General features: G+C 56.8%; 99 protein-coding genes, 3 pseudogenes and 1 other annotated feature (2 of these 103 cut by a window edge). Of the genes and pseudogenes, 43 read left to right on the top strand and 59 right to left on the bottom strand.

All coding sequences use genetic code 11. The features are described from left to right. The 6 genes from ACQY1J_RS22325 to ACQY1J_RS22300 form a co-directional block, all read right to left on the bottom strand. Window positions 1–1,084 carry the beginning of a UvrD-helicase domain-containing protein gene (locus ACQY1J_RS22325; protein WP_430252083.1) on the bottom strand. Its footprint begins 1,100 nt before the window's first position, so the window shows 1,084 of its 2,184 coding nt (coding positions 1–1,084); its start codon is at window positions 1,082–1,084; its stop codon lies beyond the left edge, outside the window. A 365-nt stretch (window positions 1,085–1,449) separates the two neighbouring features. After that, entirely contained in the window at window positions 1,450–1,923 is a 474-nt protein-coding gene (locus ACQY1J_RS22320; RefSeq protein ID WP_430252081.1) for a very short patch repair endonuclease, read from the bottom strand. After that, complete coding sequence (locus tag ACQY1J_RS22315; protein WP_430252079.1) at window positions 1,923–3,590, bottom strand: DUF2357 domain-containing protein; 1,668 nt, start codon at window positions 3,588–3,590, stop codon at window positions 1,923–1,925. The genes ACQY1J_RS22320 and ACQY1J_RS22315 overlap by 1 nt, the downstream gene beginning before the upstream one ends. Window positions 3,591–3,594: 4 nt before the next feature. Beyond that, window positions 3,595–5,292 (bottom strand): McrB family protein, encoded by a 1,698-nt coding sequence (locus ACQY1J_RS22310; protein WP_430252077.1) that lies wholly within the window; start codon window positions 5,290–5,292, stop codon window positions 3,595–3,597. After that, window positions 5,261–6,760, bottom strand: a complete 1,500-nt coding sequence (locus ACQY1J_RS22305; RefSeq protein ID WP_430252075.1) for a DNA cytosine methyltransferase — start codon at window positions 6,758–6,760, stop codon at window positions 5,261–5,263. Before ACQY1J_RS22305 ends, ACQY1J_RS22310 begins: the two co-directional genes overlap by 32 nt. Then, window positions 6,757–6,921 carry a ribbon-helix-helix protein, CopG family gene (locus tag ACQY1J_RS22300; RefSeq protein ID WP_127653349.1) on the bottom strand — a complete coding sequence of 55 codons (165 nt, stop codon included), beginning with the start codon at window positions 6,919–6,921 and terminating at the stop codon, window positions 6,757–6,759. The genes ACQY1J_RS22305 and ACQY1J_RS22300 overlap by 4 nt, the downstream gene beginning before the upstream one ends. 307 nt (window positions 6,922–7,228) lie before the next feature. Between ACQY1J_RS22300 and ACQY1J_RS22295 the strand changes: the two genes are divergently transcribed. The 4 genes from ACQY1J_RS22295 (at window position 7,229) to ACQY1J_RS22280 (ending at window position 11,844) form a co-directional block, all read left to right on the top strand. Beyond that, on the top strand, window positions 7,229–8,452 hold the full coding sequence (locus ACQY1J_RS22295; RefSeq protein ID WP_430252073.1) for a hypothetical protein: 1,224 nt from the start codon (window positions 7,229–7,231) through the stop codon (window positions 8,450–8,452). Beyond that, window positions 8,439–9,758 (top strand): hypothetical protein, encoded by a 1,320-nt coding sequence (locus ACQY1J_RS22290; protein WP_430252071.1) that lies wholly within the window; start codon window positions 8,439–8,441, stop codon window positions 9,756–9,758. Before ACQY1J_RS22295 ends, ACQY1J_RS22290 begins: the two co-directional genes overlap by 14 nt. Before the next feature lie 95 nt (window positions 9,759–9,853). Next, window positions 9,854–10,426, top strand: a complete 573-nt coding sequence (locus tag ACQY1J_RS22285; RefSeq protein WP_430252069.1) for a hypothetical protein — start codon at window positions 9,854–9,856, stop codon at window positions 10,424–10,426. An 86-nt stretch (window positions 10,427–10,512) separates the two neighbouring features. Next, window positions 10,513–11,844 carry a hypothetical protein gene (locus ACQY1J_RS22280; protein WP_430252067.1) on the top strand — a complete coding sequence of 444 codons (1,332 nt, stop codon included), beginning with the start codon at window positions 10,513–10,515 and terminating at the stop codon, window positions 11,842–11,844. Window positions 11,845–12,507: 663 nt separating this feature from the next. Here ACQY1J_RS22280 and ACQY1J_RS22275 read toward each other — a convergent pair. From ACQY1J_RS22275 to ACQY1J_RS22260, 4 genes are all read right to left on the bottom strand, one after another. After that, entirely contained in the window at window positions 12,508–13,233 is a 726-nt protein-coding gene (locus ACQY1J_RS22275; protein ID WP_430252065.1) for a hypothetical protein, read from the bottom strand. Window positions 13,234–14,038: 805 nt separating this feature from the next. Then, entirely contained in the window at window positions 14,039–14,407 is a 369-nt protein-coding gene (locus tag ACQY1J_RS22270; protein WP_430252063.1) for a hypothetical protein, read from the bottom strand. After that, window positions 14,404–15,213: a Ku protein gene (locus tag ACQY1J_RS22265; protein ID WP_430252061.1), complete on the bottom strand. Its 810-nt coding sequence runs from the start codon at window positions 15,211–15,213 to the stop codon at window positions 14,404–14,406. Before ACQY1J_RS22265 ends, ACQY1J_RS22270 begins: the two co-directional genes overlap by 4 nt. 10 nt (window positions 15,214–15,223) lie before the next feature. Beyond that, window positions 15,224–16,132: a Ku protein gene (locus tag ACQY1J_RS22260; protein ID WP_430252059.1), complete on the bottom strand. Its 909-nt coding sequence runs from the start codon at window positions 16,130–16,132 to the stop codon at window positions 15,224–15,226. 229 nt (window positions 16,133–16,361) lie between these two features. On the opposite strand from ACQY1J_RS22260, the gene ACQY1J_RS22255 reads away from it, so the two are divergent. From ACQY1J_RS22255 to ACQY1J_RS22220, 8 genes and pseudogenes are all read left to right on the top strand, one after another. Further along, a complete protein-coding gene (locus ACQY1J_RS22255) occupies window positions 16,362–16,535 on the top strand; it encodes a DUF3606 domain-containing protein (protein ID WP_430252057.1) in 174 nt (57 codons plus the stop codon). A gap of 505 nt (window positions 16,536–17,040) precedes the next feature. Next, window positions 17,041–17,613: an alpha/beta hydrolase gene (locus ACQY1J_RS22250; RefSeq protein ID WP_430252500.1), complete on the top strand. Its 573-nt coding sequence runs from the start codon at window positions 17,041–17,043 to the stop codon at window positions 17,611–17,613. Beyond that, on the top strand, window positions 17,610–18,503 hold the full coding sequence (locus tag ACQY1J_RS22245; protein WP_430252055.1) for a hypothetical protein: 894 nt from the start codon (window positions 17,610–17,612) through the stop codon (window positions 18,501–18,503). Before ACQY1J_RS22250 ends, ACQY1J_RS22245 begins: the two co-directional genes overlap by 4 nt. Before the next feature lie 245 nt (window positions 18,504–18,748). Further along, window positions 18,749–19,504, top strand: a complete 756-nt coding sequence (locus ACQY1J_RS22240; RefSeq protein ID WP_430252053.1) for a histidine phosphatase family protein — start codon at window positions 18,749–18,751, stop codon at window positions 19,502–19,504. A 5-nt stretch (window positions 19,505–19,509) separates the two neighbouring features. Further along, complete coding sequence (locus ACQY1J_RS22235) at window positions 19,510–20,394, top strand: NAD(P)H-hydrate dehydratase (protein WP_430252051.1); 885 nt, start codon at window positions 19,510–19,512, stop codon at window positions 20,392–20,394. 1 nt (window position 20,395) lies between these two features. Further along, window positions 20,396–21,274: a DUF72 domain-containing protein gene (locus ACQY1J_RS22230; protein ID WP_430252049.1), complete on the top strand. Its 879-nt coding sequence runs from the start codon at window positions 20,396–20,398 to the stop codon at window positions 21,272–21,274. A gap of 105 nt (window positions 21,275–21,379) precedes the next feature. After that, window positions 21,380–21,747 (top strand): annotated as a pseudogene (locus tag ACQY1J_RS22225) (low affinity iron permease family protein). A 216-nt stretch (window positions 21,748–21,963) separates the two neighbouring features. Next, window positions 21,964–23,097, top strand: a pseudogene (locus ACQY1J_RS22220) (DUF2252 family protein). Window positions 23,098–23,152: 55 nt separating this feature from the next. Here the strand turns inward: ACQY1J_RS22220 and ACQY1J_RS22215 are convergent. Then, window positions 23,153–24,037, bottom strand: coding sequence for an MBL fold metallo-hydrolase (locus tag ACQY1J_RS22215; RefSeq protein ID WP_430252464.1), 885 nt, complete (start codon window positions 24,035–24,037; stop codon window positions 23,153–23,155). Between the two features lie 529 nt (window positions 24,038–24,566). Here ACQY1J_RS22215 and ACQY1J_RS22210 point away from each other — a divergent pair. Then, entirely contained in the window at window positions 24,567–25,625 is a 1,059-nt protein-coding gene (locus tag ACQY1J_RS22210) for an NAD(P)/FAD-dependent oxidoreductase (RefSeq protein WP_430252463.1), read from the top strand. Window positions 25,626–25,631: 6 nt separating this feature from the next. Here the strand turns inward: ACQY1J_RS22210 and ACQY1J_RS22205 are convergent, their stop codons facing one another. From ACQY1J_RS22205 to ACQY1J_RS22190, 4 genes are all read right to left on the bottom strand, one after another. Continuing rightward, window positions 25,632–26,015: a gamma-glutamylcyclotransferase family protein gene (locus tag ACQY1J_RS22205; RefSeq protein ID WP_430252498.1), complete on the bottom strand. Its 384-nt coding sequence runs from the start codon at window positions 26,013–26,015 to the stop codon at window positions 25,632–25,634. A gap of 120 nt (window positions 26,016–26,135) precedes the next feature. Next, window positions 26,136–26,489: a DUF4142 domain-containing protein gene (locus tag ACQY1J_RS22200; protein WP_430252461.1), complete on the bottom strand. Its 354-nt coding sequence runs from the start codon at window positions 26,487–26,489 to the stop codon at window positions 26,136–26,138. Window positions 26,490–26,825: 336 nt separating this feature from the next. After that, complete coding sequence (locus ACQY1J_RS22195) at window positions 26,826–27,647, bottom strand: Ku protein (RefSeq protein ID WP_430252459.1); 822 nt, start codon at window positions 27,645–27,647, stop codon at window positions 26,826–26,828. A gap of 3 nt (window positions 27,648–27,650) precedes the next feature. Then, window positions 27,651–28,538: a Ku protein gene (locus ACQY1J_RS22190; RefSeq protein WP_430252457.1), complete on the bottom strand. Its 888-nt coding sequence runs from the start codon at window positions 28,536–28,538 to the stop codon at window positions 27,651–27,653. Window positions 28,539–28,785: 247 nt separating this feature from the next. On the opposite strand from ACQY1J_RS22190, the gene ACQY1J_RS22185 reads away from it, so the two are divergent. The 7 genes and pseudogenes from ACQY1J_RS22185 (at window position 28,786) to ACQY1J_RS22155 (ending at window position 34,515) form a co-directional block, all read left to right on the top strand. Further along, a complete protein-coding gene (locus ACQY1J_RS22185) occupies window positions 28,786–29,094 on the top strand; it encodes a hypothetical protein (protein ID WP_430252455.1) in 309 nt (102 codons plus the stop codon). Between the two features lie 54 nt (window positions 29,095–29,148). Then, entirely contained in the window at window positions 29,149–31,812 is a 2,664-nt protein-coding gene (gene ligD / locus ACQY1J_RS22180) for a DNA ligase D (protein ID WP_430252453.1), read from the top strand. A 496-nt stretch (window positions 31,813–32,308) separates the two neighbouring features. Then, window positions 32,309–32,569, top strand: coding sequence for a DUF982 domain-containing protein (locus ACQY1J_RS22175; RefSeq protein ID WP_430252451.1), 261 nt, complete (start codon window positions 32,309–32,311; stop codon window positions 32,567–32,569). After that, window positions 32,487–32,732 carry a DUF2243 domain-containing protein gene (locus tag ACQY1J_RS22170; protein ID WP_430252449.1) on the top strand — a complete coding sequence of 82 codons (246 nt, stop codon included), beginning with the start codon at window positions 32,487–32,489 and terminating at the stop codon, window positions 32,730–32,732. The genes ACQY1J_RS22175 and ACQY1J_RS22170 overlap by 83 nt, the downstream gene beginning before the upstream one ends. Beyond that, window positions 32,683–32,787 (top strand): annotated as a pseudogene (locus ACQY1J_RS22165) (hypothetical protein); the annotation flags it as partial. The gene ACQY1J_RS22170 and the pseudogene ACQY1J_RS22165, both read left to right, overlap by 50 nt. Before the next feature lie 47 nt (window positions 32,788–32,834). Further along, complete coding sequence (locus tag ACQY1J_RS22160; RefSeq protein WP_430252447.1) at window positions 32,835–32,987, top strand: DUF2243 domain-containing protein; 153 nt, start codon at window positions 32,835–32,837, stop codon at window positions 32,985–32,987. Between the two features lie 172 nt (window positions 32,988–33,159). After that, complete coding sequence (locus ACQY1J_RS22155; protein ID WP_430252445.1) at window positions 33,160–34,515, top strand: NAD(P)/FAD-dependent oxidoreductase; 1,356 nt, start codon at window positions 33,160–33,162, stop codon at window positions 34,513–34,515. Window positions 34,516–34,816: 301 nt separating this feature from the next. Here ACQY1J_RS22155 and ACQY1J_RS22150 read toward each other — a convergent pair whose 3' ends face one another. Beyond that, on the bottom strand, window positions 34,817–35,272 hold the full coding sequence (locus ACQY1J_RS22150; protein WP_430252496.1) for a bifunctional diaminohydroxyphosphoribosylaminopyrimidine deaminase/5-amino-6-(5-phosphoribosylamino)uracil reductase RibD: 456 nt from the start codon (window positions 35,270–35,272) through the stop codon (window positions 34,817–34,819). 343 nt (window positions 35,273–35,615) lie between these two features. On the opposite strand from ACQY1J_RS22150, the gene ACQY1J_RS22145 reads away from it, so the two are divergent. Next, the gene (locus ACQY1J_RS22145) at window positions 35,616–36,473 is read left to right on the top strand and encodes a manganese catalase family protein (RefSeq protein ID WP_430252443.1); all 858 of its coding nucleotides are present in this window, start codon (window positions 35,616–35,618) and stop codon (window positions 36,471–36,473) included. Window positions 36,474–38,697: 2,224 nt separating this feature from the next. Here the strand turns inward: ACQY1J_RS22145 and ACQY1J_RS22140 are convergent. The 3 genes from ACQY1J_RS22140 to ACQY1J_RS22130 form a co-directional block, all read right to left on the bottom strand. Then, on the bottom strand, window positions 38,698–39,171 hold the full coding sequence (locus ACQY1J_RS22140; protein WP_430252441.1) for a hypothetical protein: 474 nt from the start codon (window positions 39,169–39,171) through the stop codon (window positions 38,698–38,700). Between the two features lie 340 nt (window positions 39,172–39,511). Then, window positions 39,512–40,495 (bottom strand): TIGR03885 family FMN-dependent LLM class oxidoreductase, encoded by a 984-nt coding sequence (locus ACQY1J_RS22135; protein ID WP_430252440.1) that lies wholly within the window; start codon window positions 40,493–40,495, stop codon window positions 39,512–39,514. Then, window positions 40,492–41,394, bottom strand: coding sequence for an SMP-30/gluconolactonase/LRE family protein (locus tag ACQY1J_RS22130; protein ID WP_430252438.1), 903 nt, complete (start codon window positions 41,392–41,394; stop codon window positions 40,492–40,494). Before ACQY1J_RS22130 ends, ACQY1J_RS22135 begins: the two co-directional genes overlap by 4 nt. 637 nt (window positions 41,395–42,031) lie before the next feature. Between ACQY1J_RS22130 and ACQY1J_RS22125 the strand changes: the two genes are divergently transcribed. From ACQY1J_RS22125 to ACQY1J_RS22115, 3 genes are all read left to right on the top strand, one after another. Next, entirely contained in the window at window positions 42,032–42,250 is a 219-nt protein-coding gene (locus tag ACQY1J_RS22125) for a hypothetical protein (RefSeq protein ID WP_430252436.1), read from the top strand. Window positions 42,251–42,721: 471 nt separating this feature from the next. Further along, on the top strand, window positions 42,722–42,934 hold the full coding sequence (locus tag ACQY1J_RS22120; protein WP_430252434.1) for a hypothetical protein: 213 nt from the start codon (window positions 42,722–42,724) through the stop codon (window positions 42,932–42,934). Between the two features lie 50 nt (window positions 42,935–42,984). Continuing rightward, a protein-coding gene (locus ACQY1J_RS22115) for an IS3 family transposase (RefSeq protein WP_430252222.1) occupies window positions 42,985–44,213 on the top strand; the annotation gives its coding sequence in 2 pieces (ribosomal slippage) (window positions 42,985–43,273 and window positions 43,273–44,213; 1,230 coding nt in all). Beyond that, window positions 43,266–43,382: a sequence feature (AL1L pseudoknot), on the top strand. (Overlaps the previous gene by 117 nt.) A 229-nt stretch (window positions 44,214–44,442) precedes the next feature. On the opposite strand, the gene ACQY1J_RS22110 is transcribed toward ACQY1J_RS22115, so the two are convergent. From ACQY1J_RS22110 to ACQY1J_RS22100, 3 genes are all read right to left on the bottom strand, one after another. Beyond that, complete coding sequence (locus ACQY1J_RS22110) at window positions 44,443–44,670, bottom strand: hypothetical protein (protein WP_430252432.1); 228 nt, start codon at window positions 44,668–44,670, stop codon at window positions 44,443–44,445. Then, window positions 44,667–45,872, bottom strand: coding sequence for a hypothetical protein (locus ACQY1J_RS22105; protein WP_430252430.1), 1,206 nt, complete (start codon window positions 45,870–45,872; stop codon window positions 44,667–44,669). The genes ACQY1J_RS22110 and ACQY1J_RS22105 overlap by 4 nt, the downstream gene beginning before the upstream one ends. Before the next feature lie 484 nt (window positions 45,873–46,356). Then, window positions 46,357–47,559: an alpha/beta hydrolase family protein gene (locus ACQY1J_RS22100; protein WP_430252428.1), complete on the bottom strand. Its 1,203-nt coding sequence runs from the start codon at window positions 47,557–47,559 to the stop codon at window positions 46,357–46,359. Window positions 47,560–49,128: 1,569 nt separating this feature from the next. On the opposite strand from ACQY1J_RS22100, the gene ACQY1J_RS22095 reads away from it, so the two are divergent. After that, window positions 49,129–49,905 carry an NADPH-dependent F420 reductase gene (locus ACQY1J_RS22095; protein ID WP_430252426.1) on the top strand — a complete coding sequence of 259 codons (777 nt, stop codon included), beginning with the start codon at window positions 49,129–49,131 and terminating at the stop codon, window positions 49,903–49,905. A gap of 3 nt (window positions 49,906–49,908) precedes the next feature. Here the strand turns inward: ACQY1J_RS22095 and ACQY1J_RS22090 are convergent, their stop codons facing one another. Continuing rightward, window positions 49,909–50,844 carry a LysR family transcriptional regulator gene (locus ACQY1J_RS22090; RefSeq protein ID WP_430252424.1) on the bottom strand — a complete coding sequence of 312 codons (936 nt, stop codon included), beginning with the start codon at window positions 50,842–50,844 and terminating at the stop codon, window positions 49,909–49,911. A gap of 94 nt (window positions 50,845–50,938) precedes the next feature. On the opposite strand from ACQY1J_RS22090, the gene ACQY1J_RS22085 reads away from it, so the two are divergent. Together ACQY1J_RS22085 and ACQY1J_RS22080 are read left to right on the top strand one after the other, a co-directional pair. After that, complete coding sequence (locus ACQY1J_RS22085; protein ID WP_430252422.1) at window positions 50,939–51,592, top strand: SDR family oxidoreductase; 654 nt, start codon at window positions 50,939–50,941, stop codon at window positions 51,590–51,592. Between the two features lie 74 nt (window positions 51,593–51,666). Further along, on the top strand, window positions 51,667–52,887 hold the full coding sequence (locus tag ACQY1J_RS22080; protein ID WP_430252420.1) for an MFS transporter: 1,221 nt from the start codon (window positions 51,667–51,669) through the stop codon (window positions 52,885–52,887). 694 nt (window positions 52,888–53,581) lie between these two features. Here ACQY1J_RS22080 and ACQY1J_RS22075 read toward each other — a convergent pair. The 7 genes from ACQY1J_RS22075 to ACQY1J_RS22045 all read right to left on the bottom strand — a co-directional run bounded on the left by ACQY1J_RS22075 (window position 53,582) and on the right by ACQY1J_RS22045 (window position 60,543). Then, a complete protein-coding gene (locus ACQY1J_RS22075; RefSeq protein ID WP_430252418.1) occupies window positions 53,582–54,979 on the bottom strand; it encodes an LLM class flavin-dependent oxidoreductase in 1,398 nt (465 codons plus the stop codon). Next, window positions 54,976–55,926: an ornithine cyclodeaminase family protein gene (locus ACQY1J_RS22070; RefSeq protein WP_430252416.1), complete on the bottom strand. Its 951-nt coding sequence runs from the start codon at window positions 55,924–55,926 to the stop codon at window positions 54,976–54,978. Before ACQY1J_RS22070 ends, ACQY1J_RS22075 begins: the two co-directional genes overlap by 4 nt. 2 nt (window positions 55,927–55,928) lie before the next feature. Continuing rightward, the gene (locus tag ACQY1J_RS22065; RefSeq protein ID WP_430252494.1) at window positions 55,929–56,447 is read right to left on the bottom strand and encodes a MaoC family dehydratase; all 519 of its coding nucleotides are present in this window, start codon (window positions 56,445–56,447) and stop codon (window positions 55,929–55,931) included. Then, window positions 56,441–57,310, bottom strand: a complete 870-nt coding sequence (locus ACQY1J_RS22060) for an HpcH/HpaI aldolase/citrate lyase family protein (protein WP_430252414.1) — start codon at window positions 57,308–57,310, stop codon at window positions 56,441–56,443. Before ACQY1J_RS22060 ends, ACQY1J_RS22065 begins: the two co-directional genes overlap by 7 nt. Continuing rightward, complete coding sequence (locus ACQY1J_RS22055; protein WP_430252412.1) at window positions 57,307–58,536, bottom strand: aminotransferase class I/II-fold pyridoxal phosphate-dependent enzyme; 1,230 nt, start codon at window positions 58,534–58,536, stop codon at window positions 57,307–57,309. The genes ACQY1J_RS22060 and ACQY1J_RS22055 overlap by 4 nt, the downstream gene beginning before the upstream one ends. Before the next feature lie 161 nt (window positions 58,537–58,697). Further along, window positions 58,698–59,558, bottom strand: a complete 861-nt coding sequence (locus ACQY1J_RS22050; protein WP_430252410.1) for a DMT family transporter — start codon at window positions 59,556–59,558, stop codon at window positions 58,698–58,700. 46 nt (window positions 59,559–59,604) lie between these two features. Beyond that, window positions 59,605–60,543, bottom strand: coding sequence for a D-alanine--D-alanine ligase family protein (locus ACQY1J_RS22045; protein ID WP_430252408.1), 939 nt, complete (start codon window positions 60,541–60,543; stop codon window positions 59,605–59,607). 530 nt (window positions 60,544–61,073) lie between these two features. On the opposite strand from ACQY1J_RS22045, the gene ACQY1J_RS22040 reads away from it, so the two are divergent. Next, window positions 61,074–61,775, top strand: coding sequence for a GntR family transcriptional regulator (locus ACQY1J_RS22040; RefSeq protein ID WP_430252406.1), 702 nt, complete (start codon window positions 61,074–61,076; stop codon window positions 61,773–61,775). Window position 61,776: 1 nt separating this feature from the next. Here the strand turns inward: ACQY1J_RS22040 and ACQY1J_RS22035 are convergent, their stop codons facing one another. After that, window positions 61,777–62,811 (bottom strand): D-alanine--D-alanine ligase family protein, encoded by a 1,035-nt coding sequence (locus ACQY1J_RS22035; RefSeq protein ID WP_430252404.1) that lies wholly within the window; start codon window positions 62,809–62,811, stop codon window positions 61,777–61,779. 104 nt (window positions 62,812–62,915) lie between these two features. On the opposite strand from ACQY1J_RS22035, the gene ACQY1J_RS22030 reads away from it, so the two are divergent. Both ACQY1J_RS22030 and ACQY1J_RS22025 read left to right on the top strand, forming a co-directional pair. After that, complete coding sequence (locus ACQY1J_RS22030; RefSeq protein ID WP_430252402.1) at window positions 62,916–64,544, top strand: B12-binding domain/radical SAM domain-containing protein; 1,629 nt, start codon at window positions 62,916–62,918, stop codon at window positions 64,542–64,544. Continuing rightward, window positions 64,537–65,721, top strand: a complete 1,185-nt coding sequence (locus ACQY1J_RS22025; protein ID WP_430252400.1) for a trans-sulfuration enzyme family protein — start codon at window positions 64,537–64,539, stop codon at window positions 65,719–65,721. The genes ACQY1J_RS22030 and ACQY1J_RS22025 overlap by 8 nt, the downstream gene beginning before the upstream one ends. 187 nt (window positions 65,722–65,908) lie before the next feature. On the opposite strand, the gene ACQY1J_RS22020 is transcribed toward ACQY1J_RS22025, so the two are convergent. After that, complete coding sequence (locus ACQY1J_RS22020) at window positions 65,909–66,922, bottom strand: hypothetical protein (protein ID WP_430252399.1); 1,014 nt, start codon at window positions 66,920–66,922, stop codon at window positions 65,909–65,911. A gap of 16 nt (window positions 66,923–66,938) precedes the next feature. Beyond that, the gene (locus tag ACQY1J_RS22015) at window positions 66,939–68,033 is read right to left on the bottom strand and encodes a hypothetical protein (RefSeq protein ID WP_430252493.1); all 1,095 of its coding nucleotides are present in this window, start codon (window positions 68,031–68,033) and stop codon (window positions 66,939–66,941) included. Window positions 68,034–69,279: 1,246 nt separating this feature from the next. Between ACQY1J_RS22015 and ACQY1J_RS22010 the strand changes: the two genes are divergently transcribed. Then, window positions 69,280–69,921 (top strand): transcriptional regulator, encoded by a 642-nt coding sequence (locus ACQY1J_RS22010; protein ID WP_430252397.1) that lies wholly within the window; start codon window positions 69,280–69,282, stop codon window positions 69,919–69,921. Between the two features lie 600 nt (window positions 69,922–70,521). Here ACQY1J_RS22010 and ACQY1J_RS22005 read toward each other — a convergent pair. Beyond that, entirely contained in the window at window positions 70,522–71,550 is a 1,029-nt protein-coding gene (locus ACQY1J_RS22005; RefSeq protein ID WP_430252395.1) for a hypothetical protein, read from the bottom strand. 201 nt (window positions 71,551–71,751) lie between these two features. Here ACQY1J_RS22005 and ACQY1J_RS22000 point away from each other — a divergent pair, with 201 nt between their 5' ends. Then, window positions 71,752–73,299 (top strand): hypothetical protein, encoded by a 1,548-nt coding sequence (locus tag ACQY1J_RS22000; RefSeq protein WP_430252393.1) that lies wholly within the window; start codon window positions 71,752–71,754, stop codon window positions 73,297–73,299. 365 nt (window positions 73,300–73,664) lie between these two features. On the opposite strand, the gene ACQY1J_RS21995 is transcribed toward ACQY1J_RS22000, so the two are convergent. Further along, window positions 73,665–75,929 (bottom strand): methyl-accepting chemotaxis protein, encoded by a 2,265-nt coding sequence (locus tag ACQY1J_RS21995; RefSeq protein ID WP_430252391.1) that lies wholly within the window; start codon window positions 75,927–75,929, stop codon window positions 73,665–73,667. A 259-nt stretch (window positions 75,930–76,188) separates the two neighbouring features. On the opposite strand from ACQY1J_RS21995, the gene ACQY1J_RS21990 reads away from it, so the two are divergent. Continuing rightward, on the top strand, window positions 76,189–76,650 hold the full coding sequence (locus tag ACQY1J_RS21990; protein ID WP_430252491.1) for a methyl-accepting chemotaxis protein: 462 nt from the start codon (window positions 76,189–76,191) through the stop codon (window positions 76,648–76,650). A 909-nt stretch (window positions 76,651–77,559) separates the two neighbouring features. Here ACQY1J_RS21990 and ACQY1J_RS21985 read toward each other — a convergent pair. After that, the gene (locus ACQY1J_RS21985) at window positions 77,560–79,914 is read right to left on the bottom strand and encodes a bifunctional diguanylate cyclase/phosphodiesterase (RefSeq protein WP_430252389.1); all 2,355 of its coding nucleotides are present in this window, start codon (window positions 79,912–79,914) and stop codon (window positions 77,560–77,562) included. 233 nt (window positions 79,915–80,147) lie between these two features. Between ACQY1J_RS21985 and ACQY1J_RS21980 the strand changes: the two genes are divergently transcribed. From ACQY1J_RS21980 to ACQY1J_RS21970, 3 genes are all read left to right on the top strand, one after another. Then, entirely contained in the window at window positions 80,148–80,378 is a 231-nt protein-coding gene (locus ACQY1J_RS21980; RefSeq protein WP_430252387.1) for a DUF6118 family protein, read from the top strand. After that, entirely contained in the window at window positions 80,311–80,547 is a 237-nt protein-coding gene (locus ACQY1J_RS21975; RefSeq protein ID WP_430252385.1) for a DUF6118 family protein, read from the top strand. Before ACQY1J_RS21980 ends, ACQY1J_RS21975 begins: the two co-directional genes overlap by 68 nt. A 339-nt stretch (window positions 80,548–80,886) precedes the next feature. Beyond that, window positions 80,887–81,357: a ProQ/FINO family protein gene (locus ACQY1J_RS21970; RefSeq protein ID WP_430252383.1), complete on the top strand. Its 471-nt coding sequence runs from the start codon at window positions 80,887–80,889 to the stop codon at window positions 81,355–81,357. 154 nt (window positions 81,358–81,511) lie between these two features. Here the strand turns inward: ACQY1J_RS21970 and ACQY1J_RS21965 are convergent, their stop codons facing one another. The 17 genes from ACQY1J_RS21965 to oiaX form a co-directional block, all read right to left on the bottom strand. Continuing rightward, window positions 81,512–81,892 carry a hypothetical protein gene (locus ACQY1J_RS21965; RefSeq protein ID WP_430252489.1) on the bottom strand — a complete coding sequence of 127 codons (381 nt, stop codon included), beginning with the start codon at window positions 81,890–81,892 and terminating at the stop codon, window positions 81,512–81,514. Between the two features lie 1,101 nt (window positions 81,893–82,993). After that, window positions 82,994–83,671, bottom strand: a complete 678-nt coding sequence (locus ACQY1J_RS21960) for a ferritin-like domain-containing protein (RefSeq protein WP_430252381.1) — start codon at window positions 83,669–83,671, stop codon at window positions 82,994–82,996. Window positions 83,672–83,858: 187 nt separating this feature from the next. Beyond that, window positions 83,859–84,617: a YrbL family protein gene (locus ACQY1J_RS21955; RefSeq protein ID WP_430252379.1), complete on the bottom strand. Its 759-nt coding sequence runs from the start codon at window positions 84,615–84,617 to the stop codon at window positions 83,859–83,861. A gap of 47 nt (window positions 84,618–84,664) precedes the next feature. Beyond that, on the bottom strand, window positions 84,665–85,258 hold the full coding sequence (locus ACQY1J_RS21950) for a hypothetical protein (protein ID WP_430252377.1): 594 nt from the start codon (window positions 85,256–85,258) through the stop codon (window positions 84,665–84,667). Further along, on the bottom strand, window positions 85,255–86,901 hold the full coding sequence (locus ACQY1J_RS21945; RefSeq protein WP_430252375.1) for a TerC family protein: 1,647 nt from the start codon (window positions 86,899–86,901) through the stop codon (window positions 85,255–85,257). The genes ACQY1J_RS21950 and ACQY1J_RS21945 overlap by 4 nt, the downstream gene beginning before the upstream one ends. A gap of 209 nt (window positions 86,902–87,110) precedes the next feature. Further along, on the bottom strand, window positions 87,111–87,956 hold the full coding sequence (locus ACQY1J_RS21940) for an undecaprenyl-diphosphate phosphatase (protein WP_430252373.1): 846 nt from the start codon (window positions 87,954–87,956) through the stop codon (window positions 87,111–87,113). A gap of 63 nt (window positions 87,957–88,019) precedes the next feature. Then, a complete protein-coding gene (locus ACQY1J_RS21935) occupies window positions 88,020–89,267 on the bottom strand; it encodes a sensor histidine kinase (RefSeq protein ID WP_430252371.1) in 1,248 nt (415 codons plus the stop codon). A gap of 28 nt (window positions 89,268–89,295) precedes the next feature. Continuing rightward, window positions 89,296–89,991, bottom strand: a complete 696-nt coding sequence (locus ACQY1J_RS21930) for a response regulator transcription factor (RefSeq protein ID WP_184655745.1) — start codon at window positions 89,989–89,991, stop codon at window positions 89,296–89,298. A gap of 1,241 nt (window positions 89,992–91,232) precedes the next feature. Next, window positions 91,233–93,101, bottom strand: coding sequence for a D-apionate lactonase (gene apnL / locus ACQY1J_RS21925; RefSeq protein WP_430252488.1), 1,869 nt, complete (start codon window positions 93,099–93,101; stop codon window positions 91,233–91,235). A 2-nt stretch (window positions 93,102–93,103) separates the two neighbouring features. After that, entirely contained in the window at window positions 93,104–94,141 is a 1,038-nt protein-coding gene (locus ACQY1J_RS21920; protein ID WP_430252369.1) for a Gfo/Idh/MocA family protein, read from the bottom strand. Window positions 94,142–94,143: 2 nt separating this feature from the next. After that, window positions 94,144–95,208, bottom strand: a complete 1,065-nt coding sequence (locus ACQY1J_RS21915) for an ABC transporter permease (RefSeq protein ID WP_430252367.1) — start codon at window positions 95,206–95,208, stop codon at window positions 94,144–94,146. Beyond that, entirely contained in the window at window positions 95,205–96,758 is a 1,554-nt protein-coding gene (locus tag ACQY1J_RS21910; RefSeq protein WP_430252365.1) for a sugar ABC transporter ATP-binding protein, read from the bottom strand. The genes ACQY1J_RS21915 and ACQY1J_RS21910 overlap by 4 nt, the downstream gene beginning before the upstream one ends. After that, complete coding sequence (locus ACQY1J_RS21905) at window positions 96,755–97,405, bottom strand: DUF2291 family protein (protein ID WP_430252486.1); 651 nt, start codon at window positions 97,403–97,405, stop codon at window positions 96,755–96,757. Before ACQY1J_RS21905 ends, ACQY1J_RS21910 begins: the two co-directional genes overlap by 4 nt. Window positions 97,406–97,478: 73 nt before the next feature. Then, window positions 97,479–98,420, bottom strand: coding sequence for a D-ribose ABC transporter substrate-binding protein (locus tag ACQY1J_RS21900; RefSeq protein WP_062577305.1), 942 nt, complete (start codon window positions 98,418–98,420; stop codon window positions 97,479–97,481). A 70-nt stretch (window positions 98,421–98,490) separates the two neighbouring features. Further along, window positions 98,491–99,318 carry a phosphogluconate dehydrogenase C-terminal domain-containing protein gene (locus tag ACQY1J_RS21895; protein WP_062577307.1) on the bottom strand — a complete coding sequence of 276 codons (828 nt, stop codon included), beginning with the start codon at window positions 99,316–99,318 and terminating at the stop codon, window positions 98,491–98,493. A gap of 139 nt (window positions 99,319–99,457) precedes the next feature. Next, a complete protein-coding gene (locus tag ACQY1J_RS21890; protein WP_430252362.1) occupies window positions 99,458–100,795 on the bottom strand; it encodes a four-carbon acid sugar kinase family protein in 1,338 nt (445 codons plus the stop codon). Window positions 100,796–100,800: 5 nt separating this feature from the next. Further along, window positions 100,801–102,060, bottom strand: a complete 1,260-nt coding sequence (gene oiaX / locus ACQY1J_RS21885; protein WP_430252360.1) for a 3-oxo-isoapionate-4-phosphate decarboxylase OiaX — start codon at window positions 102,058–102,060, stop codon at window positions 100,801–100,803. Between the two features lie 183 nt (window positions 102,061–102,243). Here oiaX and ACQY1J_RS21880 point away from each other — a divergent pair, with 183 nt between their 5' ends. Further along, window positions 102,244–102,948 (top strand): transcriptional regulator NanR, encoded by a 705-nt coding sequence (locus ACQY1J_RS21880; RefSeq protein ID WP_062577313.1) that lies wholly within the window; start codon window positions 102,244–102,246, stop codon window positions 102,946–102,948. 182 nt (window positions 102,949–103,130) lie between these two features. On the opposite strand, the gene ACQY1J_RS21875 is transcribed toward ACQY1J_RS21880, so the two are convergent. From ACQY1J_RS21875 to ACQY1J_RS21850, 6 genes are read right to left on the bottom strand one after another with little or no spacing between them, the layout of a single operon-like run. Next, a complete protein-coding gene (locus tag ACQY1J_RS21875; protein WP_430252358.1) occupies window positions 103,131–104,729 on the bottom strand; it encodes a glycoside hydrolase family 43 protein in 1,599 nt (532 codons plus the stop codon). Between the two features lie 44 nt (window positions 104,730–104,773). Beyond that, complete coding sequence (locus ACQY1J_RS21870; protein WP_430252356.1) at window positions 104,774–105,595, bottom strand: ABC transporter ATP-binding protein; 822 nt, start codon at window positions 105,593–105,595, stop codon at window positions 104,774–104,776. Between the two features lies 1 nt (window position 105,596). Then, window positions 105,597–106,445, bottom strand: coding sequence for an ABC transporter ATP-binding protein (locus ACQY1J_RS21865; RefSeq protein WP_062577318.1), 849 nt, complete (start codon window positions 106,443–106,445; stop codon window positions 105,597–105,599). After that, complete coding sequence (locus tag ACQY1J_RS21860) at window positions 106,438–107,352, bottom strand: ABC transporter permease (RefSeq protein WP_430252354.1); 915 nt, start codon at window positions 107,350–107,352, stop codon at window positions 106,438–106,440. Before ACQY1J_RS21860 ends, ACQY1J_RS21865 begins: the two co-directional genes overlap by 8 nt. Before the next feature lie 4 nt (window positions 107,353–107,356). Further along, entirely contained in the window at window positions 107,357–108,415 is a 1,059-nt protein-coding gene (locus ACQY1J_RS21855) for an ABC transporter permease (protein WP_062577322.1), read from the bottom strand. Window positions 108,416–108,437: 22 nt separating this feature from the next. Beyond that, window positions 108,438–110,030, bottom strand: a complete 1,593-nt coding sequence (locus ACQY1J_RS21850; RefSeq protein ID WP_430252352.1) for an ABC transporter substrate-binding protein — start codon at window positions 110,028–110,030, stop codon at window positions 108,438–108,440. Window positions 110,031–110,240: 210 nt separating this feature from the next. Here ACQY1J_RS21850 and ACQY1J_RS21845 point away from each other — a divergent pair, with 210 nt between their 5' ends. The 6 genes from ACQY1J_RS21845 to ACQY1J_RS21820 form a co-directional block, all read left to right on the top strand. Then, window positions 110,241–110,864 (top strand): GntR family transcriptional regulator, encoded by a 624-nt coding sequence (locus ACQY1J_RS21845; RefSeq protein WP_430252350.1) that lies wholly within the window; start codon window positions 110,241–110,243, stop codon window positions 110,862–110,864. After that, window positions 110,857–111,774 carry a dihydrodipicolinate synthase family protein gene (locus ACQY1J_RS21840; protein ID WP_062577531.1) on the top strand — a complete coding sequence of 306 codons (918 nt, stop codon included), beginning with the start codon at window positions 110,857–110,859 and terminating at the stop codon, window positions 111,772–111,774. Before ACQY1J_RS21845 ends, ACQY1J_RS21840 begins: the two co-directional genes overlap by 8 nt. Window positions 111,775–111,787: 13 nt before the next feature. Then, a complete protein-coding gene (locus ACQY1J_RS21835; protein ID WP_430252348.1) occupies window positions 111,788–112,927 on the top strand; it encodes a mandelate racemase/muconate lactonizing enzyme family protein in 1,140 nt (379 codons plus the stop codon). Window positions 112,928–113,345: 418 nt separating this feature from the next. Beyond that, the gene (locus ACQY1J_RS21830; RefSeq protein WP_430252346.1) at window positions 113,346–114,083 is read left to right on the top strand and encodes a FadR/GntR family transcriptional regulator; all 738 of its coding nucleotides are present in this window, start codon (window positions 113,346–113,348) and stop codon (window positions 114,081–114,083) included. A 70-nt stretch (window positions 114,084–114,153) separates the two neighbouring features. Next, window positions 114,154–115,059: a 5-dehydro-4-deoxyglucarate dehydratase gene (gene kdgD / locus ACQY1J_RS21825; protein WP_430252344.1), complete on the top strand. Its 906-nt coding sequence runs from the start codon at window positions 114,154–114,156 to the stop codon at window positions 115,057–115,059. A gap of 70 nt (window positions 115,060–115,129) precedes the next feature. Beyond that, window positions 115,130–115,343, top strand: partial view of an ABC transporter substrate-binding protein gene (locus ACQY1J_RS21820; protein WP_430252342.1) — the start only. It continues 1,295 nt past the right edge of the window; only the first 214 of its 1,509 coding nucleotides appear in the window; the start codon lies at window positions 115,130–115,132; its stop codon lies off the right edge, out of view.

Below are 115,343 nucleotides of genomic sequence, written 5' to 3'. Positions count from 1 at the left end.
ATATGGCCCGACTGCCACCGGTGGTAGCCTCGAGCAGATCGCGTCCGAGGGGCCGCGAAGGTTCCGGCAGCGCAGCTACGGCCGCAAGCATGTGACGCAGCTTCTCGTTCTCCGACATGCTGCTTACGAGCACACTGCGCAATTCAGCCGACATGCGCGCGAGCGGCGGATCGGCACGAAAGTTGCGCGCCAGCCTCTTTTCGACGAGTTGGCCGCCGTAAGTCACTGAAACCTGCTGCCAATATTCATGAGGTGAAGGGAATGGTGCTCCGTCCTCGCGAACTCCACGCGCAAAACCAAAGATAGCTTGTGCTGGATCGCCGAGGATAGTGAACCCACATCCTTCGTGGTTCGGGGGAGCGAGAAGCGACAGGAGAGTGAGGACGAGATCTCCACGGACACCGGGAAGGTCCTGAAACTCGTCCACAATGAGGTGTCGCCGATCACCCATGAAGCGACGAATGTCGTCGCGCCGTGGGCCAGCGGCCAACTTAGTCAGCGCAGCGATGTTAGAATCGTGGCTTCGTGTCAGCAGGATGCGTGGTGCTTCTCCAAGCAGTCTCAGCATCCGAAAGGCCCATGAATCGAATGTGCGCACAGAAAGATGGCGCAATTCTTCCAAGACGCGCGGATCTGTCTCATCGATCCCGCTAAGACGGCTGGTCAGGGTTCTGACCGCGCTTCGAGAGAAGCTGAGCACCAGGATCTGTGCCGGCGAGAGTTCGTTACGGATAAGGCTGGCCAGCCGACGTGCAGCGAGCTCAGTCTTGCCCATACCCGGCCCCGCTTCTACGATCATGCGGGCCGCGGCCGGTGCGTTGATGATTTCCTGACGCGTATTGGTATCATCCGGCTGCTCGATCAGCACCATTCGGCTTGCTGCTCCCGCCCCGGCCGTAAATATAGGGGCTTCGGCTCCCGATCTGTCGAGTGATGGCTCGTCAAGGTCGATAAGCCCGTCGATTATGCGCCAAAGTTTGCGGCGGTAGACTACCGCCGGTACGCCGGCGGTTTCACGCAACGGCCGGTCTATCGTATCAACAATCTGGCCCGCCTGACGAACGGCGACACGAACCGTACTCATTTACCCCCCGTATGCAGGCTGCCCCATTAAACGTAGTTGAATCAGCCACGACCTGTGATTCGAAGTCATCGCCCACCACCTCCTAAAAAGTGCATCACCCTTAGTCATAAAGCAACTAAAGTTGAAAAACTGTAAGCTCTCCACGACCTGTTGAGACAGATTTTTTCGGAATAACTCTGATAGCCAGCCAAACGCTTGCAGATGCACGGCAGTGCATGAGCATTGCTTGTCCGTCTTCTTTTCAATTTAACCAACAAGGTTTGACCGGAAGAAAAGCCTTTCGACGTCCATAGCTTTCTTGCGGACCTTTGCTAAACAATGTGAGGTAAATTTAATATAATTTAAGGGCGATGGCGTTGTTTGCCTTAGCCAGTGGCAGAAAATGTTGATGTGGCCCCTATGCTGGAAAGCTCGCATTTTGGTTCTTGAAGAAAAGCCTCGCAACAAGTAAGAACGTCGCTAAGCGGCCTGCGCTTAACTCCCTTCATGGAACACTCCCAAACCGTGAGGACACGCCACCCGGCGTCGGAAAGAGCTTGGTTGGTCCGTCTGTCACGTTCACGATTTGACGAAATCTTCTCCGCCCAGAAATCCTGACGCGAAGAAGGCATCCTGAACAGATGACAGTCGTGGCCGTGCCAGAAGCATCCGTTGACCTGAATGACAGCTCCGTACTTCGGAAAAACAATATCCGGGCGGCCGGGAAGACCGGTCACGTTCACCCTGAAGCGGTAGCCTCGCGCATGCAGCTCTTTGCGCAGCAGCAATTCAGGTTTTGTGTCCCGACCGCGGATGCGGCTCATGTTCAGACGGCGTTGTTCCTTCGTCAGAACATCCATTATGCAGGCTCCTCTGACGAAGCGTCGGCGATGATGAGTCGGAGGGCTGCGGCCAGATCTGACATAGCCATGCCCGGCTTCAAAGTCATTGCTCCGAATCGGAAGCCGGCCCGATACTGGGGATGAAACAGCCGGCCGGGCATAGCGGTCGAGCGGTAGGTGCTTCCGATAACCGGCATATCAGGCGTGAGCAGATAGGCTGCGCTGACAATTCCTTTGACGTCTCCTGCCTCAGCTTCCTGAACCAGCGCGTCACGATAAGTGTGAATTGATGTCAAAGCATCGTTCAGCCCGTCGGCGACCCTGTATTTAGCATCGAGAACGATCATCCTGCCCCGGCCGCCGTCAGCCGCCGCGTTTCGAGCGGCGACGATGTCAGGCGTCATGGTGCGGCTGTAAGATCCGCGCCGATCCGGCTCGAGCCAGAATTCGCGATATTGTTTCTGGAAGCATAGCTGCCAGCTATCGCCGACAGAGACGGTGACCGCGCCGGCTGCAAGAGTGAGCCCTCCCGACGCATCGGTGATAAAGAGATCCTGAACTGCGACGCTCTCGTCTCCGAATTCCAGCGTCGCGGCGCGCACGAGCCGCAGAAAACACCAGAGTTCGTACAGCTCGAAGGTTCGCGCCAGCGGCAGGTTCAGGAAGTCACCGAAGATTGCGGCGATGCCGAGATTCATGTCCTGCCAGAGCCGATAGAAGCGGCGATAGGACGGGTCGTTCCGAAACAGAGCCGAAATCGTCAGACGCGGAGGAGCGTCTCCAGCCTCAACGAATGGTGCGGACGTCCCGAGCTGGCTGAGCCGTCTTGCAAGACGCCTGCAACGCCTCGCCCAGGCGCTCGCTTCCCTGCCCACCTCGGTACCGCGCTCGCGGCCACCTTTGTCCAGTTGCTCGGCCGCTACCGTCAGCCATGCCGTCCAGGCGCGAAGACAGGCGGCCATCTGCCGATGTTCCGGAAGATCAAGAGAACTCTGGCGCTGGCGGATACGGATCTGAGCTGGAAGAAAACCTTTCAGAGCGGCCGGCAGGCGCGTCGTATTCGTCGTCTCTCTCAGAACCGGTCCTGATTGGAAGGACCGCAGGATTTCGGGGCCCGTTGCCCGCGTCGCCTGATAGTGTGCGACATTCCGATCCTGCGCCTTCAGGATCCGCCTTGGACTGCGTGCAATCGCAGCGACGATGGTCTCCAGTTCCTCAATGCGCGACCGAAGGAATTCAAGCCTTGCTATCGCCGGTGGGCGGACGCCGTTCCCCCTTGCGATCCCCTTTCTGAAGCTGCTCAGCGAAAAAAGGGCGAACGTATCGTCGAGGATTTCGCGAACCATCGCATCGAAGTCGTCTCGCGTCAGCTTGCGCAGATCAGGATCAGTGGTGATTTCGAAACGGCGAGGTGAGCGACCTGAAAGACGAAGCTCAGCTTCTACCAGCCCGGCCTGGAATCCCGGCGGCCATCGCCACCGCGCGGAGTCGGGTGCCGGAGCGCGCAAAGCCTCCAGCCTCACCTCGTCAATAAGGAGATCCGCTGTATCCGCGTGCTCAGCTCCGGTGAGTTCGAAGAGGTAGGAGCCGGTTTCGTGAATCGATCCCGCCGGTATGGCCTCGGGATCTGGCCAGACGCGCCATTCAGCGCCGGTTTTTTCGTCTCTTATGAGCAGGGCTTCCATCTGGCTACCTGTTCGCCTGGAAGGCCCCGTACTCGTCCAGATCTGAAAGAAGCTTCGTCAGGAAGGTCTGAGAGCGCGGAAGTCCTGCAAGAGCTTTTGTCAGTCCCGTCAGCATCGGGCGCTGACCCTCACCGCCGCGCAGTTTGACCAGAATTTTCTGAACCATCAGATCGTCGATAACAGAGTTCGGAGCCGGGTTCAGATGCTTCTCTGCGAAGGTATGGTAGCGCACGACTTCTTCAGCAACGCGATAGCCGAAGCCCAATCCGTGCGCGGCAAGGATTGTCCTCGCCTGACCAAGCACCTCCTCGCAGGCCGCTCGCGCGTCGGTCAGAGAGGGTTCGCGTTTCACAAGGGCATCAAAAAAGCCCGGGAGATCGACGTTGGACATGTCGATCACGATGGCCCGGTCCAGTACTTTGTCGCTGACAGGATTGGTTGTTTCATCGACGTTGATCGTGCCGGCAATGTAGAGGTTCGACGGGAGTTCAAGTGCGGCAGGAACCGGCGTGCCGTTTGAGCCTTCCAGCGGCACGCCGCTTGAATGAAGGCGGATTTTTTCGCCACTTTCCACTGCGGAAAGAACATCGGAAAGGTAGTACTCGACCCGAGCGAGATTCATTTCGTCAAGGACGACGAAGACCGGCGAATCTCGATGTGCTGTCGCCAGGAGAACCGCCTCAAGAAACGGGGGGATCATATATCGGTTCGATAGTACGTCGTAATAACCGGTCAGGCCCGTCGGATCCGTCCACTCCGGCCTCACCGGGCAAATGAACAGAAACGGATCGCGGCTCTCCTTGCCAGATAGTCCGTGGACGGCATGGGCATACTGGATTGCCAGGCGGGTTTTCCCTGAACCGGACAATCCGGACAGGATGACAAAATGCTTAGAGGACAAGAAATTCATAGCGCCGTGGAAGCGCGAAATTTCTCCGTCGGGATAGTGACCACCCGCGGCGGCAACTGCGTCCTCGATCTCCTTGAGAGACAAAGCAGTTGGCATGCGCTGCATGTCGGCGCTGACGGCATCCATGTCTGCCCACACGCGTAACTCATGGATTTTCTCACGCCCGATCAGGTTGCCGAGATACCCGATCAGTTCGCGAGCCATAAGGCCCCGGCTGGCAGATGCTGCCGGCGGCCATATGGCAAAGACGATGCGATCAATTGCGACAGGCTTGCTGATCGTTGAGAGATCAGCTGGCATCGTATCCCAATAGCCTTTATTGCGAAGATAAAGACGCCCGTCGCTGGCGATGTAGCCTTTCACATTCTTGTTGTTGTCAGTGTAATCCAGAGTGTCTGGAGCGGTGGCAGCGACCGGCTCTTCGTTTGCGATGCCCTCCTCGACAGGCTCGTCCTCATCGGCAACGCTTTTCTGGCCGGAGTTTCTCGGCTTTGAGCTGCCTGAGGCACGCATCTCTTCAAGCCGAGCTTCGAGGACTGGAAGATCGTTCTTCACGAAGATCGTGAAATAGATCTCGTCTTCCGGCGGGAAGCGAAGCAAACAATGGACCGCTATCTGGTCATATGCCGCGCTGTAGGAAGCGAGATTGATGTTGAAGGCAAACAGCGCTCCGCCGACAATCTTGGCGCTGTTCGAAACACCAAATGCGTCGGCTACGCGTGTGCCTTTCGTCATGCCCGGAAAGGCCTGAACTGCGTCCTTATACTGCTGCTGCCGCTCTCGGATATCCATCAAGGCTTTCTTTCTGACTCGGACACAAGGTCTCCATGATCCGGGCAGCAAGTGCTCTTGCCATCAGGGGAGGTACGGCATTTCCAATCTGTTTGAAACTCGGGTTCATGGTACCGCTGAAGACAAATCCATCCGGGAACGACTGCAATCGGGCAGCTTCACGCACTGAGATCGTACGTGCCTGCTCGCTGTCATAGTGGATATGGCTGTAGCTGTCCTTGCCCAGATGAGCCATCAGGGTTCTGGCCGGCTGATCGCTCCACATCTTGCGCCACTTGTTCGGAAACTTCGATGCGTCATAGGGTGGAACGATCGCGTCCCTCAGGCTCTCATATTCAGGAGATCCCTCGGCGATTTGTTTCCCGGCCTTTTTGAGATCAGCCAGTTTCTCATTGAACATGTTCATCGCGTGCTGCCATGCCTGCGGATATTGATCGCCGGGGTTAAGACGAGCAAACAGAGGGTAGTCTCTGGGCAGGTAGCGGATGACGTGGTCGCGCAGCCCGTCTTGCGGCGCTTCGAAGCCCGGCCAGGACCTCATCAGCTTCGCGTATGCCGATATCTTCTGTCGCCGGTCGTAAGGGATTGTCTCATCCATGCGGCGCGCGCCACGCCGCAGTTCTCCTGAGGCGAGTTTGCTGCGGGCATCGATGCGCGGAAGATCTCCGATCGCTTGTTCGACGGTGACTGCCGCGGGCAGCGAGGGGAGCGCAGACGGGGGTTCGAGATAGTCATGGGCTGACGAAAGGTGGCCGTTGAGCACCTTGAGCGCAACTGCTCGGGATCCCTCATAACCCGGAGGAAGGACCAGCCAGTTTGTCGGGTCCGGGAATGATATCTTTTCGGAGACTTCGCGACGATAAGCAATCAGGAACATACGTTCCCGCATCTGCGGCACGCCATAGAAAGCCGCGTTCAGCAGTGTATAGCCGCAGACGTATCCTTTATCCTCGAGAACCTCGCAGATCTCCTCGGCAATGTTCTGGCCCCCATGGTTCAGCACATCCGGAACGTTCTCCACCACAACAACCAAAGGTTTGAACGCATCGACGTAACGCAGATATTCCTGATACAGACGCGCGCGCGGGTCGTGGCGGAAAGCCTGCGGGTGAGCATCGATCTCACGGAGCTTCGGACGGCCGACACGTGCGAATGCCTGACATGGCGGGCCGCCAACGAGAATGTCGAACGCATCCTGGACCGGTCCCAGACTGAGCTCTGCAACGAGATCTTCAGGATGCGTATTGATGATGTCGCGTGCCTTGCTGTGACGCGCGTCTCCCCCGTGAAAGTTCAGACCATGGGAACGCGCTGCGTCCGGGTCGAACTCAACGGCAGCACGAACTGAAAAGCCGATCGAATGAAAGCCGAGTGAAAGGCCACCGCATCCGGAAAAGAGGTCTAGAAGTCGCGGTTTGCCACCAGCCTGTAGTCGGGCGATTTTCTGACGAATCGTTTCCGCGCTCATCTCACATCCTCTTTCGATCTCGGAAGACGCAGCGGGAGGTTCGTCTCTTCACCGTGCTCCGCGAGAAACTGCATGACTGCCGCACGGATAACCCACGCGGCTGAAACATCACTGGCATCTGCAAGCGACTGGATGCGGTTATGAACCGCTTCCGGAAGCATTACCGACGTCCTGACGGTTTTCTTATGAACTGGAGCTTGCATGAATCATACCGGGTGCAGTTGTCACCGAAGCTATGCCAAAGTGGTGCACATTGCATCATCACGCCTCCATATTCCTGTGGACCGCCAAATCACTGTGAACGTATAGGGAACAGTTTAATATTTTGCAATGAAGAGAAGGTCCCTGTGGCCTATGCGCTGATCAACTCGCGCGTGCATTTAACCAATTGGTCAAAGCTATATGATACTGATTTCTCTTAGATGGGGTCCGGTAAAGTGATCAGCCTGTAATGGGTCAGGGAAAAATATGAAGTTAAAGATTTTGGACAAGTTCCGCGAGGGAGATGCCACATGCTTGCTTTGCAAGGCATCCCTCGCTGATTATGTAGATGGCCTACCGGAAAACTTTCGCGAGTTCTACATTCAACGCGGCATTGTCACGAACAGGTTTCTCGACAATCTTTGGGATACTCTTTCGGCGCAGCGTCACATACCGCCCATTGTTCTGGTGGGAGGCGAGATTCCTCCTGATCTATCCTCACAGGAAGAATTCGACCTTTCCGCAGATTTCAAGGTCCTTGACGGATTGCAGCGCAGCCATCGTTTGAAGGAGATATGGGATACCGTTGTCTTCATTGAGAACGACTTTGAAGACAATACCTCGCTGAACGTACCTCAACTTGCACGGCAGCAAGCAAATAATCTCCGCAAGAAAGGTATCAATCCGCAGATTTTTCAGAAAGCGCTTGGAGCACATCGCGAGGGCAATGGGCGGGATTTTCTTTTTGAACGTAATACCATCTGGTTGGAGGTATGGTTCGGACTCTCGGAAGCCGCGCAGATTCAGAAAATGCTCGTGCTCAATGCTGGCCACAAATCTGTTAATATCAAACACCAGATCGAATTAATCTTTTGGAGCCGGTTCGAGAAGCTACAGGCCGAGCTTGCACCGGGCGTGGTTTACCGCGAAAAAGATAAATCTTCCATCAGCTACAGCAAGGGCCGCAAACCGGGCGAATATCATTTTGCCCACCTGATCTCCGCATTCGTTTCGTTGCTTGATGGGGCGCTCGTAACGACCAACGCAGAATATTCGGCCGACCAAGCGTTTCCAGGAGAGAGAGAGCCGGATGAAACCCTCCTGGATGTCGACGATCAGGTTCTACGAGCGTTTGCGCATGCCATCTCCGTACTTGATCAAAGCCTCCGAACAGACGTCGGTGTCCGCTGGTTAGGTAGGGAAGTCGTTCTTGTCGGAATTTTCGGAGCCATCGGATCGCTCGCTGAAAAAGGAGCGGCAGGCAAGGTAAAGGCACTCAAGGATTTTGAGGCAAAGATGCCTCAATTTATCTCTAGTCTAAATCTTGATGACTTTGAACGGTGGCGCAACAATCTCGAGTTATCAAAGGTCAACATCGGAAACGTGAACAAGCGCGAAGTGTATAACGCGACCCGGCAGTTTCTCGAGGGCAGGGATGATGGCCCGATCCAATGGGGGGAGATCGGAGAGGGTGACAATGACGCTGCGTGAGAATATTATCGAGATAATCTCTGACGCCTTGACGGCAGACGAAACGATACTGCCGAACGATATTCTGGATGCCAACAACAACATCATCTTCGCCGCATCGGAACTCGCGTCCCGGGCCACCGATTTATTCCTGGAGGAAGACGATGACTACGCTGAACAGGTCAAGTCTTTCCTGGACGGCCTTCCCCCGCAGCTCCCCCTCGCGTCTATCTTTCCGAAGGCAGTGAACCTTCCAATTTTCCTGGACTTAGCCAACCTTATCGACTTGGATGCGTTAGACGACCCGGCGCCCGCCGAAATCAATCAACTCAATATCAGCGAAGTCACAGACTTGGAGGCCTTCGCACATGACGATCGGCGGATCCAGTTATACATCTATGAAAGACCTAATCATCTCACGGAATCCTTTGCATTTATCGACCTGACACAGAGCAGCCCGGTCACTGCCCATACCGTCCCGAGAGTGATGACGGCCTGCGCAACGCTCTTGGTCGGCCAACATGCCGGCGACATGAGTGGGAGGCGATGGATAATCTCCTCGATGAATGACGGAGCTCGACGGCAATCCTATGTAAAATATCACCTCCTCTTGAATGGATATCGCCTTACAAATGCGATCATCGCCCCCGGCTCAACTGCGCTCGTAGGAATCGCAGAGACGTTGACGACCGTTAACGAATACAGTCAATTCTCAGAACCATTCGAGATCCTGGGTGAGATCAACGGCCGAACGACGGTGCTCGATACGATATTGAGCAGCTATCACGTCCTCGAAAATTATATGATACGAGCACAGATAGCCAAAGTCGCTAACGGGAACGTCGGTACATTTTTCGGCATACGCCACTTTAAGCAGATGGAGCTTGCGGTCGAGAAGAAGGAGCTGGATCACCTTACTCAACTGTTCAGGACTTCCTGGGACATCGTAATCGGCGGCCTGACACTCGCCGATTTCGTTGACACTAAGTTCACGGGCCTGTTTCAGCGTGTGGATTTCTTGGAGCAGCCGTTCCAGGAGTTCATGCGGCGTCTGACGGTTAAGAAGCGAAATGAGGTGTTGCACGTCAACAACGCGGGCGAGCTCCGGACGGCGCTCCCCAGAATTATCTATCAAGTCCGGTGCTCAATCGTGCACAACAAGGAGACTGAGTTCCATCTTTCGAATAGGGAGCTCCTCAACCCCGTCGTGCTGATGACACTCACCGATCTGTGCCTGCCCTGTATGCAAAGGCTCGCGTTCGGTCTACCTGCAGCTCAGGCACCGAATCCTTTGCGGTATGATCGACCTGCGCTGCAGCTCTACTGAAGGAAACAGGCGCTCCAACCAGGGTTATTGCGCTGCTCTGGTTGTCGGGTCACAGGGCTTTGCATGGAAAGCGGTTGGGTCTTAAGGAAAGTAATTTGTCAGATATCTTGAATTACAGAATTCCTGCGAGACTACGCGAGATGCAGGCGTTTATTGATCTTGGTCCAGCGCTGGAACATGTGGGGTCACTTAGAGTGGTGACGTCCAGCCTTGAGATCCGCATCTCTGACCAGCGCTTCTTGACGCATTCGCTGGCGGATGCTGCTGTTCTCGTGTCTCGCGGGTTACTTTTTTTTCTCGGCATCACCGCATCGGGTGGAACCCTCCAGGCAGTCCAGCCAGCGCGATATCACGCTGACGACCTACAAATGGCGGATCTGGGGCTCTCGTCGCTTACAGTATCGCAAGTGACGAAAAACTGGCCGGGGATCTCCCCAGTTCGCGCGGAGTCACTTCTTGCGCTCTGTATCGTGGCGGGCAGCAAGGTTTCCGCCCATCTAACCAAAGAAACTGCAACCAGCTTGAATGCATCGTTTTCAGAATTGGCCGAAGCGTTCAATCTTGTCATTAATATTGTCAATCGTGAAGTTTATGATGCCCTCGGCCTGCCGCGCATTGAGTTTGTCGCAGGTTCGATGCACGGTGCGATTAATCAAACGGTACTGTGAGTGCGGCTTTTTTCGCTGCGTATAGTCCAGCGGCTTGACGGCTCAAGCGCAGCTCCTGTCAAAACAGCCCTGGGGTAGGTTCCGCAATGCCGAAAGATTTCCTCGCTAACCGCCAGAACGTTGTCGCGATCGACCGCGAGCAGTTGAATGCCAAGCTCCAGGCGATTGCTGATCAGTTCGACGAAGGCTGGCTGAACGCTGTGGGGGGGCACCCCTTGCAAAAGTTGTGGCGCCGGCAGGATGCGCTATCCACCAATGAGCTTTTGATTTTTGGGGACGCGGTCGAGCGTTTTCGGCGCGACTCTCCGGCTTGGCTTCGGGGTCAGGTGCGCAACATCAAAACTGGTGATGAAGGCCAATCCGCAGGAGCTCTCTTCGAGATTGTCGCGCTCAACCTGTTTCGACAGGATTCCTGCCGGGTCGAGCCGGCGCGGGGTGCCATGCCAGGCTTTGACGGAACACTCTTCCTGTCAGACGGAACCCGAATATTTGTTTCCATAAAAAACCACGGGATGTCCACGCCCGAGCGAGAGTTTCGCTTACAGGCAAAAGCGTTGGATGACGACTTTCAGTCTCAGCTTCGAGAGACAAACTTTAATGACCTGGAAGTCACCGTGCTGGCGGCTACCCCAATGAGCACTCGCCTGTTTTCGGATTTGAATTCTGACATCGCAAACTGCCTGTCGAAGCTCTCGTCGAATGAAACACCCGCTAGCGTCAACAACCCTTACGCAATACTCCTACGAAACCTGGAGGAGCAATATGGCCCGCTAAGCTCGTTCGGATTGAGTTCTGGGTGCAGGGTGATGGCCCCGATTGCTGTTAACGAACAGAAGAACTTCGAGGACGCTATCCGGAAAGGGTGCAGCAATCTCAGCAAGCATACAAAAACGGACGATCCTGAATGCTACAGGATGATTGTATTGCGGCTCTCCAATACGGCATTGATCTCCAAATGCGTTGAGTGGGCAAACTGGTACTTTACCGAGTTCCCAGATGATCCTGTCGATATCATCTTGCTCTACCAGTGCTCGGTCACGACAACTGGAGACGCAAGTTCAATAACGCATTTCATCCAGCCCATTTTCGGCCCTCGCTATCTCAAACGGGAGAAACGTGCAGGTGGGAGCCGGCTGCGGTTGCCTACGATGAGTGTTTTCGACGGAAACGTGAGCACCGAGCAGCCAGCGATGCGGCTTTTCAACGGCGAAGGACAGAGTCTCGATTTGAGCGGCTATTACGTTTATCAACGTGTTGACGCTTACCAGAAAGTGGAAGTTGGAGAAAACACGATGGGCAACCTGTCCAATCCCGCTGATGGGATCATGGTACATTCTGTCTTCGAAGAGAACGGCATTCCATCCTTCACCGTGGAAGCCAAAGCAGAACGGTACAAGGCCCTTCTATTATTGCCTTAGTGACGCAGTTAAAGCTGCAGTTCGATCCGCCGATCAAAACCAAAATTGGCCAGGGGTTTTTCGTTATGGCTGCGGTGATTTCGGATCGACGCGATCTACATATGCTCTCCATTCTCATCAATAGGCCTCAGCCGCGTGGTTTTCAGGAACAGCGGGCATCGCACTGGCGCCTTCAAAGCCGAAAGCCATTTGAATCGCGATCTTCGTAATAGATGTCGTTTGGCATTTGATTGTGAGAATGCGCCCGTTCCGGATGTTCATGGCACCTAATTTGAGATTATTCGGTGTGATTTTCCAAGCCTTACGCCTTCCGGTTCGGCGATAAGCATCTGTAATCGAATATATTTTCTGATGGAAGCTTGGCCTTAGGCCACCGACTTTTCCCCTGCGGCGAATCTCACATTAAGTGCCAAAAGTGAAACCGGAATCTCAAAGATGCCAAGTCTCAAATTAAGTGCCGGGCTATCTTGTTGAAACTGTTAGGACTGGAATCTTACGACTAAATGCAAAACGACAGAAACTGCGGTCAGTCTCGCGAATGGTCTGAGGACGAGATTCTTCCCGGACCATTCGAGGATATGCAGCTCCACTCTCAGTCTGCCGTACTCACGAATGTGACCATGGAAACACGGGTGGCCATTCCCAACCATGGTCATATTGGGCCTAAGGCGTGGCGCTTTGATATTCCCCCAGATCATAGAGAAAATGCCCGAAGGAGTTGTCGAAAAACTGGATTATATCGTCAATCTTGTTGTGTTCCGTCCTTATGGATTGGCCGATTGCAGTTGCGCCCCATGGCCGCCCATCTATCGAAGCCTGATCCTCCTTCGCTATGCCGCCCGCGTGGACTATCTGATTTCGGGCCTTGTAGAGGTTCGTCCAATACCGCGCGGCATGCGTGGAAACAGCCGGTGTAAAATACTGTTCGCTCGGTAAGGTGGCTAGTGTTTCACGATACAGTTTCAGCCACATGTTGATGATTTTTGTATCGTAGATCCCGCCATCGAAGTCGGGATATTTTGCGCCACCGGTCGGATTCTGGACATTGAAATGGTGCATCGCCGCAACCACAGCAGCCTCGAACATCGAAGTAAAAGACACGACCATGCGATTGCGTGTCTCCGCCGCGAATTCATCGCTTCGGATGCGTGCTACCAGTTCATCGATTGTTGTCGTCGACGTGAATATGCCAGTCGGGAAATTATTGCTGATGCTGACAACTGCCTCAGAGAAGAGACTTTTCCCACTTTCGTTCGCCGAGAGCTTTTCCAAGAAAAGGAGGGACGCATATAGGTCGGCCTGGGTTCTGACAGATTGAATCAACGTCTCTGCGATTTCACGGATCTCTGGTGACCTGATGGTGGGCAGACGTACCTCGAGTCGATGCATCGGTGGGTGTGGGTTAGCAGACAATTTAGACCCTATATGTCTCTGTACGAAAAAGTCGCGATTGTAACGATCTTCTTATTAGTCAGCCGCCAGTTAACGAGGACTAAAGCCCACGTCATGTTGTCGTGCGTCATAGGCTTCCAGGGACCCAACAACGCGACAACAATATGATCGCGCACAGTCAGGCGCGGTGTGTCTTCAAAAAAATGAAAGCCATGTCAAATTCTGCGGAAAACAAAAACTTGCGAGAAATCGAACCCGTACCATCGGTTCGATTACCATCAAAGCGAGCATAAAGGCGTAAGTCCCAACTTCGCAGACGGCCACACCAAGACGTCCGTCTTCAGATCGCCGCCGGCATAACTATCTCGAGTCGTGATCCTCGACCCGGAGCATCGAGATGGAAGACGACACCGTTCACCTCTTCGCAGACGCCGAAATCGAAATCCTACCGCCGGAGACGCTTTCGGCTGATCCAGCTACGTCCCCATGCGCCTGTTGCGGACGGCCCGCCTCGACGGACGAAGACTGTTACGGCATCTGCGAGGAATGCCTGTCGCCCTGATGGGTCCTTGTCGCGCCTTCTTGCCTCTGCATGCACTACCCGGGCGTCGTCACCGTTGATTCTCCTGCGACGAGCCCGTCTACCAACGTTTCGGCTCGATCCAGGCAAACAAGTGGCCCCTCGACCACGGTTGCCCGAGGCTGCTTCTCCTGGAGATCAAGGACTCGGTTGCTTCCGGGCGCGGTGATCACGGCGAAATGCGAACTCGGACTGTAGATCGCGATACGATATCCTTTGTATTCATGCACCGTGGCTGGCATGGGCCGGCTCCTGCCGGATTCCGCGTGGCGAACGACGTCGCGACGAGATCGGTTCGCTGTGCAGCCCAAATGTCCGTGGCGACGAAAGGACCGCCGCCTCCGTCACCCAGACCTTGCCTTCGATGTCTTCGCCTCGGCGGATCGCCGCTGCGGCCAGGTCGCGATAATACTCTGCGAAACGAACGAGCCGCCGAAGCGACATTTCCGGCGGGCGTGCTGTCGCCTTTATGGCTTCGCAGGTGACGATCACAAGCCAGACGGATGCGCCGTCGGTCACGGCCATCTGACCGTTCTCAAAGTACAGGAAGGGTGCCGGCTCGCAGAGCTGAATTTCGCCGTTCGACATCATCCAGCCTTCCTGCTTTTCAGTTCGTCGGCGACGCTCTTGCGCAGGGCGTCCATGATGTTGATGACGTTGGAAGCCGGGGCCGGAGCGTCTTTTGCCTTCGCGGTTTTCTTTTTCGGCTTCAGGGCCTTCTTCTTCTCCTCGATCAGCTTGAGAAGACTTTCCTGGATAGGATCGCTGACCATGTCGGGTGACCAGCGCTTCGTCTTTTTCTTGATCAGTTGCTGCACAAGCGGCACCAGATCGGGATCGGCCTCTTCGTCGATATCTTCGAAGTATGCCTCCTCTGGACGTACCTCGTCGCCGAAACGCAGGGACCACAGAACGATGCCTTCGTCCCGCGGCTCGAGCACGACCGCCTTCTCGCGTCGACCGACAACGAGCTTCGATATTCCGACGACCTTGTCGGCCTTCATCGCATCCCGGATGACCGCGAACGCCTCATTGCCGACGGCGTCGTCCGGCATGAGGTAGTGCGGCTTCTCCAGGTAGACCCATTCGATCGATTCCGCCGGAGCGAACTTCTCGATGTCGATCGTTTTGACGGTGTCGAGCGCCACCCGGTCGAGGTCGTCGTCCGTCAGGATCACGTAGTCGTTCTCGCCGCGGGCGTAGCCCTTGGCCTCGTTCTCGTCCTTGACGGGCTTGGCCGTGACGGAATCGATATATTGGGAGACTACCCGGTTGCCGGTCTCCTTATTGAGCGTGTGAAACCGTACTTTCTCCGATTCCGACGTCGCCGGGCTCATGTTGACCGGGCAGGTCACGAGCGAAAGCTTCAGATAGCCTTTCCAGTAGGGACGCGCCATGACTGATCCCCTAGCTCGCCTTGCGCTGCGGAGCAGCCTTGGAGGAGGCGGCCTTCGCAGCCGCTCCGCGCGCGGCGCGCTGCCGACCCGCGCCCTTGTTGGCATTGGCCGCAGTGCGCTTCGGTTTGTCGTCGGCGGCCTTTAGCATGCCGGCGCTTTCGCGCAGGGCAGCAAGCAGGTCGTTGGGCTTCGACACCTCAACCTTCTTTAGCTTCGGCAGGGATCGGCCTTCCATCTTCGCCTTCACGAGATCGGCAAGTGCAGCTTCGTATCGATCGTCGAACGTGGCCGGATCGAAATCACCCTTCTTGGTGCTGATGATATGCTTGGCGAGATCCAGCATCTCGCCCTCGATCTTCAGCTTGGGCATTCCCTCGAACGCCTTCTTCGACGAGCGGACTTCATAGTCGTAGTTGAGCGTTGTTGCGATCAAGCCTTTGCCGTGAGGCCGGATGAGGACGGTGCGCATGCGCCGGAACAGAACGGTGCGGGCGATAGCGGCAACCTTCGACTTCCGCATCCCGTCCCGTAGGGCAACGAAGGCGTCGCCGCCCATTTTGTCCGGTGTCAGGTAGTAGGGCTTGTCGAAGTAGACGTCATCGACATCAGAGCAGGGAATGAACGCTTCGATCTCAAGGGTCTTGTTGGATTCCGGGATCGTAGCTGCGACCTCGTCCGGATCGATGATGATGTATTGACCATTTTCGATTTCGAAGCCCTTGGTCTGCAGCTCCTTCGGGACAGGATCTTCGGTTTCACCGTCGATGAAGACGCGGTTGACACGGTTGCCAGTGGCCTTGTTGATCGTGTTGAATGTGATCCTGTCCGAGGTACTCGCTGCTGTGTAGAGTGCCGCTCCGCAAGAGACTTCCCCGAACTTGATGAAGCCCTTCCATTGGGCCCTGTGTCCACTCGCCATACCCGTTACTCCCGAATCGCTACTGGCGAATCAAGTTCCGGCGAAGTGATTCGTTCCGACTCGAAACGAATCATTTTTCAATGGCTTAGCGCCGTTTGTTGCCAATTTGAGTCCGGCTGCATCGGCAGGCACCTCCGGAGGATGCGATCGTCGACGCCTCAGGCGAGGAACAACGTGAATCATCAAACGTTTAGGGGCTGGACCACGTAGCCAGCAAGGAGATATCGACATGGCCACCACAACACGCGGCCGGGCGCAGGACAGAGCGAAGGTCGCAGGAGGACAGGATCATGAGGTCCGATACGAAGCGAAGAAGGAAGGCGCCTCGAAAGGTGAAGTGAAAGACGCCGTCAAAAAGGTCGGCAACAGCCGCAAGAAGGTCGAAGCGGATCTAAAAGGTTGATGGATCAAACGCTCGATAAAAGCGTCGCGAGCTCAGCGATTGACGCTCGCGCAGGATCAACTCCGACACACGGCGACCGTCAACGGGCGGAAGTCGAGATCAGCTTCACGAAGAATGGGGGTTTGCGCGCAAGCGTCGATATCTCCAGCGGGGGTCTTCTTTCGATCGCCGCTCTCGTCTCCACCATACTTCTATCGACGGCCGTTCTCGTCCATGTCGCCACGCGCGATGCTCGGTCGAAAAGCCTCTGGCGGTGACGAAGCTGCGCCTGGACGCGATCTTGAAGATCGTCTTTGCAATCCTCATTTAGGGACTACCACCCGAAACCAACGACAGCCGCACCGCGAAATTATTTTCGCGTGGTCGCGGCCGTCCGGGTGAACGAGGGCGCTCCCCATGACGGGTCGAGCGCCCTCGGCATGTCAGAGCCCGAAAGCGAGAACCCTTGTCCGATAAAACTTTGATCATATTCCTGCATGGGATCGGTGCCTCAGGCGCGCAACTCATGCCGCTTGCTTCGCCCTGGCGCGTTAGCCCTCCTGGGACGCGTTTCGTCGCTCCAGACGCCCCGATGCATCACAAGTACGGACATCAGTGGTTCAGCACGGAGGGCAATCCCCTCGATCCGGAGCGTATCCAAACCGCCAGAGAAGCATTCGACGGACTTATGAACGACGTCGTCCATCGGGAAGGGTTTGCGGACGCCCATGATCGGATCGCCTTCGTCGGCGTCTCGCAAGGCGCCATCGTCGCGCTCGACGCCGTTGCCTCGGGAAGGTGGAAGGTCGGCGCACTGGTCGCGTTCTCCGGCCTGCTTCCTCCACAGCCGGTTTCGCCCGCAAGCAAGAGTACGCCGGTGCTTCTGGTCCATGGCGAAAACGACACCACCATCCCTCCCATGGCCTCGCGGCTCGCGGCCGCGCAGCTCGCAACAGCCGGCTTCAAAGTCGAGCTCGATGTTGAACAGGGCGCCGGACACACGATTTCCAGCACCGGCGCTCAAAAAGCGCTGTCTTTTCTGAAGAAGATCCTGCTTTGGCCGAAACTCGACAGCGGTCGGAACGTTCTTCTTCCATGACCGATGACCACCAGAAACGGGACGAGGCAGACCGCCCACCACAGGAGACGGTTTCCTTTGCGTTCGACCGGATGACGGTCGCCCGTTTCAGGGAGACCTTCGCAAACGCCAGGTGGAGCGACCGCCTTCAGGCCTGGACAGTGCCCGGCGGGACGGCTCGAAAACGCATCGACCGGTGGCTCTCGACGGAAGCCGACCGCCGGAAACCTTATGACGAGGAGCGCGGCCGCGATGCTTTCGAGTTCGAGCCGATCCCGAGCCCGTACCTGCAAGTGTTCGACAGCGGTTTCCGCATAAGGACACCGTATTCCAGAACGGTTGTCGATGAGCTTCGGCAGGTACCATTCGCGCGATGGAACGGTGACGACAAAGTCTGGGAAATCCCGTTCGCTTCATACGATGATCTCCAACACCGCTGGGAGACGATCGAGGAAGCCGCGAAACGGTCAGAGCCCGAAGAACGCCGGAAGCGTGCCGAGGCCCGCAGGGGGACAGAGGACGAAGCCAAAGCCAGGCGTCGGACCAGCGAACGAAAGAAGCGCAGATTAGCGGTATCGAGCGACGACCTCCCGCCAGTTGGCCGGCCGGTGGCCACGGCAGCGTATGGGATCGTCGTCATCACGGATGTGTCAGGCGAGATCGTGGATCCGGAACAGATCGCGGAACATCATCCGGCGGCGACTGAAGAGCATGTGTGGGCCGGGTGGAGACCCTCCACTCTTGATGAACTCGTCCATACATGGCCAGCAAGGTCAGAGCCCGGAGAATACGAGCGGCTCCGGGGATGGTGGAACCCGACACTCGACGAGCTCAGAGAAGCAAGAAGGGTCGCCAAATCTCGCGAACGACGGAAATCGGAGTTCCGGTGGTGCTGCGAGCCGCGGCGATGACGCCCTTTACGCCGTTCAAACGTGGCAAAGGCGTTTTCGGCTCGCGAGCCATTTGTGCCAAGGGGGTGCGAATCCTCACGGGATCGGGAAAAGCCATGGGTGGATTTCCCATGCTCGGAGCGCCGCTACCGACTGGCGATTGCTACAGCGGAACTATTTAGGGACACTTGGGTTCTTCGCTACGGGAAACAACGCGTCCCACCCGCGTTCAAGATAAACTGAGCCTCTGATCTAAATAGGATGACATGAAGCAGAACTGGCCAAAGCGGATCTGGATCGTACGGCATGGCGAAAGTGCTGGAAATGTTGCCCGCGATGCTGCGGATCTTGCAGGCTATACACGCATCGAAATCGCGGACCGGGACGTCGACGTCCCACTAAGTCCGCTTGGCCAACAGCAATCCGAGGCGCTGGGGGCGTGGTTTGCAGCTCTGCCTGAGCAGCCAGACGTTATTGTGGCGTCGCCCTACAAGCGCGCTTTGAGCACGGCGGATACGATCGCTCGGCAGCTCAGGGTGCGGCCACAACTCACTGTCAGCACCGATGAGCGGCTGCGGGAAAAGGAGTTTGGCATCCTCGATCGGCTGACGCGGCGAGGCATCGAAGAGCTCTATCCAGACCAAGCCGAGTTCCGCCGCATCCTGGGAAAGTTCTATCATCGACCGCCGGCCGGTGAGAGCTGGTGCGATGTGATCCTTCGACTGCGAAGCATGCTCGATACTATCAGCCTGCATTACGCCGATCGGAGCGTCCTGATCGTCGCGCATCAGGTTGTGGTTCTCTGCATGCGATACATCATCGAAAATCTCACCGAGGAGCAGATCCTTGAAATCGATCAGCAGGCGGACGTGTCGAACTGCGGTGTTACCGAATACGTGACTGAGCCTGATACCGAGGTCGGCGGCGGCCTGGTCCTGACGCGTTATAACTTTGTAGCGCCCTTGGTTGAGGCAGGGGCGCCTGTGACCGCTGAAAAAGACGCAAATGTTGCTGCCCGGTGATGGAGATGCAGATCATCGACCGCGACCTTCTTCGAAGCCTGCCGCTCCCTCAACCTGCAGAAGGCAGCAAGGAAGAGCGCGGTCGGGTGTGCATTATTGGCGGAAGCAGAGAAGTGCCCGGAGCGCTTCTTCTCGCAGCTCTAGGTGCGATGCGGGCCGGATCTGGCAAGCTTCAGATTGCGACAGTTGAAAGCCGCGCCGCCGCGCTTGCAGTGGCGATGCCGGAGGCGATGGTTATCGACCTGCCGGAAACGTCAGCGGGTGGATTGCAGTTCCGACCGGTAGCATCTGCCGCCTCGAGATGGGCAGCGGCAAACGCGCTCCTCGTAGGCCCCGGTATGGTGGAGGAGCGGGATTGCTACGACATCCTGAAGTATCTGCTGGATAGCAAGACCGAGTCAGTCATCGTGGTGGATGCTGGAGCCCTGCCTGAAATCAGGGAGCAAGGCGATGGTCTTCGAAGGCGTTCCGGGCGCGTAATCGTCACACCCCATGCAGGCGAGATGGCCAACTTGCTGGGGATCGAGAGGGCGGTCGTCGAGGCCGATCCGAGATCAGCTGCTGCCCGGCTGACGGACGAATTTGGGTTGGTGGTGGTCATGAAGGGAAGCCAGACGATCGTCACCGCGCCGAGTGGACATTGGCGCTACGAAGGCGGTGGTGTGGGGCTCGCGACATCCGGCTCCGGCGACGTACTCGCCGGCATCATAACCGGACTGGCAGCCCGTGGCGCCGACCCGGTGACAGCAGCGATCTGGGGCGTTTTCCTCCACGGCGAGGCAGGTTCTCAACTCTCGGAAAGCGTCGGTCCACTGGGTTTTTTAGCGCGCGAAATTCCCGACGGTATCCCAGAGCTCCTGTCCGAGCTGTGCTGTAGGTCCGACGAATGAAATGGTAGAGCCCACTGCGGAAGAGATCGAGGAACGAAGAGCCCGACGCGTCGAACGCCGGCAAAAGCAGCGCGATGCCAATGTGATCCGAGCGGCCAAAATGCATCTCGCCCGCCTTTCAAGTGCCCCGGCCACTCCGGCGCCGGATGACGCCACTGGCAAGATTCATATCGGTTGTTCCGGATGGTACTACTGGCACTGGAAAGGCAAGTTCTATCCGACCGGTACGCCTTCAAATCAGCTGTTCTCAATCTACCAGGATAATTTCGCGACCGTCGAGCTCAACGCGCCATTCTACTCGTGGCCAACAATTGCGGCGGTCAAAACCTGGATACGTCAGGCCATTCCTGGCTTCGTCTATACGATCAAGGTGTGCGAGCTCATCACGCACATCAAGCGGTTCGAGGACACACAGGAACTCGTGAAGGATTTCGGCTATATCGCCGACCTGCTGGGGCCTCAAATGGGATGCTTCCTCTTCCAGCTTCCACCAAGCGTACGCTATTCGCCTGACATGCTGCATTTGATCTTGTCGCAGCTTGATCCAAGGCATCGCAACGTCGTTGAGTTCCGCCATAAAAGTTGGTGGAACGAGGATGTCTACGCCGCCTTTACGTCGGCTGGGGCGATCTTCTGCTCCTGCAGTGGGCCGCGGCTGCCAGACGAACTCGTGCGCACAAGTGATGATATCTATGTGCGCTTTCACGGCACCCAGCAGTGGTATCGCCACGACTACAGCGATGCCGAGCTAACGGTATGGGCCAAGCGCATCCAGCAGAGTGGCGCCAAGACGGTCTGGATCTACTTCAACAACGACCGGGACGGAAGTTCGATCAAAAACGCCAAGCGACTATCTGAGATGCTTGCGGCAGGCAGCTAGCGACCGGCCTATTGTCGGGACAGGACATGGAAAGGCGGGCGCGTCCATAACTATGCATCAGAGTCATTATGAGCGACAAAGTTCTTCTCGCGTTTCGGCACCGCGATTGCAGATCTTTCTGAAGCCAGTGACGTTTGTGCTTGCCGTCGCCCTCGTGCTCATCCGGGCCGTATCGGGCCCTTTCTTGGCTACTCCGAGACATGGCAGCTCGTGATGAATACCGGTACGACGATCATCACCTTCTTGATGGTGTTAGCCTCGCAGAAGTCCCAAAACTGTAACGGAGGCGCTTCAGGCAAGCTTGACGAACTGATCCTCACATTGCAGGCTCAGAACAAGTTTGTCGGCATTAAAAAAAAGCTTGACGAGCAACAATTTAAGGAGATGAGCCAGTCATTGGACGAAAAGGCCGAACAGTCGAGGACGTCGCCGCGGTTAAGCAGAAGAGAAAAAGCCTGACGGCGCCCGACTGACGGGGGTCGTGGACGGCGCAGCGATCCCGTATTGATGGCGGGGGTCCACGCAACGTACACCGCTCGGCCGGCAACGAACGAACGAACACAATCCCGATGCATCTTTTGCAAGATATCGACGTTAATCGAGTCCCGCCCGCACCTTGGATCCCCATGAAGACAACTGTTCCCTTTGAAGACCGGCTTCGGCTTCTTCTCGCTCAAAAGAATCGCAAAATGGCTGCCTCGGCCCATGCGTATGTCCGTGGCAGCACCCGCCGCTTCTACGAATGGCTGGAGCGCGCCGACCGGGTCGAGCTCCCGGCTGGCCACCGATCTGGATCTGTGGTGACTGCCACGTAGGAAATCTCGGTCCGGTCGGCAGCGGAAACGGCAGCCTTGCCATCCAGATACGGGATCTCGACCAGACGGTCATCGGCAACCCGGCGCATGATCTCGTACGTCTTGGCCTGTCCCTTGCTATGGCGGCCAGGTCTTTCGATCTGCCGGGGTTGTCACCGCGTTGATGATCGAAAGAATGGCGCGGGGATATGCCTCTGCGTCTCGCCCGGACGCGTCTCCCGACGAGGACGACGGCGCGACCCCGGCGACAATATCGCACGCCCTTCGTTTAGCTTCTCGCCGGTCTTGGAAGCATCTCGCAGACGAGCGGATCGAGGGCGATGCTCATCTGCCGCTGGGCTCGCGCTTCTGGCCGCTGACGCACGACGAGCGAGAGGCGATTGACGAGTTCTTCGCGCGTGACGGCATCCGCGACCTAGCTGCGTCGCTAAGACAGCTCGATGGCCATGGTCTCGTCAAGGTCAAAGACGCCGCTTACTGGAGAAAGGGCTGTAGTTCGCTCGGTCGGCTCCGGATCGCTGTGCTGCTCCAGATGGGCAAGGGCCGCGATCGTCGCTATGTCTCATGGATGTCAAGGAGGCGGCAGAGGCGGCGGCGCCGACCGATCAACCCTTTGCTATGCCTTGCGATGATGCAGAGCGCGTCCGTGAGGGGGCCCGCGCCCTGTCACCCTATCTTGGTTCGCGGATGGTCACAGGCCTGTTGCTGGGTAAGCAGGTGTTCGTTCGCGAGCTTTTGCCGCAAGACTTGAAGCTTGAAATCGAGACCCTCCCCCAGAGCGAGGCGGTGACGGTTGCCGGTTTTCTTGCCCCCGTTGTCGGGACCGCTCACGCGCGCCAGCTCAATGCTGCGGACAGGTCGCGCTGGCTTGCGGAACTCGAACGCAGTCGCGGCTCTTCACTCGAGGCCCCCTCATGGCTCTGGAACGCTGTCGTCGATCTCGTTGCGTTCCACGAAGCGGCCTACCTTGAACATTGTCGAAGGTTCGCTCTGAAGGATGAACGATGATCCGACTAGCACGCCTCCTCGGCGTTTTGAACGAACGTCGCCGCAGTCTTGACCTCTATCGATAGGTGTCGTTACCGCTCTTGCCAGGCTTAGCCGGGTTATGGGCATAGGGCCGCCCCTGAGGGACGGCAACGTCTCTAAAATTTGCTGCCAGCTCGTGCAACCGGTTTCTCATACCCGGCCCCCTAACTGGCTGACCGTGGCCGCTGATTACTAACTGAGGTTCCAGCGCGGCAAGGCGCTTGACCGATTGTTCGGCCTCGTCCCAGTCGGGAGTGAAGTAACGCGGCGGTCCGTGCATTTCAGGGGTCTGCATGATCGCTTCGTAAACCGACTCCTGGCCTGTCGTTACGATTGCATCACCAGAAATCAGAGTGCGGTCACTCTCGCGCCATAGAGAGATGTGGCCAGGCGCATGTCCAGGCGTGTGAAGCCATACCCATCCAGGCATCGCTGGCACTGTGTGGTCTGCCGGAAGTATCTTCAGCCGCTCCTCGACATTAACGGGCGACCGAGGGAAGAGGGGCGATAGCAAGGCCATCAGACCACCGCCGACCAGAGGATCTGCCGGTGGATAGGAGGCTTGTCCGTTGAGGTAGGGAAATTCCAGAGGATGGGCATAGACCGGTACAACCCAATGGCGCGCCAATGCTTCGAGCGAACCCGCGTGGTCAAAATGCCCATGGGTCATGATGATCGCTGACGGCCTGGTGTTGTGGCCGAAGCGATGTTCTGCAGCGTCAATGATGCTGCCTTTGGATGTAGGCAGGCCCGCATCGATCAGAACCCATCCGTCGCCCTTCGTTGGGTCTCCGAAGAAGACGACATTGACGATCGATAGCCGCAGGTATGCGAGATCGGGTGCGAAGCCGAGAACGCCCGAACCTGTTTCGGTTGTTGGTGCAATATCATTGGCCTCGAGCGAAAGCTGAACAGTCATACGAGTCTCCTGCGATGCACGGGAACCCACTGACACGGTTTAAGTTCCATCTCGCAGAACTTGTGTGAGACGACCCGGTTACCGAGCAAGCACAGGAGGGATGCAAATGACCCGTGATGATCCGAAGCGCGCGCCGTTGTCGACGCCGGCAATTACCAAGCAAAATTTGCAACCAGAATAGCTTAAGCTCAACGGTGTTGACCTAGGCCACGACGGAAAACCCCAGCCGGCGAAGATTGATAATGTTGGCTCGCCTGATCAGCCTCCGGCACACGAATATCGTCAAAACCCAACCAATATAAGGGATCACAACAAACGTCGCTTTACGCCTGGAAGGTCATGGCCCCCGCACGGCCGCCCCACGAGAAGATCGGTACGCTGGATGAGCTGGAAGCATATCTGGATGCTTCAGGCCTTCAAGGCACCAGTCCTGCGAAGCCGATCGTCGAGCGTACCCGATTGATGCAATCCGAGGGCTGGGGACACTACAAGGAACCGACGAACGGAGAGAGCTGGTCCCTTCTGTGGGTTGAATTTCGCGCTGGCGAGTAGGCTCGCGTACCGCGTTATTGACTGGTTCGGACCCTCCGGACTGGGGACACGGCCATGGGAGACAAGAACGATCATGACCAACGAGTCGGAACAGAGGATATGTGACTGTGCGGTTATCGGAGGCGGTCCGGCGGGCTTGACGGCGGCAATTTATCTGGCTCGCTATCATCTCTCGGTGACGGTATTTGACGACCATACCAGCCGGGCGTCAATGATCCCGATATCGCATAACCATGCGGGATTTCCGGATGGGATCGGCGGCGAAGAGCTGTTGGCAAGAATGCGTACACAGGCTCAGCGGTACGGCGCCTTGGTGCAGGGCGGCACGGTGACGGCCCTCAAGAAGGAGAACGACCTTTTCATCATCCAGTTCGAGAGCGGCCTGGTGGTTGCCCGGGCCGTCCTCATGGCAACTGGCGTTGTCAACAGGCGGCCATCGATGTCGCCCGATAAGCACGATGACGCTGTCGCTCGCGGGCTTCTTCGATACTGCCCGGTCTGCGACGGTTTCGAGATCTCGGATAAGCCGGTCGGCGTCCTGGGATCAGGCACGAAGGGCTCCAAAGAAGCAAAGTTCCTGCGAAGCTTCACCCGTGATGTCACGCTGGTGGCGCCTGATGGCGTGCATGACCTTGCTGACGACGAACGAAGCAGCTTGGAAGTTCTCGGCATCAGGGTCGAAGCAGGACCAGTGATATCGGTCGAACCGGGTGCCGATAAGATCACCGTTACAACAGCCGCCAGAGCTTACGCGTTCGCTTCCCTCTATCCAGCCCTTGGCTCCGACATTCGTTCGGGCCTGGCAGCAGAACTCGGAGCCCGTGTGTCGGAGGAGGGCTGTATCGACGTCGATGCTCATCAGCGAACGAGCATTCCAGGTCTCGAAGTCGAGACGCGAACGCGTCCGGTTAGAACGCGCTCCTTCTCGACGTTGACGCTTTCCTCGACGAGCTGGATTTTCTGGTCGTGGTCTGACATCGTCACCGCCTGTGTGCCGGAAAAGAACCCCGCAGATTCCGTATTGTTCCGTGTTTGACAAACATCATCGGTCCCATGGGGGTATGAGGCGGCGGTCCTGGTAATCCGAGATCAGCCCAGAATGTAGCGGCCGCAGCCAGGTCTCGTCCTTGGTGTAAACAATCGCCTGTAGCGGCTCGCCGCCATCATACGCCCGGACAAGTATCGAGGCCCTGAAACTGCCCGGCGATCCGATGTCTTCGAGACTGTCGATCAGCTTCAGCCGCTCCTCATGCGCTACATAGCCCTCGCCTGTTACGGGAAGGCCCTCTCCAGGGCGATCCAGCATCATCGGGTCCGAAGAACGGCGCAGCGATATAGAGCGAGGAAAGGAGCTCCTGTCAGGCCTATCTCGTGAAGGGCAAGTCCGTTTGAGCGTCCCGTAAATAAAAACTGCGGCATTAAGCATTTCTTCCAGAATGCGAAGGCCGCAGGCAATCTCGCCTCCGGCCACGACCCGATCAGGCCTTCATTATTTCGAGGTGGGCGATATGTTCGCTGATCATCCCGCGCGCGAGCTTTGCCGTGTTCAAGTGTTCACGTTCTGCCCCACCTTAAGATAGTCCTCCTGGATCGTGAGAAGCTTCTTGTGGCCGTCGAGCTGACCCATCAGGTATGCCTTGTCGAAGTCGGCGCCTTTCATGGCCTTGAGCTTCGTGACCATCTCCTTGCCGGTCGCGTCGAGCATGGCCTCGACTTCGGCGTCAGTCGGCACCTTGAGCGCGCCCTGGGCCTTATCCATCGTCATAGACATGAGAATGTCGGCGATCGGTTCCTGCTCGGCGACTTCGAACTTGGCAAACATTTTCACCATGTCGCCCGAGGCGTTCATCAAGGCGACGCGGCTGGTTGCGAGGGAAAGCGCGCCCGTCATCTTTGTCATTTCAGCGTGTTCTTCTCGGCATCACCCATCATGGCATTGTCGGCGGCGAAAAGCTGTGGGGCTGCCATGACCGCTGGAATTAAGGCTGAAGCAGCCAGCGTGGAAAGCATAATACGGCAATCCATAGGAAGTTCTCCAGGAGACGGAAATTCATCCTGTCTAGAAGCTCCAGGATAGTAGAAAGTTCCCGCCTAACGCCTCAAGGAAGAAAGCTCGATTATGGGCCATCATGGCAGCTCTGGAATGCCTTGCGGTCTTAGTTGAGCGAGGCGCTGATGTGACTTCCCGGGCCGGTGACCAGAGGACATCTTCGGATCGTAGGCCTCGCTTGCATGGTCATCCGGCTTTGCGAGATTTTAATTCCTGCGCGACCGACTTCTTCAGCGCTTCCATGATGTTGACGACATTGCTCTTTTCCTCGTCATCATCCTTCGTGGATTTCGAAGTCTTGGCCTTCGACGGCTTCTTGGCCTTCTTCTTGTCGGCTATCAGTTTCAGCAAGCTTTCCTGGATCGGGTCGGACACCATATCCGGTGACCAGTCCTTCAGCCGTTTTTTGATGACTGCCTCAAGTGCCGAAACGCCTTTAGCGTCCGACTTCTTCTCGATGCCTGTGAAATATTCGCCTTCCGGCCGCACCTCGTCGCCGAAGCGTAGGGTCCACGCGACGATACCTTCACCACGCGCTTCAAGCACGACCGCCCGTTCTCGTCGGCCGAGGACCACGCGTGATATGCCGACGACATCCTCGGCTTCCATCGCTTGCCGGATGACCGCGAAAGCTTCGTCGCCGATTTTGTCGTTTGCGGTGAGGTAGTACGGGGTCTCAAGATAGACCCACTCAATGCTGCCGCGTGGCACGAACTTTTCGATGTCCATTGTACGGACCGTCTCCAGCTCAACGGATTCCAGATCCTCGTCGGTCAGGAGCACATAATCGTTGTCGCCGCGCTCGTAGCCCTTTGCCTCGTGTTCATCATTGACGGGCTTCCCGGTCACGCTATCCACGTACTGGGAGACGACCCGGTTTCCGGTATCCTTATTGAGGGTATGGAAGCGTACTTTTTCGGATTCGGATGTGGCCGGGGTCATTGCCACAGGGCAGGTGACGAGCGAGAGCTTGAGGTAGCCTCTCCAATAGGGACGACGCGGTGCCATCGGTTAGCTCGCTTTCTTAGCTGCAGGTTTTGCCCGGCTCTTGGTGGAGTTGGAAGCCGTCGCTTTCTTGCCTGAGTTTGCGTTGGCGGCCTTCGGTTGTTTTGCCGATGGCTTTTCCATGCCAGCACTCTCACGCAGCGCCTTGAGCAGGTCGTTGGGCTTGGAAACTTTGATGGGCTTCGGTTTTGGAAGGGTCTTGCCCTCCGCCTTCGCCTTCACCAGAGCGGCCAGCGCATCCTCGTAACGATCGTCGAATTTCGCGGGATCGAAGTCGCCCTTCTTCGTGGTGATGATGTGCTTTGCCAGATCGAGCATCTCGGCTTCGACCTTGACCTTCGCCACATCCTCGAAAGCTTCTTTCGAGGATCGGACTTCGTAATCGAAGTTGAGGGTCGTCGCGATGATACCCTTGCCGTGGGCCCGGATCAGAACAGTTCTAATCCGGCGGAAAAGCACTGTCCGAGCAATCGCCGTGGCACGGGTGTTGCTCAGAGCATCTCGAATACTGGTGAAGGCGTCCTGATCGGCATCGTCGACGGGAACGAGGTAATATGGTTTGTCGAAATAGACGTCGTCGATCTTGCCGCAGGGGATGAACGCTTCGGCTTCCAACATTTTGTCGGAGTCAGGCACGACCGCTGCCACTTCATCAGGATCAATCATGATGTAGTCACCGTTGCCCGTCTCGAACCCCTTGACCTGCTGATCGCGTTCCACGACTTCCTCGGTCTCACTGTCGATGAACTCGCGCTTCAGGCGGTTTCCGGTGCTCTCGTTGATCATGTGGAAGCTGATCCGCTCCGCGGTAGATGCGGCGGTGTACAGTCCGACGGCGCAGCTGAGTTCAGCGATCTTCAAATGACCTTTCCACTGAGCGCGATGTGCTGCCATATTCTTCCCTCCAAATCCGTCGCGTAGGGAACTGGAAACGTCCTCGTTAGTTCCGGCGCTCTCCGCCCTTCAGCCGCGGAAAATGACTTGCCAGCGGCACGAAGGGTCCCAAGCCGCCGAAGACGCGGTCCCGCTCTCCGGTACCGCAGGTCCGTCGTTTCGACATTCGCGCTGATGGAAAGCTGCTGAGGAAACCAGTGAGGGGCTCGGGCGTTTGTGCATGTGACGAAGAAAAGGAGAGGTCCCAATGGCAGAGGAAAGCACCACCACCATCCGAGCGTCATTCGGTACCCGTGCGCCAGCCGACCTTGCAGTCGAACACCTCGTTCAGCACCATCGAATTTCCAGGCCTAACATTTTCATACAGTCGGCGAGTGGTGAAAACACCGCGGGTTCCCGGCCGTCCGGTGGCGATGCCTCGCAGGACGGCGGCGATCGCCACGATGGAGCAATCGAAGGCGAGATTGAGGTCTCGGCTGATATCGCCGCCGATCAGGTCGCTGCCGTCCAACGGAGCTTCGGAGATGCCGGAGCAATCCGCGTTTCGGGCAAATAGCAGTCACGGGTCCGCCTTGAAGTTGGCCCGTTTTCTTTCATCAGGATGACTACCATGGTCGACAATCTCTCGAAATACCGCGGCAAACGCGATTTCAAAAAAACCGCTGAGCCGAGCGGAGAGGCGAAGGTCAGTGCGTCAAACCGTCGACGGTTCGTGATCCAGAAGCATGACGCGACGCGCCTGCACTACGATCTTCGGCTGGAGCTCGACGGAGTGTTCAAGTCCTGGGCGGTGACAAGAGGGCCGTCTCTCGATCCTGGCGACAAGCGTCTCGCAGTTGAAGTGGAAGATCATCCACTCGACTACGGAGATTTCGAAGGCACAATCCCGAAAGGGCAGTACGGCGGCGGGACGGTCATGCTGTGGGATCGCGGCTACTGGGAGTCAGAGGGAAAGAAGACGCCGGAAGAGGCGCTGGCCAAAGGTGATTTCAAGTTCACGCTTGAAGGTGATCGCCTGCATGGCAGTTTCGTGCTCGTCCGCATGCGGCATGATCGCGATGGCGGCAAACGCACCAATTGGCTGCTGATCAAGCATCATGACGAGTTCTCCGTCGAGGAAAATGGTGCAGCCGTGCTTGAGGAAAACGACACTTCGGTGGCGTCTGGCCGGACGATGGAGGCTATCGCCTCCGGTAAAGGCAAGAAGCCAAAACCGTTCATGGTGAAAGGTGGCGCGGTCGAAGCGGATGCGGTCTGGGACAGCAATCATGGTCTTGCCGCCGAAGAGCGCAAAGCCGGGTCGAAGACAGCCACCAAGTCAGCGAAGAAGCCCGCGGCCACGAAACGCGCGAAATCGTCGATGCCGGACTTTATCGCGCCGCAGCTCTGCGAAACCTTGGCACGTCCACCATCTGGAGCCGGCTGGATCCACGAGATCAAGTTCGATGGTTATCGCATCCAGATGCAAGTCGAAAACGGCGAGGTCACCCTAAAGACCCGCAAAGGGCTGGACTGGACCGCCAAATGGCCCGCCATCGCCGCGTCGGCGTCTAAGCTTCCCGACTGCATCGTCGATGGTGAGATCTGTGCACTCGACGAGAACGGCGCTCCCGATTTTGCTGCGTTGCAGGCTTCGTTGTCGGAGGGCAAGACGGACGACCTGGTCTTTTTCGCCTTTGATCTCTTATTCGCCGGAGACGAGGATCTTCGCGAATTGCCGCTGACTGAGCGCAAGGAAAGACTGCAGGCGTTTCTTTCCGACGCCGGCGAAGATCCGCTTCTTCGCTTCGTCGAGCATTTCGAGACCGGCGGCGATGCGGTGTTGAAGTCCGCTTGTCGTTTGTCGCTGGAAGGCATAGTCTCGAAACAGGCTGATGCGCCTTATCGTTCAGGCCGTACGGAGACCTGGGCTAAATCGAAATGCCGGGCCGGCCATGAAGCGGTCATCGGCGCCTATGCCACGACCAATGGCAGGTTTCGCTCGCTGCTGGTCGGGGTCAACCGCGGCAACCACTTCGTCTACGTGGGCCGCGTCGGGACAGGCTATGGTGCAAAGGTTGTCGAGACGCTCTTGCCGAAGCTGAAGGAAATGGAGACGTCAAAATCACCGTTCACAGGCATCGGTGCACCTAAGAAATCATCCGACATCGTCTGGCTCAAGCCAGAACTGGTCGCAGAGATCGAGTTTGCCGGCTGGACCGCTGATGGCCAGGTCCGGCAGGCGGCCTTCAAGGGGTTGAGAGAAGACAAGCCGGCCGACGAGGTCGAGGCCGAGACGCCGGCTTCTCCGGTCGAGAACGAAGTGCCCGATCCGGAAACCGCCAAGCCGCCACCCAAGCGCTTTCGCAAGGGGGCGAAGGTGGAAGTGATGGGTGTGATGATCTCCAGTCCGGACAAGCCGCTCTGGCCGGATGCTGGCGATAAGGAGCCGGTCACCAAAGTCGACCTGGCACACTACCACGAGGCAGTGGGATCCTGGCTGATCGACCATATCAAAGGCCGGCCCTGCTCGATCATCCGCACACCCGATGGGATTGGCGGCGAGCAGTTCTTCCAGCGCCATGCCATGCCGGGCACCTCCAACCTGCTGGAGCTTGTCACCGTCTTCGGCGACAAAAAACCGTATCTGCAGATCGACCGGGTCGAAGGGCTGGCTGCCATCGCCCAGATCGGTGGGGTCGAGCTTCACCCCTGGAATTGTGAGCCCAACCAGCCGGAAGTGCCGGGGCGCTTGGTCTTCGACCTTGATCCTGGTCCAGACGTTGAGTTTTCGACCGTCGTCGAAGCCGCGCGGGAAATCCGTGACCGGCTGGAGGACGTGGGGCTTGTCAGCTTCTGCAAGACGACAGGTGGTAAAGGCCTTCATGTTGTCACGCCCTTGGCTGTGCCGAAAGGCAAGAAGCTGAGCTGGGATGAGGCAAAAGGCTTTGCCCGTGATGTTTGCCAGGAGATGGCGCGCAACAATCCGGATCTTTATCTGATCAAGATGGCCAAGAACCAGCGCGAGGGGCGCATCTTCCTCGACTACCTGCGAAACGACAGGATGGCGACGGCGGTAGCGCCTCTTTCGCCGCGTGCACGTTCCGGAGCGACAGTCTCGATGCCGCTCAACTGGAGCCAGGTGAAAGCTGACCTAGACCCCAAACGGTTTACGATCCGGACGGTGCCTGACCTGATGAAGAAAAGCACGGCGTGGCAGGATTACTGCGATGGGCGGAGACCGCTGGAGCAAGCGATCAAGCGGCTGGCAAAATCCCGAAAGGTGGCGGCGTGATTGGAGCCAGCAAGCAATAGAGCAATGGAAAAAGAAACGACCAGCACTGTAGAAGCCGAACGACGCGTCGGAGAGACCACGGACCTGCCTCATGATCGCATCACGGTGCAACGGTTTCGCGAGACGTTTCCAAGTGCTCGCTGGAGCGATCGGCAGAATGCTTGGTTCGTGCCGGGCCCGTTGAAAGGCACTGAGGAGGAGGAAGGTTTGAGCGACGGGCTGCCTTCGGTTCACATCCCATCAAGAATAATGGAGCGCCGAGCCAACGGCGTCTCCACGAGGCTAAAACAGTTCCGGGATCAGGGCGGCCACGAAGCAGGCCTTGTCGGCATGGGCAGACGTTTAGGCCGTACCTCGCCGGGCGCGATGCGTGGGACCTGCTCGCCTAGGTGTTGAGATTCACACGTGGGCCTGTCTGTGTGCGCACAGATCGTGAAACAATGGAACATCACCGCCAGACAAAGGTTTTTTCGGAGAATACGATCGGAGGTCTACCGTGGAAAAGGTCATCGAAGTCGAATTTCGGGTCACTTGGCGGCTGCCTGTCTTCATCCGGATCGGGAATGGCTTTCGAGAACGCATCGATGGCCCGGATGCTGCACTGCAGGCGCTTCTCCATCGCTGGCCGGCGTCCAGTCCATCAGAATACGCAGTCGCTAAGCGTCGCTGCGCCGTTGCGATATCGAACCAAGGCAGCCCCGACCTTGCCCGCAACGCATTCGTTGAAGCGGCGGTTGCGGCTAAGGTGCTCGCATGACGGCATTGAAGGAGCAGCCGACACGAAGCTTCCGCTATCCGCAGGGCTACTGCTGGGCCTGGGACCGGGAGGTTTCTCTGACGGCATCGTTCTACACCAGCTTCCGCTCTGGCATAATATGCTTCAGCTCCTGGTACCCGATCACCACGATCAAGAACCTTAAACTGAACACGGTCTGGGACGGCGTCTTCCATTCCGTTACATACTCCTTAGTGCTGGTTGGTCTCTTCATCCTGTCGCGGTCGGGTCCTCTCAGCCATTTCCAATGGTCGACAGGCGATCTCCGACGATGCTCATCGGCTTCGGAGCGTTTAACCTTGCCGAGGGCGCTGTCGATCACCAGCGTCTTGGCCTGCACGTCAACGAAACGGCTCCCGATCGGGAGTGGTCCCTCTGGGACTTTGGCTTCCTCGCTTGAGGTGGAGTGATGGTCGCCGCACTCTTCATTTCGACCCGGCCGGTGTGGTCGTATCATTTGTTCCGTCCGCAGCTCACGCTTGAGGCCGTACTCTCATTACGCTGCTTCGGCGTCCTGACACGACGCGTCGGTTGAACAAGCGATGTCCCAGACGCGATCGAAAGAGGTCACAATGAACGCATCTAAAGAACGAGCTAATCGCTTGGTTGGACAACGCGCCTCCCGCCATGTTGTCATCATAGGCGGCGGTTTCGGCGGCCTCGCGTGCGCAATCGAACTCGGAAACGCTCCGGATACCGATGTCACCGTCATCGATCGTCGCAACCATAACCTTTTCCAGCCGCTCCTTTACCAGGTAGCCACTGCCGCACTGTCGCCGGCCGACATTGCCGAGCCGATCCGCAAGACGCTGGCCCGCTTCAAGAATACCAACATGATCATGGCTGAGGTGGTCGGTGTTGATCCGCCCCGACATAGCGTTGTTCTGTCTGACGGCGGTTCGCTGTCCTATGATAAGCTCGTCATCGCGACCGGTTCCGAATACAACTATTTTGGACACGAAGGATGGCGGACGTTCGCGCCAGGCCTGAAGAGCATCCACGAGGCGCGGCAGATCCGCCATCGGCTGCTTTTGGCCTTCGAACGCGCTGACCGGGCAAAGAGCGAGACGGAGAAGCAAGCATTTCTCACCAGTATCGTTATCGGCGGGGGACCGACCGGCGTCGAAATGGCGGGCGCGATCTCCGAGCTCGGGCGCTTCATGATCAGCCGCGACTTTCGAAACCTACAGCCCGACAATCTGAGAGTGATCTTGGTGGAGGCAGGACCACGCATCCTCGCGGCGTTCCCTGAACATCTATCTGAGTACGCAAGGTCCTATCTGGAAAAGATCGGGGTCGAGGTCCGCACAGCCACACGTGTCTTGGACATACGGGAGGAAGGGGCTGAGATCGAAGGCGAATTCGTTCCGGCCGGATCGATTATATGGGGGGCAGGCGTCAAGGCGTCCCCCGCCCATTCATGGCTTCGAATAGCCGGTGTCGCGGGAGGTCGGATTCCTGTTGACGAATATCTTCGAGTTCAAGGACTTGATGACATCTACGCTATTGGGGACACATCTGCGATCGCTGGGGCGGATGGGAAGTTCTTGCCCGGTCTGGCACAGGTCGCCAAGCAACAGGGCATTTACCTTGGGAGAAATCTCCGAAGCGGAAAGGCTGTGTCGGGTTTTAAGTTCAAAAATCGCGGCAATACGGCCGTGATCGGACGAAATGCCGCTGTTTTCGACTTCGGAAAGTGGACGATGAAGGGCAGAGCGGCGTGGCTGCTTTGGGCACTCGTTCACGTCTATCTCCTTATTAATTTCGAGAAGCGCCTTCTGGTCGCCGTTCAATGGATCGGGCGGTATCTCACCCGACAGCGTGGGGCACGGATCATCGACGAAACGGCCGAGGAGACCGACGTCGCCCGTCATATCACCGCTGCTGGTGGCGCCGGAAAAACGTCGGCCGACCGACCCCGATCGTGAATCGAACGCTCGACCGTGGCATTCTGGCCGCCATGTCGGAAGGTCTCATCTGACTCTGTTGCCTAACGTTGTTGATCAGCGGGAAAGTTCACGATTGCATTCGCCGACGCCTCTCAGCTGCGTGACGGCACGTCCGCTACGCTGACAAGGAAAACGCTGAGCGACGCTGGGTTCGTCAATAAACGGTCGTATGGATGTTTTCGGGGCGAGCCGGCCCAAACGTCCTTACAAGGGCACAACTGAAAAGACTGCTGATCGATCAGTTGCGACGAGATGACCCATACAATGGTTCAGAGGATCATCAGTCCCGTGGGTGATCGGGACAGCTGCATGATGAAAATCTGTTCGCAGGCAGGTGGAGATGCTGACCAATAAATTTACGGACTTCACTTTCGAGAATACCAATTGTGACGGCAATGCCGGCATCGCGTAGAATGGAAATCCCTTTGCCATTGTTTCGGGGGTCTGGGTCGAGCAGGCTCACGACAACGCGACTTACGCCTCGTTCAACAAGCATTAGAGCGCAAGACGGGGTTCTACCTTGGAAGGAGCAGGGCTCCAACGTAACATAAGCAGTTACACCGTCTAAGCGACAATCGGTCTGGCTGACAGCGTGAGCTTCGGCGTGAAACTGGCCAGGCGCGTGTGTGTAGCCTTCACTCAAGACCGCGCCTCTACGCACCAGGACGCAGCCAACGGGTGGGTTAGGGAGACAGGCGGGGAGAGCCTTTTGCGAAGCCAGTAAGGCACGTTTCATGAAGGTTTCGTCGGTTCTCTCGCTACCAGCAACGACACTCATCTTAGTCCGTTCCTCTAGTCTAGGCTCGTTCCGCATCTTACCCAAAAGGCGGATCATTAGGCGGTAAACGTCGCAGCGCTACATGAGGGGAGCGGCACGCGCAGTATCCTCAGTGAAATATACTCTCCGCAGCGCCTTTGAGCGACCACTCCTGCACAGCAATCAATGTAAGGGCTTTCCGGTCCGTCCAAAACCGTACAGAGCTCAACTCACACCAATCACCCAGGAACATCTCCGCCTGGTTGTGGTTCCAAATCCGTTATCCAATCGGATTTCAATCTCAACCTTTCAAGGAGGAATCATGTTCAGCTTTGACAAGCGTCTACAATATCCAGTTAAGGTCAACTCCCCGGACCCAATCTTTGCCCGCATGCTGCAGCAGGCCATCGGCGGCGTCGAAGGGGAAATCCGGGTTTGCATGCAGTACTTCTTCCAGGCCTGGGGCGCTCGCGGTCCGACGACAAAGTACCGTGACATGCTGCTTCATACGGCGACCGAAGAAATCGGCCATATCGAGATGCTTGCGACAGCCGTTGCGCTCAACCTCGACAAGGCGCCGGCAAGCCTTGCGGAAGCTGGTGCGGCCGATGGTATCGTTGGTGCCGTGATGGGCGGCGAAAACCCCCGCCACGTGGTTGAGGGAATGCTCCATCGTCATATCCTGTCGACCGGCATGGCGGCTTTCCCAGGCAACTCCGAGGGGGTTCCTTTCGACATGTCCCACATTTACGCCAGCGGCAACCTTGCGGCTGACATGTATTGCAACGTGGCTGCCGAAAGCACGGGCCGGGTGCTTGCAACGCGGCTCTACAACGCTGCCCATGACGATGGCATGAAGGAAATGCTGCATTTCATGATTGCACGCGACACGATGCATCAGCAGCAGTGGCTCGCAGTCATTGAGGAGCTTGGTGGCAACGAAGGTGCGCTTCCTATTCCCAACAGCTTCCCGCAGGAAAAAGAAGATCAGACGCACAACTACGATTTCTTCGCGACCGCAACGGATGGGTCCGTTCCTCCGCCGGCACGTTGGAATGAAGGTCCGTCGATGGACGGCAAGGGACAGTTCTCCGTCTTCCAGAACGTCCCGATGGGCGAAGAGCCCGTTCTTGGACCAGCGCGTCCAGACAGCGGTGCGCAGAAAGAACAGATCGGATAGTTCAAGCAGGAGAGGGGCGGGACGGTCGCTACTGCCTTGCCCCTAGTCTGCGGCCTGGGCTCGGTTAGCCCATGATACGTCGTGGAGCTCCAGCTCGCACGGTTTTAAAGCCAGACTGCTTTCAGTCGGGGCGTCGACCAACTCCTTATGACGCTCCCCGCCGGGAGGACAGCGTAACCTTTTAAGTTTGTAAAACCCGACAACGTTGAGTAGGAGGCCCAAAGTTGGAACGTTATGCTTGGAAAATTCAGTGCCCAGGCCGCCCCGATTTGGAAGGGGTTTCGACATTGGAAGAACTAACTACCATATTGGCTGAGGCCGATCTGCCGGGGGACGTTGCACCGAGTGAGATCGTCAGACGGACGAAGATCATGCAACACGAGGGGCAAGGTGTCTGGAAGTCCAGAGCTCAGCCTGAGGACCGTTGGACCCTCCTCTGGATCGAGCTTGGATGGTCGTAGCGTTTCTCACGCGGGGGTAAGAGCCTTGCAGTTTCTGTCGACTGCTAATGCCCACGCCATTCGAAGCTCCGGACGCACTGGGCGGTTTGCTGTCCAGCGTTGTCTACGGCTGCCTTAGATGGTTGCATGAGCCGTGAATATGATTTCGACGCGATATGCACTTGCGCTTTCCGTTCGCCAAGCTGTATCCCATGAAATTGCGTTACGCTCACTCGGCAGAGGCACGCGATGTCATCGTCAATGACAATGGCCTGCCTGATTCAGCGGGCAGCCTTTTCCCGGCGCGTTGCCGAGTTCCATTGTACAAGCCAGACCGCCGAAACCGCCGCTAATTCTGACGACATGGCGAGAAATACCACGTTCGGCGTTGAGGTCGGCTTAACACATTCATAGTCCGCTCCATCAACTATTTCTTAGATGTCTCACGGACGCGCTATGTCGGGAGGCCGAAACAGCGCCGTAAGGATAGGTCTTCAAGCGGATGTTTTTGCCGAAGAGATGAATCGACAGACCGGTCGGGTCGTACACAACACCGAGATGGAGAGCAGTCAGCTCAACGCAATATCCCGCAGGCAAAGTCCCGGTCAGAGAAGAGGCTTGAGCAAACCTTTCAGCTGTTTTCGATGGTGGATCCCGAAGTGATACCTCTCGGCACGACGAGAGCAGCGGCTCGCGGCCGTTATCTTTGATCCGACCATCACGACCGCACCTTATGTCGATGTTATTGATGGGTGGAGCGGCGACCAGATGGTCACTGGCAGGCCCGTTCCCGACGCGCCACAAACGGGGGTTGTAAGTTGAGGCAATGCTTCGCGTGCGACGCGGCTGGCCAGCACTGGCCGCTTCAAGAAAGCGGGATATGGCATTTCGTTCAATCAACTGCTGGAATTTAATGATGAGATGTGAGGCTCGGCGCTAACTGTAGGATTTTGGAGACCCAACGCCGAGCCTCTGCCACGATAGCCCTCGAGTCCTGCCATGACGAACCGAGACTACTTGCGCAGAAACTGATTCGCTAGCTGAACCGTCCCAGATTGCAACAGGCGCCGGGTAACCGGGCGGCCGGAGCTCAAGGTAGCTCCAACAACGGGTCTTGTTTCGAGCAAAGGTCCCGTCAGACAGACAGCAAGTTACTGTCGCACCCGTACCCTAGGGGCAGGCTCATGTGACCAGCTGCGGATTAAGAAATCAAGAAAAAATGCAAGCCGTTGAACCTACGCAACCCGGCGAGACTGAAGATCGATAGTTCCAGTTGTGGCCTCCAGACAGTGCAGACCGTCAATCGTCAAGCGGTAGGGCTCTTCGGAAGTGCAAAGACCAAGCGACGCGAGCTCGTAAATGCAAATAACATGCTTCGATCTAAGCAGCCGCGGCAGTTGCCCTGCAAGTATGCGTAGCGTCTCGATCTCGTCCGGAATTAGTTCTGGCATGGGTCCTCCGGCGTGCAGTTAGAACGCCGGCCGCAAATACGTCAACGAACATCAACAGGTTTTAGGCCGCCCAGGTACTTGCTACCCGGCGGTGTGGCCGTGTTGCCGCTCTGAACAACCAGTACACGTCATAAGACGGGTACTTCAAGGTCAGTCGACATGAACTTGCGTTCAGCATGAGCAGATCGGCCAACCGTAAAAGGCGCCAGTTGATGCCGGGAACGACTCACACGTTGCATTGTTCATGGTCGAAAATGGAGGAACACCATGAACGTTTTGCCGCCGAAGCATCCGAAAACACACCTCGATTACGGTATCAGTTGCGAGAAAGCTCTAGATCTGCCGGTGCAGGATTTGATCGACCGTGCGGTGCAGGCTGGGTGGGATACACGAACCGTCGTCGTGGCGTTGCAGAGCGTGGCGTGGAACCGAGCGTCCGCATACGGTGAGGATCCCGATCCCGAGGATGACGAGAGCGAGATCGGGCAGCGCCGGCTTAGATCGAATAGACGCGTTGTTTAGCTGGCCGTTTGCGGACCGCTTAAGGGCTGCTCCCTGCGGAATAGTGCCCTCCGGTGGTGGAAAGCTCCTACCGATGGAAACGAGATACTCAATTATTTCCCCGAGAAGGTGATCAGGTTTGCCGTAGGCGTCCGTAATTGCCTTTAGCTTTGGCATGACCTCCTCAAACTGGTCATAAGGAAGATCGGAGTCGCCGATCAGGTAACCCGCGCCGGCAATCCCTGTGATGTTACAGCCGGTGGCAGCCACTTCCTTAACGAACGCGGGGATGTCTTCGATTTTCATTCTATGCATCGTGATCTGCCTTATACACCGTCGTTATAGCGACTGATCGGAATATGATCGACTAGCAGTTCTGCTAGTCAGCGTGGGGCTAGTGGATTCCGCACGCAAGGCTCTTTGCCTTCTCAAGGCAGGGCCAAGAGGGGGTGGGCGCACTGATCTCAATTATGGTCAATAACTTCGAAAGGCTTCGCTGATATCGGACGTCTTGTGACCGATCATGCGATGCCTCATGTGACGGGCGGGGACCTGACGAAGGTAATCGGCCCCGAATAACCACAGATCAGGATGCTTGTGTTATCCGGATGGCCACTGATCTACGACGATTTACAGGGGCGAGCAGTTAAAGCTTGACGTCACGTTTCCGCACAGAAGGTAACACCTCACGCGACATGAACCGCATAAATCCTACCTGGTCACGCGACACGTTGTGAACATAGATCTCTTCGAAGCCCAGGGATTGCGCATCTGCGATCATGTCAAGCATCTCGCGTCCTTCTGTGACGAGTGGGATGACGCCCTCGATCTCACCAGGTTCAAAATCGCTCGTGAGCTTGTCGGAGTCCCCGGGAGTGCGGAGATCGGCCAGAAGGTGGGGCGGGGCAGCGGCGTTACGCCATTGTTGCCAAGCCGCTATCCGGGCCTCATCCCTGGCCTCGCTCCAGGACACCTGAAGCTGGAGCGCCATCGGTTTTCCGAATCCGCCATTGCCGGCAAAGCTCTCCACAACCATCCGGAGTTCCGCTCTCGGCTTTCGGACGGTGATCAGTCCATCGGCCCACGGGCCCAGCCATGCCGCTGTCTCGGGCGTGAGCGCCGCCCCGTACAATCGCGGCGGGGTCGCTGGAAGAGACCAGAGCTTTGCCTCTTCGACGTCGAACCACGGATGATTCGCGGTAACCGTGTCGCCTTTGAACAAAGCTCGTAGGATGTCAGCCGAAGCCCGAAGTCGCGCGTTGCGCTCGTCCTTCGAGGGCCAGCCCGATCCCACGACGCTCTCGTTCAACGCTTCGCCACTACCGATCGCGATCCATGGCAGACGGCTGGGAAACATCTCCGCCAGCGTTGCCACGAGATGCGCAAGCACTACAGGATGATAGCGCCAACCTCCAGGGATCGCGAGGCTGCCGAACGGCAGTGTCGTCCCGCTCAAGGCGGCGCCGAGCCATGCCCAGTTGTTGCCCGAGTTCCCTTGGCGCTCGCTCCAGGGCGCAATATGATCCGATGTCATGGCCGCATGAAAGCCAGCCTGTTCCGCAGCCTTTACAAGCGCAAGCAACTCACTCGGGGGAAACTGTTCGTGGGAAGCATGGTAACCGATGATCATTCCGCAGCACCCAGGTACCCTGTCATCATGGGGATCACTGGAAGAGGACAGGGTACTCCTGGAATATCCCTCCTGACCGCGAATACGTGACCGGAGAGAGGTGCAGTCTCGAGAGCAGAACTGTCCATGCCGTCGTACGCTGTGGTGATGAACAGGGTTTGCAGATTGTCGCCGCCGAAAGCGCAACTCGTCACGTTCGGTACCGGAAGCGGGATCCGCTCCACCTCGTCGCCGCGCGGTGAGTAAACCGCGACGCAGGAGCCGCCGTAGATCGCGGCATAGACGTTTCCTTCCACGTCAACCGCAAGCCCGTCGGGGTTCTCGCCTTCGAGCTGTACGAACACTCTCCTGTTTGCAATAGCGCCGCTCTCGGCGTCGTAGTCGTACCGCCAAACGATACCGCGCGCAGTGTCTGCATGGTACATGACCGTGCCGTCAGGACTCCAGCCCTTGCCATTGGCATTCTCATAACCATCCTCGACGTCGAGCAAGCCCTCGCTCGTCAATCGATAGAGTGCTGCAGTTCCGGACGGATCTTCAGATGTGTCTATCGTTCCGACCCAAAGACGTCCAAGCGGACCGCATTTGCCGTCGTTCAAGCGATGGTTCGCAGGGAGATCAAGCCCCGCGATCAGTTCCTCTTCGCCGCTATGGAGATCAAGCTGGTAGATTCCGTCGGCAAGGCCTGCGATGATCCTATGTTCTGACGGTGCCGAGAATGCAAAGCTTACGGGCAGGCGGGTATCGACATGCGACAACTCTTTTCTTCCCAGATGATAGCTATAGATTTTCTGTCCGAGGATGTCTGTCCACAACAGACGACCGCTGACGTCCCAGAACGCAGCTTCGCCTAGACGGCAACGTGGTAGCTCAAGATTGATGGGTGTTGGGATCGCCATTATGTCTTGCCCTGTAATCAGTTTCGCAAACAACTCAGCGAAAACTCGTCGGTTCCCTGCACAGGTAGATGCGACAAGGTGCGGAAACTTCATAATCCGGTCCGTCGATCGTAGGATTGCGTTGCTCGTAAACTCGCGCTGCCTGGTGCTCCTTTAACCTGCTGATGAACGGTGCATCAGCGAAACGGTTGCGCTTCATCCTGCGGTTCTCTCAATGCGCCAGATCTTACCTCGAAACGGGATAAATCAGCGGAGCAAGGCACTCCTAAGGAATGTGGACCAAAAACTTAGACGGCTATTTATGGCAAAGCTGATTATGCATGCTACATCGCTGGCTGGTTAGAACTGCGACACTTTTCCGGTGCATTTTCCTGGCTGGAAAATGACGGAAGGACGATGAAGGCATCGCAGTGCACGGACGCTCAGAAGGCGTTCATTCTGGCTGCTTCGTCGATCTTCCGTGCAGCGTTGGGGGTTCCAGTTTACGACAACTATCCAATTGCTATAGCTGGTGGAACCTCGCTTCAGTCTACTCAAGCATCAAACATTTTCTGTAACGAGGCAACTTTGCGCGGTCCTAAGCGGTTGAGAAAGAGACATTGATTAGCCGATACATATTCTAGAAGGACGTCTTTTGATGACCGCCGACATACGGACTGCAATTCAGCACGAGCTCGGTGCTGCGGGCGCAACAGCCGAAAACCCTGCTGATTTACTTGAGGTGGGTCTGGTTCTAGTACAGCAAGGGTTTCAGCAGGGCGACATCGCAGATGCTCTGTATGAGATGGAATCCAACGGGATTGTGCATTTGATCTCTGGAAATCGTGTCGTACTGTTGCAACGTGCAGCCAAGTGAGAAAGGCGAGGGTGAAGACCCCGATGCTTCGCTTTGAAGAGAAGCCATTTTCTGTGAGTAGCTTTCTCACGTAGGCTAGAATGTATCGTGCGCCTCTGGAACTGCCAGAGCCACTTGTCCGCGGAGCGATCGCTCCGCGCTCGGTTCAGCAGTTGTGGCCGCGCTCCCTCACACGCTCGCAGAAGATGAGGCGATTGGTGAGACGTCGGACCGTTTGATGGACAGCGTATCCTCCGACGTTCATGACATCGCTCGCGAGAAGATCGTGGGCGTAACCGGTTTGGCTGGCTAAGCCGAAACGTCGAAAATCTGCGCGGTCAGCATTTGATGTTGCCGGCCTGCCCGTCAATCTTGCCGGGCATACTGCCGCATCCGTTTGCGCGCCGGATGGTGAATTCGTTCGCTTGACCAAATGACGAAAGCCGCAAGGCCCGTCCGCTTGGTCGCTTCGAACCGTCTTGGAATTACCGCATGCTTGCTTCGATCGACCGCTACATCAAGCAGGCCTGTGCGTCGGACCGGTTCGAGACGCGACGCAAAGTCCTCGCATTCGCATTGCTCATCACCGTTTGCGTGGTAGTTGTTGCCGACATTCTCAACGTTGCGGCCCACGACACGCTTCATGCCTTGGGATGGCTGCCGTATGACGTCGTGCCCGCCGCAACGGTTGGCTTATCACTTTGAACCGCGCCGGGTTTGCCGGAGGCTCCAACTTCTGAGAAAGTGGAGCCACTATGAGCAAGACAACGAACAAGTTTTCACCTGAAGTCCGTCAACGCGCCATTCGTATGGTGTTGGATCACGAAGCCGAGCACCCTTCGCGGTGGGCTGCTGTTTCATCTATTGCGGCCAAGATCGGTTGCTCGCCAGCCACGCTGCACGAATGGGTCAAGAAGACCGAGGTCGACAGTGGTAAGCGAGCAGGCCTGCCGAGCGATGTCGCCGAGAAGATGAAGGCTTTGGAGCGGGAGAACCGCGAGCTTCGTCAAGCCAATGAGATTTTGCGCAAGGCATCTGCTTATTTTGCGATGGCGGAGCTCGACCGCCCCTTCAAACGATGATCTCGTTCATTGACGAACACCGTGGGGTGTTCGGGGTCGAGCCGATCTGCAGGCTTTTGCCGATTGCCCAGTCAACCTACTTCGAGAACGTCGCCAAGCGTCTGGACGTGGATCGCCTGTCGGTCCGAGCCCGCAGCGATATCGGCCTAAAGATCGAGATACGCCGGGTGTTCAATGAGAACTTCCAGGTCTATGGCGTGCGCAAGGTCTGGCGGCAGTTGCAGCGGGAGGGCTTCGACATCGCCCGCTGCACTGTTGCTCGGCTTATGAGGGCAATGGGGCTGCAGGGCATCATCCGTGGCAAGCCGATCCGAACGACGATCAGCGACAAGGCCGCCCCATGCCCACTCGACCGCGTAAACCGGCAGTTCTTTGCTCCCGCGCCGAACATGCTGTGGTTATCCGATTTCACCTACGTGGCGACTTGGCAGGGCTTCGTCTACGTGGCCTTCGTCATCGATGCCTTTGCACGCCGCATTGTCGGTTGGCGGGCAAGCCGGACCGCACATGCGGGCTTCGTCCTCGATGCCTTGGACCAGGCGCTTCATGATCGGCGGCCCGTCCATCACGGTGGGCTAATCCACCATTCCGATAGGGGCGTGCAATACGTGTCCATTCGCTATTCCGAGCGACTGGCGGAAGCGGGCATCGAGCCCTCCGTCGGAAGCGTTGGCGACAGCTATGACAATGCTCTCGCTGAAACGATCAACGGTCTTTACAAGGCAGAGGTCATCCATCGGCGAGGACCATGGCGCAACTTCGAAGCTGTGGAGTTCGCCACACTCGAATGGGTCGATTGGTTCAACAACCGCCGTCTTCTGGAGCCCATAGGCAACATACCGCCAGCCGAAGCCGAGGAGCACTATTACGCCAGCCTGGACGCACCAGCCATGGCCGCATAACTTAAACGAAATGGCCTCCGGCAAACCCGGCGCGGTTCACTACCACGCTTATGTACCTCCAAAGGTACTTGGCTACACTTCCTATTTCGCAGGTTGTGCAATGACCGCTTCTGGCGCAAAGCGACCCAACTCGCTCCTTCACATTCGTTTCGGGTGATGGTGTGAGCGGGCAAATGCCGCGTGGTGTCTCGCAACTATGAAATCCACAGTTGCCAAGCGGACCCGCTCCTCACTTCGGGCAACGCTTAATCGTATCAGCATCGAGGTAACGAAGCTCATAGGTCGGATGGAACGGGAGAGGATGCGTGTATTCCATCACATCCAGGCGTATGCGAAGCCGACCTTCGCGGGCTGCCAGGATCGTTCCGAACTCTGGCGTCTTGCCGCCAGTGTATTCGACCCTGCCGCTGCGCTTCGCCGGAACGCCGTACCTTTTCCTGATCCACTCCATGCTCATGGCCGGCCCTCCGTGGTGGCGAGGGCGCGCTTGATCGTGTTCCAGGCAGTTGCCTCGAAATCGATCTCGCTGTCGCTCGGCTTCCCGCCGGTGTAGATCGTCAGATCATTGAGGTAATGCCATCGAGCGAATTCCTTGACGGTCGCCAGCAGCTCGGCACGATCTACACTCTTTAAGGTCGACGGTGTTCGGAAGGGCGCGTCGAGACCCTTACAACCAGTCTGATGTTTGCGCATATCTGAGCGGCGCGGCATTGAGCTAGCGGAGGAACGATGCTCACTCACTGGGTCAGTTTGATCGGATATCTCACCATTTTCTTGGCTATGGTTGGGATAATCTTCCAGCACCCCCTTGGCCTTGAGGGATATTGGGCTTGGTTTCCTGCAACGTGCCTCTTGCTCGGCATCGTGATGATTTTCGTCGGTGTCATCGCTCGCGGGTTTGAGCGGGTGGAGAAGGCAATCATCGACAAGCGGCTTTGAGGTTTCTGCCGGTAAGAGACCAAATGCCGGTAGGATCATCATGGCCTCCTGCGACACTAGATTCTTGGGCTGTGCGCGCGGCGGCGTTAACTGATCGTTAATCGAAACGGCGCATGAGGTACGTGCTTCAAGTTGTGAGAGACGAGAAGTAGTCGGTAGGCTCGCCTCGTCCATTGATCGCGAGCCTGCCGGGTTATCGTCCGATTTTGCCATTGCGAACAGCGGCTCGATCTCCAGCTGGTCGCCAAGATGCCACATGCACTCCCGCACACCGTCCATGTCGCCCGCGTTGCTGACGTTCCATTCGGATGAGCCCGCCAGCCGGTAGCGATAGGCAACCGGTTCCCCATTCTGCCGTGGCAGTAGTGCAGCGCTCAGAACGCTTCGGAAAAAAGCGCCGCTACTGAAGTCCCCAAAAGCAACGCGAGCAGGATCGCCATAAATCCAATCGTGCCCGTCCTGTCCCTCATGTCGTAGCTGCCAAACATTAGGTGTCGAGTGATCATTCCCGCACACGCAACTACCATCACGAGGACAAGCAAGACTATCTTTTGGCCTATCGTCATTTTGGTCCCCCAGCCGCGAGTTCTTACCATGACTCGGTGATGTTAACGAATGACCCATCAAATTCGTTTCGGGTGGCGGGTTGCGCAGATCGACGGTGCTGTCGCCAAGGTGCAGGTTCAAAAGCAGTGCAATCCGCTCTGCTACTTCCGTCAATTCGTCGTAGCTGAGGGCGTAGGAATAGGCAGTTGTCGCCAGACCTAAGTGGCTGTGGATCGGATTGTTGTCGCCAAATGTGCGGGTAAGCCGGGTGTCAGTTACTAGCAGAGCGCTCCAAATTCGACTGGGGAACTGAAATCGTTTGGAAAGGTCAAAGCGGTAACGTCACCGCGTTGTGTCGTTGAACGTCTGCGGAAGGTTCGTAACTTGGGTGAGTTTGTCAGTACGTACATCCGGATCCTCCTCGATGTTTCGCTATACAGCCGATTTTCGTTGGTTTCTTATGTGAGCCTCGGAGGGATAATCGGCATTCTAGGGGCTGCGCTCACAGACACCCCGCCGCTCTATTGGGCTGCTGTTGGCATCCTTGTTGCGATTGCAGTCTATGTGCGGATCAGACTTTCTCGCCGGAAACGGGACAGGCATTACCGCCCCTGATGAGGCTCGGGCGGTGGGGTCGCCTATCGGCCCGAAGCGGTCACTAAGAAGAATGCTGCCTAATCCACGCATACAGGCGGGACCACATATCTTTCACATTTGCTGGGCTTTCAAAAACGTGTCCTTCGCCCCAGTAACGGACAAATTCGACGGGCTTTCCGAGAGTCCGCAACGCCGTGAACATTTCCTCTGCTTGGGTGATTGAGACATAATCCTGATCTCCGTGGATCAGCATGACGGGTGCCTCTATACTAGCTGCAGAAAACACCGGACTGTTTCGGACATACCGGTCTAGTATTTCCCAGGGCGGCCGAGAAAGCCCGAAAATACGGCTCATAGATGCGAGGCCGTCAGTGTCGACGTATTCGCCATGTCTGAATCTGACGTCCGATATGCCGAACTCTGAAATCAGATTGGTAGGGGCTGCGGCAGCAATTGCGCTTTTGAATAAATCTGTTTGTGCGACGAGATGAAGCGCTGCCCATCCCCCAAGACTGTGTCCGGCAACGTGAAGTTGCTGTCGATCGGCAAAACCAGCTGTCACGGCCGCCTCAATCGCTGGGAGTACGGTGCCCAGAAGCTCTTCCGAGAGTTCGCGACCTCCCCCAACCTCGGAGTCGGTTGGCATTTCAGGTATTAGAACGATGAAGCCCTCTGAGGCGAGAGGATGTAGGTTCAAAGGACTTGGATCGTTTCTCGCGTCCAGATGGTGGCGGTAGTTGAACGAAGTTTCGTAGCCGGGATAGACCCAAACTATGGTTGGTCTCGCCTCTCCCGGCTGATGATCATGTGGAAGGAGGCACCGCACATGCGCTGTCTGTCCGTCCATTGTTTGGAATGGAAGACGCCGGACGTTGGGAGGAGGCAGCTCAGCGAGATGGGTATCTGTTTCGAAGACAACCTGCCCTCCATCATTGTCGATATGCCATAAGCGTGTACCGTCCGAGCTGCGGGCGAGGTAGATGCCGCTTGATGAGCTTTCTGAACCGGCAACCAAAATGCTTTCCGGTGGGGCTTTGGAGCCTGGGCCGACGCATCGCGGCGGATATTCGATCATTGGTCGATTTGCGAACGACTCTACGGCAGCCGATAGGCCGTCCTGTTCTGTGAAGCTTTCGGCTTTACCCGTCACCGTGTCTATCTCAACGTAAGTGATGAGCGGCGGGCCGATGGCAGGGCTATCGTCCCTTAGCGGGCTTGCCGTGGCCTGCTGCCCATCCCAAGCACGTTGCCAGACAGCCGTCATGAACCTAGCTCCCCTTAGATCGATATCCATCCATGTCGGAAGTACACCCTCTGGGAGGAGCTCGCATAAGATCTTCGTTGGTCCATTTCATGCAAAGACCCCACGAGGCGATTCAATGCAGACATTACGATCCGAGAGAAATGTGGCCAACCCGGTGGACACCTCAATCACTGCTGGCCGGACGAAGCTGCCGTCAGTTAGGGCCACCGCAACCATGGTGCCGTCAGGCGACCAGCATGGCGACAGCGCCCCGCAGCCGACTGGAGGAGGGATCCCCTGAAGTTTCCGGGTCGCCAGCTCAATGACATAGAGGTCCGCTTCGCTACCGCCTAACGTGGTGGCGAAATGGCGTGTCGCTTCGCCCGCTGGCTTCAGTAATGCGAACGCGAGATACCGCCCTGAGGGATCGATATCGAATGGATGGCCGCCTAGCGTTGGAAAACTATGAAGGGATAGAAGATCGTCTAAGTTGAATTGACCGGACAATGCCAGAACCTATGCGCTTGATCCTGCTATAAAAACAGAGCATGGCAAGTTTAACAACGGTTGCCGTGACGGAGAGACCACCGCCTGCGGCAATGATCTCACCTTCCTTGCCTCATTTTTGATGTCGTGAGAGCTATCAGGTTACCGAGCATAGCAGAGAGTACGGCGAGAACTGGGACTAACGAAAGGAATGTCCATGGCAGCTACAATCCACCCATCAGGTAGAAAGGAAAGATAAGCGAAAAGAAAAGCGGGACTATAATCGCTAATATCTTGGCCCGAGCCACCATGAGCTCTTTCAGCTACTACCCACCAAGCCCAGATTCGATACTCCCATCCGCCCGTCTCCTCCGTTCTATGGAAAATTCAACGCCTCCATTACAATGAACCTGCGGGATCAACGACGCCACCACCGTGCCCGTCTTGTCGATGACCTCTAAAGTGCCAACCCAGATAGGGATGTTCGCCTGATATGAAAAACCTGATGCGCGCGGGGTGAGTTCAGCAAGCGGGGAAGTAAACTCCTTGTCGTTGTTGAAGCGCTTGAAAGCTGCCTCGCTGGCAGTGACTAACTCTACAATCGGTTTAGTTGCACACTCTTGAGCGTCAGCTTCAGAGCATGCACTGATAACGACAAGTGATCCTAGCGCTAGCGCTCGTCGCATAAAGCTTCCTCTCCATATCAACTTAGTGAAGCTTCATCACACGTAACCTGCCGCCCTGTAAATGCGGATGGCCTGTGATGCGTAGGGCGCCGTGGCTAATTAGGGCGCATTCGCCGCGAACTTGGTCTGCTATCGGCCCAAAGCGGTCATTGGCGGCCGAATGTGATGGCGCAGCTTTAAGCCGCCAAGTTGAACGTTGTGGTGATCGTCATCCCGGGAGGAAACAGACACCGTAGTACGGACAATCGAGCTAGCTAAGCTCGGTTGCGGTCACCGACTGAACCATGGCGCACTCCAGTGGGACGAAGTCAGCCACACGGGTAATGCGCCCAGCGCAATTATGAAATGTACTCCCCCATAATTATCCGCGCTAGCACATCAATCTATATCCGTGTCGACCAACACGGAGCAGTTCACCATGAGCAAATCAATCGCAATCCTTGGCAGCGGCATGATCGGCGGCCAGACGGCACGCCTCGTTGCAGCCGCAGGTCTCGAGGTCGTTGTCGCAAACACGCGCGGCCCGGACTCCCTGAGAGAGCTCGTTGCCGAACTGGGGCCAACGGCCCGTGCAGCATCGGCCGAAGAGGCGATCCAGGCGGCCGACATCGTCGTGGTCGCCATTCCTTTCCAAGCCTATTCGAAGCTCTCGCCAGACCTGCTGGCAGGCAAGATCGTCATCGACACCATGAACTACTACCCTGAGCGGGACGGCCATATGCCGGAGGTTCAGACCGACGTTCTTAGCACGAGCGAACTGGTCCAGCGCCACCTAGCCAAGTCGCAGGTCGTTCGCGCGTTCAACAACCTCGATTTCGTGCGCCTGCGGCGCCTAGCGCGTCCTGCCGGCTCCACGGATCGTAGCGCGGTTCCGATCGCCGGCGACGATGTGACCGCGAAGACTGCTGTCGCGAACCTGCTGGACGTCATCGGCTACGATAGCGTGGACATGGGACCTCTCGCCGAGAGCTGGCGCAGCGAGCCGACGACGCCGATCTACGTCGTGCCTTTTGTCGGCAACGTGCCCGACACAGTTGCAAGCCGCGACGACGTGATGAACTGGTACATGAACACGCCAGGCTACACGGTGACCAAAGCCGAGGTTGAAGGGCTGGTCGCCAAGGCCGAGCGGCACGACCGCATGTTCGGCGATCTCGACCAGTTCAAGATCAAGGAGCTCTTCGGGCCCGCATAATGGCTATGTGCTTTCGATCAAGGCGTCTGGGATCGGCCATACATCTCCGTTGCGTAGCCACTTTGCGGTTTCGTCTACGAACAAGCGGGTTTTTGCTGGCATGAGAGTTCCTGGCGGCATTACAGCGAAGATGTTGATCTCCCGGATGCTGCGCCATTCCGGGAGAACGGGAACGAGGCTGCCTTCGGCCAGGTGGCGCGTCACCATCCAGTAGGGCAGCAGGGCAATCCCGGTGTGATCCAGCGCTGCGTACAGGATGAACTCGCTGCTGTCCGCCACCATGGGGCCTTCGGGGCGGACGGGAGTTTGTTTCCCTTCGCGTTCCAGGATCCAGCTTGGCCAGTCCGGGTGCCGTGTAAAGCCGAGACAGGCATGGCTTTCCAGTTCAGTCGGCGTCCTAGGAGAGCCGCGTTCTGCAACATACACAGGAGAAGCGACGAGGATGCTCCAGAAAGAGCCCAGACGCTTGGCCATCAGTGTGCTGCCCCGCAATACGCCAATCCGGATGACGACGTCGAAGCCTTCTTCAACGATGTCGACGGTCCGATCTTGGAACTGGGCCTCGATCTTGATCTGGGGGTACTGTCTAAGAAACTGAGGGAGTAGCGGTGCGACTACCAGGCGCCCGAACGTCACCGGAAGCGAGATCTTGAGAGTACCTTGGGGATCCGCAGCGAAACCGCTGACTTCTCGGGTTGCAAGATCGAGCTCGTCGATCGCATGGCGGAGGCGCTGAAAGTAGTGGGATCCCGCCTCGGTGAGGGTGACGCTGCGTGTGGTCCTGACCAGAAGTCGCACGCCCAGACGACGTTCGAGCTGCCCGATCCGACGGGAGATGACGGAAGCATCTCGCCCTAGCTGCTGTGCCGCCTGGCGGAAGCTGCCTGACCGCGCCACCGCCACGAAGGCGAGCATGTCGTCAAAGCCTTCATTTGGCATTCCTGCGCCTCCCGCATCTATGTCATGCATACCATCCATATTGTTGGATTATTCGCATCTAACTAACTTCTCAGCAACTCAAGGATATCTAGTCATGAAAACATTCGTCAGCATTGGCTCGGGACCCGGCATTGGCATCGCCACCGCCGAGAGGTTCGCCAAAGAGGGCTTTCGCGTCGTCCTTACCTCCCGAGACCAGTCGAGGCTCGAAGATCAGGCGGCGCGCCTGCGGGAGGCCGGCTACGCCGTGGAAACCATGACGGCGGACGCCGGCGACTTGGCAAGCATCCAAAGGGTGATTGCAGAGACGGAAAGCCGGTTTGGTTCGGTCGACGTCATGCACTTCAACTCTGCATCCATGCATCAGGACACGATCGAGACGCAGGCACCAGAAACATTTGTGCCCGACCTTGCCATCAATATCGGCGCCGCGCTGGCCGCGGTGCAGGAAGCCTCGCGAGGCATGCTCGCCCGTGGCGAAGGTTCTCTGCTTCTAACAGGCGGCGTCTTCGGCGTTACGCCAAATCCGGACTATCTTTCGCTCAGCATCGGCAAGGCCGGCATCCGCGCAATGACGCTCGGCCTGTTCGAAAACTTCCGCGAGCGGGGCGTGCATATCGCGTCGGTGACGGTCGGCACGCTTGTGGCAGCAGGATCGACGGCGTCTCAGGAGATCGCTGACGCCTTCTGGGCTCTTCACGACCAGCCCAAGGATTCATGGACGGCTGAAGTCAGCTACCCGGACTAATCAATTTGCGATCGCACCCCAAAAGTGCAGGCGGGTCATCTGCCTGCACTTTTGCTTTAAAGAAAGCCCGCATCATGACCTCCAGCACTTCGCAACAAGTCACTGGTCGGCAGGTCTACCTGTTCGCTCTTGCGGCGGCCATCATGGTTGCCAACATCTACTACTCCCAGCCGCTGCTGGCCGTCATTGGGCGCTCCTTCGGAGTAGAACCCGCCAACGCGGGTTACATGGTTACCCTGACCCAACTCGGCTACGGCCTCGGCGTTCTGTTTATTGTGCCATTGGGCGACGGCGTCGACCGCCGCAAACTTGCTTCCTACATGCTGGCGGCCTGTGTGGTCACGCTGGTTGGCACGGCCCTCAGCCCCACCTTCCTGACGTTCGCGGTGATGCAGCTCCTGATGGGAATGACCGCCTGCGCGACAATGGTGGTCATTCCCTATGTCGCGTCCCGTTCTCCCGAGGAGGTGCGCGGCAGGCGAGTGGGGATGGTCATCACTGGGCTTTTGCTCGGCATTCTGCTTGCAAGAACCGTGTCCGGCCTGGTCGCCGAACTCGTCGGTTGGCGTTGGATGTACGTCTTTGCGGCCATGGGCGTCGCGACGTTGTGGTTTGGATTGCGCCGCACGATGGTGAGCGACGTGCAGACTGCCCCTGTGCACTACCTCGGCCTGATGCGCTCAATCGTCGCTCTATTCAGGGAAGAGCGGGCGGTGCGTCACCGGTCGTTCTACTGCCTGCTCGGCATGGGGAGCTTCAGCGCGCTCTGGACCGGATTGACCCTGCACCTGGCGTCCGCTCCATATCATTTCTCTTCAGCGACGATCGGCCTCTTCGGCCTTGTCGGCGCGGCCGGTGCATTGTCGGCCGGCTACGCAGGACGTCTTGCCGACAGGGGGCTGGTATCTCTCCTGACCGGTGGTCTGGCGACGATGCTGGCTGCATCCTGGCTGCTAATGGCAGTCGGCGGACACTCCATCCCTCTCCTGATTGCAGGCATCCTCACGCTTGATGTTGCCGCCATGGGCCTGCAGGTCGTTCATCAATCCGTCCTCTACAAGCTCACCACCAACGCCCAGTCGCGTATCACCTCGATCTTCGTCACCTCCGGTTTCGTTGGCATGCCGATCGGTTCGGCTCTGAGCAGTCTTGCCTTCGCCCATCTAGGCTGGCAAGGCGTGTGCATTGTCGGCGGCGGAATGCCTGTGCTGCTCCTTCTGCACTGGCTGTGGACCAGGATCCGGCGTCGCGAAACGTCGGACGAAAGGAGCCTGAGGTCCGTTCCTGATTCATGATTACCTTGACGGCTTCATGTGCGTGCCGCAGCCGGATGGCTTGGTGGTTCTATGGCCCATCCGGACGTCAGACCCGAGCAGCCTGGCAAACAGCGCAAGGGATCACGGGAAGTGCGTCAAGCGGGTGTTTAGGAGACAATGGTCTTATCCGAGGCCGCGTTCAGGTATTGAACGGGGTTTTCGCTATGGCGACCGCTGACTGCATTCCTAGCGCTATCTAGCAGGCTTACTCGACTTTGCGCTACGAAGCGGCGAGTCCACTCCCGGCCCTCTTCCAGCTCCGACCCTCGGAGCAGCTTATGTCTCCTTTTGGCGCATTCTTGCCATCAAGGTCGTCGCGGCATTTTTCCGAATGGCCAATCGAGCTTGGTCAGTGTGCGGTGAAAAACGCCGATTACAACTAGGTAACATCTGCTTCAATTTACTCAGTGACTTAGCGCAATTAGATTTCCCCGGTTGTTGGTTCGTATCCCATCAAGGCGCGTGAAAGCGGCAGGGACGTTCGAATGCGTCGCGCTCAGGGGAACGATACATTTTCGTCCAAATTACTCTGAAGTGAGCCTGTCCGCAGGTCAGCGGATAAAAGTCGCAGCTGCTGGTTAGTAGCCGGAAGTCGATACCCCCTCCCTGGTTAGTGATCACTTCACGAAGCTGCACGGTTATGGATGCGGTAACGCGTAGAAGGTTCGTGACGTCACCGTGCTAGATCAAGTCCTTTACCCGAAACGCTCGGAAGGTCTCGAAATCCGGTTCCATAATGATGACGAGGCAGGAAGTTGCCTTGCCCCAGCATTTTGTTTCGAATTGTACCAGACCGATATTCTTTTTTGTATCTCCCGCGCCTCTGAAGTTCCGGGATAAGATGTTCTATTATGTCCTCATATGTCCCGGGCATAAGCGCGTAAGACAGATTGAACCCATCCACGCCGGTCGCTTCCACCCAACGCTCCAGCTCGTCAGCAACCATGGCGGCAGAGCCAACAAAGACCGGGCCGCGACCACCCACGCCGCACCATTTTGCCAATTCAGATATCTTCCACTCTCGTGCCTGAACAGGTGTGGTGAATACTTCGATCACCGACTGCCCCGCCTCAGTAGGGACATAGCGAAGTGGAGATCGTCTATCGTATCCGCTCAAGTCGATGCCGGTGGCTCCAGAGAGCAGCGCAAGCGAGGCTTCTTCGTCCACGAGCGACAGGATACGCTCGAATTTCCGTCTCGCTAGTTCAGGTGACCTGTCGACAATGACGGTCGCCATGTTGAAAAAAGCGACGTCGTCGACTGTGCGATTTTCATAAGCCAGTTCTTGCCTTATACCTGAGATCACCTCTGCGAGAACGGGGATTGTGGGACACCCAGTGAAAACGCATTCTGCGTGGCGAGCAGCAAACTTTCTACCGCGGGGGGAGCTTCCGGCTTGGAAAAGGAGCGGAGTACGTTGCGGAGATGGCTCGCAGAGGTGAATACCAGGCACATTGAAGTATTTTCCTATATGCTCAATTGGCCGAACAAGTTCCGGTAACGCAAACGTCCCAGCTTCCCGGTCCCGCACCACGGCGCCGTCTGCCCAACTCCCTTCCCAGAGTTTATACACGACATCCATATATTCGTCCGCCATATCGTAACGTTCATTGTGGCTCATCACAGATTTGGACGTAACGTTAGGTGCTCCACTGTTCAAATAAGAGGTCACGATATTCCAAGCTACCCTCCCGCCTGTGAGATGATCGAGCGTCGACATTCGCCTAGCAAACGGGAAAGGGTGCTCAAATGAAACTGAGGCCGTTAACCCGAAACCGAGATTGCGCGTGGCGAAAGCCATAAGCGGAACAAGCGGAAGCGGATCATTGACCGGAACCTGCGCTCCCGGTCTGAGCGAGGCGTCGACGGTTCCTTTATACACATCATAGACACTCAGAACGTCCGCGAGAAAGAGCGTATCGAACAGGCCTTCTTCAAGGAGCTTGGCCAGTGCTACCCAGTGGCCCGGATCATTATAGTTTAGGGAGCGGTCAGATGGATGTCTCCAGAGCCCAGGAGATAGATGACTCATGCAATTCATCATGAAGGCACTAAGACGAATTTCTTTCATTTCATAACACCTTCAGCAGGTGCAGGGATCTCCGAAATTCCCATCTTTTTGAGCACATGGGCGGTTGCCAAGAGGTCTAGAAAAGCGTGTCCCGTGGAGCTGAAAAGCGTCTGCTGCTGCCTAAGTTGAGGTCGAGATGTTTTTAGGAGGTCAGTGAGGTCGATTGCAGCAGCGTGCAAATGGCCACCTTCTGAGACGGCCGTTGATTTATCTTCCACGATAACCAAGCGATCTGCGAAAATTTTTGCTTCGACTTCGGAAGTGTCTACATCATGGGCACCCATGCAATTGAGATGCGTCGTTTTCTCTACATCGCGTGCTAGTAGAAGCGGCGAAGCGGACGAGGTCGCAGTACAGACAATGTGCCGGCCCAACGCCGCGGCAGCCGGAGAGCCCACCAATCCAACTCTCGCGTGGTCTCCGAGCATACGTCGCGCAAATGTTAGGAAGGCCTCGGCGCGGTCGCTCCCTCGGTTATATATCGCTAAATCAGCGATTTTCCTCACCGTGCTTATCCCCCAAAGCTGGGCTCGGGCAAGCGCTCCCGCCCCGAGGATCCCAATGCTGGTTTCTCTTTCTCCAGTGCATTTTTCGGTCACAAGTCCGCAGACCGCGGCGCACTTAATCATGGTGATTGCATTCCCTTCGAGTAATGCCAAAGGCATCCCGGACCGAGTGGAGAACGCCAGGACATAGGCATTTACGCTTGCATTGGTAACCTCACTCTTGCCGTCCACGAATGTAGCCATCTTAGTTGTAAACAGGTTCAGCTCGTTCGAGACGGAACTCATAGCTCCGAACAGCTTGTCGGGCTGGGCGACAATCGACCGAGGAGGCGAGATGGCATTCTTAATATAATCTCCTTCATATGCTTCGCGCATGTCGCGTATCAGCGACGGAAGGTCGACGGCGCGCAAAATTTCGGCGTTGGAGACTGTGCGGATCATAACTACGCCCGTTCCTGACCGTTAGGGTTACAAGGAATGAGAGCGCTCCTCCGGAAAGTCATGAATTGGGCTCCGTCCGCCTTGCGGCCCGTTGTTTCAAAGGTCACGATGCCTGTGCCTTCGCGGCTTTCGGAAAGCCGCTTAGCGACGATAGTCGTTTCGGCATAGACAGTGTCCCCGACGAAAACAGGTGCGGTCAGTCGGATGTTGTCCCAACCGAGATTGGCAATGGCCTGTGCACTTGTCCCGGCCGTTGTCATACCTCCGACGATGGAAAGCGTAACAAGGCTTGAAACAACGGGCCGCCCGAATTCTGTCGTCGCGGCGTAAGCGTGATCGATATGTAGAGGGTGCGTGTTGTGAGACAGCAACGACATCCACACGTTGTCCGCTTCTGTAATCGTTCTGCCGGGATAATGTTCGATAATGTCCCCGACGTCGAACTCATCATAAAAGACGCCTTGTCTCTGGCGATAGCGGCCCGGCGAGGTTTTCTCGAATGCGAGGATGTCTTTCACGATGTTGAAGCCTTCCCGGACACTATGGAATGTGCTCGCCGCACAAAAGGGGGGCCGATCATTGTGCCATCGACAACCGAGATGGCGTCGCTATGCCCCTCGACGGCATCGAGGACTTTTCTTGCCCAGATCACGCTTTCTTCGGAAGGGCTGAAATGTTTATTGATGTGCGATATCTGCCGGGGGTGGATAGCAATCTTCGCGTTGAATCCCATATTCCGTGATCGACTGCAGTCCTCCTCCAGTTGACCGAAGTCTTCTAGTGCAAAGGTTGGCGCATCTACTGCGATAAGGCCAGCCGCTCTCGCCGCCATGACGACTGTCGCCCGAGCGTGGATCATCTCCTCCCACTGAGTTGTAACGCCGAGACAGGCTGCGTAATCGGCTAGGCCGAAACAAAGTGCGACGAGACGGCGGTCGGAACGCGCTATCGATAGAGCGTCCCCAACCCCGCCCGGCGTTTCTAATATTGCGCAGAGAGACGTTGAAGCAGCCTGTTCGTCAAGAATCGCACTTACAAGCTTAACTACTGCCGGGTCTTCGACCTTCGGTAGGAAGAGCAAATCCGGAACATGGCCAGTGTCCATCATCGCCTCGAGGTCACGTAGTCCGCAAAGGGTATTTATTGAATTCACCCTGACAGATACTGGCTTTGTAAATATCCCCTTATCAAAGAGCCGCCAACTGTTCCTCGCGAGATCCTTGTCTACTATTCGGACGCTGTCCTCCAGGTCGTAAAGGAGCGCGTCTGCATCGCATTTTTGCGCAGAGCGGAACCGGTCCACGGCGGTGCCAGGGGTCACGAGAATGCTCCTGCAATCCTTCAGCGGGTTCGCCACGGCTGATCGCTGGATGGCCAAGCTCATAACACTCGAACCCTGGGGAGTACCTCGTTCCTAAGCAACGTGCAGAAGCGAACGAGATCCTCTGGTCGGTGGTCAGCCCGCAGCATCACCCGCAGTCCTTCCCGTCCTCTAGCCGTTATCGGAAAGTAGCTTGCGGCGCAGTAAAACCCGTTCTCCAAGATCAGGCGCGACAATGCAATTGTGAGCGAAGCGTCCCCCACGTGAATGGAGCGTATCGGGAGTAGAGAGCCTGTCAATTCAGTGGGTACCATCTCGTCGAAGTACGCAATATTCTGACGCAGCTTGGTTTGAAGTTCTTGCAACTCAGAACTGGCGTGGATCTCCGTGCTGGCGAGGATACTGCCAAGGCTAGGGGTATTGAGGCTCTGGGACCAGCACATCGGGCCAGCGAAAGTGTTGACAAATGACGTGTCGAACTCTCGATCGAACATAACCACGCCGCCTGAGCAGCCGAATCCCTTGTCAAGCGATGCCGAAATGACCGTTAGAGGATTTAGCTCACCCATATGCGACCTAACCATCCCTTCGCCGTTTCGTCCCGCTACTGAAAGCGAGTGTGAATCGTCGAACCATACAAATAGCCCGTACCGATCTTGGAGTGAGAGAAGCGCGTCCAGATTTGCAGTTCCGCCGAGCGAATAAGCACCGTCGGCGATATAGGCTACGCTTTGGTTTCGTCTGCAGACGTCTTCAAGGAAGTCCATGTCGTTATGTGGCGCAGAGATAACCGGAGCCTCGTCGGCGCAGATTGGCTTAATCCAATCCATGCAGAAATGTGCCTTCTTATCAAAAACGGTGACCCTTGGTCCTCCGTTTGCAAGGTGGCCGGACGATATCAACGGCAGCAACCCCGAAGTTGCGACAGAACATGAGAGGCTAACGAGGCACTTTGCGTCGAAAAGGTCGGACAATCCCTCCTCAGTTCGTTTAACCAAGTTGGATCTGATCCGCGTTGGAGCGATACCGAGACTTGTAATGCCTTCGTGTCGGAGCGCATCGATGGCGCCTTCAATAACTTGGGAATGTCGGTTCAGCCCAAGGTAAGAATAGCAGCTCATGTTGATGAACTCTGTGGGGCCGTCGTCGGTATCACGAATGTGGCCGACGTCGCTTGAATCCACGTAAAGGCTGATGAGCTGTTCCTTTTTCGCCGCGTCCCAGCTGTCGGAACTCATCGCAGCCAGCTTAGAAGTGTTTCTGAACCTGTGCTGGGTAAGATTAGGCATGATTTTCCCCTCTTTCATAGCGTAGGGCCGAGCTAGCGGCGTCGATGGGTGGCAAACGATAGTATTGTAGAGACCGTTTGAATGACCATGAGCATCGTGAAGTGGATTCCTTCTGCCGCGGCGACCGATGTCGGTCGGGCAACTGGATATACGCCCTAGAGCTACAACACCTCGTCATATTTCGGGTTTCTGTGCTGTGTGACGATCGGCGCTGTCTTCGGTTGCAACCATACAATCAGTATCGAGCACACAATAAGGACGCTTCCCACGGTAAGGCCCCAATCAAAGGCACGGCCGCTTATCCAAGTGTCGATGATTATCACCAAAATTGGCACTGCAAGAGACGCCAAACTCGATTGAATCATCTCAACGCGCTGAACAATGAAAAACCATAGCGACATCGCGACAATTGTCCCGAAGATGGCTACGTAAAGAAGTGTCAGAACGCTGGCGTAATTCATTTCGAAAACAAAGCCACCGTCAACAAACGGAGTGATTATCGCAAGACCAAGCGCCCCGATGACGGTTTGCCATACAACAACATGCACTTGGTCAGCTTTAACTAGATTTCTTTTGGTAATCAGCATGGCCAGCGCCCAGCATAAGGATGCTGCTAATAGCACCACAAAGCCAACCAAAGGCTGACTACTAATGGTTGGCAATATAACAAACGAGATGCCGATGCAGCCGAGTGCAACACACCCGATTTTCCAGATATTCAACTTTTCTCTAAGAACCAAAGGCCCAAGCGCGACCGCCCAAATAGGTGTGGCGTAAATTAATATTGTGGCTCTTCCGATATCTACCAGCAAAAGCCCGTATGCGGAAAAGGCATACATTAAAGTTGTCTGCAAGAACCCTATCGCTCCAATTGGCAGCCAATATGCTCGATCAGGCAAAATTCGCCGACGAAGAAGGGCCAGCCCGGCCAGCATCAGCGCCGATCCGATGGAAAACCGCGCCGACGTAAACGAGAATGGTGTTGAATAGGATAACCCTACTTTGGTGAGGAACCATCCCAAGCACCAGATTGCCGTTAACGTGCATAGAGCCGCGGTTGTTACGAGCCTATGCAACGGCTTGATCCGAAGCAGGATGTTTCGGCCATGTCTTGATCAGGCCCTCAATCATTGCATTGTATGAAATGTTGGCTAGCTCACATCCTTTGGGAAACACGCTATGATGGTTTAGGCCAGGCAGCGTGTTGATCTCCAGCAGGTATGCTTGGCTATCCCGAACGATGAAATCCGCTCGAAAATAGTCTTCTATATTCAACGCCTGAGCTATAGCTGACATACTCCTTTCAATCCTTTTTTGAGTTGTGTCCGGAAGAGACGCTGCGGCAAAGGCGGTAGAGTTGGATGACTGGAATTTTGCTTCCCAAGAGAAAAATTCCTGGGAGAACGTGATGGCCAGTGGAGGCATAGCCCGGCCGTTTAGATAGCCTACTGTAATTTCGTCACCTTCAATGAACTCCTCACACAGCACGCCCCGTTCGAAGGCGGCTGCATCCGCAAACGCTTGGTCGAACTCCGCCGCGCTCGAAACCAACGACACTCCGACGCTGCATCCTTCGGCGTCTGGCTTTACAATGAACCGGTGCCCAAGGCGCCCAACCAGGTCAGCGTACCCTTGTGCATTCGCCCTTGATGGCACAAACACACAGTCTGGTGTCGCAACTGCCCAATCCCGTACAACGAGCTTCGTTAGATGCTTGCTCATACAGATAGTACTGGCTTGGCCGCTTGCCCCATTGAACGGGACGTTGATGCTCTCAAGTATGGCCTGGATCGTTCCGTTCTCGCCAAAGCCACCGTGAAGAGCGAGAAATACGCCTTGGTAATCTTCAAAGGGGAGGGACATCACCTCTTTCAAGGACGGCACATCGACCACGTCGAACGGCATTTGCAACGCAACAAGCGCCTGTTCAACTGACGACCCCGTATGAAGCGAAATCTCTCGTTCCGAAGAGTTTCCGCCCTTTAGTAATAGGATTTTGTCACGCATGGTTCCCCTCCAACGATAGGAGCTTCTGTAGATTCTTGATTTTGCGAGCGAGCTGATGCGCAGCGGAATCCATATCCGCGAAGGGAAGCTCGGATCCGAATGACACACGGATGGATGATTCAGCTCTTTCTGCAGAATGACCCACAGCGGTGAGGACGTACGACGGAGCCCGTGATTGAGAGTTGCACGCTGAGCCCCAAGCAATTCAGACGTCTTTAAGACCGCTAATGATTGTCTCCGCACGCACCTTCCTTGTCCAGATATTGCTTATATGCGGGACAGCTTGGGAAGCGTCTGAATTGTACTCAAAGTCGACGCCGTGAGCCTCCAACGTCGCTTTGAGATGGTTCCATCTCGGCCGTTACGGCGGCGATTAGTTTCTCTTCGGAACTCACAGTGTTATGGCTAGCTGTAATGTTGTGCATGTGCCCTCTTTCAGTGTCAGCAGTTTCGCGCTTCAAGTCGAACTGTCCGGGACAATGGATATTGGATCCAATGCAAAGTGTCGTCTTAAACGGAGGAGATTGCAAGTGAAAAGTCTGTTGGACGAGATCATTGGCGAGGAGCGTCCCCGCTTTAAGACTGCTACCGAGTTTGTGGTGGAGACGTTGCGGCAGGCGATCCTGTCCGGCCGTCTCCCGGCAGGAACTCCGCTTCGTCAGGACGATCTCGCTGAAGAGTTTAAATTGAGCCGAATGCCTATTCGTGAGGCCCTCAGACGTCTTGAAGCGGACGGGTTAATAGACCATCAGCCTCATAAAGGTGCTGTCGTTGCGAGCATGGAAATTGACGACATTAGAGAAGTTTTCGAGATGCGCGTTATGGCCGAGTGCACGGCCCTTGAGATTTCGATCCCTAACATCCAACCGAAAACAATCGAAGAGCTGTCTCAATTGCTTGTTGCAATGGACGACACATATGACCCGGATCGCCTGAGTGATCTCAATCGACGGTTTCATGGTGCGTTATACAGCAGCGCTAACCGTCCGAGGCTTATAGCACTCGTTAATTCGTTGCATGACTCCGTTGACCGATACATCAGATTTTTGCTTATCAACCTTGACTATCATGAGCGTTCGCAGAAAGACCATTACGATATTTTCGAAGCGGCAAAGCGGGGCGATGTCAAAACTGCCTCATCAGCGTTGCGTCAACATCTTACCAACGGGAAAGAAGAGGTGCTTGAGTTTTTGGAGTCACGAAAGAGTCACCCTGGCCTCACTGAGCAGTGACCTACTGGCGCAAAGTGAATCCTACAATTTCGGATATGATTTGTTTTAGCGGCATGCCGGTTTGAATTAACATCCTCGGAAACATGCTGATGCTGGTGAAGCCAGGCAGGGTGTTTACTTCGTTGAAATAGATAATTCCGTTTGCCGTAAGAAAAAAATCGACACGTGCAAAACCGCTTAACTCCAGATCGCGGAAAATCCCGATTGCGAGCGACTGAATTTGGTCCCTGAGCGGTGCAGCAATATCTGCAGGAACAATTAGGTCGGCACCATCTTCGTCCTCGTATTTCGCGTCATAATCGTAAAATACGTGAGCGTTCTTGGCCCTGATCTCCCCAAGGGCGGAGGCGACCGGCCCTTTGCTTGTTTCAATAACTGCACACTCAATTTCGCGACCCGATACCGCCTGTTCCACGAGGACCTTGTGGCTGTATCTACAAGCCAACTCGATGGCTTCCTCTAACTCATTCGGCCCAGTCACACGACGGACGCCTATCGAAGATCCAGATGTTGCTGGTTTGACGAACATCGGGCTTCCGTGCCGTCTGACGAGTTCCTGCCAGTTAGGCGCATGTTCGCCAGCGCGCACTACGTCCCAAGTTGCCGTGAGATATCCCTTTTGAACCAAGAGTCGTTTCGAAACATCTTTGTCCATTCCGATCGCTGAGCCCAAAACTGATGAGCCGGCACAGGGAATACCCAAAAGCTCAGATAGGCCCTGCAACGTGCCGTCTTCGCCCCAAGCGCCGTGCAGCGCAGGAAAAAATATATCTGCAGAGATCGTGACGCGGGCGTCTTTTGAAAAATATGACAAACTTCTCGAGCCAGGAGACAGGTTTACCTGTGGCTGACTTGTATCGACCTCCGACGCAACTTCTGGACCCATATAATGCCAGCTTCCAACGCGACTGATGCCGACGCAATGTATTTCATAATCGTTTGCGCGGAGACCTTCCAAAATTGTCGCCGCAGAACGTAGCGACACTTCGTGTTCTGGGCCTCGGCCACCGAATAGCAAAACCACACACACTGACATCTTTTTCAGTTCCCCCTAACGACAATAGGCCGTGGCTGTGCATATGTATTGGATCCAATCATACTGGATCGCAAGCCATTCTAATTAATTTAGGGATTTTTTAAATGTGGGATAAAAGTGACCTGCTTCCTCAGTTTTCCCGTGATCGCGTAGGACAAGATGCGCGAAGCTCTCTTGTGTCACCAAAACTAAGGGCTATCGCTGTCGCCGCCCCCGACTGGATTTCAGGTAACAAAAGCAGTGAGGCATTGAACAGTACGGACCCGGCCAGCCTGTTCAACGCATGCCGCCTTGCAGCCTCTAAGGCGCGGTTAAGCGGCAACGAGTGGTCGGCGAGCAATTGGAGCGGCGGGCGGTCCACGGTCCGAGACAAATTTTTGCTTATGTACTCGCTCGATGATCTGCCGCGTTTCAAAGATCTTATTCTGAGGGAGCGTCCAAACCTGCTTCTAATCGGCGCAATGACCCTTTGCATGCCGGGTGCGGTTGAGTGTGCTACGATCGCTAGAGAGTTACTGGGTGATGAAGTATTGATCGTCTTAGGAGGGCGGCATCCGAGCGAGACGCTCTATTTGACGAATGAAAGAATTAGAGCGGTCGACACAGTTCAGCATCATACCGCTTCGCCGGGAGGGCTAATTCGCCGAGGCTCTATTCCGCCGGTGTTTGACGTGGTCATTTCTGGGGACGGCGAGCACGTGATCTTTGAACTTGGTCGCTGCGTCGTAAATCAAGGCCCGGCTGATCATTTCGCGATTTCCAGTGAAATCGTATCATCAATTCCTGGCAACTGGATAGCGGATTTCCCTGTTATAGATCGACTTGTGGTTAGCAATGGCATGCCTGTGGCCTACGATACGATGGGCGCGCTTGCCGACGTATTTGGCGTGTCGGCGTCTTTCGATGTGTTTGAAGGACGCAAGACTGCTCATGTCTTCAGTGATACGGGACGCGGGTGCGTTTACGACTGCTCATTTTGCAGCGAGCGGAGAGGAGTGACCGGCGGCATCCAAGACATCAAAGGCGCGCCATGGCGGTTGTACAATCAAATGATCGCCGCTGTCCGAGTGATCAAGGAGGACTGCCCGGGCTGGCAAGCAAGTGCCTTCGTTGAAGACTCCATTTTTCTGAGTGGAAGTCCGGTCGCAATCGAGCAGTTTTGCCAGCTGATGGAGAGCGATCCCATCGATATAGTGTTTGGGTGCCAGTTCACCATCGATCAAGTTATCAGACGACAAGACTTAATCAGGCGGCTCTCCAGTGTCGGCCTGCGATACGTGTTTATCGGCCTCGAAACGTTTGACCCGGACGAAATCGGCGGCATGAGCAAAGACATTGGCGGACGCACCGAGTCTTGGCAGAACCGTTTTAGTAAGGTCATGCAAATATTCGCGGCAAACGACATTTCGGTTGGCTGCGCGTTGCTGTTTGGACTTGGTGAACCGCATTCTAGCCGGCTTGCCCTCCTGGATCGTCTGATCGTCGCTCGTCGTGAGCAGGGTCAGCCTCTTTCAGTGAGCGCGAACTGGGCAGTCCAGCACCCATTACGCTCGATCCCAGAGAGCCAAGGGGAAGATTACCTGAGATGGGGAACCCCGCCAGGTCCAATGCTCACCGCTTTTCATAGGTTTGGCGAAGCTTCTGTTGAGTATCCGCTCGCAGGCGTTGCGCCCCCAGACTTACCTGAGGTGATCGAAGTCATACGCATGCTCGATAGGATTGCAGATGCTTGAGAACAAAAGAACCGCCTCGGCGCGAGTAGGGATGTTTCCGCTTGGAGATATGGTGAGTCCAATCCTGCCGCCGATAAACGCAACCACGCTGATTGCGCCTTCCTTAGAGCGTTTGGCACCCATCGCCGATAACAGTCTTCTGCGGACGGCGGATCATGTGATGGAAGGACTATATTACGGCGGTGTGGATACCCCGACCACTCTGTCACTTGCCAAAGAAATCGCGAGATTGGAGGGTGGAAATTGCGCGGTTCTGTCTCCCTCGGGACAGGCAGCTATCAATCTAGTTCTGTCTGCTCTTGTTCAATCCGGCGATCATATCCTGGTCTCGGATTGTATTACCTACACAACCAAGTGGTTGCTGGACCGCCATTTCGCCCCCCTCGGGGTAACCGTCGATTATTTTACTCTCCATGATTCACATGATCTGGAGAGACTGCTCCGATGTAATACGCGACTGGTCTTTTGGGAGTCTCCAGGATCTTTTCTTTTTGAGGTTGTTGACCCAAGGCCTATCGTGAAGCTGTGCCGCTCTCGCAACATTATCACTATGATCGATAATACTTGGTCTGCATCGCACTTCTTTAACCCTTTTCAGCACGGCATAGATGTTTCCGTTCTTTCGCTCACCAAAACCCACGCGGCCATCGCGGGTGTTTCACTCGGCGCAGCAGTTACAGTCAGTGAGGACTTGTACAATTCGTTCAAGACCAGATCAGCATTACTCGGGGACTACGTAAGCTCATCGGCCTGCTCAGATGCGGCAAAATCAATGTCAACACTCAGTTTGCGTCTTGATGCACAACAGCATTCAGCTTCCGCCATCTTATCGCGCCTCGCTCAAAGCTCGGTTGTACATGAGGTCTTTCATCCGGCTTCATCGAAAAGCCCCTATCACATGCTTTTTCAAACCTTGTACTCCGGGTTCAATAGCCTGATTTCAGTCGAATTTTCGCTCCCTCCCGAGATACTGCGTGACCGGATTAATAAGCTCTCAACGATCAACGTTGGATACGGGTGGGGCGGGGCGGTTAGCTTGGTGAATCTTTTTGCCCCAGCGCAGGTGCGCACCATAGCAGCTGACAAATTGAAGGGACCATGTGCTCGGTTCTACATTGGATTGGAAGATCCGAGCGATATCCTTGCAGATTTCGACCTGCTCCTCAGAGAGGACTAAAATTCGCTTTCTGTGAGCATTCATGGCCAGGTGACCATACGCACTTTCAGAATACGATCACCTTAACCCAAACTCTTGGCAGTACCCGATAGGAGTGGTGTGCTCGCCGGTGACTGCTTCATCGGCAAGCCATTCGTTCAATTGTAATTCTGGTCCCGTAAACTCCAGGGCGGCGGTTCGAATCCCTTCAAGGCGTGAGACTGTAGAAGCCTGTTACAACGACTTGTGGTCGATCGCGCCGTGCATCTGGCGTCGCAGCGCGGCTAAACAGAAGTGTAAAAGCCTTGTCGTCACGCGACCGAAAAAGTGTTGAGACCATGTCGTTCGTTCGCTCCTCGCTAACCTTGTCCCACCTGGAGCGAAAGTTTGCAGCGGTGATGACAATCTCGGCTACGGGCTGAAGGTCTTCGCCGCCTCCACCACTGATATGGCACATGGGAATACCTTCAGAGACCACAAGTGCATAGCCGTTCTCCTGACCTGCATCGATGCGCCAGTATCGGTTCGCGCGGCGCAGTGAGGGCGGCGGCAACAAGGCGTCCGGTAGACCGAAGGTCTCGCGCACGTGTTCGGTAAGTCCGATCACGGCAAGGAATGGTTCGACACCGTCGCTCCAGCTTGCAGGCTCCAGAATCCAGGCCTCACACCCGCGCAATGCGCCTTCCAAGGCCTGGCGCAGAAGAGCCGGGCCTTCCTCGTCCTCCGCCAAGACAGGCGCCGTCAAATGGATCAGCGAAGCTAATATAAGGATGACAAAGCGCAAGGCGAACGGATCCTTCCCGGGGAATAAAGGGCGGATGGGCACGGACCTATCCGCTAACGAGATTAATGTTGGATAATCGGCAACGATGTCCGGGACGCTATCGAAATAGGTCTTCCCGCGGCCGCGTTCTAGATAAACCAGCTGCCGGCCGATCAGGTCGGCATCAAATATCTTTGGTTGTCGTTGCTTCTCGCTGAGCAGGGCATGCGTCGCCTCGAAACCGAGGGTATCCCGGCTCATCTCAATGTTCCGCCACACGATCTCGACCGTTCCACCAACGGAGGTGTTGCCATACTGTCCGTAGAGCATGTCGTTGAACGCATCGAGGCTGTGTTCAAGTGACCATGTTTCGTTCTTCATGAACACCCGGTTGATCTCGTCGTAGAAGGACAGGATGTCGTGTATCCTCTTACCCAGAATGATCAATCTCTTGGACAAAGCCCACCTATGCACACTACTTCCAGCTCGTATAGTCGTCAGCGACGCAGCCGAATGGCGCACGATCCTGTCCAAAGCGCTTCTTCAGCTGAGCGCACCCCCAGTCGTTCAACGTCTTCGGCATCAGGTTGTTGATGTCCATGCCTGGCGACTGGAACTGAGTAGCGGAGCTCGTGACATACCAGAGCCTGAACCCTATGACGCCGGTAAATATCAGCATAATCACGCCGAACACTAGCTTGAGCCGCGTCCAGGTCGAGACCCTGCGCGTTGTCGCTTCGACGAGCCGTGGAGCAGACCCGTCACTTTCTTGCAGAGCCAGAAGGGGTCCCAAAGCTTCACTGCGTTCCTCATCCGAAAGATTGATACGCTGCAGGGTGTCGTCGAGAAGAACGGGGAGGGCGGTGTCCCCATGGCGAACGGCCAAGCCAATCGCCTTGCCGTTATATTCGCCAACTATAAGTGGCTCCTGTCCGGGAGACATGCGCGTATAGCCAGATCGGCCCGTCTTATCGGCCGCGATCTTGTCGTTGTAGGTTATGTTCAGCAAGCCGCGCTTACGGTCGAAGGCCGTGATTTCGACAGGCACGGGGATGAGCAAAGCTGGGTGGCGCAAGCGACGTTTAACGCGCCAGATGCGAAACCCGAGCGCGATCATCGCCAGACCCATGCCACCGAGAATCATCACGAAAGCGGCAAGGGTGATGATGCGGTTCCACAGCTTGTCCAAGCCAAGACTGATGGTGGCCAGTTCCGGACGATCGGCTGAGATGACCAAACCGGTCTCGTAATCGCCGGTATGGAAATCGACGAACATCACCTCGACTTCGGTATCGTAGGCCTGGCCCCGGTAGGTATAGACGAGGCGGGCTTCGCAGTCGGTAAGGATTGCCCTGCGCGTTGTGCATCGGCCGTTCTGTACATCTCCATCTTCGATCAGTACCGGGTTTTGACTGATCCGAAAATCCCGGATGACGCCCGGTGCTTCCCACACGAGCAGGAACACGGCCAGCGCCAAAATAACCGGTGTGGACCAGAAGTAGGCATTCGGGGTGGAAATACTATTCGGAGCCAGTGAAAGCGGACGTTTAGGCAGTGCGAGAAACGGCAGCAACGTGAACTCCTCATTCCGATGGTGCGATGCTAGTAGGGACGTCCGACCGCACCACAAGCCCCATGCTTCAGCCTTTGTAGCCCAACCTCTTGCCAGAACGAGCAGACTGATGAAAGGTCTATTCGAACGCAAATTTGATGCCATAGCGCACCGCCGCCAAAGGGTGGCGCGTAGCTCTGCCAACTGTAAACTTCGGAGTTTCTCATGGCCCGGCGTAACTGGGAGGAGTTGTTGAGATGCGAGGTTTGTGGGCGCGTTGGTTGGGTAAGGCTTTCGGAGGAAAGCTCTCAATCTCCTTGTCGCAACGACGGCATCCACGTCGAGGAGGTGCCTGACGGGTTCAAGGACGCGGGAGGTAATGGCAGGTTTCACTGCATCGATCATCCCGCCGCTAAGGTTTAGCGTTATCAGCAGCCCCAATCCTTCTACTGAGGGGAGGGGTCGACTTTTGGTGCGATTAAGCCTATTCTTATGACATCGTCCGCAACCGATGAGGTAGGCGCTGGCGACTGCGAGTTCATACGTGTCCCCGCCTGCGTAAGAAGGAATACGACATGGATCGCCCGCACCAGACTTTGACGCAAATATTGGAGATCGGGCAACGCTCTATAGTTCAGTGCCCGCCGTCCGTTCCGAGCTTCTCAAGCGAGCGCTTCTCGCGGCGCACGAGATCGACATCGGCGTCAACTCCGACATACTCGAAGATGTTCATTTTTTGTTGGATCGGATCGCAACTGCCGACAGGAGATCTGCGCGAATGGCGTAGGTTCGGAGCGCCCGATCAATGTTAGACGTCTTGGCTTGCCGAGCTGGTATTGTGTGGGATCTAGCCGGAGATAGCAGTTATTATCGACCGGTGAAATGAACGGCTGAGTAACCTAACTTAAGCGCAGCGTGGGTGGTAATGCTACAGCCCGCTTCGCTGGCCTTATGCAAGTTCGTCTCCCTACTTCTTGGTAAGAGAATGCCGGCTCTATCTGAATAGACTAGAACCCCATGACATACGGAAGGATGAGGCGAACAGCTTTTCCATATCGACACGCAGCGGAGTTGGTTCCTTGGCGTGCCGAAGCGGAAAGTGAAACGAGCCCTGCGATCTTCTTCAAATACCACCGGCGAAAGGCGCGCGTAGGCGAAATGTCAATCAGAAGTGGACTAGCATCCAAGAAATCTTTACTCCGATCTCTGCACCGTGGTCAGCCCGTCGCGCAAATCCGTCTCCGTGAATCCGAAAGCTTTTTGAGTGAAGAAAACACAGCGCAGTTTTGCTGTCGAGTACAAGTCCGGCCGTCGGAAGCTTGATGCCAAGCCCAAGTCCATCTGGGGAAACGTGGACCTCAAGTCCGTTGCTCGTGACGTAGAGGACGAGGCGATGCCGTCGCTGCTACTAGGTATCGTGGGGAATGTCCCGAAACCGGAGTTGTCAGTGCATCGTGCAGACCCGCATCTCCTATCATTGACACCACCCGAAGCGACGCCGACAATTGCTGAAGAATCGAAAGAGATGCTCATGGCCGACGATGCCGAGACAATAAACGATGTTGAAGTGCCTGCGCCGGAAGAAGCGCCTATTGCCGTAAAGAAGCAGCGTAAGCCCCGGGCGAAGAAAAGCTCCGTTGTCGCAACGACCGCGGAGAGTGCACCAGCCGGTACCGATGGCCGCAAGAAGCGAGGCCGCAAACCACGCGTGCTCGTAGTCTCAACGCCGGTCGAGCCCGCTGCTTCGACGCCTGATCGGATCGCAGATGACGCGGCGACTTCAGCTGGCGACGAAATGGCTGATCTGCTGCAGCTAGAGGCGGAGAACCAAACGCTGCGCAAGATGCTGGCCGAAAAGCTTCGTGCTGAAAATGCTGATTTGCGGAAAAAGCTTAATATCGATTGATCTTCCCGCTGCCGCCGGGAACTGCTCATACCTCTAATCTAGATAGTCAGCTCGGCGGCGATCAGACTGTCGCCGGACTGAACCTGCATAGACCGGTAACAGATGCGAGGCCTGTCTCGTGGCATCTCCCTGGAAGTTTCTAAGCCGACTCGTGCCACGCCGCCGTGAGTCGAAGCAGGACGCGGTGGTTGCCGACGCGAAGCGGAATGTCCTGGCTCTTTCCGGCCCAGCGGAAACCGCTGCTGATGAGAGCTTGGCTACCTCAAGCGCAGTCGGAGATGCTGAGCTATCGCCGTCGGCTGCATCCGATCCTGATTTGGTAGAGCCTACGGTGGTGGAAAGCGCGGTAAGCAGGGCAGATGATGGGGCAGGGACTGTCGTTGCTGACGTAGTCGTTGGTGATACTGCGCCATCCGATCCCCCGGATACCGTCGTCATCCCATCTCCGGACGCAGTGGATTTGCAGGTGCGAGGAGAGACCAAACCGCGCAGGCAGATAGGTCGAGCCAGGAAACCGAAGCCAGTTGAAACAGCGCCTGTCTCACCTGATCAAAGCAGCCCGTCTTATCGACGCTGGTCCCAGCCGTCATCCGTACTTGGTCAGCAGTCCGGGTAGTAGGGGCTGACCTCGACCAAACAACCGAGCCGCTCACCAAGTTCCTGCCCAAGCGCCGTCATGCCGTCGGGATCGCTGTGCTGCGCTATGAACACAGACTGGTTGTCCGCGCCGGGTGCATGCGTGAAACAATGGGCATAAAGCGACGAGCCGCCCCCGCCCTTGGCCGGCGTCATACGAATGACCTCAAGATGCAGAATGTCGGTGCGGGGCATGACGAAGAGCTGATCCGAAACCACGATCAGCGCTTCGCCGTCTGCTGACAGCCCAAGCATCCGCTGCCGGTCCTCGATCAGGTCTTCTGGGTCGCGCACATATTCGAGCTCTGTCTCGCCCGGCGCAAGGCGGCCAGCCTGAGCCATGCGCGCTGCCCCGACATCCCCCTCGAATGCGAGAGGCACGAAGCCCGTCACCCATTCTCGTTCTCGCGCGCTGAGAGCCAGTCGGAAGCCCGTCATCAGCGTCACGTGGCAGGCGGTCTTGAGGCGAGGGTCACGATCCTCGGACGGGTTTTGCAGACCTTGCGATTGCCACTCCGGCGGCCAGGCTGTCAGCGAGACCTCAGCCAGCCCCGACCGCCACGCGGCGACGACGGTGTTCCACCGCTGGCCGACCGGCGTGGGCCCCAGCGATTGCGTCAGATTGTCGGCGACGCGCCGAAGGTTGGCGTGCGCGTCGTCCTCGAACCACGAAGGGGCGGTGAACCGGCTAATCGGGAACTGGGGTGGGATGCGCTCAAAGGCGCTTGCCGTCCAAGGCGCAAGTGCGCCTGGTAGGGGTTCGGCGTCAGTCATGACGAGCGCTGGCCATTTGTAGATCGGATCGGGCAGAACGCCACAGCGCGACAAGACCTCCGTGCGCGTTTCGTGACGCGGTAAGCGCCAATGGTCCGCAAGGCGCAGGATCGGGTTCATGCCATCGGCAAGTAATGGAACCTCCGCCGACACGGGACCGTCAGGCCAGGACGTCAGCGGCACCAGTGCGGCCTGTGTGCGGCGCAAGAGGCGGTTCAAGAAGCGTATCGCTGCCTCCGTTCATGCTCGTCGCTCAGCAACGGGTCCAGGTAGAATAGAAGATATGCGCTGCCCATGTCCACGTTCCAAACGTCTCAGCAAAAGCATGGTATGGCCGGAAGCTTTCCTACCAAAAGCCTGTAGGCTTGACATGGGAGCTGCAGAAATCTCACATGCCCGACTTCATGCAACCAAGGGAAAATGATTGAGATGCGTCATGCAGTGATCACGGCGACGAGCGCCATTCTTATGGCTTTGACAACGGCGGCGCCCGCAGCGGATATCAGCCAGGACGGCGCCAACGTCATCCGCGACAATCTCAATAACCTGCTGCCCAAGGACATTGCCAAGAGCGCGCCTGTTACGGTGACGCCGGCCGGATCACGCTACGAGATCGTATACGACTTCGCGAAACTGCTAGCAAAGATCAAGAGCGAAGATTTCGACATCAAGGGCCTGAAACCCTTCAAAATGTTCGCCACACCGCAGGACAGCGGGCTCTGGGATCTCGAAGGCAATAACAATCTCAATGTCACCAGCCATTTCACCGGGCCTGACAAGAAGCGCTCGGACTTCACCTATTCGGTTGCCGACATGGTGTTTAACTCGGTTTTCGACCCGGCCATCAGCTATTTCCGCTCCGGAGATTTTAGCGCCAAGGAACTGAAATTTACCTCGTCCACCGATACCGAGGTTGTGAATGCCAGTTTCGGCAACACGAATTACAAACTGAGCTCCGCCGACAGCGCCACTGCTGGCCGCCTGGATTTTGCCGCCAACGGCAAGCTCAGTAGCTTTAAGGAGCAGGTCAGCGGAAAGGAAATGCCACCGGTCAATATCTCAGCAGACAGCATTGACTTCGACGCCAAGGTCAATGGAATCGCAGCCAAGGACTTGAATGAGATAGTTCTTTTCGTGCTCGATCACGTCGACGAGGAACGTCTTACCAGGAAAAGCGAGACCAGGCTCAAAGCCATGCTCGATAATGCCTTTCCGCTGCTGACCTCGCTCGAGGAAACCATCAGGCTCAACAACTTCGCCGTCACCAGCGCCCTCGGCGGCGGCGGCGCCAAGTCCTTCGGCTATCATTTTAAGGTCGATGGGCCAAGCAACGCGACGCGCATTGGCGTGGCGGTGGATGCGACCGACGTGAAAGTAGACAGCGTTCTGGTTCCTGCCGGTTACACAGCCTTCCTGCCGCAGGCGCTCGATATCCAGTTCGGCGTTCCGGGCCTGAATTTTGCTGCCCTCGGCGACAAATTTATGAAGACGAATTTCCTTGAACCGACAGATGATAGCGAAAATGCGGGGCAACAGGCTATCGAAAAGCTGATCCCCGGCGGTGTTCTGAAAGTTGAATTTCCGAAAGTCAGCGTCAAGTCTAGCGTCTACGACGTCCAGGTATCCGGGGAGCTGGAAGGCCGTGTCGATACGCAGCAGGGCTACATGATGAACGCATCGATCGTGGCGCGCGACTACGATGCGACGATCAAGGCCGTGCAGGAGCTAGGAAAAACCAATCCGGAACTTACCCAGGCGTCTTTCGGAATGATGATGATCAAGGGCTTTGCCAAGACCGATCGCGAAGGCGCCCACCACTGGGATGTAGCGGTTGCCAGCGACGGCTCTATCGACGTCAACGGTCAGCAGATCAAGGGCCCGGACGAACCGATCACTGAAGAGGCTGCTCCCTCGGACCAGGCGACTCCCGCGGATGACGCAGCACCTACTGACGATGCCAAGCCCTAATCCAGAAGAAATGATTTGGGCGAGGCACTATGTCCGCGCAGCGAGCAATTCGGCGGTCTTTTGGCATCAAATCGATCCGCCGGCAACCGCCTGAGGGCGGTTGCATTAAAGGAGGCCCGACGCTCATTGTGGGGAAGGGACTACCCAACGCCGAGCCTCCACCATGGCCAGTGATTTGAGGGCAACCACAGCATCTGCACGCTATCGCGCCAATACTTGATTCGCCATAGGACAAATCTAGCTTCTGGACAGAGGTCAAACGCATACGTTAAGTTGCAGTCCGCTAAACGTTCCCTATCGGCTATAGCCCATATGGGGGATTGGCGGGATCAAACGATCAGTCCCCCCAATCCAGCGTATCGCGATCAGAATTCCTCCCAGTTATCTTGCGCTGCGGTGGCTGTCGCTCCGCCTCGGTGGCTGAACGCATGCGCAATTTTGCCGACCATACTGCGAGCCGGTGACGCGACAGGTATAGAGCGACCAGAGTTGCGCATCAATGATGTCGTGTTCCGTAGCGCCGCGGTCGAGCTGGTGGCTTCGGATGTGCCGCCCGAGCCAAGTTGGAACTGGCTGATCAGTTCGCGCAGGCGGCCGGCTTCAGTCGCAAGCGTCGCACCCGCGGCATTTGCTTCTTCGACCATAGCGGCATTCTGCTGGGTAACCTGGTCCATCTGATTGACGGCCGTGTTGACCTCCGCCAAGCCGACAGACTGTTCCTTTGACGAGGTGGCGATGGAGTCCATGTGCTGGTTGATCGTGACGATATGGGCCTCAATCGTACGCAGCGCTTCGCCGGTGTCCTTTACCAACTTGACACCCGTACCGACCTCGACCGAAGACTTGCTGATCAGATCTTTAATCTCTTTCGCCGCGTTGGCCGATCGCTGGGCGAGCTCGCGCACTTCTTGCGCGACGACGGCAAAGCCCTTGCCAGCTTCTCCAGCCCGTGCCGCCTCGACGCCAGCGTTCAGAGCGAGAAGGTTTGTCTGGAAGGCAATGTCGTCGATGACGCCGATGATGTTGGAAATCTGACCAGAAGATTGTTCGATACGACCCATTGCCTGCACGGCATTTGAAACGACTTCACCCGAGTGACGAGCGCTCTGGTTGGCCTGGATAGCAACCACACGAGCTTCCTCCGCCCGTTTGGAAGAGTTCGTGACATTTACAGTGATCTGGTCAAGCGCAGCTGCCGTCTCCTCCAAAGAGGCCGCCTGCTGCTCAGTGCGCTTCGACAGATCATCGGCGCTGTTACTAACTTCGCGTGACCCGCTGTCGATCGAACTTGTAGCCTGAGAAACTGAGCCAAGTGTCTCGCGCAGCTGTTCGACAGCTGCATTGAAGTCGGCACGCAGGCTCTCGAAGTCCGATGCGAAAGCTTGGTTCAGTTGGTAGGTCAAGTCACCTGACGCCAGATGCTTGAGGCCAGTCGCCAGGCCGTTAGTTGCTTCAGCCATTGCTTCTGCCCGGACACGCTGCTCGTCCGCGGTTTCGCGGCGCTGTTGTTCGGTCGTGTTGCGTTGTTCATCGGCCTGACGCTCCAGATCCTTTGTCTTGAGCGCATTGTCCTTGAATACCTGCACAGCGCGAGCCATCGCGCCTGTCTCATCGGGCCGATCCTCGCCCTCAATCTGAGCGGATAGGTCGCCTGCGGCAAGCCGCGACATCGTTCCGGTCAGGCGGCCGATGGTGTTGCCCAGTGACCGGGCAAAGAGGAAAAATACCGCAAGCGCGATCAGCGACGTCACCAGGGTTATCCCGGCCATTGTCCACAAGGCCGCTCGAGCTTCGGCGATAATGTCGGTCGCATCTGTCCCGATTTCAAAGACGCCAATCTTTTCGCCTGAGAAAGAACTGAATGGGACGGCTTTGATCAGCATGTCACGTCCGTCGAGGAGCGACGCTTCAAACACAGGCTTTCCGTCGAAGGCAGCCTGGATAGTTTCAGCGGGAAGAAGCGTCTTGCCGTTCTCGGTGGAGGACTGGTTTACCAGCTTGCCGTCGGAGACAACGTTGACAGCAATTTCAGCGTCGAGCCGTTCAGCAAGCGGTGCGAAATAGGCGTTCGAGAGTTCAGTCCCGACATCGACCACGCCGACAACATTGCCATCGACGAAAACAGGCGCGACTGCATACATTCCGATGCCAGTGCGGCCTGGTTCGATACCAGCGGCGACTATTCCCGTCGCGATGGCTGAGGCAACCGTCTTGCGGCGGCCCAAGTAGTTGTCTCCGAACTTATCCGGAGCGTGCGCCCTGGCGACGACGTTGCCCTTGGCATCTGCGATCGTAATGTTCTGAAGGCCGCCGATCTGATTGACGGCCTTCATGCTGGCAGAAAACTTGTCGAGTAGCTTTTGACGGTCGCCTGCGCGGATGTATCCGGCGATATCTGGCTCTCCGGCAAAAGTTAGCGCCAGTGCCGAAGCGGAACGCTGAATGGCGGCCATGTCAGTTTGAATGACAACAAGATCGCTTGCTGCTTTACTCTCGAGTGCCTTGCTGTTCATGTCGGACTGGCTAAGCCACGCTAAGCCGCCAATCGCCGCGCTTGCGAATAGCACTGCGGCAAAGCCGTAACCCGTTATCTTAATCCAAAGTGGTTTCTTTACAGTGTTCGCAGTCATTTTTCAGTCCCCTCAGCCCAATGTGTCGTTTGAAAAGAACAGGCCACTAAAAGCCTCAAAATTCAGTAAAATTGCATATGCTGGCGAGAGGTTTTCACGTGGCGAGACGGGCTTGAGAAGTGGTTGCATATCGCCCGTCATTTTCGCCCTCAACGACGGTCTGGAACGTCCACTCATTGCTCACGGGGTCCAGCAGAGGCTCCATCCGCTCCAGCGGCTGCGTGAGCTGGCTTAGCGATCTGCGCATGCCGCCAAGGAGATCAAAGATCTGATCCGGACTTCTACCGATGAGGTTGCAACTGGTGTGAAGCTAGTTAGCGAGACCGGTGAAGCCTTGAAAGCAATCAAAGGCTTCATCATTGCTGTCAATCAGCACATGAATGCGATCGCAACCTCCGCACGCGAGCTGTCTGCTGGGCTTTCGGAAGTCAACATGGCTGTCAACCAGATGGATCAGGTCACCCAGCAGAATGCAGCGATGGTGGAGGAAACAATTGCGGCAAGCGCAACTCTTGCAACGGAGAGCACACGTCTGCGTCAGTTGATCGGTCGTTTCGAACTCGGAGGCTTGAATCCGCGCAGAATTGAAGCCGCCAAACCACAGATGCGTAGCGCGCCGGGATCACAGCAATTTGCGGTATCGTCAATACGCAGTAGCAACTCAGATCGTTCGGAAAGCGCAACCGTTACCGTGCTTGCAGATCATCGGGAAGAATTCTAGTTCGGTCGATGTCGTTCCATTCCTCGAAAAGCCTACCGGATCTTACCCGCGGCAGGCTTTTTCGCTGGTCCTGTGTGGAATATGCCGGAAGGAATGTTTTCCGTGAATTCGATCGCTGTTGAACGCGTGATTACCTGTCCAAGGCTTCAACTCTTCAGAGCGACGAGCGGGCGCCTTCAGTTGCAGTAGAGACCACGTAACAGATGAGGGAGGCGGGCTCGCTCTTGTCGAGAAAAGCGAGCCTGCCGACCGCTTCTCGTCTCTCACAACTTGAAGCACGTACCTCATGCGCTGCTTCGGTTAACGAAATGTTAAGTTTCCAAGAACTCATCAAATGCGTATTCGCGTATAGGGATCAGAAAATCCTTCGACAGCTTACAAGTTATCACGAGTAGTTCGATGCACACGCAGCAACAAGGTACTTTAAGGAGTCGTTCCGTGGTGAGTAGTCATCTCGAGGCCGTTCGGGCAGTGGCGGCTTAGTTTGCCATCGCACGGGATAAATCTTCTGCCGTCATCGATGTTGTGCGATAGGCCTTCCAGTGCTGGTCGATAGTAGCGATCGCTGCTCGCACACCGGCAAGTCCCGCGCAAGAGTATAGGCTCCAGCCCGCATGTTATGGCCGTATCAACTATACTCCCGGCATAGCTGTCGGCGATTATTCGCAAAGGATCGAAAGATGACGCCGTCTCCTAATATAGATAGAGCACATTAAGATTGTTACTCAGGCGGTTTGCTGAAGGTTACCGTACCTGCTACGGTCATCAAAAAAATAATAAGCCGCGATATGCGTTTAAGCCGAAAGTAGTATGCTAAATTTTGGCAGGTAGTCTTTTATTCTTTTGCATTAAAAGTATCTCAAGCGGGTCCGGTATTGCAAGCAAGCAAGCTTTGAGTGCGTCTACATCTCATGCAGCCTCCTGTGACTGCTCTCTCAAAAACCGTCTCAACAACGCACCATTGACAGGGCGACTAATAAGGTAGCCTTGTATTTGGTCGCAGCCCTCAGCAACGGTGAAGGCCCGTTGTTCATTTGTCTCAACACCTTCAACAGTGACAGACATATGAAGTTTGGAGGCAAGGGTCGTGATGGCCTGTATGATGGCGACGCATTCCTGATCACGGGGAGCATGTCGGATGAAGGACTGATCGATCTTAATCTTGCTGAAAGGGAACCGACGGAGGTAGTTTAGCGACGAATACCCCGTTCCAAAATCATCCATTGAAATTCGGATGCCCATTGCTCGCAGGGTTTGCAGTGTTTCGAACGCGAGCGCTTCATCCTGCATCAACGCGCTTTCAGTGATCTCAAGCTCTAGTCGAGAGGCAGGCAAACCGCTGGCCTCCAGCGCTGACAAGACAGTCAACGGAAGAGACGTATCGCGCAACTGAACGGACGACAAGTTTACCGCGACGGTGATGTCATGCGGCCATGTAGAGGCTTCAACGCATGCAGCGCGCAGTATCCATGTTCCTATATCTCCTATCAGGCCTATCTCTTCGGCAACCGGAATAAACTTAGCAGGCGGTATCATACCGCGTGTGGGATGCCGCCATCGCGCGAGAGCTTCGGCACCTTGTACCTTGCCCGTTTTGGGATCCACTTGTGGCTGGTAATGGACTTCGAATTCGTCCCGCGACAGTGCGCGACGTAAATCAATCTCTAGCAACCTACGATGTTCGGCAGTCACGCTCATGCTTTGTTCGTAGAAACGGTACGTGCTTCCCCCTGCGTGTTTGGCGGCGTAAAGTGCAAGATCTGCATGGCGCGTCACAGTTGAAGGGTCACCGCCGTCTTCGGGAAACATCGAAATGCCAATGCTTCCTGCGATATCGATAACCGATCCATCGATGAGGAATGGTTTGCTGAGGACTTCGATAATAACAACGGCAATCTCTGCGACCGAGCCTTTATCATCGATAATCAACGCGAACTCGTCTCCGCCCAACCTGGCGATCAATGACGCACTGGCTCGCCGCGCTGACAGCCGTTTCGAGACACGTACGAGAAGTTCGTCCCCGACCATATGTCCAAGCGTGTCATTGACTGTCTTGAACCGGTCTAGGTCCAGGAAAAATAACGCAAAGCCTGCCCCAGACATGGCTGCTTCGGTGCACCGAGAGGCTAACGCCTCGTTGAACTGAAGCCTGTTGGATAGACCTGTTAGAGTGTCGGAGTAGGCAAGCGATCGAATCTTGTGTTCGTTGCGGATACGCTCACTTTGATCGCGCACTGCGATCACGGTCTGCTGCCGGCTTCCGACGCTGACCGACTTCCACAGGACGCGCACGGGGATCAGCTGGCCTGATGTTGTCAGCAGTTCGGCATCTTCCTCTTCGTGCTCCGGGATAGCGCTTATATCAACGTTTGGAAGGAGAGTGGACAAAGCCTTTCGCGCCAAACTCTCGCTCGTACAGCCAGCTAGTCGCGCGAGGCTGGCGTTGACTGCGTCGATCGTTTCGCCATCGCAGATCGCCAGACCTTCTACGGCGAGATCAGCGAGTTGGCGGAGCTTCTTGCGATCACGCGCCAATTGAGCCTTTGCCGCTATCGCAAGACGGACGCCGACAAGAGCGAGCAACACCAGTCCTGCGCTGACTGTCGCGACGACAGGCGCAACGATTTCAGGCGATAGGGCAGATGATGGCAGTTCGATCCGCGGGTCAAACTCAAGCTGCAGTGCAGCCATGCCGAAGAAATGAAGGATGCTGATGCCTGCAATCAGTAGCAAGCTCGCCCAGTTTCGGAAAGCCGGTCTTCGCTCGCCGGCCCCGACCAACGCTGCACCGAAGAGAGGTATCGATAGGATAAGCGACCAAGCTATCAAGCCGTAGTTCCATCTCACGTGGCCGGTCACGACGTAGGAATACTGGCCGAGATAGTGGAGAAGGGTAATGCTTATTCCGAGGAACACGCCGGCGATCAGGCGCCGCGGACGACTGCGTGACCCGATAATACTCCCTACAGATAGGCCGATGCCTACAATGGTCAATCCGAGCGAGAGCACCGTCAAAACTGGATCAAACCCGGATAGCATGCCGGGTTGGAACGCGAGTAGGCCAATCATATGCGTTGACCAAGCTGTGCAGCCCGCTGCCATGATGGCTATCAGAGCCCACTTTCGTTTCGCGCCTTCGTCTGCGCGTGCCGCATGGCGTGCTACGGCAAAAGACGCGTAAACGCCGACAAGGCAAACAAGGCCTGCCAATAGAAGAAGGCTTTGATCGTGAGCTTCGCGCAGACAGGTATAGACGTATTGCACTTTTTGACCCTCAGATCGTGCCAGCCTACTTCCTGCAACTTAACATTTTGCAGTCGTTTATGAGCTTCGGTAGATGTTCCACAAGAAGCAGTTAATCAATCTGAATTAAGCCATCGATCGATGTTCTGCCAGCGGGCATGGAAGAAACAAGAGCATCCTCTCAGCTCGGAGGCTTTAACAGTTTTGAGCCCACAAGCTTTGAACTTAGGATACGAGCGGGTGTCAACAAGTGAATGGAATCGCCGCATAAACATGCGCTTGATCATCTCGTTCAACGCGGCGTACCGATCAACTACAGCGGCGACATAGGGCGCATGAGCCAGGAGGTTGCCGGCATGAGCGAGCGGCTAGCGGGGATCGAGCAGTCTCCCATCCTCAAACAAGGTCCAGAGCATTATGCCCGGGTGCTGGAGCGGGGGAGGCGAGGGGCTTGTTCGTACCGCGGCACATCAGTTCCAGAATGAAAGTCGTGACTTCCAGCGGGCGGCGCGGGAGCGGGCGGAGCATACTCGGGGTGCGCTGACGCGGAGGCAACAGGCTGTTCGAGTTTGGGTAGCTGCTGGCTGCGGTGTGATAGTGGGTGTGTTCGTTCTCTTGGCCTTTGCCGCGCTTCTTGCCGGTTGCCGCCAGTAGCCACGTCTGCATTGGTCATGGGTCAAAACCGTATCGATGCGGGTCATGCTCTTATCTATTCGGCCGACCCATCGTCTGCGGAGGCTGTTTCCAGGGGTGGCTGGATCTATGAGACCAATCGCAAAGTTATCGACGACTACATCGCTGAAATGTTTAAAAGCGGGAAGGAGCAACGATGTGCGTGGTCCTGCCTGCGGTGGAGAAGGGGCGAGGGGATCCGCCATGAGCAAAGTCACTCGAAGCCAGCCGCCGTTTAGGCTAGTCGTTTCCTTGTTGCTTGCTAGAGACATGTGCGCCGAGCAATCGTGAGCTCAACGCAGACGAGATGTGGGGTGACGAATGACCATCGATCGAAATGAGCCTGCAGCGCAGGACGAGAACGTCTCACTCAAACCTTCGGAAAGCTCGCTGGAGCTCATCAAGGTCGACCCTTATGGACTGAAAGCGGCGACTGCTATCAACGATCTCCTGACCAAGCCTCTCACCGTGCTTCCATGCGCCGTGGGGGACGAAGTTCGTCCTCTTACGATCGGAATCCGCTTTGAGATGGAACGCTGGATGAAGCCGAACATCTCTACCTCCACCCTTCTATCAGCTCTACGACGCTATGTCCGAAGCTCGGTGTACTTGATCGCAGCATCTCAGCCCGGTGCCTATCACCACGATGGGAACGGTACGCCGATAGAGCCGATCGACCAGATGGACCGTCTTCGCGCTTGGCAAATGTTCACCAACGGTCAGCAGCAGCGGCAGGAGCGTTCGCGGCAGCAGCGGCAGGCTGGACGCTCCCGCAATGGCGGCGGTTGCTGACGAAATCAGATAGCGCATCGTGGCTGTAGTTTTTGCAGCGTGACCAGTGCCTCAAAACCGCCCCTTCGGCCCTACAGCCCTTTATGAGAGAGCGGGCCTACAGGGCTAACCTCTGCGTTTGATTCAGAAGGATACGTTGCAACGGTGGTCGGCGCTACAAGCCACCCTGGAACAGGAACGTAAACCGATACGGTACCACGTCGTCACCTCGTCTGCGTGACGACACGTCGGGCGTGACCGTCGTCAGTGTCAGCATGCCATCCGCGACGGGAACTGGCTTGCCTAGAGTCAAATCAACCTGCTTGATCCAGTTGCCGCCCGACACGGTCGCCCGCAGTATGAACTGGCCCTCCCACACGCAGTGCTCGATCTGGCAACGGCTATCTTCAACGACCTGGTCGGCTCGCACATGCGGCCCTCCGACAGCGATCGTTTGACCAAGGCTGCTGGGTTGGTCGGCTACGACAGTTGAGACGGCTGCTGCGAGTGAGATGCAACTGGCCAGGAGCAACGTTCTTGGCAATACCAGCCCCATATTGCGACCCAGGTGTCCTCTATGCGTTCCATCGCAGCCGGTTAAAAACGAACCGTCCATTCTCATCACCGTGTCAGATTTAGTCTGAACCAGACCTTAGCAACTTGTCATCTCCATACTCACGGACGGAGGAAGCAGATAGCTAAGTTTTTGGCTTGAACATCAAAGAAGGATACAGCCGAGCCGACCGCCGGACGTTGAGTCGGATGTTGGTACGAAGTTGGTGTCGCGAAACTTAGAATTTCCGCGGCGACCGAAAGTCTGTTCGCGCGACTGATTTTTGCGACGATCTAGCATGGCATACCGGTCGTTCCAAGGTTGGTACGAAATGCCATAAGCGGCTACCTTGTCGTCTTGGAACGCGGGAGCGATCTTGCGTACGGCAGACTTAGCGATACCTATTCTGCAGCAGTGGCTGATCGACCGAAAAATCATAGTGTCCTTCGGAGACCTTCCGCTGTCTCCATCATCAATTGCCTGCACTAAACGGTACGGTAACTTACCGCAGGATGGTCACAGGGGATATAAAGGCTGGCTTCTAACCACTGACACCGCTCACATGTCTTTCAAGATTGAATCAACCAACTGGGAGTTAAGAGGTCGAAGCTTTACAATGCGAAGATGCTTTTGTGGCATTTCGCTTCAGGTCACCCCCGTTCACGCACGACAACGAGGCGCGTTCCGCTGGTGATCACCGTTTTGCCAGATGTATCAACGCAGCCGCGTGCGTGCCTGGCTGCGTTCTCAAGCGGCGACGGCTTAAATTTCCAGCCGACGGCCAAGCTACAAGAAGCGATTGTTTTTTCCAGCATTAGGAACAGGCAGGTATTGAGCGTGGGGGCGTATTAGTCCCTATCTTCACTAGCATCTGCGCAAGGCCAAGCTCCCGCCTAAAACAACCGTTCTACGTCTTAGGGTAAACCCGAGATGTCGTTGGCCTTTTGCAGAGTGAAGTGTACGTAGCAGAGTTCAACTTTCTGCTATCGCTTCTAGCCCACGTTCTGCCTTCAACGATACACGAAAGGCTTCATTCGGCGTAAGTAAATCGAATGGGCTGATCGGCATTCAGCGCGACCTGCCCATTTATATCCTAATAAACAATTAGTCGTCGTCGTACTCGGCTGCGGCGGCGTTCACCGACTCCTCCGCAAGCTCCGTGAGGCCCGCATCAGCGCCCTTCTCCTCAGCAAGGATTTCTTCAATAAGCTGCTTGGCTTCATCCATACCTAAGGCCTCTGCGAAGGCACGCATCGAGCCATATCGCGTGATCTCATAGTGCTCGATCGCTTGGCAGCTGAATATTATCGCTGCGTCAGCTGCGACGCTCGAGCCGAAGTCTTCGAGTAGGCTTTCGCTTTCTTCGAGGATGCCATCGATGGCATCGCACTTTTCAGCTTTGGCTCGCTTGCCGAGAAGCCCAAAAATCGCTTCTAGTTTCTCGATCTGGCCCGCGGTTTCCTCACGATGCGAGGTCAGAGCCTGAACCAGCTCAGGGTGGTCGGCTGCTTTGATCATTTTTGGCAGAGATTTGTAGATCTTCTTCTCAGCATAGTAGATGTCGCCGAGCGCATGCTCGAACAGGTCTGAAAGACTCTTGGCGTCCTTCGCAGAGACGCTTGCGGCCGTACGAGCGGCTGACTTGGTTGCCACCGCCTCCGCACGTTTCTTTCGTGCTTCACTAGTTGCGGGAGTGCCCTTGGTTCCGGAGGCACGTGCGGTTTTCGTAGCAGCAGTCTTCAAGGCTTTGTCGGCCTTTGTGGACTTTTCGGCAGTAGCCATTGTGTTCTCTCCCTAATGATGCCCTTGACTAGGCTGCGAATAACAAGTGCGGCAAGCCAAGGTTCCGAAGAGTTTTTTCACCGCGCACGCTTGCAAGAGTTGGAGTCTTCGAGACCTTTGACAGCTATGCCGCAGAAATGAAAATCAGGCGCTTTAGCGCAGGAAGTGTCATCTGAATGCCGGCACTTCAACCGTCAATCAACTGACCATCGATAAGGTCAATACCGAGAGAAACACCGACGATCCAGAGTAGGATCCGAAGCGCGTCCTTGCGCAAAGTCACGTCCATGAAACGGTATGCTATCTCGTCCCTGATCTTGCGAGCACGGCTTCGCTTGTAAAGTTTGTTGACGATCGGAAACCATGCCCGGAGTGGGATGAAGGTTTTGTCGCCGATACCGTCAATAAGCACTATGCTATCGAGCGTCTCATCGAAGACAATGTTATCGAGGTGCACGTCTGCGGCCACTATACCACTCTTTTCATACCAATCGAGGAACTCCCGCATCCGCGTGTCGATCGCCTTGTCGTAGATCCCTAGCTGGATTATCTTTCGTAAAGTGAGCGCCAAAGTACCATCTAGACGGCGCGAAGCTCGCACGACGAGTCCCACCCCACGATCGGTCATTACCAAGTGGGAGAACCGCTGCAGATGTCGCTTGGTTTCTGCCTCATAGGCCTTCATCCGACTATACTCGCCCAGTTCTCTGCGCAGTGGGACAACGTTTTTGTATACGCGTCGAACCGCCTTCAGTACGCTCCAGCGTCGAAAGAAGCGTCGAGGAGATGGAGCGGCTTTGTTGACCTTGATCAGCAGACTTCGATCCGTTGGGTGTCGGAAAACGTCACGTGTGCTACCAGACGCAACAGGTTGCTCCAATATTTCAATTGCAGGATAATGTGTGAGCCGATGCACGGCCCTATAGTTTTCAACGATTTGAGACATGGAGTGAATATCCGGTAGAAGGTATCGCTTGGGAGCCGTCTCGTGTGCTAGAACCTGCTACGCACACCTATGACGTTTGCATTCGAGCCTCCGTGCATATCGCCAAGCGTGCCCCACGCACCGGAGCGATGGTGAAGTCGCCAGAACACTTCCGTATCCGGCGCCGTATCGCGTGCAAAGCTTACCTCGGGCGCAAGGTAGAAAAGCGTTCGAGCGTCACCATCACGTTTTTGCTCATGATCCCGTTCTCGGCCCTTCTGGCTTTGGGTGACGTGGCTGAGGCCAAATGTGAACGACGGTGAGATACGTACGGAACCGAGTCCTAGAGCGTCATATCGTCCGACTGCGCCGCCCCACACCTCGCCGCTCGCATTCCGCCCGAACCTACCTGCGAGCCCGGCCTCAAGCCCAAGGTTGAACGCCCCGATCTGATATGGGAATACCTGGTAGCCGAGACCGAGCAGCGTGTTGCTTTCGTAGTTTGCACCGACAAAATCAGCAGCTGCAAACATGTCCTCATTGACCATTGCACCACCGAATAACGCGACTGACTGAGGCATCTCCAGCAGGTCTGCACGGGCGTAAGCCGGCTCGAGCTGCAACGCCGCGGTCGTTAATACGAGCTTCAAAAAGAACTTCATGTTGGATTTTCTCCAGTGCTCGTTCTGTGACCGAGCCCAAGCTGCTCAGCGATTGGCACACGTGATGAGCCTTCGTTCCCCTGCGCGGGAGTGACGGCATCAGCCCTGCAAATTCTAACCTTGTCGATGTTGCGACCCTCTAGGCTATGGATCTCGTAGACGAGATTACCATAGGGGACTTGCTCTCCTGCGTAAGGCAGGTGCCCGATCCGCCACAGAAGAAATCCTGCCAATGTCGAATATCTATCGGCGTCGTCGACCAGGTCGGTTTCCAACAGTCGAGATACGTGGCGGATGTCGATCCATCCGTCGACAAGGATGGATCCGTCCTCGCTTGTCTCAATGACGAGCTGGTCATCGTCGTCGCCGGCGAAGTCGCCGGCGATAGCTATAAGGAGATCTGTCGGTGTCACCATCCCCTCCATTTGACCGAACTCGTCAAGAAGGACGGCGACCTGAAGCGGCGACTGTCTGAGCTGTTCGAGTAACCGCAGCGCGCTGACGCTCTCGTGGACGACAAGCGGTTGGCGGATCAACCGTTGTAGATCGATCATTCCGTTCTCGATCAGGTCGCCCATAACATCGCGAGCAAGGGCCACCCCAATGAAGTCATCGAGGCTACCGCGGGCAACCGGAAACCTCGAATGTCCGGATTCCAGAACCTTACGACGCAGCTCAGCCTGGTCATCGCCAGTGTCGAGCCAGTCGATGTCACGACGAGGGGTCATCACAGACTTGGCGGGCCTATCCGCGAGCGTCAGCACGCTCTCGATCATGTCGTGTTCGACGGGGGTGAACAAGTCACTTCCGGCAGGCTGGTCGGTTACCTCGGCGGGCTCTCCCACCTCGACGTCTCCCCGGCGGCTCCCAAGCAGTGAGAGTACAGCGTTGGCAGTCCTTTCCCGCAGATCACCAGTGCTCATGAACCGCTCGTGATTACGTCGGCCTATCTGGTTGAACGCCTCGATCAGGACGGAGAAACCGATCGCGGCATAAAGATAGCCTTTTGGAATGTGGAAGCCGAGGCCCTCCACTACGAGCGAGAAACCGATCATCATCAGGAAGCCAAGGCACAGGATGACGACCGTCGGATGCCTGGTGACAAAAGCCATAAGCGGCTTTGACGCGAGCAACATAATTCCGACGGCGACGATCACAGCGATCATCATGACGGATAGATGCTGAACCATACCCACCGCCGTAATGACGCTGTCCAGCGAGAACACGGCATCGAGAACGACGATTTGCACCAGTACCTGCCAAAAAACAGCGTGCTTGACCTCGCCTTCCTCAACGCTGGAACGTCCTTCCAGTCGCTCATGCAGCTCCATCGTACCCTTGAACAGAAGGAAGAGTCCGCCCAAAAGCAGAATGAGATCGCGCCCAGATATCTCAATACCTGCGATCGTAAACAGTGGCGCAGTCAACGTGACGATCCAGGCAACCGACGCGAGGAGAATAAGACGCATGACCAGTGCGAGCATCAAGCCGATCAAACGGGCTCGCTCACGCTGATGTTGCGGCAACTTGTCGGCGAGGATTGCTATGAAGACTAGGTTATCGATGCCGAGAACAATCTCGAGAACGATCAGGGTAGCAAGACCCGCCCAGGCAGCGGGGTCGGACATCCATTCGAAAATCATTCTGCTTTACAGCTGCCTAGCAGGCTAGCCAATCCTTCTGCGGTCGTTCTAAATATGCCTTTGAGACTCCCGAAGGGAGCTAGCTCAAGAGCGTCGAACGTTACCAACAGCGGTCTTGGTGTCAGGCCGCTTTGCTGGCAACCGCGCCTTTTGGCATAGTAACCTGACAACAGTCTGATAAGTCTTGAGATAGCGGCCAGCACTAGAGGCTAGTACATCAGCATCGGCAAGCCATCGGATGAAATTACACGCGCTTGGAGCAGCAGTATGATGAAAATACCCAGCGCGATCCGGTAGTAGACGAAGGGTGAGAAGGAGCGGGTGGAGGCAATCTTCAGGAATGCGACGATTACGGCGTAGCCGACGACGAAGGCAGCAATCGTCGCGACCGCTGTCTCAGCATGCCCCACGACCTGCACATCTTTCAAGGAATTTATTAGTTGGTAGAAGCCTGATCCGAACACGGCGGGAACGGCGAGAAGGAACGAGTAGCGCGCTGCCGCCTCGCGAGTGAGCCCCAACAACAACCCGGCGCTGATCGTGCCGCCCGAACGTGACACGCCGGGGATGAGTGCCAGCGCCTGAGCGAACCCGAGAACTAGACCGCCTCGCCATGTGAGCGTTCTCAGGCTCTTCTGCTTCGGCCCCATCCGGTCAGCGGCACCCAGAACGATGCCGAAGGCTATCAGCATGAACGCAGTCACATAAAGATTGCGCAAGGTTGTCTCGATCGCCGACTGGAAGAGCAAACCGAGAATGACGATCGGGACCGATCCAATGATTATGTGCCATCCGAGCCGGGCATTTTCATCCGCCGGCATTCGACGGAGCATATGCGAAAGCCACGCGGTCGCAATCCGCCACAGATCGTTGCGAAAGTAGCTGAGAACGGCAAGCTCGGTTCCGATCTGGGTAATCGCTGTAAACGAAGATCCGGGATCGGTCCCCGATGGCAACAGCTCGCCGAGCAGGCGCAGGTGAGCGCTTGAGGATACGGGCAGGAATTCAGTCAGTCCCTGCACGATACCCAGAACGATTGCTTCCCAAAATTCCATTATAACTCCAGCAGCGATTGCGCCGCGGGAGTAGCAGCCTAAGCTGACAGGTGCCTGATGGGATCAAGCAGGGGGGAAAGTTAGTCTGACGGTGAAGTTTTGTGCCGAGAGGATGCAGGCGCTGCCGCCGATATTCTCCATTGTCCGACGGACGATCGCAAGCCCAAGACCAGAGCCGCTCTCGCTCTGTCGCCCTTTGCGGAAACGCTGAAACATTTCTTCGAACTCGTTGGGGTCTCGTGGCGGGCCCTCATCAGCCACATCGACATAAGTACCGCTGGGACCATGCAGCAATCTTACCGTTACGGCTCCCGATCCGTGGTAAAGGGCATTCTCCAGAATATTGCGCAGTACATGTCTTGCGGGCTCAGCACCTGTTTTAAAGTAGACTTCGTCCTCCAATTCGACCTGGATGCTCCGGCCGGCCGCCTCATAGAGGGGCAGAATATCGGCGACGGTCTCCCGGATTACACGGGAGAGGCGCGAATGTCCGGTATCTGAAGGCATTGCTTCGGAATCCGCTCGCGCAAGTGCAAGAAGCTGATCGACCAGACGCTTCATCTGCAGCATGTCCCTGTCAAGAACGTCCCATTCAACCGCTCCTTCCTGTCGTGCCTTCTGCAGCCTCAGACCAAGCACTGCAAGCGGCGTGCGCAACTCGTGTGCTGCATCGGATGTGAAGCGTCGTTCGGCATGATAGGCGGTCGCCAGTCGGTCCATAGCTTCGTTTGCAGACCTTGCGAGTGGGACTATTTCGGTAGGCAGCTCTTCCAGGGGAATGCGGCGATCAGGGTGTCGGACGCCGATCAAGCTCCCGAGCTCGGCCGCGCGTTGAACGCTTCGAAGCATCCAGCCTGCTAGAAGGTACATAGAGACAAGGGAGATGCAGGCGAGCCCCGAGAGCAGAAGTGTGCTACTGGCGAGGCGCTCTCTAAAGATCTGGCAGAGTTCTTCGCACTCGTCCCAGTCATTGCGTGACATGACAAGTACACGGTCGGGCCCCACTTCTTCGGCCATCACAGGCTGTCTCAATTCGAGATCCGAGCCGCCCGCAGGTACGAAGGGTAGGGGCGGCAATCCCGGAGGCGACGTTGCAACAAGTTCGCCTTCGGCTCTGTAGAGTGAGTAGCGCCAGTCCGATTGCGAGAAGCGGTGCGGCAGAAGACCGAGGTTTCTCCCGTCGTCCGAAAGAGGAACTGTTGCAAGGATAATCGCGACCTGCTCCCGGAAGACGTGCTCGCGAAGGTCACGGTCAAGGTCGAGCAGATAGATGACGACGTTTCCGATGCCGAGCGCGAAGACGATCAGCATCACCGCGACCAGCCTACCCCTAACGCTCCTAGTCCACGTCATCACTGGACTTACTTTCGACTAGCCTGTAACCCACACCTCGTACGGTGGCGATCCTAATATCAGCATCCGCCGCGGCTAGGCTCTTTCGCAGCCTCGAAGCGATCGCCTCGATCGCATTCGGCGTGACCGCTTCGTTCATTGTGTAGAGTCTGTCCTCAAGCCTGTCCCGCACCAGGATCCGAGGCGCCGCTCGCAGGAGTTCATCGAGGAGTGCAAGCTCGCGTCTTGCAAGCGCAAGCGGCCGGCCGCCTACCTGCACTTCCATGCGTGCGGGTGCAATCGACACGTTGCCGAACTCGAACAGCTCCGGTGCGAGCTCCGATGGACGTCGAAGCACTGCCCGGACGCGGGCCTCAAGCTCGCCCCAGTCGAACGGTTTCGTCACATAGTCGTCTGCGCCGGCGTCGAGTCCATCGATCCGGTTGCGGATGTCATCGCGCGCGGTCAGTACAATGATCGGAAGCCTTTTCCTACCCGAGGATCGGACAGTCCTCAGAACAGACATCCCATCTTGTCCGGGCAGCCCCAGGTCCAGCAACATGGCGTCGTAATCGTTCGCCTCGACCAAGAGCAGAGCTTGGTCGCCAGTGCGCACGGCATCGACCGTGTAACCAGCACGGCTGAACTGGTCCATGAGCATCTCTGCAAGCGAAAGATGGTCTTCGACTAGAAGCAGTTTCATGCGCGCACTCTCTCCCAACCCGCGAGGTCTTTCCACGGGCCGTCGCTACGCATACACCCGGGCGTGAGGAGGTCAACAGCAAGGGTTAGTACCGACGGTCGACGGATGGTTCAACGGCTTCAGTTCTGGTCGGGGATCTGGCCATCCTACGACAGTTGTTGAAGCAACCGCAAGACTAACAGTAGCATATGATCCAACGCTAAGTCGTGCACGATCTCCGCAGCGGCGGCGAACCTGACAGCACGCTGACAGCGGCATCAAAAGACACGATCTGGGAGGAACATTTTCAGGAACTGAGATCCGATACGGGCGTTCCGATTTCGTCTTGCTGACGGTCAGCGGGAGTCACAGAAGAAAGAGATCGGAATGTTGAAATTTATCGGTGGCACGGTTGGCGCAATCTTTCTTATCGGGTTGATTGTCGTCGTACTTTTTCTGAAGCTGATTTTCTGATCAACTAGGTATACGCTTGATCTCTGAGCCGGTTAGGGAACGGACATTCCAGCCCTTTTGAACATCCGATCAACGAGAAAGTAAGATCCGAACCGATACCTAAAAGAGACATTGCGTCGCTTGTGCGGCTACGGATCCAGGTAGTGGACACATTTTTAGATGATACCTTCCCGCGTACCGCGGCGAGCCAATGACGCGTAACACTTTTCGTTTCAGCGGGCTATCCTAATAGCCTGTGGTTAATTTTGAAGAGCGGCGCTGCCCTGCATCATAGTACCGATGTCGGGATTTAAGCGCGCTGCGACTTCCTTCGCGGCGTGCTTCCCCTTGCCGCGATCTACTCGGTGTTGGAAGCCTCGAACTTTCTTGTTATCCAGCCGGCGATGCTCTCATCCTCCGCCTCCTTGAAAGCGATCGGCTGGTCGGAGTCGGTCGATCGGCGCTAGCTCAGCTTGGCATCGACCAGACGGTCCATGGTCCATGCAGTCGGGAAGTTTCCTCGGGTCGAAGCAGAGACGCAGCTCCTCGCGCAGAAAGCCCTTGGACCGTCGACAGTCCCATAGATCCGCTCCGAATGGACAACCTTCTAAAACCGCGCGTAAAATTTAAAGCCGAAGTTTTGATGAGGAACCCGGTGCGATAGCCCACGAGATTGGGGGTCGGCGGTTCGGATCCCTTCAAGACGCACGCCACCTATCCTATATCTCAGACCAACTTTTCCGACGCTTCCTTAGCCGCTGCTCCGCTGACAGCGAAACTATGGAAACGATGCTGAATTCTGTCTGCAATCAAACCCTTGCGATCTGCTCGGTCGAGAAGGGTGCAAGGATCAGCACTCCTGCCCGACAGTGATCGCTGCCAGCCCATTCCGTCAGATCTACGGTTACCGGTTCCGCGGTAATGTTGATCAACCAGATTGACGACGTTTCGCTATCCTGCGCTTCAAAGCATAGAAGGCGCGTCGGGTCGGACGAGATGCATTGCTTCCAGGTTCGACCGGCCAATCCGGCAAGCGCGTGTACGATGCGCAATAGCGGACGTGCTTCACCTTCCGGTGACGGCTCGTTCCTGCCTGCGACCAGCCCGAGAGGTCCCGTCAACGCCGAGAGGGTCAAGCATTCCAGCCCGGCATCGAGGGTCCCGCTCGCATAGGCCATGGCAAACGCCGCCGCAAAAAATCCGTTGTGACGGGGATCCGTACTGGCCATGGCGATGCGTCTGTCGCCCGGATTGTCCATCGTCCGGCTACCGTAGGGGTTTTGGCGCATGGGTATCGTCGAAGGGCCGATACGGTAGGGCTTGTCGCCGTAGATCTCGCGCACGGATCGTGTGATGAAAGGCAGGGCTTCCAGGGTCTGCATTACGCTCAGATCATCGGCCGCATGGACGATGGGGTTGGTGCAGTGGCTGATGAAGTCGAGATTGTCGGCCGGCACGCGCTTGCGGTTCAGTTCGGTAAAGTAGCTCAGCATTCCGCCCCCAAGCCTGATGCCCGGAAAAGCATTGCGCGCCGCCGCATAAACATCTCCCAGGGGCGGGCATTCCGGCCAGGTGCTGCCGGGTGGCGTCGATTGCCGATCCACGGCGGGCGAGATGACGATCGCGTCGGGCCGAAACCCGGCTGACTGCATCCGTTCGGCGATCTCGACAGTTTCGTCTGCGAGAGGACGCTGGCAGGCGAGTGCGATTTCAAGTGTGATCGTGCCGGTATGCAGCCTGGAAATGGCGGCAAAATCGATAAAGCAGTCCGCGTTGTGTCCCGCTAGCGGATCGAAATGAAAGAGCAGTTCCTGGGGTGCGACCTGTGCCAGAAGGGCCGCCTGCCGCAGTGTGGATTTTGCCTCTTCGGAGGTGATGATCAGGCCGATTTTCGGGAATGTGCCTGTCTTCGATCCGTGGGTGATGACGACGCTGGCAGCCGAAGACTTCTTCACTGGCGCAGATGCGGAAGGGCGATGGTCTCTGACGGTGAGCGTTACCGCCTGCGCCACTGTTTGCGATGGCTCGATTGTGTAAGGCCAAGGCAGCGCCAGGGGGCGAACATAGGTCTTGTAGGACGCATCCGACCAGTTGCGCTGATCCTCCATCTCGAACGTGTCACCATCCATCCTGCATTCGGCCACGACGCCGGGCAGGACCGTATGGGTGATTGCCCGCATGTTCTGGAAGGGTTGCCAGGGTTCTATCAGATCAGGCAGGCAGGTTTCTTCGGACCGGCCGTCGACATACGCAACGGTCACCGGCGATCCTGCCAGACCCACGATCGGATGCAGGATGCAAAATCCGCAGCGATTGGTCTCGAAACCGGTCGATGACAATGCATCGGCAGAAAATGTCAAACTGCCTGAAGCGTCTCCCGAAATCGACACACGAACCGTCAGTTCGGTTCCGGCCGGACCCGCGTAGCAAGCGGAGTACGCGACCGTGAAGACACCATCCCGCGGCAGGATGTCGAGATCCGTCAGGTCCGGGTTGTACGTTCCCCAGTCGCGATCCCGCACAAGGTAGGAAATGGCGCGAAGCACCTCCACGCCGTCATACGTGATGCTGCGCAGATTGCCGTTTGAGAGATCCACGGAAAGCTTACCGGCAGTCAGCCGGACCGGCGGCGTCTCACGGGCATGGGTGCCGTAAAGCGCGAAATGATCCGGCGCGATACTCATCGCAGGAGCGCCTCGATGTTCAGAGTTTGGCCGCTCGCCGCGCTGGCATAGGCGGCTTCCACCAAGGCGAAGGTCTTCAGGTTATCGGCGCCCGACGTGGACGTTTCGGTGCCGGCCTTGAGCCGATCCGTCCAGTGCTGCTGGATGGCAAACACGCTTTCCTGGATGTTGTGCCAAGGCCGGGATGCCCAGGGTAAAAGGCTCGGAGATACGTCCGAGATTTCGGTGCCGCCGGGGCTTGTGACCTCCATTCGATAACCTTGCGAAAGCCGTAGGCTGCCGTGGGTACCGTCGAGTTCGATCAGCGTTTCCGGGAAAGGCTCGGTCGAGAGTTTGCTGGCATAACTGACATCGACGATCGATGTGGCGCCGTTTTCATGGTCCAGCAGGATCGTTGCCACATCCTCGCCCCTGATCGCCGGATTGACGCGGCGGGTGCGCGCCGAAAGAGCGCCGACATCGCCAAGAATGTAGCGGGCGATGTCGAGCGTGTGGATGCCGAGATCCTCGATAATGAAACGTTTCCCTTCAGCCAGATATGGCTGCCCGGAGAACACGTCGTAGCCGGATCGGAATGAAAACCGGCCCCAGAAGGGCTCGCCGATCGTCCCTGAATCAAGCACCCGGCGCACAGCCTGGATCGGCGTCTGCCAGCGAAAGTTTTCGTGCACCATCAGGGGAGTACCGGCCTGCTTGCAAATTTCGACCATGGCCTTGGCGTCGGCGAGAGTTTTTGCGAACGGTTTCTGGCAGATGGCGGGTATCCCGTGCGCAGCGGCCATCTCGACCAGAACCCGGTGGCTCTGCACCGTCGTGGCGATGTCGACGAAATCGAAGCCGCCATCAGCAAACAGCGCGGCCGCATCGCTGTAGCGGTGCTCGATGCCGAACTGGTCGCCCACGATTTCCAGGCGGGCCGGATCGCGGTCGCAGATCGCCACGATATCGGCACCGGTCACGTCCCGCCAGGCATGCATCTGGTTGACTGCGAAGAAGCCGCAGCCGATCAGGGCGCCACGTAGCTGATCCGTCATGCTCAACCTGCCTTTGCCATCTGCATCAGTGTGACGCGCTGCTGGAGGCGACGCTGCGCCTGGTCGACAATGACGGCGATGATGATCACAAGACCCTTGATCACCATCTGCCAGAACGACGAAACGCCCATCATCACCAACCCGTCGGAAAGGATGCCGATGACGAAAGCGCCGATGATGGTGCCGCCGATCGTGCCGCGACCGCCGGACATCGATGTGCCGCCCAGAACCGCAGCCGCGATCGCATTCAGCTCGAAACTTTCGCCGGTAGCCGGATGTGCTGCCATCAGCTCCGAAGAGATGATCAGACCGACGATGGCTGCGCAGAGGCCAGAGAACATGTAGACGAAGATTTTGACCACATCGACGCGGATGCCCGACATGCGGGCCGCGCGCTCGTTGCCGCCGACCGCGAAGATGTGCCGCCCGATCGGTGTCGAACGCGCGATGTATGCGGCAATCAGGGCCAGAACGACGAGCATCCAGATCGATACCGGCAAGCCAAGAATTCGGCCGGCGCCCAAAAACTCAAAACCGGTCGTTGCAAACTCCGGGCGACCGACGAGGTTCGGAAATGTCTGGCCGTCGGAGGAAAGCAGCGCCATGCCGCGAGCGATGTAAAGCGTTCCGAGGGTCGCGATGAAAGGGGCGACATTGAGCTTGGTGATCAGCAACCCGTTGATCAGGCCGATGAACAGGCCGACCAGCACCGTGATGATAACGATCTCGTAGATGTTGAAGTAGATCGTGTAGCCGATCGGCAGGACGACGCCGTTGAGTATCAGGGCGCCGGCGACCATGCCGCACAAGCCCACGATCGACCCGACCGACAGGTCGATGCCGCCGGTGATGATCACGAACGTCATACCCATCGCCAGGAAGGCGTTGAGCGCGACGTGCTTCGACATCAGGATCATGTTGGCCGTCGAGGTGAAGTTCGGTGCGAAAATCGAGAAGAAGATGATCACTGTAAAAAGCGCAATGAATGTTCTCAGCTTCATCAGGGTCAGGAGCCAGGAACCATTCGATCGCGTCGCGGGGATTGCGGTGGAGGTGTCTGCAGTCATGACGCGTGGTCCCTTTTTTGTGTATGCCCCTTGGCCGAAGCCGCGACGATGGCTTCTTCCGTGACCCCATGGCGGTCGAAAACGGCAACAAGCTTACCGTTGCTCAGCACCGCGATCCGGTCGGAAAGCGCCATGACCTCCTCGAGATCCGAGGTCGAAAACAGGATCGCAAGGCCGCTGCCGGCCAGTCGGCGCATGGTTCGAAATACGTCGGCTTTGGCGCCGACATCGATACCCCGGCTCGGTTCGTCCATCAGCAGCACTTTTGGATACGTCATCAATGCCTTGCCGATCACCACTTTCTGCTGGTTGCCGCCCGACATTGAGGTGACTTCGAAGTCAGGATTTGGCGCCTTGATTGACAGATCCTGAATGATCGCCTTGATCGCCCGTTTTTCTGCGCTTTCAACGACGTGAAATACCCGGACGAACCGTCGAAGGCTGGCCAGCGTAAGGTTGCTGGCAATGGACAAGACCGGCACCAGGCCTTCTCGCTGGCGGTCTTCCGGGATAAGCGCAAGTCCGCGCCTTATACGCCGCGTCGTGTCGCGTTCGCGGACCTCCCGGCCGTTGATAAAGATCTTGCCGGTGGCGTGCCGATGCCGGCCCATCACGCATTCGAAAAATTCGCTGCGGCCGGCGCCCATCAGTCCGTAGATACCGAGTATCTCGCCCGCACGGACCGACAGCGTCACATCATCGACCGCAAGCCCGCCGGTGCGGCGCGCGAGGCTGATGCCTTCGGCCCGGAATGCCTCATCGCCGATGGTGGGATCGACCGCGCGGGCAAAATCCTTCGCGTCCGAGCCGATCATTGAACGCACGATCCATTTCGTGTCGATGTCCTTGACCATCGCCTGGCCGGTGATCTGGCCGTCGCGCAGGACGGTGATGTAGTCGCCGATCCGCATCAGTTCTTCCAGCCGGTGCGAGATGTAGACGATGGCAACGCCCTGTGCCTTCAGTTCGTTGATGACCTTGAACAGGATCTCGACTTCGGCCGCCGAGAGCGCCGACGTCGGTTCGTCCATGATCAGGATGCGGGCGTTGAGGGACATCGCCTTGGCGATCTCGACCAGTTGCTGCTGACCGATCGGCAGATCCTCGACCATGGTCTCTGCACTGATGCCGGCATCGAGCCGCTTGAGAAAGCCGTTGGCTTTCGCGACCTGCTCCGCGTGGTCGATGCCACGCAGACCGCGGGTAATTTCGCGCGTCGCAAAGATATTCTCGGCAACGCTCATATTGGAAAACAGATTGAGTTCCTGGAATATCATGCCGATGCCGTGGGCCTGGGCTTCGGCGGGACTGCTGAAGAACACCGGCTCGCCGTCAAGGATGATACGGCCCAGCGTCGGGCGCTCGACGCCGGCGATGATCTTCATCAATGTCGATTTGCCGGCTCCGTTTTCGCCGACCAGAACATTGACCGCGCCGCGCCGCAGTTCGAGATTTGCGCGCTTGACGGCGACGATGCCGGAATAGACCTTTGATACATCGTCGAGGCGCAGGATCACCTCCGGGTTGTGTTCGATGCCGGTCGCCGTCATTCGGGTTGACCCAGGTTCAGCGCGGACGGCGTAATCAGCGGCAACTGTCCTGATGCGGGCAGGGGAAAAGCGCCCACGACGGAGATGTTCCGGCCCGTCAGACCGTCGCGCGGAACTTTTGCTAGGAAATCGGTGGCGATCTTCTCGTTGAATGCCTTGCCGAATTGCGCCCATTCGATCTGGTTCTTAAATTCATTGAAATTGACGAACTCCAGGGCGTCGCGCAGCGCCGTTCCCCGGATGGCAGGACCGATCTGAACCTTGGCGTTCGCCTTGCCATCGCCATCGGTGTCGACGTCGAGGGTAGCGGCGCGTGACTGGGTGTCGGCGGCAACCACCTTGCCGGTAAACTTGACGGCATAGGTCCAGGGGGCGCTCGCCTGCTTGCGCGGGTTGCCGTACTTCTGGCCGGCTTCGTCCGGTCGTGATGCTGCAAGGTCGGTGACCTCACGGATTTCAGCTGCACGGCCCTGCAGAAACGTAACTGCCTGTGATTGCCAGACTGCGTCCACCTTGGCTGCCGGATCGAATGCGGTTTTCGCCGCCTCTGCGGCCTTTTCTTCGGCGGTCGGCGTTTTTATAATCTTGCACGCAGGCAGCGTTGCCGCGAGCACGGCGACGATCACAACGCCTCTCATCCTCAGCATCGAATGCACTCCACTTCGCTGGAAGAATTCGGAGAGCCCGCGGGGTGCGCGCTCTCCGGTTCTGGAACCCGGGTTATTTGCTCAGTGCAAAGGTCTCGAGCTTGGAGGCGTTGTCGGCATTGATGAGCACGCAGTCCATCAGCTGCTTTTCTTCCTTCGGCGCAGTCTTGTTCTTGATGTAGGCATCGGCCTGCTCGACAGCCATCTGGGCCTGAGCATAGGCAGGCTGCAGAACGGTGGCCTTGATGCCGCCCGCCTTGATCGAGTCACGCACATCGTTCGAACCGTCAAAGCCGACGACGATCACGTCCTTGCGGCCGGCGGCCTGCAGCGCGGCGATGGCGCCCATCGCCATGGTGTCGTTGCCGGAGATCACGCCCTTGATATCAGGGTTGGCCTGCAGGATGGTCTCCATCTTCGCATAGGCTTCCGTCTGGCTCCAGTTGGCGGACTGCTTGGCGACGTTCTTCAGCTCCGGATAGTCGCCGATGACGTCGTTATAGCCCTGCGAGCGGATGCCGGCATTGGTGTCGGATTCCTTGCCGACCAGTTCGACATAATTGCCCTTTTCGCCCATCAGCTTGACGAATTCCTGGGCACCGAGCTGGGCGCCCTGGTAGTTGTTGGAGACGATCTGCGCAACGGCGACGCCGGTGGCATTGATCTCGCGGTCGATCAGGAACGACGGAATGCCCGCGTCCTTGGCTTTCTTGAGAGCAGCCACAGTTGCATCGGCACCGGCATTGTCGAGAATGATGGCCTTGGCGCCGCGGCCGATCGCCGTGTCGATCATCTGCGACTGCTTGTTGGCGTCGTCGTCGTGGGTCATGACTAAAGCTTCGTATCCAAGCTCCTTCGCCTTGGCTTCGGCACCGACGGCCTCGGCCTTGAAGAACGGATTGTCATGTGCCGGTGTGATGATGGCGATCAGATCCGCTGAAAAGGCAGGCATCGCTGCGCCCATGGTCAGCAAGCCTGCAAAAACGGTCACAGTCAGTCTACGTGTCAATTTCATGGTTTCCTCCCGGTTAAAAAAGCCCCGTCTCCCTCGGGGCTGCTAGTTGAAGGGCAAAGCCCTCGGCGGATCAAGTAATACGCTGAATGCTGTCGGCGATTTCCTTAGGCTCGAACACCCGTTTCCAATCGTCGCGCATCAGCGCCGGGATGCCGAACTCGATCGCCTTGTTGCAGGCGTCAGAGAACACTCCATCAACCTCCTTGAAGATCACGGCGCCCAGGACGTTCATGTGGCCGAGCAGGAAGTCGCGAGCGGCTTCCTCGGGAACACCCCTTGCGACACATTCGTCCATCGCCTGGCGCATGACGACCAGAAGCGAGGCGCAGACCGTTTCGGAAAGACCTGGCTCCAGCATCGCCATCTGCTCGACAGTTACCCTGTGCGAGCGCATGACCGGCGCCCAAATCAGCTTGGCTATCTCTTCACCCACTTCATAGGCACTATCAGGCCCCTGCATCAGCGCCGAGACTATGTGCTGCTTGGCAAAGACGCCGCCGAAATGATCCTTTTTCGCTCGCATGTCCGTCTCGTCGTTGAAGATCGGCGGGTGGCAGGGATGCGTGACGAAATAGATCAGGTCGTCGCGCTTGGGCAAGTGACCGGCGAAAGGCGCTGCCGCATCGAGCGCCACTACCATAGTGTCGGGCTTTAACTTATCGGAAATCGATGCTGCAACCTTGCCGATTGCGGTGTCTGGCACTGCCAGGATCACGACATCGGCGCCATCAAGCGCGCGGTCAGCCGGCACGCAGGACAAGCCGAGCTCGTTTTCTAGCTTAGCCTTTCCGGCATCGCTCACTTCCACGTGGCGAACGTCGTAACGTGAACCTTTGAGGTTTTTAGCGAGCCGGTATCCCATCTTCCCGCCCGCGCCGAACAGAGCAATTGCAGTCATGTTTCCTCACCACCTTAGTTTTAGGTGGTTTACGCTAACTGGTATGATGAGTCAATGAGTATGTTATGATGTTTCTGTGAGGCGGCGCTGTCATCTCTGGCTCGTCATATGTCAATCAGCATTGATCCAGGCGCCATTACTAGCTGCTTCTCCCATCCCGGATCTGTGCAAAGTAGCTATCCGTCCCGACTTGGCCGCCCTTGAGCGCGATCTGCAGGCCGTTTGTTGGGCGGTAGTTGCCGTGTGCGGTGCAAAGGGGGGAGCCCGGGGTTTGGGGAAGGGGCAGGAGTGTTGTCAGCGCTTCGATGCGCAACTCTAGGAGCGCATGGCTCGACGTATCTCCGCCGGCGATCACAGCGCGCTTTAGGCCCTCTTGTTCGACCAGCCGGCGGAGGATGACGCCAAGGCTTCTGCCGAGGCAGTGGCGGGCGCCAGGAACGCGATCGATCTCCCCGCCGCGATCAGCAGAGGGACCAAGCGCGGTATTCAGCACGACGCTTCTGCCAGCGCTCAAGCTGCTGATCCCGCGCGCGACTGCTGATTCAACGACACGGTCACCTTCTTCGCCCAGCAGGGCGAGCGGATCGACTCCCACGGTATCGAAACCTTCCGACGCAGCGGTCCGGATCTGCCTCTCGGTGGTCGGCGACACGCTTCCCGATACGACCGCAATTCTGTCGACCGGGCCGGGCGAGGGGAACTCGGTCTTTTCGCCGATCACGCCTTCGTTTCTCCATGCGTTAATCACCGCGTATTCGACACCGGACGAGCCTGCGACGAAAAGCCCGTCGGTCGCCGCTTTCTGCCGCAGCAATTGCCGGCCGGCCGCAAGCTGTGTTGCGTCGCCTTCGACATCCAGAATGCAGATGCTCGGTGCTTCATATCTTTGTGCATCGACAAGCGCATCCGACCCGGCGGCTGTCAGTGTTGCGAGGTCGGCGAGACGGATCGGAAGGCTGGTTTGCTTGCCGAGATGCAAGGTAAGGTCTGCCTCATCCATCGGCGTGACCGGATGCCGGCTCATCACGGGATGGCGGTCGATCCGGTAGACCTTGCCCTGATAGGCGGCAAACAGGTGCCCGAAGGCGGTGTAACGTTTGAGCTGGGGGGCGCCGACCACGACCGGAACACAGGGCTGGTTGAACAGGCGTTTGCCGATCTCTATCGCCTTGCCGATATTGCCAATTGTCGGGCTTGAATCGAAGGTCGAGCAGACCTTGTAGTGGCAGATCTCGGCGTGTTGGTTCTGCAGCCAAGCGAGTGCCGGCGTAAGATGCGCTTCCATCCATTCCGGCGTCTCGCTTCGGCTGGAGCCGGCAATGCCGAGCGCCCGGCAATCCTTAAACCGCTCCAACATGTCACCGTCGGGCCTGCCCAGGAACAGCACGGTTGCGATCCCGTTCGATGCGAGCGCCTCCATGACGTCGGTGGAGCCGGTAAAATCGTCGCCGTAAAAGCTGAGGAGAAGCCGGGACATGAGCTTCAAGCCCCCTTACCGTCGGAGAACTTGGCAATCGAAGCGGCAAGTTCGGGATGGTCTGCGGCATAGATCTCGATCGGTACATTGGACACCGCTGCCTGCCACGCCTGCTGTACCGCCCGGACACCTGCGGCAGGTCCCCCCGGATGGCTGACGATACCGCCGCCGCAGAGATAAAGCAGATCCGTGGTGCGGCCGGTCCGGTTATAGGTGTCGGCTGCCTGCCCGCCCCATTGTCCGGAGCCGGCCACGGGAAGCGGGCAATCGGAGGCGTCGAAGAGCGGCGTGCTCAGCGCCTCGAACGACGCAACGAAACTTTCGTCCGGTTCCCAGTATTTGACGCGGATCCCGTTGATCTGGAACTGGTCGACGCCGATCAGACGCCAGAACTGCTGCCAGACCTTGAAATCCATCCCGGCGCCCGGGTCGCGTGTCAAAATGTCCCATCCGTTGCGATGCGCGTGGAGGACAAGTTCTGATCGCTTGCGCAGAAACGTTATGCCGCCGAGCCCGATCGAGTTGATGTTGACGACCGCGCAGTTGCCGCCTGCCTTCAGAACCAGATCGTGATTGCGCATCATCTGGTCGGGGTCGGCATGCGAGATGCCGAATGCGTACATGACTTTCGTGCCGGTTTTCTGCTCGTGGTCGAGGATCAGGGGCATAATGGCGGCAACGCGCTGCTCGAGCGATGAATAAGCCGGGCTCATCAGCTTCTCGTCGTCCTTGATGAAATCGACGCCGGATTGTACCAGTTCGTCGACCAATTCAGCGGTTTCGTGCGGCCTCAGACCGAGCGCAGGCTTGACGATGGTTCCGATGATCGGGCGACCCCGGACGCCCGTAAGGCGACGGCTGCCGGCAATGCCAAATTGCGGGCCGGGATGCGCTTCACCGAAAGCCGCAGGCAACTTCATGTCGATGACGCGGATCCCGGTCATGCCCTTGATCGAGTAGACCCCGCCAATCGCAATCGTCATCAGCGCCGAAAGATCGGTTCCGATCGCATCGAGCGGAAACTCGATGTCCACATCAGCGCGAGACAGCGGGGGATGGGTTTTTCCGACCTCCGGCCAGGTCGGCGTCTCGGCGTTTTCCAACGGGCGGACCGCGACGACGCGGGCAGCGACCCTTGACTTCAACTCCTCCGTCTCGCCCGGTAAGGGTACGAAGGTGCCCGTCGACTGATCGCTGGCGATCTTGGAGGCCATGGCTTCGGGACTGCCGGGGGTCTCGATACGGTATGTCAGTGTGATCGTCATTGAACTCGGTTGCTCCTCTCGCCAGCCACTCAGGGCTTGGCGCCAACTGCGAAAGTGGTATAATGAGTATTCCATTCGCAGGAAAGAGGAATTTCGGTGTCGAGCTTTGATTTCCAGCGGGCAGGACTTGTTGAAATTGTCTAAAACGGCACGAGGAACAAAGTTGTGAGCCAGCGTGACGCCATGAACCAACCAGAAGAACAGATTGTTCGTCGGAAGCTTTCGGACGAAGTTTTCGACAGACTGGAACGAATGATCACTCTTGGAGAACTGAACCCGGGTGACGAAATGCCGTCAGAGCGGGTGCTAATGGAGCGGTTCGGCGTGGGACGCCCAGCAATCCGCGAGGCGATGCAGTCGCTTGCTAATATGGGCCTCGTTAGCATTTCGCACGGCGAACGCGCCAAGGTGTTGCAACTGACCGCCAGATCGATCTTCAGACAGGTCGACCTCACTGCCAAGATCATGCTGCAGCGATCATCCGACAGTCTCGAGTATCTGAAGAGCACCCGGATATTCTTCGAGCGCGGCATGGCACGCGAGGCCGCCGCGCGAATCGGGCCGCAGGACATAAATGATCTGCGCGACATCATCCAACATCAACGCCGATCCCTCGGAAACGCGGAGGAGTTCATTGCGGCGGATATGCAGTTTCACACGCGCATTGCTCAGATCACCGGAAACCCGATCTTCGTTGCCGTCAGCGAAGCAATGCTGGCATGGCTGAAGACCTATTACACGGACATGCTCATCTGGACCGGCAAGGAGAAATTCACGCTCGTCGAGCATGAGGAGATCCTCGACCGACTGGCCGCAAAGGATGTCGACGGTGCCGATGCGGCGGTCCTCAAGCACCTCGAACGGTCTAGGGCTTTGTACACACGGTAGCAAGGCCATAGAGGGACGGGTGTTCTGACAGCAGGTCGACGGGTATCGTAAGCAAAATCACTATTTCCATCAGTAGACTATTCGATCCGTAGGTCCGTGCGAAGGGGTCCGGCGTACGAGTACGCGGCGTCTTCTGCAACGAAGGTTTAGCCAGTCACCTGCGAGGTAGCGGTTCGTCTCGTTCAAAGCGTATAACAGCCAGACGAATATGTGAAATATGAGAAATCTGCGCACATAGCTTGTCCGCTGGTGTCATTAGCCGACATTCCAACAAACGCACCGGTGAAATTGGCGTGTTCCCCTTCGCCGCTTTCGTCGGAGAGCGCGGAATGATCGAGCACTGGTCCAATCCGCAGCCAAGCATCATCTTCCCAGTAAAGGAACCGTGCAACGGCTCCCCTGACTTCGATCCTCATTTTCACAGGCCCGGGGGGCACGGCAACAGCGTCCTCCAGAGCGAGCGTCGTTTTGCCTTCGGGCCACGCGCCATCGCAATAAAGGAGCTGAAGCGACCGCCCCACTTTTTCGTCATGGGTCAGGCAAAGGTAGTAGTAGGCGAAACTATTGTAGTAGGTGATCAGCCCTGCCATCTGGTGGTAGCTTTCCGGATCGGCATCAACTTCAGTTTCGGCATCGTAATCGAAATGCGTTTGTCGCCGCGCAACAAGCGACTGCTCATACCAAGACCCGACGGATTCCCGCCCGATCAGCCGTAGATGGCCCGGTCGCGCCGCAAGAGAAAACAGCCTGTCAGGATTAGGGGTTCGCAACCACTGGAACGGGTCAGCAAGGCCGGTCTGTGGATCGAACGTGTAACGTTCCGTCTCGGACAACGAAATTTGCTGCGCGCCGCCGGGCATCGAAACTGTTTCCTGCGGAACGAAGGGCTCGCCTTGTAGCCGCAACCAGCCATCGTCACCCCATGCGCATTTCTGTATCGCGGTCTCCCGCCCCAGCACCGAACGGCCGATACCGGGAAGCCGGCGGCTGCAAAGATGAACGAGATAAATTTCGCCGTCCGGTGTTTCCACCAGATCGCCGTGACCCGCCCGCTGGAGGTTGGCGTCCGGATGAAACCGGCTGGTGACGACATGGGTGGCCGGGTGAAGCACATAAGGACCGAAAATGTCCGTCGAGCGCGCCATCGTCACGGCATGCCGCATACCGGTGCCGCCTTCGGCGACCAGAAGATGGTACCACCCGTCGCGCCGGTACAAGTGTGGGCCTTCGGCAAGGCCATGTGGCGAGCCGGCGAATATATTGGTGATCGGACCGATCAGCCCAACCTGGTCATGGTTGTATTCCTGCAGGACGATGCCGCCGAACCTCGACGGGCGCGCCCGGTAATCCCAGGTCAGGTTCAACAGCCATTTGCGGCCATCGTCGTCATGGAACAGTGAGGGGTCGAAGCCGGAGGAATTCAGATAGGTGGGGGCAGACCATGGACCGTCGATGGTATCCGACGTCACCAAATAGTTATGGCAGTCCTTGAACGAGCCTCTCTTGCGCTTGACGTCTGTGTAGATCAACCAGAAACGGCCTTCGGCGTGGGTCAGGCACGGCGCCCAGACTCCACAGGAATCCGGTGTACCACGGAGTTCCAGCTGCTCGGCTCGGTCGAGCGGTCTTTTCACAAGGCGGCAGTCCCGCAAATCCCGGGAATGAAAGATCTGGACGCCGGGATACCATTCGAATGTCGAGACAGCGATGTAATAGTCGTCTCCGACTCGGCAGATGGACGGATCCGGATGGAAGCCGGGAAGAATGGGGTTCTGGATCACGGTCTCACTCCACTAGGTCATGCTGTATTCGGGGCTCGTGACAATCAGGCGGTGACGCCGGTCACGCCAACGGGGCCAGCGGAGAAACCGGTAGCGATGTCTCGCTTTCTGGGTCGGGCGACATAGCCACGGCTGCCATCCATAAGCGTGCGGGTGTAAGCGTGCTGCACCGTATTTTCTAGCAACTGCTGCCTTGTAGCGATCTCGACAAAACCGCCGCTTTGCATCACCGCAACCCGGTCGCACAGATGTGCGACGACTGCGAGGTCGTGGCTGACCAGGATATAGGTGAGGTTTTCACGCTCCCTCAGATCCTTGAGCAAGTTGAGGATTTCCGCCTGGATCGAGACGTCGAGCGCGGAGGTCGGCTCGTCGAGAAGCAGGATCCGAGGCTCGAGGATCAAGGCGCGGGCAATCGCGACGCGCTGACGTTGCCCTCCTGATAGCTGGTGCGGATAACGATAGCGGAAGTTAAGCGGCAGGCCGACATCAGTCAGGACTTTCTCGATGCGTTCGTGGCGCTGGTCCTTGCCATGGATTTCCAGCGGCTCGAGCAAGGTGCGACCGATCGTGTGTCGTGGGTGGATCGAACCGAATGGATCCTGGAAAACCAGTTGTTGTTTGGCAAGCTGCCCACGGCTACGCTTCTGTGTGATCGTTTCGCCATCGATTTGAAGGGTCCCCGTCCATTGCTTGTTGCGCCCGGCGAGCGCACCAAGCACCGTGGATTTCCCGCAGCCGCTCTCGCCGACCAGTCCAAAAGCCTCGCCTTTCGCGACCTCGAAGGAAACGTCCTGGACGACCTGTACGAAGGTTTCACCGCTGCCATAGGAAACGGCGAGGTGATCGATCTTGATCATGGGCATATCAGTTCTCCAGCCAGGCGGGGTCGCGACGAAGCACTTCCAGCCTGTCGCGGGGATGGTCAAGACTCGGCAGGGCGTTGAGAAGACCGCGCGTATAAGGGTGCGTGGCCTGATGAAGGTCCGCGGCGGCGATCGTTTCCACAACGCGACCCGCATACATGATGATGACCCTGTCGCAGAAACTGCGAACGAGATTGAGGTCATGCGAAATGAAAATCAGACCTATGTTTCTCTCCGTCACGAGTTCATCAAGGATCGAAAGCACCTGCTGGCGGACAGTGACGTCCAGCGCCGAAGTCGGCTCATCCGCGATGATCAGCGAGGGGGAGGCGATCAGCATCATGGAGATCATAATGCGCTGTCCCATTCCGCCAGAGACTTCGTGCGGGTAGAGATCGAACACACGCTGCGGATCGCGTATCTGCACTCTTTCCAGCATGGTGAGAGTGCGGTCGCGGGCTTCCTTCTTAGAGGCTCGCTCATGCAGGATCACCGTTTCGGATATCTGCTCGCCGATGCTCATGACCGGATTGAGTGAATATTTAGGATCCTGAAGGATCATGGCGATGCGTCGACCGCGTATCGACTGCATCTCCTCTTCCGTGGCGCTGAGCAGATCGATGTCTTCAAATCGCATCCGATCCGCCTTGACCGCGGCATTCGGTGGCTGCAGTCGCATGATGGCGCGCCCGGTCGTGCTCTTGCCTGATCCGGATTCTCCGATGATGCCGATCTTCTCGCGACCAACGGTGAAAGAGACATGCTGTACAGCTCGGACTGCACCTGACAGCGATGGAAATTCGACCGACATGTTGTCGACCGTCAGGATGGTGTCTTTCGATTCATGCATTGCGGGGATCCATGATGTCACGCAGCCCGTCACCGAGCAGGTTGAAGGCAAGGCTGACGACGAGGATGGCGATCCCCGGAACAGTCGTTAGCCACCAGGCATCCAGCAGGTACTGCCGGCCGGATGCAGCCATCGAGCCCCATTCTGGCAGCGGTGGCTGCGCGCCGAGCCCGAGAAAGCCGAGGCCGGCGGCGGTGAGGATGATGCTCGACATGTTGAGCGTCAGGCGTACGATCACCGACGGTGCGCAGAGCGGCACGATATGACGCAGCAGGATGCGGCCCATACCAGCGCCCTGCAGTTCTGCCGCAACGACGAAGTCCGCTTGGCGAATTGTCAGTGTTTCGGCGCGGGTAAGACGGGCGATCGGCGGCCACACCGTCAATGCAATGGCGATCACTGCATTCTCAATACCAGGTCCCAGTGCTGCGGAGAATGCCAACGCGAGGACAAGACTTGGGAACGACAGGAAGATGTCGGTGATGCGCATCAAAACGACATCGACCCAACCGCCGAGATAACCAGCAGTCGCACCGATCACGAAGCCGATCGGGCCGACAATGATGGTGACGAGAATGGCGATGTAAAGCGTCGTACGACCGCCATAAACCAGCCGCGCGAAAACATCGCGCCCGAATTCGTCGGTGCCAAACCAGTGCGCGGCAGACGGAGACTGCAGTGCCTTCATGAAGTCCTGGGCGATGGGATCCTGAAGCGGGATGACAGGCGCCAGGGACGCCATGACGACCAGGAAGACTATGACAACGAAACCTGCCAGAGCAAGCGGATTGGCGACCAGGCTGAGCCAAGCGATATAGATGCTGTGCAAGCGTGCCTGGCGCGTGGAAGTGAATTCCTCACTGATCAGCCAGGTGTGAATGTCTGAGAACGTGCCTGATTTTGTCATGGGATCACCGGGTCCTCGGATCAATAAAGCGATAGGCGATGTCGGACAGGAAGTTGATGGCAATCGAGATCAAACCGATCAGGAAAACACTTCCGAGCACCGCATTCATGTCAGCGAAGAACAGGGCGGAGGTGAGGTATTGTCCAAGCCCTGGCCATGCGAACACTGTCTCAATCAGCACGGTGCCGTCGAGCAGGCCGCAATAGGCGAGGGCAACGACGGTAAGGAGCTGTACCCGGATGTTGCGGAACGCGTGCCGCCAGATGATCGGTCGTTTGCCAAGGCCTTTGGCGCGGGCGGTGAGGATGTATTCCTGGTGAAGCTGTTCCAGCATGAAGCTGCGTGTCATGCGGCTGAGATAGGCCATTGCCGCATACCCGAGGATCAGAGCCGGCGCGATAAGGTGGTGCAACGCACTCCAGAAGACATCCCAGTGTCCGCCCAGCAGGCTGTCGACGAGCACGGAATTTGTCCGCGCTTCGACGATCCCCTCGTTGTAGACATAGATCCGGCCGCCGGGCGGGATCACGCCGAGGTGCGCGTAAAACAGCAGGATGACAATCGTGCCGAGCCAGAAGATCGGCGTCGAGTATCCGAGCAGGCCGACGACACGGGCGATATGGTCCACCCACGTACCCTTGCGGACCGCGGCGATCACGCCGAGGGGGACGCCGAGACCGGCGCCGATCAGTGTCGCAAGGGTCGCCAGTTCCAGCGTGGCGGGAAACACCCGCGCAAGATCGTTGACCACGGGCTGCTTAGTGATATTCGACTGACCGAAATCAAGCTGCACGGCATTGCCGAGGTAATTTGCGAACTGCACGTAGATTGACCGGTCTAGGCCCATCTCCTTGTAGACGCGGTCATATGTCGCTTGGTCCGCCTGATCGCCGATCGCGGCGATGACAGGATCGGCAGGGACCATGCGTCCGACGACGAATGTGATGACCAGCAGACCGAGCATTGTCGTCATGATCACGACCGCCGAGGCGGCGACTTTCCGTGCTGCCTTGAGAAACGAATGGCTTGGAACGGGAGGGGCTGCGGTTTGGGAAATACTCATGGCACTATCCTTGGTTCGCACGTCATTCGCTTTTTGAAACGGTGTCCCAGCGTGTCAGCCAAGTCGGATGCCCAACATAGCCTTTCACTTCCGTGCGGACGGCTTTGGGATCGGTACGCTGGAACGACGTGACCAGAGCGGGCGAGGCGCGCATATAGGCTTCGTTGATCCGTCCATACAGTTCCTCGCGTTTCTCCGGATCGATCTCGTGAGCGGCCGCCATCACCAAATCCTGTATATCCTTGGGGACATCCCAGGCCGTGCGCCAGGCAACCAGCCCGGCAAGCTTAGCTGCATCGGAATTGTCGGCGTTCGTGGCATATGACTGAAGAACTGCATGCGGATCTGGAAGGCGATCACCAGTACGTGAAGAGAACAGCTCGAACTGACGGGAGCGGAACTTGCCGATCTGGTCGCCGATCTGCAAATCGAGTTTAATGCCGGCCTTGGCGGCATTGTTTTGCAACGAGATGCCGACTTCTGATTCCGGGGTGCCGGGTTGTGCGAAATAGACTTTCGAAAATCCATCAGGATAACCCGCTTCAGCAATTAGCTGTTTCGCTTTGTCGATGTCTAACTTGTACGGGTTGTCGCTCCGTGCGCCCGGGAGGCCAGCCGGAATGATCGACTGCTGTTTGGTGCCGTAATATTTCATCACGGTGCTGCTGAGCCCGTCGTAGTCGATAAGATAGCGGAAAGCCTCGCGAACTTTGGGCTTTGAGAGGATTTCATCTTTTTGGTTCAGTGCTAGATAGTAGAAGCCGAAACCGGGTACCTTCTGGACGGAGACCTTGCCATCGGCCTCGAGCCCTAAAAGGTCCGTTGAAGACAACCGCGTCGCGACGTCAACGTCGCCGGCATCGATCTGCAGCCGCTGGGCCGACGATTCCGGAATATGGCTCATGAACACGCGCCGCATCGCGGGCACGCCCTTCCAGTATTCCGGGACTGCATCGGCGATCAGAAGCTGATTGGAGCGCCAGGTCGTCAGGGAATACGGCCCGGATCCCGCGTCTCTGGTCTGAAGATAATTGCGCGCCCAGTCGCCGTTTTTCTCCCGGCTCGCCAGAAAGGCGCTGTCAACGATCGACGTCGAGAAGCTGGCCAGGGAGTAGAGAATGAGGTTCGGGTTCCAGACTTCGGGTGTCTGCAGTACAAGTGTATGATCATCCGTCGCTCGGATCAGAGTATCGACATTTTTGGCCGAGAACCCCCATTGGCGAAGGTCGGTAGAAGGTGCGAGCCCGAGATTTACAAGCCGGTGCAGAGACCACTCCACGTCCTTTGCAGTGAGGGGATTGCCAGAATGAAACCTCACGCCTTGACGGATTTTGAAAGTGAATGTCCTCCCATCCTCAGACACCATCCAGCTCTCGGCAAGTGAGGGTTTTGGCACTGTGACATTATCGGCAGGCAGCTCGATAAGCCGATCGTAAAGATTAGCGACGACCTCGGCTGCTTCGAGCTGGTTGATCTCGTGAGGATCGAGGCCGCGCATCGTCGTCATCATGATGGCGATGACCAATTGATCCGGCGGTGTTTTTGCGAATACGGGGGCGGAGCTGCATGCGAGGACCGCAGCACTCGCGATGGCAACGAAATTTAGCTTCGGCATGTTCTTCTCCCAAGGCTCCTCAACCTGGTTGTCCAAAATTTGCTATCGACAGGAATAACAAATCTGATATACCAGATCTCATATTAACGACAGCGCGTCAACGGAATTTGGAAAATGATCAGCAGCTTGGGCACGCCAGCGAGTGGAGCTGGATTTGAGAAAATTGACGCAAGCTTTAATGTGACCGTGCGGGATCATGTTCATCGGACGATGCGTGCAGCCATCCTGTCAGGGCATTTCGCTACCGGCGAAAAAGTTAACGAGCGCAGCCTCGCCGAGCAGTTCGGCGTAAGCACGACGCCGATCAAGGAAGCCCTTCGTCAGCTGGAAACGGAAGGGCTGGTCGAGGCCCTGCCGCGGCGCGGTGTGATCATCCGGTTTGCGAGCAGCTGGGCGGAGGAGATGATCCTTGCGCGCGCTGCGCTGGAATCGATGATCGCCCGTCTGGCTGCGAAGCGGATCGACAGGAAGGATGGTTCGGAACTGGTGGCAACCGCCAACCTGATGCGCGAGGCAACCACTTCGGGTGACGCCGATAGTCTGATTGCGCTCAATGAAGCCTTCCACGATCTCATCCATAGAAGCTCGCGGTGCAGCTATCTGGCTAAGTTGATCGAACGTCAGCAATTTTACGACGCCAGCATCCGTCGCGTTATTCACCTCGATCCGGCGGAGCGCCAGAAAGCGCTTGAGGAGCATGTGGCCATCGCCGACGCGATCGTTGCCGGAGATGCGGACATGGCGGAGCGCTCTATGCGCGACCACGTCGTACGTTCGGGCGAAACCTACCTGTCGATCGTATTCGGAAATCAGAAGGATAGTGAGCGTGACTGACAAACTACAGGCCGTAAGACGTGCCCTTTCCGGGATCTCAGGCGTTCCAGTGACGCCATACGGAAGCGACGGATCGATTGATGTTGAGAAGCTCGATCGGCTGATTAAGGGACTTGCCGCGGCAAAGGTCCACAATCTCATGGCGGCCGGCAATACCGGCGAGTTTTTCACGCTGACGATGGATGAGATCCGTCTCGTGCACGGTACGACGATCAAGGCTGCAGACGGCATGGCACTCGTAAGTGCGGCCGTTGGCCGGTCGCTAACCGATGCGAAGGCGCTGGCGCGCGACGCTATCGCCGAGGGCGCCGACGCGATCATGGGGCATCATCCCATGGACCCTTTCGCAGGACCGGCCTTCCAGGCAGCCTATTTTCTCGATCTGGCAGATTTCTGCACGGTCCCAGTTATCGCCTACGTGCGCAGCGACGGTTTCTCTGTAGACGATTTCCGCCGACTGGCGCTGCACCCCAACATTGCTGGCATCAAGTTCGCCTCCCCCAATCTGATGCTGTTGGCCGAGGTTATCCGCACCACCCATGATGCCCCGGCAATTTGGGTCTGCGGACTGGCGGAAGGCTGGGCGCCGGCATTTTACGCCATGGGCGCACGCGGCTTCACCTCGGGCCTCGTCAACGTCTTCCCCGAGCGCTCGCACGCCATCCACAAGGCGCTCGAGTCCGGCGATTATGCTACGGCGCGCAGCCTGATCGATGGAATTGCCCCATTCGAGTCGCTTCGCACAAAATACAACAACGGCGCCAACGTCACCGTCGTCAAGGAAGCGCTCGGCATGCTTGGAACGGATGTCGGGCCCGTGCGGATACCGGGTGTGGTCGAGTTGAACGCGTCCGAGCGCAAAATCCTTGGTGAGGTTGTGGACAGCATTCGCTCCGCAAAAGCTGCCTAAGGGAGGATCAGCAGTGCATATCACCGGCATCAAGACATACATGCAGCGCGTGGACGAGCGTCCCCGCCTGCTGCTCAAGATCGAGACCAGCGAAGGCATCAGCGGCTGGGGCGAATGCTACAATCACGGCCCGGACTGGTCGCTGCCGCCGCTTCTCGACTACCTGTTTCACCAGATCGAAGGCGAGGATCCGCGCCGGGTCGAATATCTCGTCCTCAAACTCAACCAGCAATGCCGATTTCCTCCCGGAGCCCTAGGCCTTGCCGCGATTTCCGCCATCGATCACGCATTGTGGGATATCGCCGGCAAGGTTGCTGGTCTGCCGGTCTACATGCTGCTGGGCGGCAGCGTCCGTGACCGCGTCCGCGTCTATTGCGGAATCTACACGGCGCCGGATGCCGAGTATGCGCTTGACCAGACGCTCAAGCTCAACGAGGATTACGGTTACACGGCGTTCAAGCTCAGCCCGTACCGGCGCGATCTGCACACCGGGCGCTGGGGGGAACTGGTCAAGGAAACCGGCGACTGGTTCGGGCGAATCCGCGAAATCACGCCTTCGCATTTCGAATTTGCCTTCGACGCGCATGCCAAGATCTTTGAACCCTACAAGGCGGTTCAACTGGCGGCCGCGATTGCCCCGAACGACCCGCTTTTCTACGAAGAACCTATTCGCCCCGAGCACATCCCGGCATGGCGGGAATTGAAATCGAAGGTGAACGTTCCGCTCGCCACGGGCGAGTCTCTATACAACCGCTTTGAATTCCTATCGCTTTTGTCGGCTCAGGGCGCTGACATCATTCAACCGGACATCTGCGTTGTCGGTGGTATGTCGGAAATGCGGCGCATCGCAACGCTTGCGGAGGCGCACTATGTGACGGTCGCCCCCCACAACCCAATGGGTCCGCTAGCAACCGCCGTCAACATCCATTTCTGCGCCGCCCAGCCGAATTTTCAGATCCTCGAATTCAAGCCACATGTCTACGCGCCGTGGGCGCTTGATCCATACATGCCAGTCGATGGCCATATGGAGCTTCGCCCCGACCGTCCCGGATGGGGGATTGAGATCGACGAAAAGGCTCTGCGAACCGACGACTACGTCCACTGGCAGCGCAAGATCACACAAAAACCGGATGGCTCGACGGCCTATCCCTAAGCTTACGAGCAGTGATATCCAGTCGCTGCTTGTCGTCGACCAATCATAGGATACTTGCGTTATCATCTGTTTCGAACTCCGCGTCACGCAGAAGAGGAGCTCGTCACTAGCACCGGCTCTTTCGCGACGTATCGAAGATCCAATATGAAGGCGCGAATGCGATATCAGGTGCGATGAGGAAGCAGCGCCTTGCGCCCTTGCCATCTTCTCGACGCCCGCCTACTCGATCTTGCAGATGGGAACGCTCCACAGCATTCTAGATCGAGCTGGTCGCCGAGGCATGACATCTTGGCCGAGATGTTGTGATAGTCCAGTTATCGAAAAATACGCTTCAGCTGATATGACAAATAAGAACAAGTCGTCCTCAGGGTGGACCTGTGCTATTTGTCTAGCCGCTGGTTTAATGCGAAGGATCGATATGGGCTGGGTCCAAAAACAAGGAATACGCCGATCTCTTTCATCGGGCGTCGTCGATGCAATCAGAGTTCAGATAGACGACGGATACTTTGCAATCGGCGACAAACTGCCTACGGAGGCGGCGCTGATCGCCAGGTTCGGACATAGCCGAACGGTTATACGAGAGGCGCTCGCCGAACTGCGGGCAGACGGGCTTGTGGAGTCGCGACAAGGGTCGGGAGTTTACGTCACTGGCCTTTCACAGGTGGACACGATCGCGGGTCTCTTTACTGGAGAAACCGACAGGATTTCAGACATAATCGAGGAACTCGAATTACGGATCGGAATTGAGGTAGAAGCCGCAGGCCTTGCTGCATCACGCAGTTCGCCTGCCCAGGAGGCAGAAATACATAGCCAGGTCGAGCGATTTGGCGCTCTTGTGGCCAGTTCCATGCCGACGGACGAGGCTGACTTCGCATTCCATGTCGCGGTTGCCAGCGCCACGAACAACGCGCGCTTTCGCACGTTTTTGGAGCATGTCGGGCGCCGAATGATCCCACGCGTGAAGTTTCGGAAGGTCATGGGTGGGTTGGATCCTCTGCCCAGCCGTGACGAATCTATATGGGAAGAGCATAGGAGTATTGCCGACGCAATCGCAGCACGCGATCCTGAGCTCGCTCGCGACGCAATGCGAAAACATCTCGTGACCGGCATAAAGCGCTATCGAGCATTAGCTGCTCGCCGCCCTAAGGACATATGACAACACGCGTTGACTTGTATTTTTAGTTGTCATATGACTTTCTCTCGGTAGATTACTAGGAGGAAGTCTGTTGTCGCCTGATGAACTGAAAGCCCGCGTGGGTTCTGGCCTTTTGTCGTTCCCCGTTACGCATTTCGATCCGGACTACAAGCTCAACCTCGATAGCTACCGGCGTCACGTTGAATGGTTGTCTGGCTTTGGCGCAGCCGCTCTCTTCTCCGCTGGCGGTACAGGAGAATTCTTCTCTCTTACTCCGCAAGAAGTCGGTCTCGTTACGGAAGCCGCCAAGGATGTTTCAGGAGATGTGCCAATTATCGCGGGTTGCGGCTATGGTACTGCTCTCTCAGTAGAGACGGCGCGCATCGTGGAAAAGGTTGGCGCAGACGGCCTTTTGCTGCTGCCCCATTATCTGACCGAAGCTCCACAGGACGGCATCTTCGCCCATGTGAAAGCCGTCTGCGACTCTACGGACCTCGGCGTCATCCTTTACAATCGTGCAAACTCCGTGGCGAACGCCGATACGGTTGCCAGGCTTGCGGACGCTTGCCCAAACCTCATCGGTTTCAAGGACGGAACAGGCAGGGTCGACCTGGTTCGCCATGTCACAGCAAAGCTCGGCGATCGACTTTGCTACATCGGCGGAATGCCGACACATGAACTCTTCGCCGAGGGCTTCAACGGCGTCGGTGTGACGACGTACTCGTCGGCAGTTTTCAATTTCGTCCCGCAACTTGCTATTCGTTTCTACAATGCGATGCGCAGCAACGACAGCGCGACGATGGAGAGCATACTTCACACATTCTTTTTCCCATTCGCGGAGTTGCGAGATCGGAAAGCTGGATATCCGGTTTCCATCATAAAAGCGGGCGTGGATCTGGTTGGATACACGCCGGGCCCGGTCCGGCCGCCATTGGTCGATCTGACTGGAGATGAAAAGGAAATTCTCAGAGAACTTATCGAGGCCGTGTCGGCCTGAGAACGATAATGGTTCGCACGCCTAAAGGGCATTCATATCGAATGGTCACTATTCACTTGGGAGGAGTGCAATGACAATGAGATACAATTTGATGCTGGCAAGCGCCGTAGCCGTCGCCGTCCTGGCCGGCCAAGCCGGAGCTCAGACCACAAACGAGATCAAGATCGTGCTGCCTGAGCAGCCTGCAAATCTCGAGCCTTGTGGCACGATCATAACCAATGTCGGCCAAATTCTGAGCCGCAACGTTGTAGAGCCGCTGACTGTTATAGACGCGGCAACCGGCC

This window comes from Neorhizobium sp. DAR64860/K0K1 (genome assembly GCF_050500205.1).
GTDB lineage: Bacteria > Pseudomonadota > Alphaproteobacteria > Rhizobiales > Rhizobiaceae > Neorhizobium > Neorhizobium soli.
Note: the sequence above shows the minus strand (reverse complement) of the source record. Positions and strands in the feature narration are given on the sequence as shown.

Coding starts and splice junctions, on each gene's coding strand:
- ACQY1J_RS21865 (WP_062577318.1), bottom strand. CDS start 106,445: ATGCATGAATCGAAAGACACCATCCTGACGGTCGACAACATGTCGGTC.
- ACQY1J_RS21895 (WP_062577307.1), bottom strand. CDS start 99,318: ATGACTGCAATTGCTCTGTTCGGCGCGGGCGGGAAGATGGGATACCGG.
- ACQY1J_RS21850 (WP_430252352.1), bottom strand. CDS start 110,030: ATGCCGAAGCTAAATTTCGTTGCCATCGCGAGTGCTGCGGTCCTCGCA.
- ACQY1J_RS21995 (WP_430252391.1), bottom strand. CDS start 75,929: ATGACTGCGAACACTGTAAAGAAACCACTTTGGATTAAGATAACGGGT.
- ACQY1J_RS22245 (WP_430252055.1), top strand. CDS start 17,610: ATGACCGATGACCACCAGAAACGGGACGAGGCAGACCGCCCACCACAG.
- ACQY1J_RS22085 (WP_430252422.1), top strand. CDS start 50,939: ATGAAAACATTCGTCAGCATTGGCTCGGGACCCGGCATTGGCATCGCC.
- ACQY1J_RS22100 (WP_430252428.1), bottom strand. CDS start 47,559: ATGACGGCTGTCTGGCAACGTGCTTGGGATGGGCAGCAGGCCACGGCA.
- ACQY1J_RS22295 (WP_430252073.1), top strand. CDS start 7,229: ATGAAGTTAAAGATTTTGGACAAGTTCCGCGAGGGAGATGCCACATGC.
- ACQY1J_RS22140 (WP_430252441.1), bottom strand. CDS start 39,171: ATGAAAATCGAAGACATCCCCGCGTTCGTTAAGGAAGTGGCTGCCACC.
- ACQY1J_RS22130 (WP_430252438.1), bottom strand. CDS start 41,394: ATGGCGATCCCAACACCCATCAATCTTGAGCTACCACGTTGCCGTCTA.
- ACQY1J_RS22305 (WP_430252075.1), bottom strand. CDS start 6,760: ATGAGCGCGGAAACGATTCGTCAGAAAATCGCCCGACTACAGGCTGGT.
- ACQY1J_RS21945 (WP_430252375.1), bottom strand. CDS start 86,901: ATGATTTTCGAATGGATGTCCGACCCCGCTGCCTGGGCGGGTCTTGCT.
- ACQY1J_RS22280 (WP_430252067.1), top strand. CDS start 10,513: ATGCCGAAAGATTTCCTCGCTAACCGCCAGAACGTTGTCGCGATCGAC.
- ACQY1J_RS22150 (WP_430252496.1), bottom strand. CDS start 35,272: ATGAAACGTGCCTTACTGGCTTCGCAAAAGGCTCTCCCCGCCTGTCTC.
- ACQY1J_RS22200 (WP_430252461.1), bottom strand. CDS start 26,489: ATGACAAAGATGACGGGCGCGCTTTCCCTCGCAACCAGCCGCGTCGCC.
- ACQY1J_RS22070 (WP_430252416.1), bottom strand. CDS start 55,926: ATGATCCGCACAGTCTCCAACGCCGAAATTTTGCGCGCCGTCGACCTT.
- ACQY1J_RS21880 (WP_062577313.1), top strand. CDS start 102,244: ATGAACCAACCAGAAGAACAGATTGTTCGTCGGAAGCTTTCGGACGAA.
- ACQY1J_RS22290 (WP_430252071.1), top strand. CDS start 8,439: ATGACGCTGCGTGAGAATATTATCGAGATAATCTCTGACGCCTTGACG.
- ACQY1J_RS22260 (WP_430252059.1), bottom strand. CDS start 16,132: ATGGCGAGTGGACACAGGGCCCAATGGAAGGGCTTCATCAAGTTCGGG.
- ACQY1J_RS22310 (WP_430252077.1), bottom strand. CDS start 5,292: ATGGATATCCGAGAGCGGCAGCAGCAGTATAAGGACGCAGTTCAGGCC.
- ACQY1J_RS21950 (WP_430252377.1), bottom strand. CDS start 85,258: ATGAAGTTCTTTTTGAAGCTCGTATTAACGACCGCGGCGTTGCAGCTC.
- ACQY1J_RS22255 (WP_430252057.1), top strand. CDS start 16,362: ATGGCCACCACAACACGCGGCCGGGCGCAGGACAGAGCGAAGGTCGCA.
- ACQY1J_RS22190 (WP_430252457.1), bottom strand. CDS start 28,538: ATGGCAGCACATCGCGCTCAGTGGAAAGGTCATTTGAAGATCGCTGAA.
- ACQY1J_RS22320 (WP_430252081.1), bottom strand. CDS start 1,923: ATGGATGTTCTGACGAAGGAACAACGCCGTCTGAACATGAGCCGCATC.
- ACQY1J_RS21960 (WP_430252381.1), bottom strand. CDS start 83,671: ATGGCTACTGCCGAAAAGTCCACAAAGGCCGACAAAGCCTTGAAGACT.
- ACQY1J_RS21935 (WP_430252371.1), bottom strand. CDS start 89,267: ATGCTGATCGTCTTCGCGCTCGGCATCGGAAACGTCGTCATCTATCTG.
- ACQY1J_RS22315 (WP_430252079.1), bottom strand. CDS start 3,590: ATGGAAGCCCTGCTCATAAGAGACGAAAAAACCGGCGCTGAATGGCGC.
- ACQY1J_RS22120 (WP_430252434.1), top strand. CDS start 42,722: ATGCTTGCTTCGATCGACCGCTACATCAAGCAGGCCTGTGCGTCGGAC.
- ACQY1J_RS22035 (WP_430252404.1), bottom strand. CDS start 62,811: ATGTCAGTGTGTGTGGTTTTGCTATTCGGTGGCCGAGGCCCAGAACAC.
- ACQY1J_RS22155 (WP_430252445.1), top strand. CDS start 33,160: ATGAACGCATCTAAAGAACGAGCTAATCGCTTGGTTGGACAACGCGCC.
- ACQY1J_RS22030 (WP_430252402.1), top strand. CDS start 62,916: ATGTGGGATAAAAGTGACCTGCTTCCTCAGTTTTCCCGTGATCGCGTA.
- ACQY1J_RS22205 (WP_430252498.1), bottom strand. CDS start 26,015: ATGCTTAATGCCGCAGTTTTTATTTACGGGACGCTCAAACGGACTTGC.
- ACQY1J_RS22215 (WP_430252464.1), bottom strand. CDS start 24,037: ATGACTGTTCAGCTTTCGCTCGAGGCCAATGATATTGCACCAACAACC.
- ACQY1J_RS22250 (WP_430252500.1), top strand. CDS start 17,041: ATGCCGCTTGCTTCGCCCTGGCGCGTTAGCCCTCCTGGGACGCGTTTC.
- oiaX (WP_430252360.1), bottom strand. CDS start 102,060: ATGACGATCACACTGACATACCGTATCGAGACCCCCGGCAGTCCCGAA.
- ACQY1J_RS22000 (WP_430252393.1), top strand. CDS start 71,752: ATGATTGAGATGCGTCATGCAGTGATCACGGCGACGAGCGCCATTCTT.
- ACQY1J_RS22185 (WP_430252455.1), top strand. CDS start 28,786: ATGGCAGAGGAAAGCACCACCACCATCCGAGCGTCATTCGGTACCCGT.
- ACQY1J_RS22125 (WP_430252436.1), top strand. CDS start 42,032: ATGACCGCCGACATACGGACTGCAATTCAGCACGAGCTCGGTGCTGCG.
- ACQY1J_RS22300 (WP_127653349.1), bottom strand. CDS start 6,921: ATGCTTCCGGAAGCGGTTCATAACCGCATCCAGTCGCTTGCAGATGCC.
- ACQY1J_RS21970 (WP_430252383.1), top strand. CDS start 80,887: ATGACCATCGATCGAAATGAGCCTGCAGCGCAGGACGAGAACGTCTCA.
- ACQY1J_RS21980 (WP_430252387.1), top strand. CDS start 80,148: ATGGAATCGCCGCATAAACATGCGCTTGATCATCTCGTTCAACGCGGC.
- ACQY1J_RS22270 (WP_430252063.1), bottom strand. CDS start 14,407: ATGATGTCGAACGGCGAAATTCAGCTCTGCGAGCCGGCACCCTTCCTG.
- ACQY1J_RS22045 (WP_430252408.1), bottom strand. CDS start 60,543: ATGCGTGACAAAATCCTATTACTAAAGGGCGGAAACTCTTCGGAACGA.
- ACQY1J_RS22025 (WP_430252400.1), top strand. CDS start 64,537: ATGCTTGAGAACAAAAGAACCGCCTCGGCGCGAGTAGGGATGTTTCCG.
- ACQY1J_RS21890 (WP_430252362.1), bottom strand. CDS start 100,795: ATGTCCCGGCTTCTCCTCAGCTTTTACGGCGACGATTTTACCGGCTCC.
- ACQY1J_RS21975 (WP_430252385.1), top strand. CDS start 80,311: ATGCCCGGGTGCTGGAGCGGGGGAGGCGAGGGGCTTGTTCGTACCGCG.
- ACQY1J_RS22160 (WP_430252447.1), top strand. CDS start 32,835: ATGGTCGACAGGCGATCTCCGACGATGCTCATCGGCTTCGGAGCGTTT.
- ACQY1J_RS22230 (WP_430252049.1), top strand. CDS start 20,396: ATGGTAGAGCCCACTGCGGAAGAGATCGAGGAACGAAGAGCCCGACGC.
- ACQY1J_RS21905 (WP_430252486.1), bottom strand. CDS start 97,405: ATGCTGAGGATGAGAGGCGTTGTGATCGTCGCCGTGCTCGCGGCAACG.
- ACQY1J_RS22240 (WP_430252053.1), top strand. CDS start 18,749: ATGAAGCAGAACTGGCCAAAGCGGATCTGGATCGTACGGCATGGCGAA.
- ACQY1J_RS22265 (WP_430252061.1), bottom strand. CDS start 15,213: ATGGCGCGTCCCTACTGGAAAGGCTATCTGAAGCTTTCGCTCGTGACC.
- ACQY1J_RS21860 (WP_430252354.1), bottom strand. CDS start 107,352: ATGACAAAATCAGGCACGTTCTCAGACATTCACACCTGGCTGATCAGT.
- ACQY1J_RS22195 (WP_430252459.1), bottom strand. CDS start 27,647: ATGGCACCGCGTCGTCCCTATTGGAGAGGCTACCTCAAGCTCTCGCTC.
- ACQY1J_RS21855 (WP_062577322.1), bottom strand. CDS start 108,415: ATGAGTATTTCCCAAACCGCAGCCCCTCCCGTTCCAAGCCATTCGTTT.
- ACQY1J_RS21910 (WP_430252365.1), bottom strand. CDS start 96,758: ATGACGGCGACCGGCATCGAACACAACCCGGAGGTGATCCTGCGCCTC.
- ACQY1J_RS22080 (WP_430252420.1), top strand. CDS start 51,667: ATGACCTCCAGCACTTCGCAACAAGTCACTGGTCGGCAGGTCTACCTG.
- ACQY1J_RS22060 (WP_430252414.1), bottom strand. CDS start 57,310: ATGAGCTTGGCCATCCAGCGATCAGCCGTGGCGAACCCGCTGAAGGAT.
- ACQY1J_RS21930 (WP_184655745.1), bottom strand. CDS start 89,991: ATGAAACTGCTTCTAGTCGAAGACCATCTTTCGCTTGCAGAGATGCTC.
- ACQY1J_RS22135 (WP_430252440.1), bottom strand. CDS start 40,495: ATGATCATCGGTTACCATGCTTCCCACGAACAGTTTCCCCCGAGTGAG.
- ACQY1J_RS22055 (WP_430252412.1), bottom strand. CDS start 58,536: ATGCCTAATCTTACCCAGCACAGGTTCAGAAACACTTCTAAGCTGGCT.
- ACQY1J_RS22275 (WP_430252065.1), bottom strand. CDS start 13,233: ATGCATCGACTCGAGGTACGTCTGCCCACCATCAGGTCACCAGAGATC.
- ACQY1J_RS22110 (WP_430252432.1), bottom strand. CDS start 44,670: ATGAGCATGGAGTGGATCAGGAAAAGGTACGGCGTTCCGGCGAAGCGC.
- ACQY1J_RS21940 (WP_430252373.1), bottom strand. CDS start 87,956: ATGGAATTTTGGGAAGCAATCGTTCTGGGTATCGTGCAGGGACTGACT.
- ACQY1J_RS21955 (WP_430252379.1), bottom strand. CDS start 84,617: ATGTCTCAAATCGTTGAAAACTATAGGGCCGTGCATCGGCTCACACAT.
- ACQY1J_RS22145 (WP_430252443.1), top strand. CDS start 35,616: ATGTTCAGCTTTGACAAGCGTCTACAATATCCAGTTAAGGTCAACTCC.
- ACQY1J_RS21870 (WP_430252356.1), bottom strand. CDS start 105,595: ATGCCCATGATCAAGATCGATCACCTCGCCGTTTCCTATGGCAGCGGT.
- ACQY1J_RS21965 (WP_430252489.1), bottom strand. CDS start 81,892: ATGGGGCTGGTATTGCCAAGAACGTTGCTCCTGGCCAGTTGCATCTCA.
- ACQY1J_RS21920 (WP_430252369.1), bottom strand. CDS start 94,141: ATGACGGATCAGCTACGTGGCGCCCTGATCGGCTGCGGCTTCTTCGCA.
- ACQY1J_RS21900 (WP_062577305.1), bottom strand. CDS start 98,420: ATGAAATTGACACGTAGACTGACTGTGACCGTTTTTGCAGGCTTGCTG.
- ligD (WP_430252453.1), top strand. CDS start 29,149: ATGGTCGACAATCTCTCGAAATACCGCGGCAAACGCGATTTCAAAAAA.
- ACQY1J_RS21845 (WP_430252350.1), top strand. CDS start 110,241: ATGCGTGCAGCCATCCTGTCAGGGCATTTCGCTACCGGCGAAAAAGTT.
- ACQY1J_RS22090 (WP_430252424.1), bottom strand. CDS start 50,844: ATGCCAAATGAAGGCTTTGACGACATGCTCGCCTTCGTGGCGGTGGCG.
- ACQY1J_RS21915 (WP_430252367.1), bottom strand. CDS start 95,208: ATGACTGCAGACACCTCCACCGCAATCCCCGCGACGCGATCGAATGGT.
- ACQY1J_RS22075 (WP_430252418.1), bottom strand. CDS start 54,979: ATGAAAGAAATTCGTCTTAGTGCCTTCATGATGAATTGCATGAGTCAT.
- ACQY1J_RS22235 (WP_430252051.1), top strand. CDS start 19,510: ATGCAGATCATCGACCGCGACCTTCTTCGAAGCCTGCCGCTCCCTCAA.
- ACQY1J_RS21830 (WP_430252346.1), top strand. CDS start 113,346: ATGGGCTGGGTCCAAAAACAAGGAATACGCCGATCTCTTTCATCGGGC.
- ACQY1J_RS22095 (WP_430252426.1), top strand. CDS start 49,129: ATGAGCAAATCAATCGCAATCCTTGGCAGCGGCATGATCGGCGGCCAG.